This window comes from Pseudoalteromonas luteoviolacea, assembly GCF_018100925.1.
GTDB lineage: Bacteria > Pseudomonadota > Gammaproteobacteria > Enterobacterales > Alteromonadaceae > Pseudoalteromonas > Pseudoalteromonas obscura.
This window is the reverse complement of the sequence record NZ_JAGJEH010000002.1, coordinates 57,672-173,014: the sequence shown is the minus strand read 5'-3', so window position 1 is coordinate 173,014 and position 115,343 is coordinate 57,672. Positions and strand designations below refer to the sequence as shown.

Genomic DNA, 115,343 nt, shown 5'->3' with positions numbered 1-115,343 from the left:
TTTAAAATGTCAATAGTAACGAATGTTCAAATTGTAATAGATACAGCTTTAGTATTAAAAGATCATCCAACCCCAAGCCAAGAGCCTAATAACCCGACCCTATAGAACATCGGTACGAATATATGTTTGTATCAGGTAATAGCTCCATTTCTGGACAAGGAAGCTCACAATTAAATTTTTTAGCAGTTGTAGGTGATAAAGTCCGTTTTCATGGGACCTCGGAGTCTGATAATTTCGAAAAAATAGTACAAGTTTACGATATTAAACGCTTCGATGGGGAGCAGGTATTCAGTCCATTTTAAGTGTCTTCTTTCAATAAAACGACCGTGGTGCCCACTTCTACTTCTACGGGACTCCCTCCAAATTTTGAAGATGCAAACTTTTCATTTCTACAAGCTTCAGTGATCAATACGGGCACAGAAAACTACCAGGTGCAATTTGCTCTATATGTAAGGGTTAGGGGTGAAAGCACCCCAAGGCTAAAAGGTTACTACCAATGGGATCCAACCATTACAGTAAGAGGATAAATTTATATTAAATAGTTGATTCAGGATCTCATGCCCTTTTGCAGCACCAGTAGGTACCTTCTGGTTCTGATAACTTTTAAATGAAGTCCAGAGATAGGCCTTAGAAAACTACTTGCTCTGCTTAACCTACATTCTATGCGACCAATTATTAATCTTCTTTAGCATAGTGTCTTGTTCCTCGAACGGATCAAACCGTTCGGGGAAAGTTCAATGATTTAGGAAACAATGCCCAATAAAGCCATTAATAGGCAATGGCATAGTATTAATTAGAACCGAATATTACACATTTACACAGTTCACATATGATATATTTATATTCTAGTTCAGAATAGGAAAAGCTGTATTAATAATATATGCTCCTTCAATCTGATTCCTATAACCTCTAATGGTAAATGGGGCTCCATTAGCATAACAATAATTACCTCCACCTGGGCCTGACTTTTGATTGAATACATTACGATCATTTGGAAGGTCCCCTAAATCAACAGCAATGTTAAATGCATAACGTATGCTATTTATTACTTGTTCTTGTGTACATTGGTTTGGAAACATAGTGGAATTGCCATTTTTTGGTATATAATTTTCACCATTTAAAACCCTCACATTAATTGAGGTATATAATTGGTCTGCGCCTGGCAAAACAGGGTTTGTGTTAAATATATCTACATAATTAATATGTAAATCACCATCGTTAGTTATTGGTCGTTCGGCTAAAGGTTGTGAATGAAAACCTTTAGCAACTAAATTACCAGAAACTATTCTAACTTCGCCACAAAAAATATGCCGTTGATTGATCCACGGGTTATCAATCGTACCTGCTATTGCACCACCTTCCTCTATTAGCGATACATTATTAAGTTCCATATTACCTAAACTACAATTAATGGCTGCCCAAGCTGAGATTGGGCAGCCTACTACCAATAAAGTTAATAGGGATAAGCATTTTTTAATTTTTGAAAATATTTTCATCATAAATACCTTTTATATTTTTTTTGTTAATTGACATAGTTTAATTTACCAAATGTTTATTTCTGGTAAATCTTTATAGGGTTATGCGAGATTTTTTATAACTACTCCTCCCCGGTTAAGTGAATTCAGTTTTAGCCATACCAATGTTATTAGATAAAAAAAATCATGACCACGGCATACTTGCTAGATACCCGCTGAAATCAGTTTTCTTAAGTGTTAATCTCTCATAGCACTTATCATTAAACTTACCACATATAACATTCCGTTATTGAATGGCTAAATATATGTACAACACATTTGTCACTAATTATTATGGGTGAAAAAGAATGAACGGAAAAAATTCCTTTGCAAAAATGCCAATCATTAAAATATGTAATGTGGATATATTTGATTATTAAATATTATTAAGGAAATTCATGGGCATGGAACTAGCGGGCTTTAATAGAGAACCGAGTCTTTTTGAAAAACACACCTTTGAACTTTTGGATGTCATCTTAAATCCGGTTAAAAAAATGTAATATTTAGTAAACTAGTTTTTTGCAATGTGACACCCAATCAACTATTGAGTACGGGCATGAAGAAGTTTTTAATCCCCGTTGATAAGGGTAAACTGAAATTGCAAGGTATTGTTTTTGAGATAACTGAGCATCCATTTGACACTATTAGTAAACTTCAACTATTAGATCGTATTTATTGGTTAAAGTCTTTGCATGCGAAAATAGTAATTGACGATTTTGGTGTGTGCCATTCCGATTTCAAAAGATGTCTAATTATTCCTTTAGATTTTATTAAGTTAGATAAGTCATTCGTTGAATTTTCAAAAATAAATGAGCATAGATTAGTAGAAACAACCTCTATCTTTCATGGTATAAATAAGGATGTTATACTGGAGGGGTTGAAAGCATAAAACAGCTTGAACTGGCTAATAAGTGTGGTGTCGATTTCGTACAAGAGTTTTATTTCGGAAAACCAAAAAACATTATTATTCCATTAAGTGACAAGTTTTAGGTCAACCAAGGCCTTGTTGATCAAATAGGTATTTACCAACGGTCGCGTCATTTTTGCTGATATTCAGGCATACCTAGCCTGTTCATCTTGTTGATCACCTTGGCTTTGATCATTACTTCTGTGTGTTGGCTGTTGAAGATACGACTTTTTAAGTCGTCACCCATAAGCTGTTTAAAGCGATAAACGCCCGTTTCAGCCAGCGAGCGCTCATGATAACCAGACTTTTCCTTCCAGTGTTTTAAACCAAGTTGGTGTATTAATATTATGGCGCTATTTCTTGGATGACCTTTCTCCCAATATTGGGCATTTTCCCTTGGGGGGATCCGAGCTACGGCACCTTTGACTGCAATTTCATCGTAGCAATCACGCGTATCATAAGCACCATCACCGGCGACTCTGTTAACATTTCGGCGTAGCGGCTGTAGTAAATCACCTAACACCTCACCATCCGACACACTCACCATTGATAGCTCTGCGCTGACAATGTCATGACTGGCTGCATCTATGGCTAAATGAAACTTACGCCAAGTTCGGCGCTTGTTGGCTCGATGTTTTCGAGTATGCCATTCGCCATTGCCATAAACTTTTAGGCCGGTGCTATCGACAACAATATCAATAAACCCCTGTGTAATTGGCTTGCACAGACAACTATAACCAGGCGATTGTATAGGTGCATTCATTAAATTAAGGATTGAATTAACGAACCCTTCAAGTGCTCGAAGTAGCAAGTTAAAAACTGACCGAAGTGTCAGGCAAGTTTCAATTGCAAAATCAGAATATTTATTTGAACGGCCACGTCCACCGCGTTTTTCTGCGGTTTGCCATTGTTGAATAGCGTCGTCACTGAGCCAAATAGCAATATTGCCACGCTGTATTAATGCTCGATTATAGGCAGACCAGTTCTTAATTTTCTTTGTCATGGCGACATAGGTTGCGTTGTGCTTTTTGATCTGATCACGCAAAAGGTCATAAGTTTAATTATTTAGGAAACAAGGCCGTCAAACAACCATTGCATGCAACCTACCCTTTTAGATGTGAATTTTTAAATCCTATTAACTGAAAAGTATAAGGTTTATGCACAACCATTGTTTCCCATTAAACGGTGGAGAAAAAGAATATTGAAATCCTTGTTGTCAGAGCATTGTTAGAGATACAGGATATCTCTAATTCAATCGTAAGTTTGGATGCAATTCACTGCCAAAAGAAACACTAAAGCAGCTCATTTCAAGGACGGTAGACTACCTTGTTCAAGTAAAAATGAATCAATAAAAGCTATATACTACAGTACGAACATGCTTTGATGACGTATTTGAGTATGAAACTCAACACTCACCTTCTCATACAGAATAACGTCAAGGGGTGGGCGATAAGAAATTAGGGCTGTTTGCGGATTGTAAGCAGGGCGATTACCCAATAAATTAGCAGGACAATGACCTGGTTTGCGTAGTATTGTTGCAATTTAAAGACACCTAAATAAATGGTTTAAAACAAGTATAGATACACGTTCCACATTCCACATTCCACATTCCACATTCCACATTCCACATTCCACATTCCACATTCCACATTCCACATTCCACATTCCACATTACATTAAAGTAAAAGTAGAACGACGTAGACGCGTGTCAGATACATGAACCGATTTCGGCTTAGAATATATGTGCTCGAGATGTATAAAGTAACCGAAGGTTCAATTCACAGTAAATATGTCCGGGCTTATTGTGGCACGAATTCAGCTGAATTACTGATGGGTTAATAGCGATTAACAAAGTGTAATCCCGCCCTGGTCGTCAAATGATGGAACTCAGAGGTGAATCTTATATATAACTGTTCCAAACTTTTATCATTGCTGATCGAGAGTAATAAAATTTTTGCAGCATTTATGCTGTTATTTAATGTTTGATTATTGGTTACTGTCTTGTTTGTTGTGTACAGGATTACAAAAGAAATATATTATGAAGATAGGTTTAAAGGATTTTGGATATTTGTGTCGGCACTTAAGAGTTAAAGATCGTATTACTCAAGAAGCATTAGCGTTAGAAATTGGGGTTGCCGTATCAACGATTGAACGTATTGAGAATGGGAAAGTAATTCCAAGAATAGATTCTATGTTTCGTATACTAGATCATTTAAATTATGAACTTCATTTGGTTGGGAAAATAAAATAGATTGAAAATATTATTTTTTGGATAAGGCGTTATTAAATTTACAATAAAACACACCTAAATTTTCAGTGAAACAGGCCACTTTATTTGCGTTAGGCTGTGATGATGCTAACTTAAAAACACATAATTAACATGGCAGTTATTTGACTTTTTAATATTAACTTTGAGCTTTATTAATTATGTAAACTTTGTGAGCACCATGGAGTAGAACAAGTTTTTTGAGTGATAAAAATAGTTTTAAAATGATAAATAACTGGCGTTTAAATGATTTTAATTTGTAAATTTAAATATATTTCAATTTATATTTTTTTAAATATTTCAGTACGCTATAGTCTTGTTGATTGATAAGTTGTACGGACTATTATAACAATTAGTCTATATACTTTTTCTGCCATGCCCCCACTTAAAGTAATGGTGTAATTATCCAATATTAAAATTCACAGTGCCAATAGAGTAGATGATAGTGGGGCCTTGTTGATCAAATAGGTCTTTACTAACGGTCGCGTCATTTTTACTGATATTCAGGCATACCTAGCCTGTTCATCTTGTTGATCACCTTGGTTTTGATCATTACTTCTGTGTGTTGGCTGTTGAAGATGCGACTTTTTAAGTCGTCACCCATAAGCTGTTTAAAGCGATAAACCCCCGTTTCAGCCATCGAGCGCTCATGATAACCAGACTTTTCCTTCCAGTGTTTTAAACCAAGTTGGTGTATTAATATTATAGCGCTATTTCTTGGATGACCTTTCTCCCATTATTGGGCATTTTCCCTTGGGGGGATTCGAGCTACGGCACCTTTGACTGCAATTTCATCGTAGCAATCACGCGTATCATAAGCACCATCACCGGTGACTCTGTTAACATTTCGGCGTAGCGGCTGTAGTAAATCACCTAACACCTCACCATCCGACACACTCACCATTGATAGTTCTGCGCTGACAATGTCATGACTGGCTGCATCTATGGCTAAATGAAACTTACGCCAAGTTCGTCGCTTGTTGGCTCGGTGTTTTCGAGTATGCCATTCGCCATTGCCATAAACTTTTAGGCCGGCGCTATCGACAACAATATCAATAAACCCCTGTGTAATTGGCTTGGTTCGATATTGAACATTAAGCTGCTTTCCTCGCTTGCACTGACAGCTATAACCAGGCGATTGTATAGGTGCATTCATTAAATTAAGGAGTGTATTGACGAACCCTTCAAGTGCTCGAAGTAGCAAGTTAAAAACTGACCGAAGTGTCAGGCAAGTTTCAATTGCAAAATCAAAATATTTATTTGAACGGCCACGTCCACCGTGTTTTTCTGCGGTTTGCCATTGTTGAATAGCGTCGTCACTGAGCCAAATAGCAATATTGCCACGCTGTATTAATGCTCGATTATAGGCAGACCAGTTCTTAATTTTCTTTGTCTTGGCGACATAGGTTGCGTTGTGTTTTTTGATCTGATCACGCAAAAAGTCATAAGTTCAATTATTTAGGAAACAAGGCCTAATAGTGATGCTTTTTTGTCAAGTAAATGACAATTAATATTTAGGGTTTTCGTTTTTTAGAATGCCTTCAAATAATCTTAAATTTCTTAAGCATTTATGCTGTGTAACTGGTTCATTTCCCTTTGTATTATAATTAAGCCCGCTTAATTCCTTTATAATATTTATTTATATCGGAAAAGCGGAATTTAAAACCAAGTAAATTTAAAACATTAATTAACAATAATTTATAGAGGAAAAAAATATGTATTTACCTAATGTTGTATCCATCGAGCAAGGATTAACTTCTTTGAAAAATTTACACGACAAAGTAAATAATATATTCAAAGATGATGGCAATCCTAAAAGGCAAATTTTAGTACAAATTAAAAATAAGACTGATAGACAGTTACTGTTAGCTGGTTCTCATATTGGTGCAGGTGTTATTGCGAGCAAAGGAGAAGATGTCTGGGAAGCACCGTTTATTTTAGAACCAAAAACAGCTGCACTTATTCCTGTAGAGAGTGCTGGTTGGTCTGCTCAAAGCTGTTTCGCTTATGGTTTTAGTTTAAAGAAAGATTCTACAAATTCTGCACATGCAATGTTTCTACTTTATTCGTATAACCCAAGAATTGGTTATAACTATGGTGGCATTCATAATATTTCAGAAAAAGAGTTCCTTACAAACGAAGATTGGCAGCAAGCAAAAGTAAATGAAGGAAAATACGGGGGGAATTCTGCTTGTCAAGAGGCTGTAACTGGAACGGGCCCTGATTGGCAAGTAGATGTTTCACACTCTCCAACTGGTGAATTTCACGTTAATGAAGATTTAATCATTAGACGGACGGCTACAAGAGAAACAATTGAAGGTAAAACGGACGTTTCAAGGTTAAGGATCAACTTCACCTTTGAAAATAGTAAAGAAGCAAATGAAAAAATAGCAAATGAAATGATGATGTAGACAAGGTGTATCTGTTAGATACCTAAAATATATATTTTATTAATAGATTAAATAAGGAAATAATTCATGAATGACAACCAATTTGTATACAAAAGTATTGTTGCCGACGAAGCAACTGGTCTTTGGGGTCCAATCTTAAACGTACTAAGAGGAGTTAGTGATGAATTCCCTAAAGTTGCAACTTCAGATATAGAAGGAGAAAATTCTAATGCTGTAATAATTTATAACGAAGGGGAAGTGCCAGATTTCGAAGAGCTGTCGGATAATTGGAATAGTATAACATTTTCGGTAAATCATGACTTCACAGACTTGTATGACCAATGTGTGACATTCTTAAATGACACTACGCGTCTAAGTTATACTCAAGCATACTATTCGAATATCGTAATGACGAATGCTGCTGGACATCCTGCTTATTTAACCGTGTTTTATAGAGGACTTGGAGATAGTTAGGCCATTTTATAAACTATATATAAATATTACTGGCCTTGAAAAACAGGCCAGTTAACTAAAAAAATCTGCATAGTTATTAAAAAACCAAAGATGCTCGATGCAGGTAATTGAGTATTAAATAAGGACATCATAATCATGAAACATCATCAAAAACAACCAAAAACTAAAACAAATTTAAGTAAAAAAAACAATGCTTCAATGGCAAGAAATTATTCTAATGCCTTGAAAAGTCAAGTTAACATACGAACAGGAGAACTGGATATTGGATTATTGCCTCCATTGTTAGTAAGCTCTGTAAAAATGGACATTAATCTAGGGGTGATCTATCACCAAGGCAGTTCCCGCAAGCACAACTCATTATTTGGACTTCCCAATGGGTGGACATTTAATTTAAGTTATATTCATTCAAATGAAATTGTTATAAATGGAACTGAGTCGTACCAGCTTTCGCATTCTAGTCGTTCTGGAATGCTGTATTATGAAAAAGAAAACTTAGAGCTGAAATATTTCAACCAAGGTGAATTTCCTGTTTTACCCTATGATAAATCCCAAAACTATGCATATATCCTAAAGTTTTATGATGGGCACAATCAATACTTTGATGAGTATGGTAAACTGATTTGTTACGATGACAAATATATGAACCATCAATTGTTTTACTATGATATTAATACAAGCATTACCGATTCAAAATTGATAAAAGTCATAGGTACTGAGAAGCAGACCGCAGCACTTAGCTTTAATAAAGGTGAGATAAGAATATCGTACCTCTCTAACGCAAAAAATAGAATTCAATTCTCTTACAAAACAACTGAAGACAACTTGAGACTAACAGAATACATTGATCCTTTAGGTAACATTACAAGTATAGAGTATAATGGGGGGTTAACTCATAAAGGCCTAATTTCTAAAATAAGCTACCCAAACAAGTTGAACGAACAATATAGTTATAAAGTGATTAGTTATTTAGACATAAAAGGTGAAAAATCATTGTTAAACGTTGTAAATGAAGTTACTCGCTCATATGGTAGTGACATTCGGACAACCACCTATAACTATAACCCCCATGATAATAATCATAACTATACGGGCTTCCCTATATTTAAAGTCGTACCTGGCGAAGATACATTACTGCAAAGTATGGATAATAATTATAGATACTATACGACTGTCAACGATGGAATTACAGAAAAAACCCATGAATTTAACCGACTTCATCTTGAATTAAAATCAACGGAAAGAACATTGAGTGGGGTCGTTATCAGTGAGACAACAAAGAAATATCATGGTGAAGAACCTGATAGTATTTTTCCCTATTATAAGAGTTTACCTTCAAATTACCAGTTCTGTAAAGAAGAAGAGCGCACATTCTATAATGAAATGAATGATTGTAAAACTTATAAAACAACCTCTGAATACAATGGTCGTGGTCAAATTACCAATGTGGCTAATTACGAGTTAGAAGAGGGAGATTTTAAAATTACTAATGAAATAGCTACCACTTACGACCCCAAATATGGAGTACTTTCTTGTGAGGATAAAAAAGATTATATGCCTGACGGCATTATTATGGATAAACCCACTATAAAAAGAATAAATAACATTTTAACAACAAATAAAAAGAGTATTTTAAAAAATCAAATTGGCTCTGTTAACGGCGATGATTTTACACCAATAAAAAACACCTCTTACAAGTATGATGAAAAAGGCCGGTGCATCTTTAATAAGCTTTACTGGGAAAACTACACTCACAAAGAAGGGATTCGCGAAACTACCCAAACATACGCTTATACAGAAGACATTAAAAATAACACATTCACTAAAAGTAAAACCGACCATGAAGGAAATGAGTCAAGTGAGGTTTACGACCTTAACACCGGGTTACTGTTGACTAAAATTAGTGCTAACAATGAGAAAGAAGATTATACATATGATGACTTAGGGCAAATACTTTCTCAAACCAGCCCTACAGGAGTTATTATTAAGCGGTGCTATGATTATGTAAATAATAAAGTGACGACATCATACCAGAACGGGTATCAAAACTTCACCTACTACAACGGATTTGGTGATTGCATAAAAAAGTCTGATATTAGATATTTAAATGGAAAGGAAAGAATTTTAGAACAGTATATATTCAATAACAAAGGACAATTGAGTTCAAAGGAAGGTATTTTAGGAGACAATTCTAAGCATACCTATAGTTACAATGATTACGGATTGATTAGCTGCAAAAAAGATTCAGAAGGCAATACCACATCATACGCTTACGATCCTGTTTCTTTAACGAAACAAACCTATTTAAATGGCACTAAAACTAAGCAAGAGAAATACAACACTCAGAAAAAAGTAATTAGAAGCACACTGTATAGTTTAGACGAAAAGCATGACATTAGGATGATATCTAAGAGATATAATTCGCAAAATTTGATTGTAAATACTACCTCAGGAAATTCGTCAGAAAAAACAATGAAGCAAAAAACACAATATGACGTTTTTGACAATCCAATAAGGCAGGTTGATGCTGGTTTCGACGGTATGGAACGAACCAATGAGTTAACGAGGGATTTATTATCGAATGTACTTCATAGCACTCGTGCTTTGTCTGGTTCTTCCTCAGTAAAAAAAAGCACCACTCAAATTTATAATACTATTGGGCAACTAACAAGTGAGGTGTTTTCAAATAATAAATCAATGGACTACACTTATGATAAGGATGGAAATGTTATAGCCTCAACTGATTTAAAAAACAATAGAATAAATTATACGTATTTTGCTGATAAGAAGTTGAGATCTAAATCCTATCTTGATGAAAATGGTGAAATTATAACAATAAACTATGATTACGATCACAGCTCAAACCTTTTAACATCAATTAAAAGGGTCAGCACCAATAAAGCCACTGTAGATATCATGCACTATTCATATTCACTAGATGGACTATTAACAAAGTTAGTTTATCCTGATGGGAAATCTGTATCTTGGGAATATGATGAAAACAATTTACTAAGTAAATTGACAGATATTAATGGTCAGGATACAACCTATATCTATGACCGATACGGTCGAATTAAAAAAGTTCAGCGTGAAAATTTAGACGAGTTTGTTTCTATAAAGTATTATGGGAAAAACGATAAAGCATATAGTGGTCAGGTCAAGTCCGTTTCGTACTCCAATGGTGTAACAATTAGTTATTGTTATTCTGATTTCAACCTTATATCTAAAATTATCATTAAAGATTCAAATGAACAGACTCTTCTTTCAGTTGACTACAAATATGATAATGTTTCAGGTAATATTTCGCTTGCATGCTATAGGTCTAATAAGGAGGGTGATGTAGTTCTAAACTATGACATAGCTTATAAATACAATGGAATAAATCAACTTACCTCCGAGAAAAAAACAGACAAAAATGGAAATTTAATTACAAACACTGATTACACATATGATGCTTCCAATAATATACTTTCAAAAACAATCACTCGAGACAATGAAGAATCTACTGATTCAAATTACATTTATGATGAAGATAACAAGCTTACCTCAATAAAAACGGGTAAAAAAACGCAATTTCTTACCTATGACGAAAATGGGAATTTAACTAAAGATAGTGAAGGTAATTTATATTCATATAACACGCTAAACCAGTTGATATCATTCACTTCAAAGTCAGGCATTATAACCAAATACTCTTATTATCCAACAGGCCTAAGGTCTAGCAAAAAAGTTGGACAAGAAGAGGAGATTGTATATTATTATGATAATGAGAAAAACCCAAACATCATAAATGAACAGCAAGCCGAAACGGTCTCAAGCTACCTTATGTTTAAAAGTGAGCGATTTATACGTTTATATAATGATGGCTCCTCTGTAAATAGAGAGTATATGTTGCAAAGCGAAAAGAGCATCATGATGGTTGTGGATTTTAAAGGAAATATAGTTTCTTCTTATAACTATTCTGCATACGGTGAAGGGAGCATTAACGAAAATACATATTCTATAAAAAGTAACCCTTTTATGTACAATAAAGAATATTTTGACTATGAATCAGGCCTTTATTATCTACGCTCTCGCTATTATTCACCCAATTTAATGTGTTTTATTTCCAGAGATAGTATTGTAATTTTTAACCATTACGCATTTGCTACTGGCAACCCAATAAAATTTACAGATCCTTCAGGACATCTGTCTTTTTTAGAAACTTTAGGCATTACTGTAGCTGCTGTAGCCGTTGTAGGTCTTTCAATAGCAGCTGCGATTGTTAGTGGAGGAACAAGTGCCGTGGCTGAAGGTGCTGGATCAGTTGGAGCGTCAGTAGGGTCAAGTGTGGGAGAAGCACTAGGCGGAGCCGAAGGAGCAGATGTAGGAGCTGCTACCGGTAAGGCCGTCGCCGCCGGAGCCGCCTCTGGGGCAGTAAAAGGGGCCGCAACTGGCTCTGTATTAGGGGCTGCAATTGGCTCTTCAACAGGTGTAGGTGCAGGTACCGGAGCAGCAATTGGAACTACTTTAGGCAGTGCCGTAGGTGGAGCCTCAGGACTGCTTACCGCTGCATTCGCTGAGGGAACAGCTGCGGGAATTGGGGCCACTAGCGGGATAGCAATTGGTTCAACTATAGGTGGGTTTGTTGGAAGTGCCTTAGGTGAATCAATAGCGGGAGCAGCCGGAGCACAAATTGGATTATTTTTGGGAGCTTCTGCAGGAGGTTCTGTTGGAGGAGTAATTGGCAGTGTCGCCGGATCTGTTATTGAGCTTGGCGCATCAGCAGGGGGCATTGTTGGTACTGCATCCACTGTAGGTACTAGTATTACAGGGTTTGTTAGTGGAGTAAGTGACTTTTTCTATTCTTCATTAGCTACCATTGTAGAGGTTTAACACAAGTCCTAGGAGGTTTGCCTCGAACTGAACAGTGTAAAAGGATGTTTTGAATGTTCACATTGTTCAGTTATATCTCACGAAATGAGACTGTGACTTAGAAAAGAAACTGACAGGTTTATTTGAGGTGGTTAAACAAAAATCAGTTAGACAGCTCACAGGCGAAATAATTTTCACTTCAATAAATAATGTCCTCCTGTGATGCCATTTACGTTAAAAATAGCATCCTGATTAAACCCTATTGTTAAACTATTGCTAAGCGCATTTATAACGAAAATGCTTTTTGCGTACGTTGTGTTGAGTGAGAAGCCTGAAGAAGAAAAGTGAGCTTCGATGTGGCCTTTTACTAATGCCGATGAAATCGGTTGTATTGAATACATGCCTACCCCGTTAGTAGGAATATTGACACTAGACGCATTGAGCCGGCAACCCAACCTAAGTAGCTGAAATTAAAGTAGAATTCCCTCACTCACTAGATACAGGAGAATCTGCATGAAAAAATCAAAATATTCGGATAGCCAAATCATGGCTGTTTTAATACAAGCTGAAGCCGGAACCCCCGCTCCTGAACTGTGCCGCGAGCACGGTATGAGTTCTGCCACTTTTTATAAATGGCGAGCCAAATATGGCGGAATGGACGCCTCATTGATGGCTAGAATGAAAGAGCTTGAAGAGGAAAATCGTCGCCTCAAAAAAATGTATGCCGAAAAACGTCTTAAGGCTGAAATTATTCAGGAAGCTATGGCAAAAAAGTGGTGAAGCCTTTGATGCGTCGGACCTTGGCCAAGGAGGCTTTTGAAAACAAAGGGGTTAGTATCAGTACCGCTTGTCGCGCTTTTGGCATTAGTCAAACCTGCTATCGCTATCAACCTGTTTTGAATGAAGAAAACCAACTTATAGCTGACTTGCTGATAGCCTTGACGGAGAGTCAAAAGAACTGGGGGTTTGGTTTGTGTTTTTTGCACCTGAGAAATGTTAAAGGCTACGAGTGGAATCACAAACGCGTTTATCGAATCTATCGTGAGTTGGAGCTTAACCTTCGAATTAAACCTAAGAAGCGTGTTGTTCGCGAAAAGCCACAGCCACTTGCCGTTCCTGACGATATAAACGAGAGCTGGTCGATGGACTTTATGCATGATCAATTAAGTGATGGTCGAAGTTGTCGGTTATTTAATGTCATCGATGATTTTAACCGAGAAGGCTTAGCAATTGATGCCGATATTTCAATGCCCTCCAAGCGTGTGGTGCGTTCACTTGACCAAATCATAGAGTGGCGAGGTAAGCCCAAGCGTATTCACTGTGATAATGGCCCTGAATATGTCAGTCAATACTTGGCTGACTGGGCAGAAAGACACAATATTGAATTGCTCTTTATTCGACCGGGTAATCCGCAACAAAACGCATATATAGAGCGATTCAATAGGACCGTCAGGTATGACTGGTTAGGCTTGGAGTTGTATTCTGAAATTGAGGAGCTCCAAGAACAGGCCACACAGTGGCTGCGGACGTACAATAATGACCCCCCTAATATGGTGCTGGGTGGAATGACTTCCATACAAAAGTTAGATTTAATTAAACAACAACCCTCTACTTTTAAGCTCAATTAAAAATGAGGGGATTACCGTGACATCAGACAATGCGCTATTTTCGTGGATATCCAGGTTTTTCTCACTCGTCAAAGAAAAGCCACTGTAAATAAGCAAAAACCAACATAAATATATATTCAAGACGCATTTTCACTCCTTGTTAGGCAATAATTACTATTAAAGCCTAGTACAAGGTTAAATTTCATTTATTACAATTGGCTACATCAAAAGTCATGTAACTTAGATAAAACCAAACTGGATCTTTTAAATGGAGGGTGGCGCTTTTGAGGAAGGGAAATTTATAAAAAATCGTGACATAAAGCAAAACCTCACAACATTCAGTCGCAAGGTTTATCTTATCAGTTAAAATTAACGATAACGGCCGTATGTATGTGTTTGGCTGTCTAATATATATCTAAAACCACTTACATACACGGGTCCTCGACACTGAATATGCCCTTGATGTGTAAACGAAACCATAGTTCCAGGGAACGAACCAGATTCAGGGAACGACGAACCAACATTCTCATATTGGCATATCGTGATCTTGCCATAAGCACTCGAAGTTACTTGATCCTCTTTAACCTCTTGAGGAGAAGCTGATGCGAAAAGTGGAGCTAAAAGTAGTACTGCTGCGATATGTTTTTTCATTATATTTCCTTTATATTTGTTAAGTACCGCTAAAAAATATAAACAAACAAAAACCACAGATCAACATCAGAAAACAACAAAAATTCAAAATTTATTAAAAGCTTGATTACTCTATACTTACATAACACTTAGATTCAGAAAGTTAATTCAATCAAACATTCTTTCAATTCCAATAATCGCAATAAAAAACCCTGCTTTAATAACAAAAAAAAGTAACGCAACCATAAGCCACGAATATAAAAATAAATATTTATTGAAAAAATATAAAATTACAAAAACAAACGCGGTATCGAGTTAATTTATTGCCAATTCTAAAATATTATAGGCAACTCGCCAATTTTCCCGTTGCAAGTATAAAAGTAATTCAGCACTAAGTTTTCCACCTCACCTGAAACAACTTTACTTTAAATAGCTCAAAAGAAGTTTGTTCGTTATGAAATAGAATGGCTAAAAAAGATATTGGTTGATACAGAAGAAAGAACAACTACTCAGTTATATTTCAATCGATAAACGCTCTTAATACCAGTATAAAAATCATTGGACGCGCAAACTCTTGGGGGAAGATTGGCCTTTGAGTTTCAACCTTATAACATCTGAATAATCGCTTAGGCTAATCAATTTGATACACAAATACAGTGGATGGTTGCCGAGCCCATTTTAACAAAACTTGAACAGGTGAGTTATAAGAGTACTATCAAAAATAATAATGATCGAACCTAGCCAGTTCGACCATTTCAAACAATAACCCATCTCAAGTATGACAGCTAGACTATCTCTAAAAGACAATCCCAAAGCAGTATATAAACAATACCCGAGATCGAGAAAACTGTACTGAAGACGTTAATAGAATATATCGCGGCTATGTACTTTGCTCTGCACGAGTAAACCACGCCACTACCTGCTTTAAGTAAGCATCTCCATACTTAGCGGCAAACTCTTGTGTGTGAAGATCATTTGGATCACTCAACGCATGGATACGGGCTCGCGCGTATTCAGGTGTTAAATTGATATTGCAACGCACTGTAATCGCATGACGCCACTGTTCATAACTTTGAAAATAAAAACTACTGTGCTCATTCATAATGCCTGAGTCCCTCTGTTTAAGCGTGTATATTAGCGCGGTGTGTAGAGTACTAAGCTGTACCTTGGGAACAGTAGAGCACTCACTTATGTTACTATATAACGATTCGACAGAGGTAAAGTTTAGACTAGCATGTAAAAATACGCGCCATATTTGCGCCTCCAGTACAAAATAACCAAGTCTATTTTTTAAGAATTAGTAGCTAGCGGCAACTCGACAGAACAACTGTTATCCCGGCTAATGTGTCATGTGTGGCAAGAAGTTGAAGGGAAATATAATTGTGGCGAAAAATAAGTACTAGATATTGAATGTTTGGGCTCAAAAGGTCGAAACCAAGCCATAAAAAAAGCGCGTTTTACAACGCGCTTTTTAGTCAATAATCTTTACGATTAAACAACTTTAACTGGCACGGCTTGCTCAGAACCAAACTTAGTAGTTAGCTCTTCTTCAAGTGGCGTAAATGCTGTTAGGTCGATACCTTCTACTGCAGCTTTGTACTCATCCATCGTTGGGAAGCGACCAAGTACAGTTGAAAGTACAACTAGAGGCGTAGAGCCTAGTAGTGATTCACCTTTCTTCTCTGATGTATCAGCTACAACACGGCCTTGGAATAGACGTGTAGAAGTTGCGATTACCGTATCACCTGGCTCAGCTTTCTCTTGGTTACCCATACATAGGTTACATCCAGGGCGCTCTAGGTAAAGGATGTTTTCATACTTAGTACGTGCAGCTGTTTTTGGTTTCTCATCATCAAACTCGAAACCAGCATACTTAGCTAGAATCTCCCAATCACCTTCTTCTTTAAGCTCATCAACAATGTTATATGTTGGTGGCGCAACAACTAGAGGTGCTTTAAACTCAATCGAACCATTTTGCTTCTCAAGGTTACGTAGCATCTGTGCAATGATTTGCATGTCGCCTTTGTGAACCATACAAGAACCAACGAAACCAAGATCTACTGGCTTATCGTTGTAGAATGAAACTGGACGAATTACATCGTGCGTATAACGCTTAGATACGTCTTCGTTGTTTACATCAGGGTCAGCAATCATTGGCTCAACGATTTCGTCAAGATCAACCACAACTTCTGCGTAGTACTTCGCGTTGTCATCTGGTGCAAGCGCTGGTTGCTCACCAGACTTGATACCTGCAATACGCTCGTCAGCAAGATCGATAAGACCTTGTAGTGTCTTCGCTTCGTTTTCCATACCCTTGTTGATCATGATCTGGATACGGCTCTTAGCCAGTTCAATTGACTTGATAAGCGTTTCGTCGTTTGAAATACAGATTGACGCTTTCGCCTTCATTTCTGCAGTCCAGTCAGTGAAAGTGAACGCTTGGTCAGCCATTAATGTGCCAATGTGTACTTCGATGATACGACCTTGGAACACGTTCTCGCCGCCAAATTGCTTAAGCATTTGCGCTTGCGTTGCGTGTACAACGTCACGGAAGTCCATGTGCTCTGCCATTTTACCTTTGAAGGTTACTTTAACAGAATCAGGAATTGGCATTGCAGACTCACCCGTTGCAAGTGCAAGTGCAACAGTACCAGAGTCAGCACCGAAGGCTACACCCTTAGACATACGCGTATGCGAGTCACCACCGATGATAATAGCACGGTCGTCCACTGTGATGTCATTCAGTACTTTGTGGATAACGTCAGTCATTGAATGGTAGATGCCTTTCGGATCACGCGCTGTGATAAGACCGAACTTGTTCATGAATGCCATTAGCTTTGGAATGTTCGCTTGCGCTTTTTTATCCCATACAGACGCTGTATGGCAACCAGACTGGTATGCACCATCAACAAGTGGAGAAATCGTTGAAGCAGCCATGGCTTCAAGCTCCTGTGACGTCATTGGGCCCGTTGTATCCTGTGAACCTACGATGTTCACTTTAACACGAACGTTAGAACCAGCGTGTAGTGGTGCATCTGAAGCAACGCCTACCGCATTACGGTTAAAGATTTTCTCAACCGCTGTTAGACCTTGGCCTTCGTGCGAAATTTCTTTCGAAGGTGCATAAACAGTCGGCGCATCAACACCTAGCGTTTCTGCAGCTAGTGTTTGAAGCTTCTTACCAAATACAACTGCGTAAGAGCCTCCCGCTTTCATGAATTCAACTTTTTGTGGTGTGAACGCAGATGAGATATCTGCTAGTTCTTCTTCACCGTTGAAAAGCTTTTTAGCTTTAGTATCGATAGTAAGCACTGTACCAGTTGCAACTGAGTATGCTTCTTCTAATACTGGGTCGCCATTTTCGTCAGTCACTGTATTGCCATCAGCATCTACTTTCTTAACCCAGTTTTTAAGGTCAAGACCAATACCGCCGGTTACATCAACAGTAGTCAGGAAGATAGGTGCGATACCATTAGTACCCGCAACCACTGGCGCGATATTGATAAATGGAACGTATGGACTTGCTTGAGTACCAGCCCAAAGCGCTACGTTGTTAACACCAGACATACGTGAAGAACCAACACCCATTGTACCTTTCTCTGCGATAAGCATCACTTTCGCGTTAGGGTGCTTTTCTTTAAGCGCAACGATTTCTTGTTGTGCTTCAGGTGTGATCATACATTGGCCGTGAAGTTCACGGTCTGCACGTGAGTGCGCTTGGTGACCTGGAGAAAGTAAGTCAGTAGAAATATCACCTTCACCCGCGATGAAAGTAACAACTTCGATTTTTTCAGCAACTTCAGGAAGCTTAGTGAAGAACTCCGCTTTCGCGTAGCTTTCTAAAATATCTTTAGCAACGGCATTACCTGCTTTGAAAGCCTCTTGTAGGCGAGCAGTATCCGCATCGTATAGGAATACTTGTGTTTTAAGTACATCAGCTGCTTGCTTTGCAACTGCTTCATCATTGCCAAGTGCAAGGTCAAGAAGCACAGCGATTGAAGGGCCACCTTTCATGTGTGAAAGTAGTTCAAAAGCAAACTCTGCTGAGATTTCAGCGACAGTTTCTTCACCTAGAATAATTTCTTTTAGGAATTGTGCTTTTACACCAGCTGCGCTAGTTGTGCCAGGAAGTGTGTTGTAGATGAAGAATTTAAGAGAATCTTCGCGGTGCTCGTTCTCTGTGTCTTTAATTTGGGCGATAATTTCTGATAGCAAATCAGCACTATCAATTGGTTTTGGGTTAAGTCCAAGTTCCGTTTTACGGGTTTGGATTTCTTCCAAGTACTCAGTATACAAACTCATATGAACCTCGTCAGGCAGTAATACGCATATATAAATCAGGGTTATTTTACCCTAAATTTAAAGCGCTAGTAATCATTTAACTAAAAAGCACTTTTTAGTATTAGTTTGGGCCGCAAAATACACTAAATTCACTAGGTTACGCTAATTTATAAAGTTAATGGGCGGTATAAATACCATTTATGTGATAATGATTATTATTTCCGAGATAAATATTTGTCACTTTCCTACACAAAAATAGATGAATAACTCACCAATATCAAACTCATTACGCGAATAAATAAAACCCCAAAAGTAACGTAACCATTTGATATTGATTTGGAAAAATCAATGATATGGTCATTCATCAAACGAAGAACACCTATACCCTTGATGAGCATGAACGACATGTATTGAATGGGGCCTTGAGCAACACTCACAAAAGCACATTTAAATATTGGACTTGCCTAATTTGGGTACCATGTAGTGGGGGTCTAAAAGCACTCAATTGGCTTTTATGTAGTTGAAAAAGATATAAAAATCGGCCATTAAAAAGGCCCTGAGTAGGGCCTTTCGTATCTATGCATTTAACACGCTTAAAACTCGAGTTGAGTTTAACTCAATCCCTTCAATTTTCGCTTGGGCAAAATAGCTGACTAAGTAAAAGTCCAACTTATGGGAATCACCTTGCAGCTTTTCGTCAAGCAAAGCAACCTGTTCTGCCATTCTGGCTTGCTGCTCACCCTCAGGCGAATCAACATTGGTCAAGATTTCAAGTCTTAACAACAATCTTGCAGCACTCAAATCCAAGCTGTTTTTACCCTGCCAACAAGTTGGAATATCTTGATTATTTTCAACAGCGCTCACCAGTTCTGAAAACTTCTCGCGATTCAATGTTGAAAACAATTCATTCAACTTAACTTCAACTTGTTCAAGCAGTGATTTTTTAATCTTATTCAACCCGCCTAACACTTCTAAACTACTAATCTGAGCCTGCAACTGAGTTAATTCAGACTGCGTCTTGGCATCGATCACCAAGCTGTCCAGATTAGCAAGCTCCTGGCGCTGTTGCGTTTCAAGGGCCGCGTTCTCACGTTTTTGCTGTGCAACCATCTCTTCACGTTTAGCAAACACTGCATCGTTGTGCTTTCTAAACGATTGCCACAAAACATGCTCATTCTTACTGCCAGCAAACCCAATACCCTGCCACTGCTTTTGCAATGTTTTTAGTACATCACAAGCCTCTGCAACATTCTCATTGTCAACTTGTGCTAATGCGTCATCAACCAATGCTTGTTTTTGCTGTGCATTGTGTTGGTGATGCGCCTTCAAGCGCGCGTTTACTTTTGCATATGCATCGCGATACTGACCATTCAATGATTGGTAAGTTTGGGCATCCAAACTACCTGCGCCGCGCCAAAGTTTATTGATACGGTTAAACTGACTCTCAAGCTTACGCCAATTGCCTTCTTCTTCGACTGAGAAGCTTTCCAGTTCTTGCATTTCTGCAATGAGCTTTTCACGACCAACAACAACTTGTTTGCGCGCCTCTTCTTGTTCAGCAAAATATGCACGACACGGCGCGAACAACAATTCTATTTTTTCGTCGAACACTTTTGCTTGTTGTTTCTCTTCTTCACTTTCGATACGACCAAGTTCATTCCAGCGAATTCGCAGCATTTTCACATCTGCTGCTCGAACTTTAGGGTCAACCTCTGTTTCTGCTAGTTTTTCATCTAACTGAGTAAGAAGCTCTGTACGTTTTGGTGCAGATGCGTATTTTTGCCAATCTTTAAACTCAGCAAGTTGTGCTTGTAGAGTCTCGTACTGTTTGCTCACTTGCTCTTTGTGCGTATCCGTAAGTTGCTCATAACTTTCAGACAAACCATTGAATACACCAAACGCAATATTAAAGCGGCCTTGTTCGATCAACCTCTGTACATCACGCGCTTTTTTACGCGATTCTTTGAGTAATTTTTGTTGCTGCTCTACAAGTGGCTTCATCCCATCTAAAAAGGATTTAGATACGTGATTCAGCTCACTTTTTGCGTTCTGTTTTAACTCACCTGGCAAAGATTTTAACGCCACATTACATGCTTGATATGCGTGCTTTTGCTCACCAAGTAACGCATCAAGGCGCTCGATATCTTCGCTTGCCTCGATTCGCTTCAATGCATCCAATGCAGTTTGAAACTCTTTCGTTGCTGCAACCATTTCTGGCAAGGTCGTCAGTAAGTCGTTTAATTGCTTAAGTTTTTGAATTAAACCTTTAACTTCTGCCGTTTCATTATATGCAGAATCAGTCAATGTGCTGTTGAGTTGGTCAAACTGATTTTGTAATGACACTTGTGACTCAACATCCAGCTTACTTATTGCCTCATTCAGTACTACTTCAAAAGCACCGATCTGAGAGGTGTATTTTTCAATAGTTTGCTGCTTTTCTTCTTGCGCTTTCTGAGCTGCGGCTTCTGCTTCAAATTGTGCTTTTAGTTTTTCTATATGTACTGTCAGTTTGTCTGTTAACTTTTGATACTTTTCAGACTGTACACCAAGCGTTTCTTCATCTAGCCACTTTAACTCAAGGTTTTGCCACTGTTGACTCAATTCATTGAACTGGGCACTAACCGTTTCATAATCAGCCTTTTCTCGCAATGCATTAAACTTAGCCAAAATCAGCTTTACCTGCTCAGCCACTTGCTTAGGCATAACTTTCGCCAGACGAGCCTGCTCTATATGCGCATCAATCTGAGCTTTGGCTTCACCTTGAGCACTTTTAGATACTGTTTTTGCTAGTTCATATTGAAAAATCAAGTCTAACAAAGCAAGTTGAATTGACTCTTCACCTTCTTTAAAAGCCTTCTCAATCAAACGAGCATTCGCTATACGCTTAAGTAACTTTACACGCTGTGTTTGTGCAATATCTGAGAAAGCAAGCTTTTCTAAGGTCTTCTGCGGAGCATATCTGTCAATATATTCTTCACGGATATCGTTGCTTAACATTTGTGAGCCAGACAACACTGCTTGATTAATGTGCTGCTCTGCAATTTCTTTGAGCTCTTGGTCTTGTTTGTAGACTTTCCACCACAGACCTAAATCGTCAATTTTATTGAGGACTTTTTTTCTTATTTGAATTGAGTCGTCCTCAAGTGCCAGAGTCGTTAGTGCTTCGACGTCCTTGGTTGTATCTAATTTATCCACCGCCGCTAAGCGCACTTGCGCCTTAGGGTGCTTCCATTTAGGTGTAAATAAGTGTTTAAAGATCATTTTCAGTGAACCTAGCTATTTCGTTTTCTGCTTTAAATTCTTTTTGCAATTCGCGTTTAGATTTTTGAACCATCTCACCACTTTCATTAATCGTAAATTGCTCGTTCGATTTTGCGATTTTTGCCTGATATAACATGACGAGTTGAACAGTTTGTTCTTTTTGTGCTTCCGTTAATTCCGTGCCATCGGGCCAACGCCCTGTAGAAGCACCATACTGTAAGCGTTCAAATACTTCTGGGGTAATGCTACTTACCAAATTATCTACATTCATCGTCACTTTTTCTTTTTCAAAATTACCAAGATCACGCGATTAATTAGGTACCAAACCATACCTATCCCAATTGCGGATTTGGCTGCATACATTTCAATACTGCCTTCAACTGGGTGGTGCCAATACAAATATAAAAAACCACCCAAAAATAAAATCAGAGCTAGAAATGAGTAATTCATAATACTCTGTTGTTTCTTAATCCGGTTTCTAGCCGTAATTCGACGTAATTCGTCATCACTTATTTTCCCAATCTCTACGCCACAATGAGGACACTCAGTGTGTTTTGAAGAAATCGATTTACTACAACTCGGGCATTGGGCAATTGCCATACTTTCGCTACTCCGAATAAAAAATAAGGCGCCATATGGCGCCCTATTCTACTTGGTTTGAGTTAGTTTGTCTTATTGGAAATCGCGAGATTTTTCGATTTTATCGCTATCTGAAGCTTGATCTTTTCCATTTTCAAACTTTTCCCAATAATCATCCACGGTTTCTTTCATTTCTTTTCTCAAAACCATGATGCCGAATAAGTTCGGTAAGGTCATCACAACAATGCCTACCGCAGCCAACTTCCAGATTAACGTGGTATCTGCAAAGGATGCCCAAAAGAAGCCTGCAACATAAAAGACGCGATACGGCATCACGGAGCGTGGGCCGAGTAGGTATGTCATTGCTCGGTCACCGTAGTAAGACCATGCAATCGCTGTTGAAAATGCAAATAATAGCAGGCCAATTGAAACAATATACTTACCACTGTCGCCAAAGTACCCACGTGTAAACGCTTTTGTTGTTAATTCTGCTGAGTGAACAAGTGATTTACCTTGAATAGAAATACTCGGGTCAACAGGCATACCACTTTCTATTTCAACGACTCCGGTGTATTGATGCGAATCGGAAATGCCAAAGCGAATATCTTCACCAATCGAGCGAGAATGCAGCACGGTAAAATCTTTGTTTACTGCTATGCCTTGTACGACCTGAATTGTTCCACTGTATTCTTCAACTTTATGATCAGAATACCCATTCAGATATTTATACAGTTCAGATCTGTCTGCGTCATTACTCTCATCATAATTGCCTTTTATAAAAGTCATCGACGATCGTTCAAATTCTGTTTCGAATTTTTCTGTCCATACCCCAGAAGATAAAATAACCAACCCAGTTAATGTACAAATAATAATGGTATCAATGAAAGGCTCTAAGATAGATACCATACCTTCTGACACAGGTTCATCTGCTTTTGCTGATGCGTGCGCGATTGGTGCAGAACCTTGACCTGCTTCGTTAGAAAATAGACCTCGGTTTACACCTCTGTTAAATGCATAAGCGAATGAAGCGCCCAAGAAACCGCCCGCAGCTGCAGAGCCGGAAAATGCATTTGTAAATACAGCAGCAAATGATGGTGCAATATTTTCAATATTGTAAAAAATAACCGCAAACGCACCTAGGATATAAACTGCCGCCATGACAGGTACTACTTTTGAAGTAATCGCAGCAATACGTTTGATACCACCTAAGATAACCAATGCCAAAAGAATTGAAAGCACAGCACCAGTTGCCATTCTTTCAAATCCAAATGTCGCTTCCATACCTTGGGCAATGTTGTTGATTTGAGGCAAACTACCAGTGCCAAAAGAACTGATAACAGTTGCGATAGCAAAAAGCACCGCTAACCATTTCATGTTTAAGCGTCTGTCCATATAGTACATAGGACCACCCGCCATTGTGCCATCTTCTGTTTTAACACGGTATTTGTGCGAGAGCGTCACCTCTACAAACTTGGTTGTCATACCAAAAAAAGCGGTCATCCACATCCAAAATAGCGCTGCTGGTCCGCCGATTGATATCGCCAAGGCTACACCGCCTATGTTACCGGTACCAACGGTACCTGACAGTGCTGTAGATAATGCTTGGAAGTGTGTCGTGTCACCTTCAAGAGACTTTTTGTCATATTTACCTGTTACAACTCGGCAAGCATGTTTGAAATAGCGAATTTGCGGGAACTTCAAATAAACTGTAAAAAAGAACCCCACCCCAAGCAATACATAAGGAAACCACCACGAGCCTCCTAGCATGGCATCTAAGCTATCAAGAAAACTTCCTAATGCGTCCACGACTTATCCTCTTCTAATTGTTGTTATATAAAAAAAGGCAACCTCAAAGGCTGCCTTAATTACTTATTATCGTAAGTTATCTACAACTTTTACGATTGCTGATAACGTATCCTGTCCAAACTGGTAAGAGCGTTTGTCTGACCAGCCGTAATGTGGATCGGGCAGATCCGCATTGTCTTTAAATGGCATTTCAATGGTGTATGAAAGTGCTTTAAATTCTTCCCCTACTGCACACGAAGCAACGGTTAAATTTGCTTGCCCCGGCTCATCTTTAGGATAACCGTAGACATCTTGAAAATCAGGAGTGATGGTTAATAGCGCATCTTTAAACTGAGTTTCTAGGCTTTCAAGGCGTGCATCATAACTTGGAATGCCTTCACTTCCCGCCACAAAGTTGTATGGAAGTGCTTCATCGCCGTGAATATCCAAATACATGTCTAAACCAACCGCACGCATTTTCTCTAGCACGTAATAAACTTCAGGAGAATTTTCAATACTTGGAGTCTGCCATTCTCGGTTTAGGTTAACGCCATTGGCATTTGTTCTCAAATGACCACGAACACTGCCGTCCGGATTCATATTTGGCACAATGTAAAAAACCGCCTTAGATAACAACGCAGCCGCATGAGGGTCTTCATCATCGAGCAATTTATGCAGTAAACCTTCAACAAACCATTCCGCCATCGTTTCACCTGGATGTTGACGCGCCGTGATCCAAATTTTCTTTTTGGTTTCACTTGGCTCACCAATTACAAGTAAGCTGATGTCTCTACCGTCGATAGTTTCACCCAACGTTTCTATTTGGCATGCATCATGGCTTTGTGCCCAATAAAGTAAATCTAAATGGCGTTCATAACTGTATGGCGCGAAATAAGCAAAAAATGTATGACTATATTCAGGTTCAAAGTCGATAACCAACTGACCATCTTTGTACTCTGAAGGCACTCGGAACCAATTTTGTCTATCGTATGAAGCGACAGCATGGTAGTCATCCCATCCTTCAGGGTAAGCAGATGCCTTTAAATTATTGATGTGTAATTTATGTTCTACAAAAGGAGTTGACTCTAGACGGAAATGAAACCATTGAAAAAAGTCTGAGTTATTGTCTTTGTTGATTTCAAGCTGAATATCACGAGGCTGCTGCGCCGAAATGACCTTGATATTTCCGCTGTCAAAATTACTGGAGATTCTCATATATACCCTAAATTTATTGGCAATCATTCTTGCCGTAATATTGCGTTTTCTTTGCTAAAGAATGAATTGTTATCCATGTTAGCCAGATGTAGCTAAAAACATGGAAAAGCCTATCATACATAACGCCAATCAAAAACTAAAAAAGCCAGCAATTGCTGGCTTTTTTCATCGTCAAAGCGAAATTATGGCAGACTTGGGAAAGCTACTTCCGCCATGTCACGCATTACACGTACTACCTGACAGCTATAGCCAAACTCGTTATCGTACCATACGTATAGTACAACACGATCGCCATCTACAATTGTTGCTTGAGAATCAACAACACCCGCATAGCGGCTACCAACTAAGTCAGTTGATACGATTTCTGTAGACGCAGTGTAGTCGATTTGGTCACGAAGGTCTGAGTACAGAGATGTTTCGCGTAAGAATTCATTCAGTTCTTCCGCTGTAGTCTCTGCATTTAGATTCAGATTTAAAATCGCCATAGATACATTTGGCGTAGGAACACGGATTGCGTTACCTGTTAGTTTGCCTGCAAGCTCTGGTAGTGCTTTCGCAACCGCTTTCGCTGCACCAGTTGAAGTGATAACCATGTTCAGCGCTGCACTGCGACCACGGCGCTCAGCTTTGTGGTAGTTATCAATTAAGTTTTGGTCATTTGTGTATGAGTGTACAGTTTCAACGTGACCATTCTTAATACCAAACTTGTCATTCAGTGCCTTTAGAACAGGTGTGATCGCGTTAGTTGTACAACTTGCCGCAGAAACAATCTTATCTTCATTAAGAATATCAACATTATTAACACCATATACGATGTTTTTGATGTCGCCTTTTGCTGGTGCTGTAAGTAATACTTTTGAAGCACCTTTTGAAGCAAGGTGTTTACCCAAACCATCTTCATCTTTCCATACACCTGTGTTATCAACAACAAGTGCATTTTCGATGCCGTACTTAGTGTAATCTACTTCTTCTGGTGAATTTGCATAGATAACTTGGATGTAGTTACCATTTGCTTTAATCGCACCCTTTTCATGGTCAACAGTAATTGAACCATCGAATGGACCATGGATAGAATCACGACGTAGTAAACTTGCACGCTTTTCAAGGTCACCATCACGGCCACCACGAACAACGATTGCACGTAAACGTAAATCAGCGTGAGAGCCGCCGCGCTCGATAAGCAGGCGCGCTAATAAACGTCCAATACGACCAAAACCATATAGTACAACATCGCGAGGTTCAGGACCTGTACCTTTATTTAATAAGTCAGCAAGCTCGCTATTTAAGTACTCTTCGATAGAGCGGCCTTCACCTGCATTTTTATAGATATATGCATAAGCTAACTTACCTAAATCGATACGACCAGGTGCAAGCTCCATTTTGCTGATAGCTTCTAGGAAAGGGAAGCTTTCACGAAGACGCAATTTAGTCTCTTCAAAACGTGCTACTGTTTTATGTGCTTTGATAACGTCAATAGTACTTGTGTTTACAAGTGGACGACCATAAACAGCAATTTCAACACCCAAGTTACGGTACAATCGACCAATGATCGGTTGCATGTTTTCAGCGTAATCTTGGCGCTCTTGCCAGCTATTTTGATATTCTTGCTCGTGAGATAAGGTCATTTTTTCTGCCTAATAAACAATTTTTTTGAACGGATAGCCCTAATGGGCACCGCCATTCTAATTTAATCTGCAATTATTCTCCACTCTTACCCATATATTTCCGTTTGTTTTCGTAAAAGGAACACCCAATACACGGAAAAATGTCTTATTTTTTCTTTATATTGGAGAAAATATGCGTATTTATTATTTTTGACATGCGACTAAACTAAGTAATTAGTAGTAAGTACTGCGGCTATAGAACTTAACTTGCTGCACTTCAACTCGTTTAAGCTGTTTCGTAAGGTGCAAAAGTGTTATGTTGTGCCAGATTGAAGATTACGTAGGATAAACAATGGCTAATAGGTGGATGCTTGCTGTTGCTGGCGCTTCTTTTCTGACCTTTCTTAGTGGGTGTGAAGAACCGTTGACATTAGCAAAGGTATGTGAAGAAACTCCAGGTTTTTGCAATGACTTAAATAAAGACAGTCACTGTAAAGAAGAAAGAGCATCTTTAATCATAGGCCGCTACATAGAGTACAAAGACCCAACAGATGAAAACAAGTATCAACTTTTAAAACAGCTAGAGGCATATAATGCATGTGTATCGCTGGCAGCCCAAATCGAGCACATCAAACTAAAAGAGAAAACAACGTCTCGTGTTGAAGGTCACTTAACCAGTCTTAAAGAAATGAATCGCATCTATCAGGATACAAAGCAAACTTCTCACCCTGGGCTGCTTTACTATCATTGGTCAAGAAACAATAGCCAATTTGCTATGAATAAACTGTTGCGCCAAGAAGATGAGCCGTATGTGCGAGAAAGCCAAGAGATTCAAATGTTCTTAGCAACCTATTACGCAAAGTTTGATGACGACAAAACAATCGACTTTCTGTATCGAGTTTTGGAACTAAATCAAGCTGGCCAGACGCCAGACTTAGAAGTGTACAAAGCGCTGGTTAGTATTTTCTATAAACAAAAGAAATATAAGCACGCTTATACATTTGCAAGAATTGCTCAACTCTCCGGGTTTGAAGAGATTGACATTATTGATATAGAGCATGAACTGACTTCGAGGGGTAAGAGTATCGGCGTATTGGAGCAGCTGGCGCTTAAGACCCGAGAAGAAATAGAAACAGGCAGGTTTCTATCTCCTCGAGGCTAACTAAATAAAGGTTTTAAGCTTTCTTATTTAGTTCGGATGTGACCTGTGCAAGGCCAACTTGAGAAATGCGCGTAACGATCTCTTTTTGTTTCGCGCTCAGAAGAGATATCCCCTCTGCAACAAGGTCATACACCTTCCATTTACCATCTTTTCCTTTACGAAATTTAAAGTGCAAATCAATATCAGGCCCCGCACTTTCTTTGATCACCGCTTTCACCGTAGCATATTTACTATCTTTTGGTGCTGGAGCTTGCTCAAAGACGACCTCTTGCCCTTTATATTGCATAAGGGCACTAGCGTACGTAACTTCGAGGTAATGTGTTACCGCATTGATAAATTCAATGGCTTCTTGACGTTTAAGCCCTTTAATATGCTTTCCTAATAACTTTCTCGACACAAATCGTGTGTCGATATGTGGCATTAATCGTTCTTTAACAATACTACGCATTTCCTTTGATGTTGCCTTTCCTCCTGCATTGACTTTTTTTATGTCAGCAAAGAGCCCCTCACCTACTTGATTGATTAGCTGATAAGGTGTCTCATTGGCTACAGCCATCGTTGAGCAAACAAGTAGAAATAAAAAGCTGATGACTTTTTTCAATTTTAATTCCTCTAAAAAATTTACGCTTCACACGGCTCAAATGTGAGAGCTGGTTTATTAATTCAATTACCGCGCCTATTGGCCTGAATAACCTAGTGTGTATATTACGGTTTTATGATCTCAAAAGTTGTCAAAAATTGTATGGGATTTTACAGAATGATACATTCTTCCCAGCAGAATGGACCGCTCAACGCCTGTTTTACGTTCACGACCACTGCTTAATGCGCCAAAAGTTCTACAACAAAAATTTAGTACACTGATTTTATTGACTAAAAACTTGATATACCGGTTGCAAAAACAATTGTTACGCTCGCAATATTTTGAAATATTTCAACACGCAAAAAAGGGGCGAGAGGATACAGCGACTAACCTTAATACTTCCTTAACGCAGTCTGCACCAAACCATTACTGGAAATCCATCGCTGAATCTCACCGAGTGATAGCGGCTCACTGATATTGTAACCTTGAATATACTTACACCCTTGGTTGGCCAGATACTCAGATGTTTCATCATTTTCAACTCCTTCAGCAACCACTGAACAGCCCAGTCGCTTCGCTAAAAAAAGTGTTGTTTCAATGATGGCACGATCTTTATCCTGAGAAAGACATTGAGTGACAAAAGATTTATCTATTTTTATCTGTGAAATGGGCAGCTCTTTAAGAATTGAAAATGATGAAAAGCCAGTTCCAAAATCATCAATACTCACCGAAAACCCCATATCAATGAGATGCTCGATCAATGTTTTGGTTTGTTCAACGTCTGTCATCACCATACTTTCAGTTAACTCAAATATAATCCTTTGCGGATCTACATTTTTACTACTCAGCTGTGTGTTCAAGACATTAATAAGGTTTTTACCTAGTAGATCCTGACACGATAAATTTATATGTACCGTCAACTTATCATTTAACTTTAGAAGCAACTCGATATCACTAAATACAGTGTTTATCACATATGCACTGAGATACTTTATCATGTTGTTCTTTTCAGCTATTGGAATAAAACGCTCTGGCAAAATATACTCGCCATCCTCAGATGGCCATCGAACTAAAGCCTCTACACCATGCACTTTAGAGTTTTGCGCATCAACAATTGGTTGATAAAAAACTGTTAGGTCCCCTCGTGCTAGAGCCCCTTTAAAGTCGTTGAGCATATGAAATTCAGAAACTACTCCTTGATGCAGGGTTTTATCAAATAGGACTAAGCTTTGCTTGCTTCTTTTAGCTGCATACATTGCGATATCTGCTCGCTTTAAAAGCTCAGAAGAAGATATGTCCTCACTCACAATGTTCAAGATTGCACCTGAGCTATATGTTACATCTACCGCGGTATGCTCTACGACTAGCCCATTGTGTAACGCACTTAATATGGCGTTGTTTTGGGCAAAAAGCGCAGGCTCATTGCGCGCTTCACTGACAACGGCGAATTCATCGCCACCAATGCGAAACAGCTCACTGCCAGGTAACAGACTACTTGAGATAGCTTGTGAAAATGCCACTAGCAATTGGTCACCAAAGTAATGCCCCATCGCCTCGTTGATCTGTTTCAAGTTATACAAATCGAAGATCACAACAGCAAAACCATCACATTGTTTTTTTCTCAGCTCTATACATTTAAAGCATTGTGCGCGGTTTTGTAGTTTGGTGAGGTGGTCATGTTGGGCGTTATACTTTTCGAGATCAAGGGCTGCTTGTAGTCGCATTAAACTTACCTTGCCCAAATTGACGACCACAATGACAAACAGTCCACCCAGAGCAAGTATCAAAGACAAGGCTAAAACCACTCGCGAACTGTCTACGCTCAAGTAAACGTAGGCTGCAAAGCTTGTATAACCCAAAGTAAAAAAACAAATAAGTGCAAGCAGCAACCACCATCCTTTAGACTGTGCAATGCGACATATTTCTATTGCGGGCTTTACTGAAAGCAACAAAAAAGACAGCCCCATCAGTATTAAGCAAAGGCTAATAGTTTCCAAAAAGAGCGCCTATAAACAAAACCTGACTTTAGTATAGTTTAATATTCATACTCTGCCGGACACTTACACTGGCACAACGACTTAGCTCATGGCGCGTGCTTGAGACGAATGTAGAGTCGGTCTTTGATCGTTATACAGCGTGTTTTTAAATCTTTTATATGCAGCTCAAAATCGGCGACAGCATTTTGTTCCATCGCGGTAATTTGCTGCTCAAGTACACTGTAATCAGCCAGTAGTTTGGCAAATTCGTTGTCTGTTAGCGCCAATTCAGCAATTTTGTGCCTAAATTCAGGGAGTTCTTTGATTAAATTACAACTTTTCTTACACATATTGAGTTCCTGCTTTATTGAAATATTGAAGGTGCTGACTTGAAATCACACAGCACTATTTGAATCAATATGCCCTTACCTAATCAGTCACTAATTATTTATGGTGTTGCGTTCAGCTTGGTAAAGTCCAATCCCGACAATTCAAATACTAAGCAGATATCCATTTAGAGTCTTGATCTAACGCAAATTGCACGCTTCTCAACATACTGAAAATCATGATTAAACAGAGTGCTTTAAGCCGTATTGCAATCTGTGTTGCTCTGACCTCTTATTTCAACTAGCCGCTTGGGCGCAATTGTTGTAAAATGTGCGCGTTTCTAAGCAAATCTATACTGTTATTTTGAGGAAAACCTGTGAGCGAACAAAAACAGTCTCTGAGCTACAAAGACGCAGGCGTTGATATTGATGCGGGTAACGCATTGGTTGAGCGCATTAAAGGCGTAGTGAAAAAAACTCGTCGTCCAGAAGTTATGGGTGGCATTGGTGGTTTTGGTGCACTATGTGAACTTCCAACAGGTTACAAAGAGCCTGTGCTAGTTGCCGGTACTGACGGGGTTGGTACTAAGCTTCGTTTAGCCATTGATCTGAAAAAACACGACACGGTTGGTATCGATCTTGTCGCAATGTGTGTTAACGATCTTATTGTACAGGGCGCTGAACCGCTTTTCTTCCTAGATTACTACGCGACAGGCAAGCTGGATGTAGATACTGCTGCTGACGTAGTTAGCGGTATTGGTAAGGGCTGCGAGCTTTCTGGCTGTGCTCTAATCGGTGGTGAAACAGCTGAAATGCCTGGCATGTATGAAGGTGATGATTATGACATGGCTGGTTTCTGTACTGGTGTTGTTGAAAAATCTAAGATCATCGACGGGACTAAAGTTAAAGCGGGTGACCAACTAATCGCTCTTGCTTCAAGCGGTCCTCACTCAAACGGCTACTCATTAATCCGTAAAGTATTAGAAGTATCTGGTGCTGATACAAATGAAGAATATGCGGGTAAACCCCTAGGCGAACATTTACTTGAGCCTACTCGCATTTACGTTAAGCCAATTCTAGAGCTTTTAAAAGACGTTGACGTTCATGCCCTTTCACATATCACAGGTGGTGGTTTCTGGGAGAATATTCCTCGCGTACTACCTGAGTCTGCAAAAGCAGTGGTTAAAGGTGATAGCTGGGAGTGGCCTGCCATTTTCAACTGGCTACAAGAAAACGGTAACATCAGCACTCACGAAATGTACCGTACATTCAACTGCGGTGTTGGTATGATCTTAGTAGTACCTGCTGAAAAGTTAGCACAAAGCCTAGAGATCTTAACAGCACAAGGCGAAAATGCATGGCACATTGGTGAAATCCAAGATGCAGTTGAAGGCGAAGAGCAAGTTGAAATCCTTGGTGGTGCCGAGTAATGGCACCCACTCGGATCGTTGTATTGATCTCTGGTAGTGGCTCTAATTTACAAGCAATTATTGACCACTGCCAAGCTGGTAACATTAATGGTGAAATTGTTTCCGTCATTAGTAACAAAGGCGATGCTTATGGGCTTGTAAGAGCTGACAAAGCAAATATAAACACTCACGTTTTAAGCCATAAAGACTTCGATAGTCGCGAGGCTTATGATGAACAGCTGGCAAAATTAATTGACTCTTGTAATCCAGATTTAGTTGTATTGGCTGGATTTATGCGTATTCTAACCTCTGGCTTAGTGCAAAAATTTAAAGGGAAAATGTTGAACATTCACCCATCTTTGTTGCCTAAGTACCAAGGGCTGAACACCCACCAAAGAGCAATTGACGCAAACGATGCGTACCATGGCGCTAGTGTTCACTTCGTAACAGAAGAATTAGACGGAGGTCCTGTTGTTGTTCAAGCAAAAGTTGCCATTTTGCCTGACGACACAGCGGAGACACTAGCTAAGCGGGTACACGAACAAGAACATGTCATTTATCCTTTGGTGGTCAAGTGGTTCAGTGAACACAGACTAACAATGGAAGCAGACTATGCAGTTTTTGATAAACAACCCCTTCCAGCGCAAGGCGTCGATTACAGCTAAAATAAAAATCCACAGCGCTTTGCTATTTGGCTTAAGCGCTGTTTTATCTTCTTCCCTTCATGCCTCTACGCTCACCGAATACACAGCCGAGTATAATGTACTACGAAAAGGAAAAATTCATGGCAAAGCAACCAGAGAGTTTATACAGGTTGCCGACAATACTTATGCGCTGAGTTATGAGACCGATGTGAAGTGGATGATATTCACAGAAAAACGTACAGAACAAAGCTTGTTCAAATTTGAAAACGGCCAAACTAAACCACTCCATTATAGCCTTAATCGAGAAGGCACGCGTCCTGACAAGAGCTTCAAAATTAAATTTGATAGAGAGAACAAACAACTGTATTCAAAAGAGCAGGATTACCCACTCAAGGTCGAATGGGATGAATCACGACAAGACGTTCTCTCCTACCAAAATCAGCTCCGCAATGAGCTGAAATCTGGCAAAACCCAATTTAGCTACCCAATCATAGATAAGAATGGCAACGTTCGTATGTATAACTTTAAAGTAGTGGGAGAAGAAACCATCACACTACCGATTGGCAATGTTAAAACCATCAAGGTAAAACGTCTTTATGACAGCAACAAGCGCCATGCAATCGCTTGGTTTGCACCACAATATGACTACATGTTGGTGCAAATGCTAAAAGGAAAAGACGGCGTTGAGCAGTTTCAAATTCAAATGACAGCTCAAACTATTAAGCAATAATTAAAACAGGCATTAAAGCAGGTGCAAAAGCACCTGTTTTATACTTTCTCACCCAATTTGAACAACACTGACTGCCCAGGTTCCATTTTCGTCCACTCTTCATCATTGGTCAGTGGTCGAGTAGCAATCACAGTTACAACGTCATTGGGCGTGGTTTCTTTTTGAAAATCAACAACCATATCTGCATCGATTAACGTTGCTTTGCCAAAAGGCGCTTTACGCGTGATCCAATGTAAGTTGTTGCTGCAGTATGCCAACACAAACACACCGTCCGTCAACAACATATTAAACACGCCTTTTTCTCTTAGCTGATCAGCTAATTTGGCGGCATAGCGAAATACAGCTGCCATGTTGGAGGGCTTCTTAGGGTATTTTTCACGGATTTTGTCTAAAATCCAGCAAAACGCAAGCTCGCTATCGGTATTGCCAACCGGCTTATAGTACTGCGTTTTCAAATCTTTATAATTCGATAGTTGCCCATTGTGTGCATAAGAGATCTCTCTTCCCCATAGCTCTCGCGTAAAGGGATGTGTATTCTCCAAACATGTTCGGCCCCGGTTGCCTTGACGAATGTGACTTATCACAGAAACACTCTTAATTGGATAGGCTTTGACCAACTTAGCGATTTCAGACTGACAACTTGGTTCAGGATCTTTGAATGTGCGACACCCCTTACCTTCGTAAAAAGTTATCCCCCAACCATCTTTATGAGGCCCTGTATTCCCACCACGCTCTAATAACCCTGAAAAACTAAAACAAATATCTGTCGGCACGTTAGCAGACATGCCTAGTAGCTCACACATTCTCTGGCCTTTTTTAAAAATATTTATGAGCTAACATTCAACAACATGTTTGGCTATGACAGCACATAGCCACTAAATCAAATATGTGGTTGCTCTTAAATAAAAAATCAAACTAGGTCGATTATGGCTAATTTTTTACTGCGAAACAATCTGCTACTCGGCTTAATTGGCAAGGAATTCTTAATTAAGCAATATATTGATGGCTACAACAAGCATTGACTGCTGTGCAGCAAACTCTCATCAATTAAGATAAAAATGGCACTTTAGGCATTTACGCAGTTAAATACCTAAAAGCAACCTTTATAACTAACAAAACATCCCGCTACCCGCCGCACTTATTAAACTCTTCTGACGCTTTAGCATACACAGTACAAAAGTCTTCGCTGCCATTACTGGCCTTTAACTGCTGTCCATCGAATAACGCATTGATAACTTTTGATTTGGTAATTGTCAGGCGCTTGTTTCGACATGACTTAACCGCCATTTCCCCACATTCAGCTGCACTTGTCGCCTCTTTAAATTTAGAGCAGCGCTGCTTTCCTTTGCACTTTTTATAGCTAATTTTCTCCTTACCCGGACATGCCGTTCTAACATATTTGATTTCACATGTGCCAGCTTTGACTTCAGTGGGCATTGCACTAAGTACCAGTGATACGGCCCCAATTGCTAATAGTAGTTTCATCGTCATCTCCTAAGTTTTAAATTGGCTCATCATTAACCTGAGTGTCTCTGCCATTTCAGCCAACTGCTGACTAGCCTGTTTATTTTCCTGCGCATGATTTGAGTTAAGGTTTGTAATTTCATGCATATATTGGACATTATCGTATTGGCTCACCGCAGCAAGGCTCTGCTGCTCAGATGCCGCAGCAATTTGTTGGCTCATATCTTTGATGGTTTCAACACTGTTTACAATTGCACTTAAAGTGCCTTGAACAGCTTCTATACCACTCACACAATTGTGTGTTTCTCGCTGAGAATTAGACATGGTATTGACTGCACCTTTTGCACCATCTTGTAATCCGGTTATGGCTTTTTCTATTTCTTCAGTTGCATCTTGAGAGCGGCTAGCGAGCGTCCGGACTTCGTCTGCAACCACTGCAAATCCGCGCCCTTGTTCCCCCGCTCGAGCCGCTTCGATGGCTGCATTTAAAGCGAGCAGGTTGGTTTGCTCTGCAATACTCCGGATCACCGCCAGCACAGTGTTAATGTTTTCTAGCTCGTTGCTCAACTGATTAATCGCATTTGCTGAGGTTTCTATCGAAGATTCGAGCCCCTTAATATTTTGTACGTTGGTTACTAACAACTCTTCGCCAGATGCAGCTTCACTACTTGCTTGCTGGACCTGTTCTAATGTACTGTGAATACTGTCTGTTACCGAACGCACTGTTTCTTTCATTTCTGAAATTGAGCTACTCATTGCGCTCATTTGCTCACTCTGCTGCGACGCACTGCTACAACTTTGTTCCGCAATCATATTGGTCTGTTCAGCCGTTGAAGAGAGTAATTGCGTGTTACTTGTTACCTCTCTCAGTGTACCTGCTAAAGTGTCAATGAGTTTTTGGATATTACTGGCCAAACGACCAAACTCATCCTGTTTAAAGTTATCGAGCCGAACGGTTAAGTCTCCCTGCGCGGCGCGATTAATTGAATCGATAATCTGATGTAATGGCGTGCGCACACTGTTAATCACAAAATATGCTATCACGATGGACAATATGATAGTGACAACGGTCAATGCCGATGTCACCTGTAAACTCTCTTCAATCGCCTCTTCAGCAGCCTGCTGGGCATCCTCCGTCAGCCCACCTATTTTCTCATTCAGCTCCCTTAGCTGTAGCTGTAACTCTTCTGCTGAGCCAGAAGCCTCTGTAACGAGGTTACTGAGCTGCTTTTTTTCGTTTAGCGTGTTGATTCTTGACTGTAATGCGTTGTCTGAACCGACAACTGCCTGTTTGAATTGAGAGAAGTTCTCTTCCATTAAACCTAACGCATCAGAATTCGCGAGTTCCGGAGAGTTTTTCAGCGCAGTCAGTTGTTGCTCCATGTCAGAGATTGATTCTTTGGCAACACTCGTTACATTCATGATTTCGAACGTAATATTGGAAGTGAGGCCACCACTGACCTCATCTACTAAATTTTCAACATTTTCAATCAGTGCGTTAACCACATCAGATATTTTTTGGTCATTCGAAATGCCTTCAAGGTCATATGCCAAGCTGAGTGTTTCATCCCCCATATCGGTGAACTCACTGGCAACCTCAGCCGTACGCTCTTTTAGTTTGAACGCTAGTACCGCTTTGTTGAAGGCACTATCGGCGCGCTGAAAAAATACTGTGTTAAGTTTTTTGGAGTTGTCAAAAGGCCTGCTGAGCTCAGGTTCAGATTCAGTAAGCTCTGATAACTGCATTAATGCTTTATCGTTGCTTTGTTTTTGTAAATTGTATTGATTGCGGATGGCGCTAATCGCACTGAGTGTTGGCGCTTGCTCTAGCTGCGTCAAAGATAACCTCGACAGCAAGACTGACTGGAGCATATTATTGCCCGATATTAATGTTGGAACACTTTGATTAGAAACCTTTTGAACAGATCCACCGATAGTTATGTTCCCTGTTAGCGCTACGATGTAAATAATGCAAGCTAAAACTACAACTGCCGTAAACCCACTCATTACACGAGCCGAAACGGTTAATTGCATGTGATGTTAATCATTTTGTGTCTATGTAGTTAAACTTATAGTCAACAATCAGCAGAATGGCGAATTTGACTGTAATATTGTCTTAGTTCGAACAAGCACAAGGGTTGACGTAATTTGATATACTAAATTCTCATTTTTCTGCATATCAATACTTGCAGTTGAGCGCTGCAGCGGGTAACGTTGCGCCGATTCTAATTTATTAAGGTATTAAATTTTGATTTCTACAGCGAATATCACCCAACAGTTTGGCTCTAAGCCGCTTTTTGAAAATATCTCAGTCAAATTTGGCGAAGGTAATCGCTATGGCCTAATCGGGGCGAATGGCTGTGGTAAATCAACTTTTATGAAAATCCTCAGTGGTGAGTTAGAACCAACTGGTGGTAATGTCAGCTATGATCCACAAGAACGTGTTGCTAAACTTAATCAGGATCAATTCGCCTACGAAGAATATACGGTAATTGATACGGTTATCATGGGCTACAAAGAGCTGTGGGAAGTAAAACAAGAACGTGATCGTATTTACTCATTGCCAGAAATGAGCGAAGAAGAAGGTATGATTGTTGCGGATCTTGAAGTCAAGTTTGCCGAAATGGATGGCTATATGGCAGAGTCCAAAGCGGGCGAATTACTCCTTGCTGTAGGTATTCCCACTGAACAACACTTTGGCTTGATGAGCGAAGTTGCTCCGGGCTGGAAACTGCGTGTACTTCTCGCTCAAGTACTCTTTGCTGACCCACACATCATGCTTCTAGATGAGCCAACCAACAACTTGGACATCGACACCATTCGCTGGCTTGAGCATACCTTAAACGAGCGCAACTGCACTATGATCATCATTTCTCACGACAGACACTTTTTGAACAGTGTTTGTACTCATATGGCAGACTTAGACTATGGTGAACTACGTCTTTATCCGGGTAACTACGACGAATACATGACTGCTGCCTCGCAAGCAAGAGAGCGATTACTCGCTGATAATGCGAAAAAGAAAGCGCAAATTGCTGAGCTGCAAACTTTCGTTGCACGATTCTCTGCCAACGCTTCAAAAGCGAAACAAGCGACATCACGAGCAAAACAAATTGACAAAATTCAATTGGAACAAGTCAAAGCATCAAGCCGTCAAAACCCCTTCATTCGCTTTGAGCAGTCAAAAGAGTTGTTCAGAAATGCACTGGAAGTTGAAGGCTTATCACAAGGCTTTGAGGCAGATTTGTTTAGTGACTTCAGTGGTATTTTTGAAGTGGGCGAAAGAGTCGCGATAATCGGTGAAAATGGTGTAGGTAAAACCACTTTATTGAACACCCTTGCCAGTCAATTGGCTCCTAGAAACGGCGCATTCAAGTGGTCAGAAAACAGTAACATTGGCTATTACGCTCAAGATCACGCAGAAGACTTTGAAAAAGATATGGACCTGATGGAATGGATGGGCCAATGGCGACAAGAAGGTGATGATGAGCAAGTATTACGTAGCTTCTTAGGGCGCATGCTTTTCTCTCAAGATAGCATCAAGAAGTCGGTTAAAGTCCTCTCTGGTGGTGAGCAAGGTCGTATGTTGCTCGGCAAGTTAATGATGCACAAACCAAACATATTGTTGATGGATGAGCCGACCAACCACATGGATATGGAGTCGATTGAATCATTAAATACAGCCCTTGAACAGTACAAAGGCACGCTATTTTTCGTTTCTCACGATCGAGTTTTCGTTGACTCTCTAGCAACGCGTATTCTTGAAATTAAAGACAATAAGATCACTGACTTTAAAGGCACCTATAGTGAGTTTTTAAAGTTCAGAGGTATTGAAGACTAATACAGGCTGAGGCTGCGCGGCTTGCTCGCCGCGCATCTCATCACACCTTAAGCTTTACCAAAATACTTTCCATTACCGCACGCTCGATCGTTTGAAACGCATCCAAACATTTATCATTGAGTCCACAGTTGAGAAAATAAACCACACTGGTATTGAGCTCCGGAATGTATAAATTATTAGACACATAGCCATGATTCCCACCATTGTGGTGATAGACAGTATACCCTTGTATATCCTCTTTCCATAAGCCTAGAACATATTCAAGGCCCGGAGATACCGAAGCACGACTTTTAGCGCCAATGAGCTCTTCACGAGCTTGATTCGACAACCACTGCTCATTATTAAAGATATTTTCCATTAATAGCGATAACTCGGTAACAGTTGACGCTATTGGCGTTGCTGAAGAGGTTACATGACTTAAGATAGGCCACGTATTAATATATTCGCCGTTTTGCTTTTCATATCCTGGGGTAATCTCAGCAAATTGATTTTCAATGCCAACCGAAAAAGTATTAACCAACTCTAACCTATCGATAATTAGATCTCGCATCGCATGCGCATTTGGGTGTCCTAATACTCTATCTAAAATAATGCCTGCCAAAGCATAATTACTATTAGAGTATTCGGCCCCACTGCCTGGCTTAAAGTAGGCTGGTTGGCCTAATGCAAATTGAACGAGATCTTGATTTGTGATCCCTTTTTTATAGTTTGCCAAAACAAACTCGACATACGCGTCGTTGCTTCGCGGATCAGAGTAGTTGTAAATTCCACTGCTATGATTTAATAACTGTCGCAGAGTGATCTCCGTGCCATGCTCTATTTGTTCGATAATCCCCGGTGATAACCACGTATCTATTGTCGCATCCAGGTCTAAAAGCCCCGCTTGGTGCAATTGAACGGCCAATAGTGCAGTAAAAACTTTTCCTGTGCTTGCTAGGTGATAAACAGCATCGGGCTGCAATGGCGCTTGTGTCGTTAAATTAGCAGTACCACTACTTCCTGTAAAAGTACGATTTGGTGTAGAAACATGCAAGATAATACCGTGTACTTGATCAGAAACGAGGTCATCAATTAATTTTTGATAGTTAAACTCGACCTCAACTTTGTGCGCAGAGTTAAGTGCCGGTTGTTGAGCTGGTATTGATACATTTCTTTGTGTGTTTGAACTGTTATCTCCACCACAAGCGCTTAAGCTAAATATCGCAATCGCTATGGTGAAACTTTCTCTTAATCTACAAATCATTGAATTGGTACCCATATTGTTATTGTTTTTAAAGCATATGGAACCTGCACACAAAATTGCGTATTACTTTTTTTAAAAATGTACCAAGTTGTACATCAAGCTTCTCTTTTAAAACATAAAAAAGGGGCGAATTGCCCCTTGTTATCATTCATAAGCCATGACAAATTTACATTGCTTTGCGTTTTTCAACCCAGCGAGCAATGTCTTGTTCAACCAGCGCCAGTGGACGTGCGCCTTTTAGTAAAATTTCGTCATGAAACGATGTCATATCAAACTTGTTGCCCAAAGCTTTCTGCGCACCTTTTCTTAGCTCTTCAAACTTCAGCATACCCAACTTATAGCCTAGAGCTTGCCCCGGCCATGCAATATAGCGATCTATTGCAGGGACGACATCGCTCATAGCCGAGCCTGTCGCCTCAGCAAAATACTCAATTGCCTCTTGTCGAGTCCACTTTTTATAGTGTAGGCCTGTATCTACAACAAGGCGGGCTGCTCGGTATGCCTCCGCTTGCAATCGACCTAGATCACCGAATGGGTCGCCTTCGTACATGCCCATTTCGTAAGCAAGTAACTCGGAGTAAAGTGCCCACCCTTCGATATAGCCGTTAAACGACGCATTTTGGCGCATTAAGCCAATGTCGGTTTGTAACATATTGAGTGCAATTTGGAAGTGATGCCCTGGTACCGCTTCATGATATGTCAGTGTTTTCAAACCAAAACTTGGCACAGCCTTCATATCTTTGAGATTTATCGCAAACACCCCAGGGCGGCTGCCATCTAAAGAAGGGCCATAGTAATAACCACCAGGTGCGCCAGCTTCAACCTCAACTGGAATACGTTTTACTTCTACTTTTTGTGGTGGCAGAGTCGAAAAGTACTGGGGGGCTTTTTCATTGATGACTTCAATCTCGCCCTTTAAGAAGTCCAACAGTTCCTGTCGACCCTGATCGCTATCAGCAAACAAAAAGCGTGGCTCTTCGTTTAATTGCTTCATACGCTCGCTCACTGAGCCCTTGGTGTAGCCATTCGACTTTAAGATCTCATCCATGCGCTTTGTGATACGCTTCACTTCCGCTTGGCCCACTTCATGGATCTGTTGTGCCGTCATGTCTGAGTCTGCTAAATACGTGATAGCATGTTGATAAAACGCTTCTCCATTAGGCTGTGCCCAAATACCGACCTTATCTGAGGCCTGTTTTTCCAATTCTGTCATTTTGGCGGTGATACGACCAAATGCAGGATATATCTGCATTGCCATCACTGATGCAGCACTTTCAACTAAACTCGCTTTTGCTCTGTCACTAACGCCTTCAAGGTTTTCTAGCTTTGTAGCGAAAGACGTCACAAGTACATGTTCATTTGCTTTTGGTTCAGTGTACGCAGTTAGATAAGATAAAGTATTGGGAAATAGTGGCTTAGGCAGTATGATCCCACGCTTTGCATCACTGACGACTTTCTCATTGACTTGGTCCACCATAGTCGCAAACGCAGCTAAACGTTCCACATACGCTTTTGCATCAGATATATTGCTAATTTCATGCTGGTTTTGCAATATACTTGGCACGTCCATCAGAGGCCCTGATATCTGGTTTACGATATAAGGTAAATGTCCACCCCAAGTATCAATGTATCCGGCAGAAAATACACTGTCACCTGCATAATACCGTGCTATAACCTCATTAACTTGCACATGCAATCTGTCTTTGTCACTGAGCTGCGCAGATTGCAACTGCTTGAGCTGCTCGGCAGCATGTGTCATGTCTATCTGCAACGCTTGCATGCCAGCAACTGAGTAGTCGGGTAGTCTATTTTCATAGCGGCCATAATCTTCACTTTCAAGCTTCAAAGATGTTGCCAAAGCTGGCTGGTGAGAAATAAACGTTTTGGTATATTTATCGACTACGGTGTCAACCTCAGCTCTACTTATTGTTTTTTTCGCTTTAGCTAGGTTTTCACTATTAACTTGATTCGATGTGGACTCTGTCGCACATCCAGTAATGGCAAAAAGTACAGCCGCTGCCAGCACGTTAACCTTTTTCATTATTTATCCCCAAATGTTGTCATCGCAGTGTGTAGGAATACTTAGCCGTATTTGCTTGTATTCTGTGTAATTTCAAATTCAACAGTAATCTACATAAATCGCGTTTATAAGTCACTTATATAAACGCTTTTTCTATTTTTATTCGAAGAGCTAGGTAAGCTAACAATTCAATTATTATCATTACAACCAGACAATTTAAGACGATTCACTCGCTGTCGTTACATCACTTGAATCATACTCATCTGTATTTGTTTTTTGCCACACAACCATATTCAATAATAATGAATAATCACAACATGTACGAAAGCTTATCCAATGTACCTTACAAAAAAATAAACCACTGTATTTTTTACTTATTAATTTATAAACCATCAACCCCGCTCGCTATTTATGCTAAATCCCTCTTTATTTCGCCGCCTTTAATTAGCGCTTTTTTATGTACAATACCCCCATCCCAATATGAAAAACTTTAAGTAAGGATTGATCATGAAGTTTAAAATGTCAGCGCTGTCACTAGGTGTATTCATCGGTATATCTTCAGTTGCACAAGCAAGCGTATACGACTCTGGAATTAAATCAGTTGAGTTACCTGCTGATGCTCAATTAACGACAGCACAAACCAATAACTATGATTATTCAGATAATCAGCCTTGGAGCCAAATGCCTCCTGCTCAACTGAGACCAGTTCAGGTGCCATTGTTTATTTCGATTGGTTTCGATGACAATGGTTCTAAGGCAGGCATGGACTGGATAGTTAACTTTACTCGTCAATTACAAAACGACAATGGCTCACATAATACGGCGACATTTGATGGCTCACCAGTCAGGTTTACTTTCTTCAATACGCCCTCTTATATAGAAGCTGCCGCTAACGATGCTGTGGGTGTCAAACATGCTTGGAGAAATGCTTGGCTAGATGGCCACGAGATTGGCAATCACACGTGGAGCCACAAAGATGGCGGGCCAGATACGGGCAACTTCAGTGAAGCACAGTGGGCACAGGAGCTGGGTATTACTCAAACATGGTTAAGTAAACCGTTTGACGCTACAGAGATCATGCACGGTGCAAATGATGCTGCGGGCCCCGGGATCCCAGTTAGTGAGATTATTGGCTTTAGGACCCCTTATTTAAATCACAATAATGCGTTGTTTTCAGCTCTTATCAAAGGTAATTTTGTCTACGATACCAGTGTAGAAGAGGGTTGGGGCAGCCAATATAATGGCACCAACAACCCATGGCCTTATACCATGAACAATGGTACGCCTACAACGCGGGTTGGAAAACCAGACGTTGGTCACTTCCCTGGCCTATGGCAGCTCCCTTCAAACGTATTTGAAAAGCCACAAGGCGGTAAAATGGTCGCATTTGACACAAATATGTGGGTTGGTAGCGCAATGAGTAAAAATGACGTGCTAGCTATCTTAAAGCACAACTTGCATTTGAGACTCGAAGGCAACCGCTCTCCTTTATTATACGGTGCACATGCCAATATTTACGCGCCAGAGTATGATACAGGTGGGCGTGCGACTACTTACTTAGAGCGTCAACAAGCAATTGAAGAATTCATTCAATATGCGCTCAGTTTGAAAGTTAACGGTCAACCTGTAGTCCGTATCGTGCCATTTAAAGATATCGTTGAGTGGATGCGTAACCCTGCGCCTCTGACTGATGGTAAAGTTGTAACAGTTAAAAGCATTGGGGCAAGCCCGACGTATGCACAAGGCAACATCTACCAAAAGGGTGACCAAGTTTATCATGACGGCAAGTACTATGAAGCTAAGTGGTACGCAGATTCAATGCCTGGTGCGCTTGCTCCTGACTACGACCCTTGGAAACTTATCACCAGAGAACAAGCGAGCAAGGTTTCTCACTTAGGCAGTGTTACACCGACTGGCGATACATTTGGTGACATCTTGATAGCACCGAACAAAGATCAAACCTTCTTCTTCAATGCCGCTGCTGGCGCTCAAGTTAAAAGTGTCACGCTCAACGGCGTTAACCTAGGTCCTCTAGAGCAGTATACGTTCAGTAATTTGACAGCTAACCAAGTTTTGACTGTTGAATTTAGTAAAAAGTAATAGATCAAATGATTAAGGCTGTACCTAAGTACAGCCTTTTTATGGCTTGATATCTTAACGGCAAACTCACTGCTCATTTAAAATGTACTTTCGCACAGCTCTATTGTGTTCTTTCAGTGATTTAGAGAAATAATGTGCGCCATTTCCTTTTGAAACAAAATATAAAAAGTCTGTATTAGCTGGTTGCACAGCTGCAAACAATGCATCTTTGGAGGGCATTGCAATTGGTGTTGGTGGAAGTCTATCAATTCGGTAGGTGTTATATGGCGTATATTCACGCAAATGAGACTTTTTAATATCACCACGGAACCGTTCTCCGAGCCCATAAATAACAGTTGGATCTGTCTGTAATCTCATCCCCTTGTTCAATCTATTATGAAATACCGAAGAAATAATATCTCTCTCAGCAGCTTGCCCTGACTCCTTTTCAATTATAGAAGCAAGAATAAGCGCTTCATAATCACTTTTTAACGGTACATTGTCGCCTCGTTTTTCCCAAGCTTCGCTTAAAACGCTTTGCATCTTTGTATGCGCACGCTGCAACAGTGCTGACGCATCGGTCAAACCTTCATAATGATATGTATCGGGGTATAACCACCCTTCTGGGTGTCCATTGCCAAATTGTATAAAACCTTCTGAAGGCTCATCTGGAATATCGAATATTAAAAACGCACTCTTCTTTAGATTCTCAATGATCGTTTTATAAGTGTCACCTTCAATAATAGTGAAGGTAAAATCCGCCTTGTCACCGCGGTGAACTTTTTCAATGGCCGTCAATACAGTAAGGCCCCTCAACTCATAAACCCCGGCTTTTAGAGTGAATTTCTGCGGCTGCAACTTACTATAAAGTTTATAAGGAAAGCAGCTTTCCAATGCCTGCTGAGACTGCCATTTTGCACATAAGCTATGAAAAGTCTCCCCCTGCGACACTTGCGTATATTGCTCTGGTAAGTCTAGGGTTTCACTTCGCATCAAACCCTGTAAGTTATACCCATAATATAAGATGATAAGTACAGGAACTGAGACGGCCCATAATAAAAAACGGATCATAGAGTGGCTTCTATCTTTGACTTCAAATCAAGGGCAGTTTGCAGGTTAAACACCTGTTTGTCTAATGATTTTACGGGTACAAGTCCCATCAAACTATTACACATAAATACCGCGTCTGCCTCCAATACATCATGCAAACACAATGATTTAGACTTTATTTGAGTATGATCAGACAGCAGTGATAGATACACACCTTTAATACCACACAGCTTCAAGCTAGGTGTAAACAGCTGGTTATTTTTCACAATGATGAGGTTGCTAGCAGAGCACTCTATGACGTTGTCATCGATATCTAAAACCAATACATCATCAGCCACTTGTTGGCTGGCTTGCGCTTTTATCAATACTTGCTCTAGACGGTTAAGCGTTTTCAGACCAGCAAACAGAGGCTGGTGACCAAGCTTAATATCACTGACGCTCAAACAAACACCTTGTTCTTGCCACTTAAAATAGTGCGCAGGAAAATCACTTTGTGTAATTATAATCTTGGGCTCTGGGTGCTCTGGTAAGCCATAACCTCGTCCACCAACCCCCCTGGTGATTAAAACCTTGATCACGCCTAAACCACACCCTTTTGCGGCTTCCAAACACGCGTTTGTAATTGCTTGCTCGTCTAGCTCTGGAAAACACAAGACTTGCTGACACTGCCTGAGCCTTGCTAAATGATATTGCCAAAGCTGTGGTTGGCCACTTTCAATTTTAATAGTTGTGAAAAAGCCATCGCCATAGTTTAAGCCACGATCTTTATAACTGATTTCCATAAACCTTCCGAAAATAAAAAAGCCTGGCATTGCCAGGCTTTATCAAACTAAAGATAAACTTAAATCTTTTTGAACAGCAACGAGCCGTTAGTACCACCAAAACCAAACGAGTTACAAAGCGCATAATCTAACTTTGCATCACGGGCTGTGTGCGGAACATAGTCTAGGTCACACCCTTCATCAGGGTTATCCAAATTGATAGTAGGCGATACTTTCTGGTCGACCAAAGACAAGATGCTTATAATTGACTCAACAGAGCCCGCGGCACCTAATAAATGTCCCATCATTGATTTGGAAGAACTCACCATCACATCATTCGCCGCGCTGCCAAAAATTGACTTAACTGCTGATGTTTCAGCAATGTCGCCTGCTGGAGTTGATGTACCATGTGCGTTGATATAACCAATTTGCTCCGCATTCACACCTGCATCGTTTAGTGCATTTTCCATAGCAAGTGCAGCACCCGAACCGTCTTCTGGTGGTGATGTCATATGATATGCGTCGCCACTCATACCGAAACCAACTAGTTCAGCATAGATTTTAGCGCCACGTGCTTTTGCGTGCTCGTATTCTTCTAGTACGATAACACCGGCACCATCTGCAAGTACAAAACCGTCTCTATCTTTATCCCAAGGACGAGAGGCCGCTTGAGGATCATCATTTCGAGTCGACAAGGCACGCGCTGCGCTAAAACCACCCATACCAATAGGTGTAGAAGCCTTTTCAGCACCACCGGCAACCATCGCGTCTGCATCACCATATGCAATCATACGTGCAGCATGACCAATGTTGTGAAGACCGGTTGTACAAGCTGTAACAATCGAAATATTAGGACCTCTCAAACCATGCATGATAGACAAATGTCCTGAAATCATATTTATAATGGTTGAAGGTACATAGAAAGGTGATAACTTTCGCGGACCACTCGCGATAAGCTTGTGGTGGTTTTCTTCAATAAGAGTCAATCCACCAATCCCTGAACCAACTGCCACACCAACACGTGCAGCATTTTGTTCAGTGATTTCTAATCCTGAATCCTTTAATGCTTGGACACCAGCTGCAATACCATACTGAATAAACAAGTCCATTTTTTTTGTGTCTTTTTTGGACATGTATTCTGTCGCATCAAAGTCGTTAACTAAGCCAGCAAACTTAGTTCCAAAACTCGATGTATCAAAATGCGTGATATTTGAAATGCCACTACGACCTTCTAATAGGCCTTGCCAGGTTGACTGAACATCATTACCTAGCGGCGTCAACATACCTAAGCCAGTTACTACGACTCGACGTTTAGCCACGGTTTCCTCCAAAAAGGGATTTGAAATTTTGCGGGGGTAGAATGAATGAGGGCAGCGAGTGCTGCCCTTCAGATCCGTTAATTACTCAGCGTGAGCAGTAACGTAGTCGATCGCAGCCTGAACAGTAGTGATTTTCTCAGCTTCTTCATCAGGGATCTCAGTGTCAAACTCTTCTTCTAGAGCCATTACTAGCTCAACAGTGTCAAGAGAGTCCGCGCCTAGGTCATCAACGAAAGAAGCTTCTGATTTTACTTCTTCCTCTTTAACACCTAGTTGCTCAACGATGATTTTTTTTACGCGTTCTTGGATGTCGCTCATTCTTCTTTCCTTTATTAAAACGCTTTTTGCGTTAATTTCAGATTGCGGCGTAGTTTACGGCGCATCATGTATTGATTCAAGGATTGACTTAGACTTTTTTGTCTGGTCAAACCTGTTACTAAATATTTTTACTCTTTATCGCCTATTTTCAGGGCAATATCAAGCTAGTTTGCGGCAAGATCACAAAAATTTAAATTATTTTGTAATCTTTACACCATATACATCGCACCGTTCACGTGCAACGTTTCTCCGGAGATATACGCAGCTGCATCAGAAGCTAGGTACGCTACAGCTGCAGCAATTTCTTCAGGCTGACCTAAACGACCTGCAGGTACGTTTGCCAGTGTTGCCGCTTTTTGCTCGTCAGTTAATTCATCAGTCATATCAGTTTTGATAAAACCAGGTGCAATTACATTCACTGTAATACCACGAGAAGCGACTTCACGTGCAAGTGATTTAGAGAAACCGATAACACCAGCTTTCGCTGCTGCATAGTTTGCTTGACCGGCATTACCCATGGTGCCAACTACAGAACCAATGTTAATAATACGGCCTGACTTTTTCTTCATCATCGGGCGAAGTACAGCTTTGGATAAACGATAAATTGCACTTAAGTTAGTGTCAATAATATCTGTCCACTCGTCATCTTTCATACGCATAAGCAAATTATCGCGAGTAATACCTGCATTATTTACCAACACGTCAATATCACCAAAATCAGCTTTAATCTGCTTCAATACAGCATCAATAGACTCAACGTCAGTGACATTAAGTTTATAACCTTTACCGTTTTCACCTAAATACTCGCTGATTTTTTCCGCACCAGAGTCACTTGTTGCTGTACCAAGTACCGTTGCGCCCTGTGCGACCAATGTCTGCGCGACTGATTTACCTATACCGCGACTTGCACCTGTGACTAATACGATTTTATCTTTAAGATCAAATATATTGGACATTTTTCTTCTCTATTATTCTGCACTTTCAATTGATGCTACATCGTTAGCAGCAGCACATTTAACTGATTTATCAATTCGTTTTGCCAAGCCTGTAAGAACTTTTCCTGGGCCAAACTCATAAGCCTGAGTAATCTCTTGCGCGGCAAGCTGTTGAACTGTTTCAGTCCAGCGTACAGGACTAAATAGCTGCCTGATAAGCGCATCCTTTATTTCTGTAGCACTTTTAGCTACTGCAACATCGACGTTGTTGATAACCGGATATTTAGGCTCTGCAAATGTTAAGCCTTCGAGATCAGCTGCTAGGCGCTCTGCCGCTGGTTTCATTAACTCACAATGTGAAGGGACGCTTACTGATAAAGGAAGAGCGCGCTTTGCACCTGCTTCTTTACATGCTTCACTCGCTCTATCTACGGCTTCTTTATGCCCTGCAATTACAACTTGACCAGGCGAATTGTAATTTACCGGAGATACAACCTGCCCTTGCGCAGACTCAGCACATGCTTTGACAATTGCCTCATCTTCTAAGCCGATAATTGCAGCCATAGACCCTGTTCCAGCTGGCACGGCTTCTTGCATATACAAACCACGTTTTTCAACTAGCTTAACAGCTTCTGACAACGAGATAACACCTGCACATACAAGCGCTGAATACTCACCCAAGCTGTGACCAGCTAATACAAGTTCAGCATCAACATTTTTTGCTTGCCAGTGACGAAAAATAGCTACGCTAGACGTCAATAATGCTGGCTGAGTTTTATGAGTTTGATTTAGCTCTTCTTCAGGACCATTTAACACCAAGGCTTGCAGATCATATCCAAGCGCTTCTGATGCTTCGGCAAAGGTTTTTTTTACAATGTCAGATGATTCGATTAGCTCTGACAACATACCAACACTCTGAGAGCCTTGGCCTGGGAAAAGTAAAGCAATTTTTTGTGACATAAGATGCTCTTTTACTCGTCTTTAAATTCGTACACCCACAATTAGCGCGACCAACTTGTTCTATAGCGCTAACTGATGAAGTATGACTAAAAATATCTATATACAAGCAACTTTGCTTGAACGGACGCGAAGTATGCACGAAAAGTGGCGTTTGTGCTAACTAATAGAGGTTTCTTCCACGTCAGTCATTTTTTCAAAAGCTGATTGTATTTTTTCGGGAATGCGTCGATTAACCTCTCTAACAGCTTCATCGATCGCTGCTAAAAATGCCTTATTCGATGCATTTCCGTGACTTTTTACGACAATACCACGCAATCCTACCAGACTTGCTCCGTTATACTGGTCGGGGTTCACCTTTTTATAGAGTTTTTTTATCACCGGGCGTAGTAAAAATGCGAGAGCCTTGTAAAAAAAGTGTTTTTTTAGTGCTTTCGTGAATTTTAGCATGATCAACTTGGCAATTCCTTCACAAGTTTTCAAAGCTATATTACCCACAAAGCCTTCGCACACAATAACATCCGACTTTCCTGAAAAAATATCACTACCTTCACAGTAACCTTGGTAGTTTAGATGCTCACACTCACACATCAACTTGGCCGCTTGCTTTATTCCTTCATGCCCTTTGATGTCTTCTGCACCGATATTCAAAAGGCTAACTTTGGGACTTTCTTTATCTAGAGACTCTCCGGCAACGATTGATCCCATAATTGCAAATTGAAACAAGGTTTCCGGATCACATAGCACATTGGCACCTAAATCGAGCAAATAGACAGGCTGTTTTTTTTCTGTAGGCATCGAAGTAATGAGTGCTGGACGCTTAATACCTGGCAGCATTTTCAATACGTAGTGGGCCATCGATAGTAAAGCGCCAGTATTGCCTGAACTGACACATGCTTGAGCTTGACCTGTTTTAACTAGATCAAGAGCAATACGCATTGAAGATTTACGTTTATTTCTAAGCGCATGAGCTGGCTCACAATTATTCGTAACAACTTGTTCGCTATGCTTTATAACCAGTCTGGGGTGATCGAGTTGGTTTTCTTTACTGAGAGCTTGCCGCAAGACTGCTTCATTACCACAAAGTAATAAAGTTAAATTTGGATATTTTTCAACTGCTAGGATAGCAGCTGGAATAGATGAACGGGGGCCGTAATCGCCCCCCATCATATCTAACGCAATGGTTAGATTAGTCAGCATAAAGTAATCTCTTACTTAGAAATTACTTTAACGCCTTTGTAGTAACCATCTGCAGTTACGTGGTGACGACGATGAGTCTCACCTGAAACTTGGTCTACAGTTAAAGCTGGTCCGCTGATAGCATCGTGTGAACGACGCATGCCACGACGTGAACGAGTCACTTTGCTTTTTTGTACCGCCATTAGCCTTCTCCTAAGAATCTTTCTTAAGTTGTTTTAAAATTTCAAATGGATTTGGTTTACTTTCTTCTGCTTCGATTTCGCCAAAGCTCACTGGCTTATTTGAAAACGAACATGAAGCTTCATCATGCATAGGAACTATAGGAATCGCTAAAATCAATTCATCTTCGATAATTTGTCGAAGATTGATTTCACCTTCTTCATCTAACTCCACCACATCGTAGCTTTCAGGAAGATCATCCGACTCTGCACCTAATCCGACTGGCGAATACGCAAAGTCTTGAGCCAAATCCAACCCTAATTCATCATTACAACGCTGACACAACAATGTTACTTGTGCTCGAGCTGAGCCCCGAATCACAACTAAACCTTGCTGATCAATATCGCAATGAATAGTTACCGCTATTTCACCTACCTGATCCTGCACAACTTGCTGCAGTCGAGAAAGTTCTTCAAGCGACACAATGCCGTCATAAGTAGCTCGACGTTGCGCTGCCCTGCCTGGATCAAGAGTGATGGGAATTTTCACCTTTTGCATAGGGGCTGCATCATATAGATTGTTAGTGGTTTAGTCAAAGTAAAAATAAACTTTCCTATTGTTTTTCGCCTACTAACGCTTATCCTTGTGTCAAATCCTCAATTTAAACACCAATAGACTCATGAAAACACCTATTATATTAGCCTCAAGCTCGCCATTTAGGCAGCAAATTTTGAAAAAAATTGGCCTTTCTTTTACAACTTTTTCTCCAGAGATTAATGAGTCGCCAATATCCGGTGAAACACCGCAAGATCTCGTGCAGCGCTTAAGCGAAAACAAAGCCAAAGTAGCGATACAACACTATCAAAAAGGGCTAGTCATCGGCTCTGACCAAGTCGCGGTGTTCGATGGCCAAGTTCTTGGTAAACCCCATAACAAAGAAAATGCAATTAAACAGCTCACATTATTTAGCGGTCAATGTGTTACCTTTTATACAGGACTGAGTGTCTATTCTATTGAAGAAGATAAATGTATCACTAAAGTTGTACCGTTTAACGTTTATTTTAGAGCGCTAACTTCAACACAAATCTCAAATTATTTAGAGATAGAACAGCCATACAACTGCGCTGGCAGCTTTAAAAGTGAAGGGCTAGGTATATGCCTATTTGACAAGCTTGAAGGTGAAGACCCAAATACATTAGTGGGCCTTCCGCTTATAGAGCTGACAAAAACATTCGCGAGTTTTGGTTTAGATGTATTAGGTCAAGTACGTCAATAACTGTTCAAATTCATCTACTACATGAACCGGTGAGAATGGCTCAAGCTCTCCTCGCGAGGCAACGCCAAAAGTCACCCCGATGGCATCTATACCGGCTTTAGATGCCATTTCCATATCAATTGTTGTGTCTCCTATCATCACCGCATCTTTAGCCATAACGTCTAATTCATCCAGCAGTTGATGCAACATATCTGGATGCGGCTTGGAGTGTGCCTCATCAGCAGTTCTAGTTGCTTGAAAATATTTGTGCAACCCTGATTCACTCAATAGCCTATTCAGACCTTGGCGACTCTTCCCCGTTGCAATTGCTATTTTAGTTCCTCGTTCCGCCAGTTGTTTAAGAACGGCCTCTACACCACGAAATAATTCCGTGGGTGTCGTATCGACATCTCGGTATATAACTTTATAAGCATCAGCCAAGTCAGCACTGCGATAGGCCTGTGCAGGAAACAAAGTAGCTAAAGCCTTTTCAAGCGATAAACCAATAATGCTTTTAGTTTTTTGTTCTGACTCTCTAGGGATCCCGTATTGATCGGCAACCAAATTAATGGTGTTAACAATCTTGGGGACGGTATCCATAACCGTGCCGTCCCAATCAAATATGACCAGTTTATAGTCCATTATCTTCTCGTAATGTTTTTATACATGCCGTCAAAGCGTCGTCCAAAGGTGCTTCTACATGCAAAGTGGTTTCTGTTTTAGGGTGCAAAAAGCGAAGCTCTCTAGCATGCAAGAATAAACGCCCTAGGCCTTTTTTACGCATTTGCGCATCAAAAGCTTGATCGCCATATTTATCGTCACACGCAATAGGGTGCCCTTTACACTGAGTATGCACTCGAATTTGGTGTGTACGACCTGTAACAGGAGATGCTTGCACCAAAGTCGCGCCATTGAAACGCTCTAGCACACGAAAGCGCGTATGTGATGCTTTACCCTCTTCTGGATCGACTCGCACTACACGCTCGCCTGATTTTAGTGTGTTCTTTCTCAGCGGCTCAGTTACATTTTTGTGCTTCGAAGACCACTCACCAGCAACCAGTGCCCAGTAATTTTTCTCCATGGTTTTCTCTCTTAGTTGCTCGTGCAAGCCTTTTAAAACCGCTCGGCGTTTAGAAATAAGCAAGCAACCTGAAGTATCTCTATCTAGTCGATGAACCAACTCAAGTGATTTTTCTTGCGGTCTAAGGGCGCGGATCGCCTCTATCAAACCATAACTAAGACCGCTGCCACCATGCACTGCCATTCCAGAAGGCTTATTTATAACAATCAGATACTTATCTTCATATATTATGCAATCTTCTAAACTTGCTACCCGGTCCAAGTTTTTAGGGACAAATTCTGTTTTTTCTGCAGTTTTAACTGGCGGGATCCGCACTACATCGTCAATTTGTAGCTTATATACTGGCTTGACACGCTTTTTATTGACGCGAACTTCACCCTTTCTCAAAATTTTATAAACAGCACTTTTTGGTACACCTTTTAAATGTGTAACTAAAAAGTTATCAATACGCTGCCCTAACTGATCTTCGGTGATAGTTACAAAGGTAACTTGTAAACCATTCTTTTCTGACATTGCCTAATCACTGATTTGAGTAATAATTTAGTTGCTATCACACAGTTATTAGTGGGATAATCGACTCGCAAATTTTGCGAGCATTGCTTTTTATCGCAAATAAACTGTCGTGATGCACATCTTGGGTGGAGGATCATACAGATCAGAGCTAATATTTCCAAAGCTTTTATCTCCGACCCAAGACAATTATTACGTGTAATTGGCATAAGATGAAGCGCGTAACAGTTCATCTTTTTATCGCCAGACATGACATACGAGTAAATAAAAGCAAAATTATCGTGTCTTGTGTAAATTTGTGGGTGTGTTTAACCCGAGCGAGTTCTGTAGCAAAAAGTAAAAGCTATTTTTTAACCCGTCGACAATATGAATCAGGCATAAGTGTTAAAACAGACTAAGTTCCCTTCTCCCCAGTCGTGAGACTGCATCAGTAACAGGAACATTTAAACTGCCTGCAAGGGCGCACAAGAATAGTATAAGTAGAGTTTTACCACCCGATGCAAAGTAAATGCGGGAAGGTAAAAAAGTAAATAGAGTACATAAGAATATGAAACGCATGCTAATCAATGCGACGCAGCAAGAAGAAATGCGCGTTGCACTGGTTGATGGCCAGCGTCTATATGATTTAGATATAGAAAGCCCAGGTCACGAACAAAAGAAAGCCAATATATACAAAGGCAAAATAACCCGTATTGAACCCTCACTTGAAGCTGCATTTGTCGATTATGGCGCAGAGCGTCACGGCTTCCTCCCTCTCAAAGAAATTGCCAAAACATACTTCCCTGAAGGCTATACATTTAATGGCCGCCCTAACATCAAAGATGTTATCAAAGAAGGTCAGGAAGTAATTGTTCAGGTTGACAAAGAAGAGCGTGGACAAAAAGGCGCTGCACTGACAACTTTTATCAGTGTTGCTGGTAGCTATTTAGTTTTAATGCCAAATAACCCTCGTGCTGGCGGTATTTCACGTCGTATCGAAGGCGATGAGCGTATTGAGCTGAAAGAGGCCTTAAGCCGTCTTAAATTGCCAAAAGGCATGGGGCTTATCGTTCGTACGGCTGGTGTAGGTAAATCTTTCGAAGAACTTGAATATGACTTGAAAGCTCTTCTTGTGCACTGGCAAGCAATTCAAGAAGCTGCCGATAGCCGCAAAGCACCGTTTTTGATCCATCAAGAAAGTAACGTTATCTTCCGAGCGATCCGCGACTATCTTCGTCGTGATATCGGTGAGATATTGATTGATAAACAAAAAGTTTTTGATGAAGCAAGAGCTCATATTGAACGTTTCAGACCTGACTTTATCAATCGTGTGAAACTATACAAGAATGATGTGCCTCTGTTCACTCACTATCAGATTGAGAGCCAAATTGAATCTGCTTTCCAGCGCGAAGTAAGACTGCCATCTGGAGGCTCGATTGTCATCGATCCGACTGAAGCGCTTACCTCTATTGATATCAACTCGTCTAAAGCAACCAAAGGCGGCGATATTGAAGAGACAGCACTCAATACCAATTTAGAAGCAGCTGATGAAATCGCAAGGCAGCTAAGACTTCGCGACTTAGGTGGTCTAATCGTTATCGACTTTATCGATATGACTCCTCCACGCCATCAGCGTGAAGTTGAAAACCGCCTAAAAGAAGCTGTGAGAGCAGATAGAGCTCGCGTTCAAATTGGCAAAATTTCAAGGTTTGGCCTTTTAGAAATGTCTCGTCAACGTTTACGTCCTTCTCTGGGCGAAGCGAGCCAGCATTCTTGCCCACGTTGTAACGGACAAGGCACAATTCGCTCAAATGAATCAATTGCACTGTCTATTTTACGATTGATTGAAGAAGAAGCGATTAAAGAAAACACCGCTCAAGTGAATGCTCAAGTGCCTGTAAAGGTTGGCTCTTTCTTATTAAATGAAAAGCGCCGTGCGGTACAACGAATTGAAAAGAGACATAACTGTCACGTTGTCATTATTCCTAATCAGCACCTTGAAACGCCTCATTATGAAGTAGTTCGTTTGCGTAAAGACGATGTGCCAGAGTTAGCAAGTTATGAGCAAGTTGCAGAGCCTGAAGCTGATATCGTCGAAGTGCAGATGACTCAGGCTACGCCAAAAGAAGAGCCTGTCTTGAAAGGTGTGGTAATGCCTTCTTCGCCAGCACCTACGTCGCAACCTACCGCTCCACAAGCGCCAACAACAGCGACAGAGCAGACCCAGGCACAAAAACCTGGTCTATTAGCGCGCGTTGGCAATTGGCTTAAGAGCTTATTCTCTTCTGAGGAAGAACAACCGAAAGAAGAAGAGAAAAAGCAACAGCCGAAACGCCGAGGAAAACAAGACAACCGTCGCCGTAATCAACGACGTAAAGGCCGCGGTCGTGGTGATGCACAAAAAGATGCAGCAACTTCTAACGATACTGTAGCTAAAGGTGAAGACAAAGAACGCACTGATAATCAGGAACGTTCGGAAAACCGTAACAAGCGTCGTCGTCAAAACAATCGTAAACGTACTGATTCAGATAAAACAAAGAACACCAATACGGACAACGAAAATCAAAAACAGGAATCTCCGCAAGAGCAGCGAGAAAAGCCTGTAAAACAGCGCCGTCAACGAAGAAATCTGCGTAAGAAAGTACGTATTGAAAAGCAGACTGAAGCAACACAAGAGTCTTCACAGACTGATATGTCACCAGTTCCTGTCGAACCAGAAAAGCAGGAAAAAGTACATGCTCCAGTAGAAGAGCCAATCATTGCAGAGGAAAAAAATACCGTAGAGGACACGGTAGAAAGCGCTGAAGTAAGTGTTCAAAATGAAGCTATCGTTGAACTAGATACGACCGAGAACACTGAAACACCAGCAGTCAGTGATGAGCAAGATGACGAAGCAGATGGTGAAAAGCGCGAAGCAAAAACGCGCTCAAGACGTTCACCTCGTCATTTAAGAGCAGCAGGTCAAAGACGTAAACGTGGCGAGTCAACAAACCGTCAATCAGCTCCAGCTTTTGTTCCTGTTGCTGACCAAGCTGCCGCAGAGTTTGAAGCTCAGCTACGCTCAGGAGAAGCCGTTACTGCTGAGGAGGCGTCAGCTGCAGAACAAGCACCTGTTGTTGAACAAGCACCTGTCGCTGAACCTGCACCTGCTGTTGAACCAGCACCTGTGGCTGAACCAGCACCTGAGGCTGAACCAGCACCTGTTGCTGAGCCTGCAACTGTTGTTGAATCAGCACCTGTGGCTGAACAAGCACCTGCTGTTGAACCAGAACCTGTGGCTGAACAAGCACCTGTTGCTGAACAAGCACCTGTGGCTGAGCCTGCACCTGTTGTTGAATCAGCACCTGTTGTTGAATCAGCACCTGTTGTTGAATCAGCACCTGTTGTTGAATCAGCACCTGTTGTTGAATCAGCACCTGTTGTTGAATCAGCACCTGTTGTTGAACCTGCACCTGTGGTTGAATCAGCGCCTGTTGCTGAGCCTGCGCCTGTTGCTGAGCCTGCGCCTGTTGCTGAGCCTGCACCTGTTGTTGAACCTGCACCTGTTGTTGAACCTGCACCTGTTGTTGAATCAGCACCTGTTGTTGAATCAGCACCTGTGGCTGAGCCTGCACCTGTGGTTGAATCAGCGCCTGTTGCTAAGCCAACAAAGTCAGGTCGTGTACGCTATACCAATACATCAGCATCACCAATGACAAAAGCCAGCTCTTCAGAAGAAGTATCTGATGCTGTTGTTCCTAGTGCTATGCCAAATGAATTGAGAGCGACTATCCAATCTAGTGGATTGGGTGTAGGCTCAAAATCGCCTACAGCTAGGGCAAGTGCTCAAATGGCCTCTCCACAGCCAGTTGAATAACTAATCTAATTTGGTAATAACCACAAAAAAACCAGTCATGATTGACTGGTTTTTTATTGCCCGCTTGCCCGCTTGCCCGCTTGCCCGCTTGCCCGCTTGCCCGCTTGCCCGCTTGCCCGCTTGCCCGCTTGCCCGCTTGCCCGCTTGCCCGCAGTATGATGTTGTTGGTCATCTATTACGTATATACGCAAAAGCGATATAAATTTGGCCGCAATTCGTTTGTTATTCATATCGTTATCTACTAACTCAACATGCAGCTCGTTGTCACAATTGATGGCTACTCATTTACGCTAGATATCTATGTGATTAGCGTATTCGCCCTTATGATATGAGAGAATTTGTTTCTCGTTGAGATAGAGATGGAACTGAGGTAGAGATGGAGTTGAGTCGCAAAGTCTATGCGACTCTTAGATTTGCTATATATAAAGCTTTTCTGCCGTTAGTACTTTTTTTAGATAGTGCTTTGTCTCATCGTAAGGCAAGCCAGTCTGCAACGCTTCTAGTACGCGCTGTGGAGACATAGAGTTAATGATCTTCGCTGCATCTCGAATATTCCTAGAGTTATTTGAATTGAACACTCTAGCAACATTTCCTGCTCCCGTATTGTACGCGGCTATCATGCAGTACTTTCTGCTTAACGGATCTTTGATATTACTTAAATATCTATCGTTTAACAGATGAAGATAAGCTGTACCCGCTTCAATATTGTTATTCACGACATACAAATATGGTGCGCTCATCGGTTCATCAATTTTAAACAAAAAACGATTTACATCGACCCCTGCACTTGTCGGTACAACTTGCATCAAGCCATAGGCCGGGATATGTGATTTTGCCAGTGGATTGAAGTGACTTTCAGTATGCATCACCGCTAATACCAAACTAGCATCCACTTCAAAGCGCTCACTGTGCTTGGCAATATTGTCTGTGTATGATGAGGCTCTTTTTTTAGCTAAACTCCCCTGAGGAAGCTTGATGGTAACTTTAGTTACCTTTTCATCATTTTGACCAGCTATCTGTCTGACTGACTGCGCCAAGTTTTGAATGCGCTTAACTTCTAATTGCTCTAATTTTGCTTTATCTTCAGCAAGCTTATCTGAAACCTCTGAAGTGCTCGTTTGTGGCAAAGCGAGCTTTTCATCAGCCTTCTTTTCCAGCAATTGCTTTTGTTCAACCGTCTGCTGTTTTATCTTGGCTTTTGCGTCGATAATGGCACTGACTTTCAAGTTTCTATCAATTTCATAATCTTGATAAGTTGCCTCTTCTAGAGAAGATTGTTCTCCGCTAAAAAAGCTCTGTATGAGTGCATTTTCCGATTGCCTAAAGCGTTCAAATTCACGCTTTACATCTGCCTTTGATGGTGCGCCCTCTCCTTCATGACGAATACTCAACACAATTTCATTGCGTTCAAAATCAACTTCAAGTCGTGCACGATTGTCTTCAGAATAGGAAACATACTCACTTTGTGACGCAATTTTAGCCTCACCCCACTCTTTGATCAACGTATCTCTAAACGCATCATATTCAGCTAAGTGCTGTTCAACAAACTCTTCGTATTCACCTAAGAGCTGAGCTTTAAATTGTTCAAACTCAGACTGTTCTGAGGTTGTTTCAGGACCTGACTGCTTCTTGCTATCATAGTCCTGCATCTCTTTCGACAATTCACCAAAAAGTGTTGCTGTACTTGCAAAAGCAGTACTTACTACAAACTGAGAAGCGATTGTCAATGCTAGTACTTTCTTCACTTTAAAATCCTTACAAGCCAAAAACGCGCCGTGGGCGCGTTTTATTAGTTGGTCAATCTAGCAATTTCTTTTTCTAAATCTTTTTCTGCTTTATATGCTTTGAACTCTTGATACAAGAATTTTTCGTCTTGTGGATTGATCTCTTTTTTGCTCTCTTTAATTACGTCTTTAAATAGAGAGTGAGTAAGCTGCGGTGATAAAACCACGAGTGAGCAGTAATAGTCTTTACCGCCAATTTCCACAACGTCAGCTTTATTTACACGAGAACCATTGAGCGTTTGCTTAGTTAATTGTTTTGATACTGAACTAAATGTCGAACCTACTGTCGTATCATCATTCGCATCTGTGCGATTTGCAAATGTCTTATCTAAACCTTCAATTCGAGTTTCGATTTGCTGTGCTAACGCTAAGCGAGCATTCGCCACAGAATGTTTTTGGTCAATTGAAATATTACCAGAGAATTTAACACAATCAGCAGCAGCGATACCATTTTCAATCGTTGGGTTTAATACCCAATCAGGGATATTCACTTTTGACTGAGAAGCAGACTTATCTTGTGTTGAGCTACAACCTGCCAAGATCCCTGTAACAAGCACAGTTGTAAGTAGCGATTTAAGTTTCATGGTATTTTCCTTCGTAAGATTAATTGCCTAAAGCGATGATTTAAATTTAACAAAAGGCTGGGCTAATTACAGTAATAAATTGTAAGAACGATTTTTTACAACTTTATTCTTTAAAAAATCTAAAAAAATCTTAAACTTGCTGACAATATAACTGAATTAATTGGTATAGTCACTGTCATGTTTTTTACAAGTCATGGATGTCAACGTGCAAGTTAATACTTATTTCAAGTCGCACTTTTCTTTCTTAACAGTAGTTTATGTACTTCTGCTAAGTGGATGCCAAAGTACACCAGCAAACAAAAGCGCTATCCTACTCGCTCAGCAAGGGGAGTTTGAATCGGCGAAGCAAGCTATTCGAACAGATTATTCACCTGTAGGTAAAAGTAAATTGTTACATTACCTAGAGCTTGGCATGTTAAATCACTTACAAGGTAATTATCAACGCAGCAACGAGCTGCTAAATGAAGCCCAGCAAATCATAGAGGATCAGTACACAATCAGCGTATCTGAGAGAGCTTTAGCACTTGTGAGTGGTCCCACTTATACAACATATGCAGGTAAAATATATCATCGACCACTGATCAACTTTTACAAAGCGCTCAATTACAATGCACTTGCCAACCAGAGTGACATTGACCGGCAAGCCTATTTGGACTCTGCACTCGTTGAAATGCGCCAACTTGATACTTACTTAAGTGGGTTGAAAGATAGAACTGGTGGTTATGATGACCAAGATCAACCATCCGGTTTAGACAGCTTAACTGAGCAAATTAATAACATCACAAGACCACTGTTCGCGCCAAACGATTTACTCAAAGATATTGAATATAAAGATGACGCATTTGCCCACTATGTCAGTGGCATTTTATTTGAGCGCAGTGAAGAGCTAGACTCGGCAAGAATTCAATATCAAAGAGCGATACAGGCATTTGAAGGAGGATTCGCCAAACAGTATGCTATTAGCGATAGTATCGTCTCACAAATTAAGCGCGATCTACTGCGCGTTATGGAGCAAGCAGGTGGCTACGACAGTGAAGTTTTCGCATTGCGAAAAACGCTAAACATAACCAAAAGCACGCAACCTCAACCTGTGTTAAACATATTTCAAAATATTGGAATTGGCCCTCAAAGAAAGCAGTTTAACTTGCTTTTACGCGCAGATAAGGAAGCAAAAGCGTTAGTCATGACGCCCATACTGTGGGGCACGCAGCACGAACAACAAGCGCAAATGCGATGGTTTCAAATGCTCTATGCTGACACCAGCTTATTTGATTTAATGCAAAACTATGCAACTGGCGATATTGGTGATGTCGCAATGGGTGCCTTAACCAAACGAATTCCACTCGGACCAATCTGGGATGATGCGGTAGATATTGGTTTAATCAGCGCTTTGGAATACGGTAGCCGAATTTCTGTAACTTACCTAGAACCGCTGAAACAACAAATTAAGCGCTCAGAAGTGTGGGTTAATAATAAAAAAATTGCCGACTTGGATAAAATTTACTCCGTAAGCCTTCTGACGCTGCAAGATGCACTGAATAATGCGAACTCTGAAATTCAAATTGCGCTTGCAAGAGAACTGGTCAAAGCACTCACTGCACAAAAAGCGATTTCAGCAACAGGATTAAACTCTCAGTTTTCCGGCTTTGCTAAATTTGCCACATCCGTTGTCAATGCGGTCACTGCGTCCGCTGATCTAAGACAGTGGCAATCTTTGCCAGCACAAGTTAATTACGTGCAACTTCCAATTTCAAAGGGCAAGCACGTGATCACATTAAAAACACATTTAACATCTGGGCAGGTGATCGAACAGTCAGAAACGATCCAAGTCTTGGATGAAATAACGCTTTGGCATACCCGCACCTTTTTAGAGCAAACGCGTGTAGCCACACCAGAATCAACTTTTTTATAATGGAAAATTGTTATGAAATGTAATAAAACCTTACTAAAACTCACTCCGCTTTTCGTGGCTTGTACACTTGCTGTTTCTGGTTGTTCATCAACCAAAGTACAGAGAGTAGATGCAAATCAAGAGGTTGCATTATCTGACAAATGGAATGCAAAGGACTCTCAATTAGTTGCTGAAGCCATGATAAACGATATGCTGAGCTTCCCATGGGTTAACGATCACTTACAAAGAGAAGGATCTAAACCTGCTATTATCATCCAATCGGTACGCAATAAATCACACCAACACATCGCTGTTGATACTTTTTTAAATGATCTAAAACGGTCAATATTGCGTAGCGGTCAGGCTGACTTTGTCGCCAATAAAGACGTTCGACGTGAAATACGTGAAGAACGCAAAGATCAAGAGCTTAACTCTAGTTTAGAAACTCAAAATGAAATGGGACAAGAGTACGGTGCTGATTACGCTCTTTCAGGAACTATCAACTCATTTGTTGACGAGCAAGGCGGCGATCGCGTGACCTTCTATCAAGTTGACTTACGATTGATAGACATGACTACAAACCGTGAGGTATGGAATGGACAAAAGAAAATTCAAAAGTTGCAGGAGCGTTCGCGTTTTGGCTTCTAAACCCCTTGTAGCGACACTGTTTAGTGTCGCTCTGATTGCTGGCTGTCAGAGCAACTCGGCAAAGCAAGTAAAGGAAAATACAACGCCACAGTGGATAACTGTGACTCCGACTTCAAGTTATATGATATATGGCGTTGGTAACGCTCAGAACACAGGTGATATGCAACAAGCCAAGCTTGCTGCGCAGGAGTCTGCTCGGTTAGCGCTTGCCAAGCAATTAAACGTCACGATTTCTGCAAATACAACGATAAAGCAGCAAGCTGATAATAAGTCGATGACTTTTCATATCGATGAATACATTCAGTCAAAAGTGCCCAACATACAGTTGCAAGGCGTCAAGATTGAAGATGAATATATCAGTGTCGACAGTAAAACGGCCTACGCACTAGCTGCATTTAACCGTACCGAAGCCGTAATGCAAACTGAATTATCGATTAGTGCAATTGACGATGAGATTAGCCACTTCCAGTTTGCCCGCACTCAGAGCAAGAGCCTTGCACTAAAAAATGCCGTGGCTTTAAAGCAGCTCGGTGTTAAACGTGACAAGTACAATAATTACTTGCAGATGCTACAAGCTGCTCACGTAGCCATACCCAGCGCGGTGCGTGCAAAGCTAAATGCTGCGGATGCTTTGCTTAACAACGTCAGCTTCAGTATAAGTGCCGATAGTCAAAAGCATCAAAAAGTCAGAGACATGCTTGCTCAAGCCCTTTCTAGTCAAGGTATCAAGGTCACCGATAAGAATGCCGACTTTACTTTGAAATTTAGGGTCGATTGGCAAGACATGAAAAAGGCTGGTACATATTACAGTCTAGCTGAGAGCTATTTGGTAATAACTGAACAAGGCGAAGAAAAAGCCCACTTTAATGCCAAAGTAAAAGCTGCTTCAAGTTTTGAAGACACGGCAAAAAGCAACGCGATGGGAAAATTGGCAGACAAATTAGGCCAGCAACTGGCCAAGTTCGTTGTTACCGGTAAGTCTTAAGTTCATCAGTGATACTTGTCAAAAATTAAAAAAGGCCCATAGGCCTTTTTTAATTTTCTTGTGAATACTTTTCTAACTGATCTTTTAAGTTTGGCGGCACACCTTTAATTGTCAGTGTATCGTTTACTGGGTCATAAACCACGCGCTCACCTAGGTGCTTTCGTTCAAAACCGACGCTTACACCACCACCCATGCCTGAAAACTTCACCATGGCCGTCACGGTTTTTTTATCAAGCGGGAATGATTCTTCTAATTCATACCCTTGCTCTTTATAAAAGTCTTCAAATTGCACATCGGATGATTTCGACAGAGTGTCTGATAAACCTTCAATATCAGCATCTTCACCACTATTGATACAGTCATTACAATAATCAAACACTTCCTTTCTGATCACATCTTTTTCTGCCTTTTCAAACTGCTGTTCAGCCAAGTAATCTTCTACAGCATGCAGCATAGTTTGAGATTGCTGTTTGGGATCTACTCCTTCTGCACACCCTAAGAAATCTAAGAAAAAGTCAGCGACCTTGCGGCCTGCGCGTCCTTTAATAAAGGAGATATAACGATTTTCGTCTGCCTGAGTATCCCATGCTGTTAGATCGATTCGAGCTGCCAATTGCATACGAGCAATATCCAAGTGCCTCGAACTGGCCAAATCTAATTCAGACGTGATCGAATAATGTTCTTTTATACTAATTTGTGCAATTAGCATATAATCACAACCGACATATTGATAATGACAAAAAACTAAATAGCCCGTTTCATGAAACGCATATTTATTTAGCTCTTCTTTTAAAACTTCCGTTGCCTGTTGCGTCAGGTGCCAAAAACCAAGCTCATTATTACGATAGCTCTGCATGGCAGATGCTACCGTACTGTTTTTGTCTCCATCAAATGCACAGAAACCTTTGCCTGGCTTTCCATTATATGCGTGGTGCAACTGTTCAATAAAAACATTGACCCGATCATTAATGATCATTTCATCTTCGCGTAAATGGATTTGCGTTTCTTCGTCTTGCTTGTCTACATAATGTACAACAAGCTTTTTCACCTCAATGCTCATCTTTGTTTTTAACGCCTCTGGTGTTAGAATATGAAGAATTGTAACTCTATTAATTTGAACCAACCGATGCCAATTCAGTCTAAATATTCCAATGAACAAGTAGAACAAATTGTTGATAGTTTAATCAATGTACTCCAAGAGCACAAAGCACCTGTCGACTTAAGTTTAATGTGTTTAGGAAATTCTATCACGCACATTCTAAAAGAGCATGTGCCAGAGAGTAAAAGACAAGATGTCGCTGACAATTTTGCTAAGGCGCTTACTCAATCGGTAAAATAACGGAATGAATTTAACACCACATAGTCCTTTTTCTTCAAAAGCGAGTCAACTGCTAAGTTGGGGACACTGGTTTACCTTTGCCAATATTGGGCTAGTGCTTGTTATAGCACTGGCTTACTTGGCAGCAGACGCAGCACCAAGCAGTATGATTGGCTGGGTATACATGTTTGTCACTTGGATCAGCCATACCAGCTTTATAACATTTTGTGCTTTTGTCTTAACCGTTTTTCCTCTCAGTTTGATATTCCCTTACCCCCGTCATATACGAGGGATGGCGGCAATCATTGCAACATTCGGCATATCAGTGCTGTGTCTTGATGCGTTTGTGTACTATCAACATGGCTATCACCTTAGCGTTCAATCTTTACCAGAGATCATTTCTCTTCTGATTGGCATGATCAATGGACTCTCTGTGCTTACAACGGCGATAATCCTACTCGGCTTTATTGCAATATTAAGCTTTGAGCTAATTGTCGGCAATCATGCTTGGCGTCATTTGGATAAGCTAAAATCGTATCGATTTCCAAAATATGCAACCGCACTGCTAGTAACCTGCTTTGCCACTAGCCATTTAATGCATGTTTGGGCCGACGCGAATAACTATTTTGATATTACAAAGCAGGATAATGTTTTACCGCTGTCATACCCAACTACAGCTAAAACTCTACTTGCAAGACATGAGTTATTAGATTTAAACGAATATCAACAAGCGAGAACGGTACGTTTAGAAAACGCCACCACTCACTTCCAAATTCCCAGCAGCTTGCCACAATGCGAGTTCAATGCTGCGCCTGTCGATATTATTGTCCTCAATAGTTCATTGGCGTCTGATAAACAGCAAACCCTCAACGGCGATTTTCTAACTCATTCACAGGTACTGGTGCCCACAAATGCGAGCGACCACTACTTTAATTTAGTGTACGGACTACCAGCATATTATCGAAACACCATAACTGAAAATCACTTGTCACCTATTTGGAATACGCAAAATGTACTTGCCATCGCCCAAGGTAACCCTTTTGAGTACCTCGATGAGCATACTACCGACGCTAAAGTGAACTTTTACTTTACTTCCGAAGTACCAGTACTGGACGACAAAAACGCGTATATCATTGTCGAGCACCCTGTCGGTAGCGATATTGTGACACAAACAGCACTGCATACTAACTTGCCTTATTTCGCAAATCATAAAGGCCTGATGCAAGGGACCGATATTTTAGTGACTTTGCTTGATAAGCACTTTAATTGTAGAGAGCTGGCTGCACAGACTATGATCGGAAATGTTTCAGGCAATAATGAACTAAACCAAGGAGTAAACTACTCCCAAGGTGTTTTAATTACTTATAAAAAAGACCGAATAATATTGGTCAACCACGATGGTAGACACAAGCAAATTTCCGCTAAAGAAGGGTTTCATATCGAGCAAAAAATGGATATTCCTTTTCTTGTTCACAGTATTAAATCACTCAAAAAGTTTACAGCAAAAGCACCTAATCCTTAATTAGGTGCTTTAACTTCTCCTAAATATGATTCTTTCCTGCAATTATGATTTTCGTCTATAGTTAGGATATATGTGATAAAAGGGAGACGTCGCTATGAAATTAACTTTTTTATTGTGTTTATTCTTTTTTGCTAATATCGGTAATGCCAAAACCACGGTAACCTACTACAAGTGCATGACAGATAAAAGCACAATATTTAGCCAACACCCCTGTTCCAACAGCGCACAACAATACACTCTTACACACTCTGATCCGCAAGCTAATGTTCCATCAGAGCAGCATTTTAAAACATTGAATCAATTAGAGCGCAAACAGATTATTCGTAATTTGAAACACGCATTGCGTGCAAAAAAGCAACACGCAGCAATATTGGGTCGTAAACGCGATGAAGCAGCAAGAAAGCAACAACGCAGAGTCACGCGATTGATGGATGACGATCGCCGAAAAGCAACCGTAAAAGATGTTAAAAAGCAGCTAAAATCGATAAACAAAGACTATTTACAGAAAGTAAAAGTACTAAATAAAGAAATTGCTCAAATTGAAAAAAAGCTCAAACGACTTGAGTAATCGTTGACCAAATTCTCACCGCCCATCGCATAAAGTTTTCAAACAAGAGTGCGCAATACACACTTAGCTTTCGTGAAGTTGGTATGACACTCCCCTTTCATATTTGCCAAATCATAATGTTCCAAGCTAAAGTATGGACAATATCAAAGCAAATATGCTTGATAATTTAGCTTCACATCCCGCATAGGTACACCTAATAACGATTAATAATAGGATGTTTTATACCGTAAAAGGATAACTTATGGACCCTCAAGATATCGCTTTTTTAATTATTTCCGGGTTTAAAAAGCACTATACTCTGTTTCAGAATATGACGGCACAAGTTCCACAAGCCTTCATTTCACAACAGTGGGCCACCATAGAAAGAATAAGTAAGTCTAGAATTAGCCACTATGATCAGCGAGTGCAAGAAACAGTCAACATTTTAAAGCTGCAATTCCCTTCAAACCATATTTGCGACAATTTGTGGCACCAAGTAAAACAGGCCTACATTCAAATTTTGACTTTTCACCCACAAGCCGAACTCGCGGAAACCTTCTATAATTCAGTATTTTGCCATCTTTTTCATCATAGCTATTTCAACAATGACTTTATCTTTGTATCTAGCACAAAGCAGGGCGAGCCACTTTTGCCTGTTGAAGCTGAATACCGCAGTTACTTTCCTGTTTTGGAAGGGATGAGAAAAACCATAGAACAAATGTTTGCTGATGCAGAACTGCAGGCTGAATTTCAGGACCTGAGCCAAGATATTCGCCAATTACAAAAAGCCTTTTTAAAACAAGCACCGAATACTCACCACCAGCATTTCAGAATGCGATTTGATATCTTAAAATCGCCATTTTACCGTAACAAGAGTGCCTATATTGTTGGAAGAGTTGTCTCTTGCTCAGGCGTACAGCCATTTATCATCGCATTGCTGCACCACCCAAATGGCAAGCTAAAAATAGATGCGTTGATCACCAATGCATCGCAAATGAGCCTGATCTTTGGTTTTGCTCGCGCTTATTTCCTTGTAGAAACCCACGCACCTTCAGCAATGGTGAGCTTTTTAAACCAATTAATGCCAAGTAAAACCAGAGCGGAACTCTACAACTCAATAGGCTTTCACAAACACGGTAAAACCGAGTTCTATCGAGACTTTCTAAACCACCAAGAAAATAACAACGAGCAGTTTTCTATCGCACCTGGTACTCCTGGCATGGTAATGCTTGTATTCACCCTGCCCTCTTTTCCTTATGTATTCAAAGTAATAAAAGATGAATTTTCACCAAGCAAGCCCTTTGGTAAAGAGACTGTACTAGCAAGGTACCAGCTAGTAAAAAACCATGACAGAGTCGGTAGAATGGCTGATACACTCGAGTACTCCAATGTGGTTATTCCAAAAGCGCTGATAGAACCGATGCTGCTGCAACAAATAGAAAGCAAAATCGCCAGCAATATTACACAAGAAGATGACTTTATTATTATTAAGCACATGTATATCGAGCGACGAATAACCCCGCTCAACCTTTTTTTACAAAGTGCCTCTGACGAGCAAATTGAGCATGCTATTAGAGATTACGGTGATGCCATTAAAGAAATGCTGTCGGTAAACATTTTCCCTGGTGATATGCTGTTAAAAAACTTTGGTGTCAGCCGTCATAATAGAGTGATATTTTATGATTATGATGAAGTACAATACCTCACCGATATGACATTCAAGCCATTGCCCAAAACATCACTTGATGACTTGTATTCGGGGCAAAGCTTACCATCATGCGCACCAAATGATGTATTTCCAGAGCAAATGTGTACATTTGTGCTGACAAACCCTAAACTCAAAGCGGTATTTGAGCGCTTCCACTCTGAGCTTTTATTGCCATCATATTGGCAAAAAATGCAAAGGGACATACGACAACACATCACAAAACACGTTTATCCATATCCGCAATGCCAGCGGTTTGGAAATCACAATAACAAGAAAGGAACATTGTGAACATTAGTAAAATTGACCTTAACTTGCTTGTATACTTGGATACTCTTCTCCGAGAGTGCAATGTCACGCGTGCAGCCAATCAATTAAGTATCACACAACCAGCCATGAGTAATGGTCTAAAGCGGCTACGAAACTTATTCAATGACCCCATTTTAGTGCGTACCAGTGAGGGAATGGTGCCTACAGAGCGTGCTTTGGAGCTGCAACCTGTTATTCGCGGTATTTTAATGACTCTAGAAGAGACGCTAGCACCGAATAGAGAGTTTGAAGCCAGTCAAAGTAAACGTGTATTTCGAATTATGGCCAGTGATTATGCTGCGAGCACTTTGGCACCAAAGCTGCTGGCGAAACTACACAATGAGGCACCAGACACAACACTCGATATACTTACGCCCAGTGACGTAACATTCCATGATGTTGAAAATGGCAAAGTAGATATGGCCATCAACCGTTTCGAAAACCTACCACAATCTTTTCATCATAAACAAATCTGGAAAGATAGTTTTAGCTGCTTGGTCAAATCAGATAATCCAATTAAAGAAGACTTTACATTAGAAGCCTATTTGAATGCACGGCATATTTGGGTAAGTAAAACAGGGTTTGGCGTTGGCGTTGGTATGAACCCCGAAGATGTGCAAAAACTTGGCTGGGTTGATGAAGCTTTGGCCAACTTTGGCAAACATAGAAATATTGCCACTTTTACGCGTAATTATCATGTCGCTATTCACTTGGCAAAGGAGCAAAATTTAATTGCTACACTGCCCTCAAAAGCCGCCAATATTTATCGAGATGACGCTTCACTCGCCGTTTTAGAACCACCTTTTCCAATCCCGCCATTTGAGCTAGATATGATTTGGAGCCCGTTGTTACATCGGGACGCAAGCCATGTTTGGTTAAGGCAGAAAATTGCAGAAGTCGCCGAGGAAATTAAATAATGGCAACGCAAAGTTATAAAAAGCTTTTAGAGCATTACCAATCCATTGATAATTTTGAACATCTCAGAGCAATTTGCAGCTGGGATCAAGCCACTTTTATGCCCTCTGGGGGAGCAGATAGCCGTGCCGAGGCAATGGCGGAGCTCGCGGTTCACCTTCATAAATTACATACTGCGCCTCATTTGGCCGAGCTGTTTGAACTTGCCAAAGATGAAAATTTGGACACGACGCAACAGGCAAGTGTCAAAGAAATGCACAGAACGTGGCAGCTACAAACCGTATTACCAGCTGAACTAGTAAAAGCCAAAAGCCTAGCTGGCGCTAAGTGCGAGCATCAATGGCGCATACAACGACAAGAGAATGACTGGCAGGGCTTTCTAAAAAATTTTGAACCTGTGGTTGCTTTGAGCCAAGAAGAAGCTCAGATCAGAGCTTCATCATCCAGAATGACCCCCTATGATGCCATGCTAGACATCTATGAGCCGGGAATGTGCAGCACGCAACTGAACCAGCTATTTGGTGATGTCGCTACTTGGTTGCCTCAAATGATTCAAACCGCAGCACAAGATTACTCGCCTAACCACACAGCTCAATATCCTGTAGAGCAGCAAGAATTGCTCGCCCATGAGCTCATGGCACTACTTGGTTTTAACTTTAATCATGGCCGATTGGATACTAGCGTGCACCCTTTTTGTGGTGGTACCAGCCAAGATACGCGAATCACTACACGCTATGGTGAAAGTGAATTTGTCAATGCCATGATGGGCGTGATCCACGAAACCGGACATGCATGCTATGAACAAAACTTACCTCAGTCACTCGCAAAGTTACCAGTCGGTAAGGCTCGCTCAATGGCTATTCATGAATCTCAATCTCTCTTTTATGAAATGCAAATTGCAAGAAGCCCAGAGTTTATTGCCTTATTGAGCGATCGAGCAAGCCACTACTTCCCAAAGTATGCAGCAATTAATAAAACACAAAATTTAATAGCACAATTACAGCGTGTTGAACCAAGCTTGATCCGTGTAGATGCAGATGAAGTCACCTATCCTGCACATGTTATTTTACGTTATGAAATTGAACGAGATTTGATTAACGGCGACATCCAAAGTAAAGATATTCCGCAGCTGTGGGATCTAAAAATGTCACAGCTTTTGGGTATTTCTACCAAAGACAATTACAAAGATGGTTGTATGCAGGATATTCATTGGACTGACGGCAGCTTTGGCTACTTCCCGAGTTACACTCTAGGTGCCATGTATGCGGCACAGTTCAAACATACAATGGCCAAAACCATCAATATTCCTCAACAGATCAACAGTCGAGACCTCAAGCCGATTTATGATTGGTTAAACACCCAAATATGGCAAAAAGCCAGCCTGCTCTCGACTCAAGATTTAATGGTTCAAGCAACTGGTACAGGTTTGGACGTCAGCATATTTAAATCCCACCTTCAGCACCGTTACTGTAAAGCTTAACAATTGAACTAATGCCTAGCATTTAGGCATTAGCTTCATTGCTCTCTAATTTTGCCGCCTGTATTTTATTTACTAAAAACTGAGCAGTTTCCTTCAGTGGTGCATCCTCAATTTGTTGCATACGATACTCAATGAAGCTCTCTAATCTATCGCCTCTAAGCGCTAGTAAACATTTACTTATGGAATTATCTACGTACTCATTTAACGAAACACTTGCACTCCAATGCAATGAGTTAGCCCACTGCAATACATGACTCAACTCACTGGGAGTAATTTCTCCGCAAACGCACTGCGACATGAGTGCAATATCAAGTAGTGATTCTTTTTGTAATTGTTCGACACATACACCACTATCAAGGTGAGACAGTAATTGTTCGAATTTCATTCTCGACTCCTTCAATTTGACGGCCAGCTATTTAAGACTGTATTACTGAACATATAAAACTACATCCTTATTGTCACTTAAAAAATATACAAGTTGATGTCCATGCACTAGCCTTAAAATTGGGCAACTCAAATGGCAAACAATGTCCAGGCAATATTTAATCATTTCATTGATAATTTGGCTCATGTGCAACTCGGCATCTGCACGTGAAGAAATACCTGTACCTGTTGATAGAGATATCTACAAGTATGCAAAAAGTATTTTAAACAACCGAACAATTGAGGATATCACCCCCGATATATTCTCACACCCTCTATGCCAAAGAGATGTGGTAGACTTACTCCTCATTCAAAAAGCACTTCAAATTGGCAAAGCTCGGGTATCTCTGAAATTCTTTATGATTGACCATGAAGAACGCGAAGAAATCTTATTGCAATCTGGCTTATCAGTGATCAGTGTCGATACTCTTTGGTATTCGAGCACACAAGAACTAAGCGATGATGTCTATATCTCCTCTCCCATAATTAGAAAAGGAGAATACTTTGCCGGGGTTTATACTGCGTCTCACCGCGTTGAGGAACTAGGTAGTAAAATAGACTCTGATTTTTCAAAGGTCACAGTGATCAGCAATAAAGATTGGGCTGTCGACTGGTCAACGATTCAATTACTATCCCCTAAACAGCTATTTAATGAAACAGACTGGACAATCATGGCGCGTCTAGTCAGCAATGGCTGGGTTGATATTATGCTCATTCCATTCAACAATAAAACGCCATTTAAATACACGGGGAAAGGCTATAGTGTTGAAGCTATTCAAGGGATTAAAGTTGCCTTACAAGATAGCCGCCACTTCGTCGTAAGTAAAAAGCACCAACATAGTCAAGCGATTTTTAATGCGTTAGAAATGGGAATAAAACAACTCAGAGCTTCAAAATTTATAGAGAGTTCATATAGAAATTGCGGGTTTCTAAACGTTTTGGTTGATAAATGGCGCGAAATACCCTAGAAAAATCGTATTTTTAGTAGTTTTTACTCAGATTCATATTTTCTCCACTTTGTTCCAATATTGTTCCCACGTTGAAAACTCACCAATAGGGATCAAGAATGAAAGAGCTTAGACTTCAGGTCAATTTTATATTCTATATTATTGTTATGCTGGTATCTTTGGCGTTACTCAGTGCAGCCAAACTATTTTTAGAGATGCAATTATCTCAGTTAGCTGCCGTACAATTCACAATTGCAATTACGGCAATAGTAATGGCATTTATACACTTTATGCTGGCTTTGTCTGGTCAAAATAAAGTCACTATTTGCAACCAAGGATTCTCATACTTTAACCTCTTTGGTACTCGAAAGTTCGTCCCATCTGAAGAGATCCATAAATTATCAACTCGCAGTATATTGGGCCTTAAAGTTATCCAAATACATTTGATCGATACGAAAATCACACTGCTTGCATTTAAAATTACCAAAGCGCAGAAGAGATCACTCGCTCAACTTGGCTATCTGGCTTAAAAGGTTGCCATTGATATGTAAACTACTTAGGATGCTCCAAAAAGGTCATAGAGAATTAAGTAATGTCACAGCAATATCCAATTGGCACAGCAGGGACCCCGTGGGGAGAAGCAGAGAAGAGTCTCTGGCTCGAATCTCAATCTATCAAACGTTCATATAGCGAACTCGTTTTAGCTGAGATACAAGCGCTGAGCAAACTATGCGATATAGAAGAATATGGAACTCTAGATTATCAATCTAGCACTTATCCTTTGTTGGCAATTAAAAATAAAAATGCCAACACTGAACTGCCTACAATATTGGTCACTGGCGGTGTACATGGTTATGAAACCAGTGGTGTGATGGGAGCTCTGGCATTTGCACAACACCACATGACACTTTTTACAGATCATTTTAACTTTTTAATTTTACCTTGTATTAGTCCGTGGGGCTTTGAAACCATTAACAGATGGAATCCCAACGCAGTCGATCCAAATCGCTCCTTTTATAGTGATAGTCCAGCACAAGAGTCACTGTATGCTATGCACTATGTAAATCAATATGCTGGCAACATCATTGCTCATATTGATCTTCATGAAACGACAGATACGGACAATAGCGAGTTTCGCCCAGCTCTTGCGGCACGAGATGGTAAAATAAATAATAATTGGAATATACCTGACGGTTTCTATTTAGTTGGTCATACACAAAAACCAGAACCGGATTTTCAAAAGTGTGTAATAAACCAAGTGCAAAAGGTGACGCATATTGCTGATGCTGATGACAACGCCCAATTAATTGGCGTAGACATCGAGCAATTTGGTGTTATCAACTATGACGCCACCACATTAGGGCTGTGCATGGGTTTAACCAATGCACCTTATGTCACAACGACTGAAGTGTACCCAGATAGTGCCAACACTTGTGAACAAGAGTGTATTGATGGACAAGTTGCCGCAATACTTGGTGTCATTCAATACCTTAAAAACCTGTAAAATACTTTTTAAATGTAACGGCTTGCACTTAAGCCGTTACCTCTCCATGTTCATAAATAATTTCAAAGATCTCTTTAAATGAATGTGCCTTCTGCAAAATATTGACCGGGATATGCAACGCGCGAGCAATGTCAGAAGCCGAAATCATGCCTCGCAATACTTGGTTGCGATCCATAAGCAAAACATGTTGATGACCCAGCTCTTTCAACGTTTCCAGTATATCGCCTATTCTTGCATCTGTGACACACTCGTAAAACATCGCGTGTAACTCACTTTTTTTGGTCATTACATCTTCGACTGTCAGATCTGAACGCGACACATTGCGTTTTTGCGCTGTGGTTAATATCTTTCGTCCTGTTAAATCTTTTGAATTCACTACACCAACAAACGTGTCATCATGATCGATTACTAACTTACATCGAACATGCCCATTCACCATCATAAATAATGCATGATCAATATCGACATCTTTTAAAATCATCTGTGGATGACGACGAGAAAAGTCTGTTACAACCTGCTCTGCCGGACTAAAAATTGATAAAGGGTTTCCCTCGTAATGCTCACAAAACTGATATATCCCTTCCAGCTTAGTTGTGTTTAGCAATTTAAACTCACTCATAAACCACCTCTTGTGGACTTAATTATTGCCTTTAATTAAAAAGAATGGTCTATTGTTTAAGGGATCGCAAGGAAGATTAAAGGTACGCTCATACCATCTAAAAGTGCTGTAATCCCCTGTAATAGATAAATTAAGTTATTCTTTGTAAACTACATTTTATAAGTTAGAGCACTTAAACAAAGACATATACAGGCTATTATAAGACACTCAAAATTGCAGATTTCCCTTTAATGGTGCCCATTTAGGTGGGCCCACTTTTTATAATGCTATTTCGTTTCTAGAGGTGACATTATGAATACATATTGCCGAACTGAGCGGCATATGCAATGAAGAGTAACCATTGCAACTCTCACGGATAAAGAGACTTTTTGCTGGTGATTTACTCCATTTATCAGGTAAAATTTCTGCAACAACTACGTGATGCTAGCCTTTAGCAAATATACGGAAATTTAGGAAAATCTATGGCTTACTTAATCGATGAGCTAAAGCTCGAAAAAATTTATCTTAAAAGTTATCACACTTTTGGGCGCTTTAAATTCAATGTGGATACATTTTTAGATAAACCAGGAATTTCGAGACACCACGCTATCATCGAGTACACAAATGATAACTGGCTCATTCGCGATGTAAGTACCAACGGCATTTGGATAAATGACCGAAAAATTGACAAAAACCTCCCATACCAACTGTCTGAAAATGATAAAATTGACTTTGCGGCACCTGGCCAAAACTCCTTTGTCGTTGGCAGTTTAAATGCAAATTGCCAATATTTTGTCTCACAGAATAACCGCAATCATGTCATTGAAATTGAAAATCAAATGCTTCTGCCCAATGAAGAGGAAGCAACACATATCGTGTACTACGATAATTTGCTTAACTACTGGTTTTTAGAAGATCTAAATACTTCCGATAGGCAAGCACTCATCGATGGTGGGATAACCAACCTATTTGGAGAGCAGTGGTTATTTTATTGCGCTGGCATCTCAACCATGACCAAACACTTGGAACAACAACCAGCGGTCAAGTCATTGGCACTTAGCTTTGCAGTAAGCTTAGATGAAGAAAAAACCGAGCTCTCTTTACATATCGAAGGGGAAGAGTTCAGTTTAGGCAGTCGCAGCCACCATTACTTGCTCCTACTTTTGGCAAGACTTAGAATTGAAGATAAGCAATCTGGCGTTGATCCTGAGTATCAGGGCTGGATCTATAGAGAAGATCTTGCCAAAAAGCTAGGTATTCAAATGAACCATATGAACATCATGGTTCACCGTGCCCGCAAACAATTAAGTGAAGCTTCTCCTGAAAAGGCTCCAGAGGCTGGCTATATCATTGAAACTAACAATGGACAGTTACGTTTGAACTGTCAAGACGTAACAATTTTAAAAGGTGCTCAGCTAGAAACACGCATCAGCTTGTAAGCACCTTACAATACACAGCAGGTTCCTATCAGTTAATTTCTATAGGCTCCTGCCTGTGCCAGAATTTGCGTTTCTAAGTGCTTCATACATCCGAATTTAAAAAGTACTTCAACTAATACAAACATTGGGCCAATCAACAACCCCATTAAGTCATCGACAAACGCTGGTTTTTTTCCTTCAAAGTGATGACCAATGAACTGCACCATCCAACCAAACAAGAAAATACCGGCACCGATTGTATAGAACCCACTCATAGACACTCCAAACAACATTATTTGGCTACTGAGTAATGTCGTTAACATGTAGCCCGTCGCCAAAAGTGCTATCATGATTAGTCCCAGCCAAGCTGATAAATAAAGATAATAGGCACCAACAACACCGATTAAAATGGCCGACAGCGTCACTTCAAATTGGTTAAACTCAAATAGCGGTATGTAAGTCAGCATGATCACCGCAAACACAATTAACGGCACGCCAACAAGATGCGTTCTAATATTGCGCTTATCTCTGTGATAGAGTGCATATTGCACTAAATGCGCTTCTAAGCTTTTCATAGCGATTCTCAATAAGAGTAAATACTTTAACTTTATCTAGCGCTATAAAAGTCAAAAAGTCAATAAAAGACTGGGTTTAAAATAGACAGTTTCTATTTACACATGCGAGGCAAACAAGATTTAGGAAAACCATGATGTACATAATAAAAAAGGCCGCCTACGACTTTGGCGGCACATTCACTGGGCAATAAAAAGCAGCGCGTTTAATCTCTGTCTGCTTTAGACATAACCATAGCCCAATATCACAACGAAACAAATAAAAAACAAAAAATTAATCATTTAGCAACCTAGGACGTAACCCTGAGCTTCGCCCCACAGATTTATTCATTGCTAGTCGCAGTACTTGTGGCTGGCAAATCAATTCAAAATGATGTTTTGCACGCGTGATCCCCGTATAAACCAATTGCCGATTAATGCCCTGGCGAGCTCTTTGAATTGGCGGCAAAATCATTGCTGTATAACTAAATTCAGAACCTTGCGACTTATGAATTGTCATCACATAAACTAAGTCATGGCTAGGCAAACGTGCCGGATTGATTGATCTAAGATTACCTTGTTCATCAATAAATGTTGCAAATAGCTGACCACTGCTGTCTGGTAAAATAATACCAATATCACCATTAAAAAGCTTAAGTTGATAGTCATTCTGCGTAACCATCAACGGCATACCCGCGTAATAACGGCTATAAGGACGGATCAGGTTTTGCTGTGCTAGCTTGTGTTCAATACGCTTATTGAGCTCATTAACGCCATACGGACCCTCTCTGACCGCTGCAAGCAATTGATACTCTGAGAATAGCTGATGTATTTGCTCAGTCGCTGCACCATCTTTTATGGCTCTTAGGTACACGCTATAAGCGGTAGCTGCACCTTCAATCATCTTCAGGTATGACTCATTTGATAAACTGTACAAACTCAGTTCATCAAACCCCTGCTGGATAACCCAGTCGAGATGATTTTGGTCATTGTTATTCACCGCAGCGGCAAGCTGACCAATACCGCTGTCACTCTTAAAACGATGGCTCTGCTGTAAAAATGCCATCACGTCTTGCAGCACAAATTTGCTACTCGCACCTGATAGTTTTTTTTCACCATCAAAGCACGCTTGATTTAGCAGATCAGCGCGTTGTGAAGAGTATTTGGGATTTTGACCTAACTGTAAGTCAGCACATAAGTCGTTAAGAATACATCCTGTATCGACTGAAGCCAGCTGATCTTTGTCTCCCAAAAGATACATCCTAGCCCCTTCTGGCAATGCTGCGACCAATTTGCTCATCAATGAAAGATCAACCATCGAAGCTTCGTCAACGATCAACAGATCTAGGTGTAGTGGGTTTTTTTCGTGGTATCTATATTTATTGCTGTTGGGTATAACCCCCAGCAAACGATGAATTGTTTGTGCATGCTCGGGGATAAGTTCAGCCAACTCTGGGGCTAAGTCCAATCTTCCCTTTGCGCCAATTATCGATTCACTGAGCCTGGCCGCAGCCTTACCTGTTGGCGCGACCAATTTGATATTCAAAGGTGCTGTAGCATACAAAGATTGTAAAATAGCCAATAGTTTTGTTACGGTTGTCGTTTTGCCAGTCCCAGGCCCTCCGGTAATGACACAAAATGCACTTGATGCTGCGATTGCACATGCAACCTTTTGCCAATCAATCATCTGCCCTTGCTCATCTGGAAAGTACACATTTAGCAATCGCTTTAATTGAGAGAGATCTAAATCAATTTTTCGTTTCGCGAGTGACGTAAACCGGTTTGCTAAAAACGCCTCATAGTTTGCTAAACGCGCCAAATAGAGCTGCTCATTAAAAATGACTATCGGTTTATCATCACCCACTGCCGGGTGTGAATGCAGTGACTCCAGAGCGTTTAACTTGTCTTTAAAGGGAGTCAATTCGATAGTCTGTTCCATTTGCTCTAGGCTTAATTCAAATGGATTAAACCAGTCTATATCATTCAAAACTAAACAACTATGTTGATTTTGTTCAGCTTTTAATAGCAGCAAAATAAGGTAAAAAACATCGTCAAATTGTGAATCACACAACAGCTTCGCAAGGGCGATATCGACGCTTCTGACTTTGCGTTGCTCTAATAACACATCTAAAAAAAGTGTGTCGTCAAAGTTAACCACCGAGAAATCCAACGAAAACTGAGACATTATCTAGCCTCCTGCTCAAAAAGCGCATCCAGCGACAGTAACTCTTGCTCCGTCAGTTCCTTGAAGTATACCCCTCCCCCTTCAGGCAGTGCTCTTAAAAATAAATAATAGACTCCACCCATGTGGGTTTTGATAGAGTAATCAGCAATGCGGTATTTCAGCAAACGGTGTAAAGCAACACTGTATATCAGATACTGTAAATGGTATTGATGTGATGTCATGGCTGACAACAAGTTTTCATCATTGTAGTCATGTAATTCATCACCCAAATAGTTCGATTTATAGTCTAAGACAAAGTATTTCCCTTGCCATCTGAAGATCAAATCAATAAAGCCTTTTAGCATGCCTACCACCTCATCAAACTGCAAGTAACTTGGCTGACCGGTAATATCGCTAAGCACTTTGTTGAGTTGACTTGATTTTAACGCCGTGAGCGGTAAGTGAAATTCCATTTCAACCAGACAGTTATCCGCTGTCAATTGACTAAGCGATAAGTCACCTTGGGCATTGAGAGGGCAAGCCAAACTCTCTTGCACCCACAAAACCACACAGTCCAACCATTGTAAATCTATGTGATATTTATCCAGGCAATTTTCTACCACTTCATTCAGCGGCAATTTTCCTTCTGCAACTGGGTGATGAGGAGACGTAAAATCGATTTGCTCGTAGATCTCATGCAAACAACTACCTGCCTTTGCGCCTTTAACAAAGCTGTAAGGTGATTTGACTGGTGTTTGTACCATCCTTGGGAGGTCTAACTCATGATGCTCATCTAATGCGCCTGCTGGCCTATCATCATGATGTGCATGATAACTTAACTGACTAAAGCTGGTTGTACGCCAATTTGTTTCTATAGAGGCCGGCTGCTCTTTTACCGTGAGCGCAATAGAGGGTTGCTCCTGCTCTTCTCCAAATTGAGCTATTTGGGGGTCGTCAAATATTTCCATCGACATTGCAGGGTGTAATTGGCAAATCTGTTCCAGCGCTTGGTGCCACTGCTGCGCTTCTTTAAAATCACAGCTGCCAAATAGTGCAAAACCAAGCGCAGTCTGACCAATCCCAAGTTTTTTGCTACGCCCCAATGCAATGTTATACAGCCCCAACTCACAATAATGTACAGCACGAGTTAATGCGACATAGAGCAACCTTATATCTTCTGCAAGACGCTCTTTTGACGCAGCATGCACAGCACTATCATCGGCATCAAGATCGATAATTAGGGTATCGCCCTGATGGTAAACAACTTCACTGGGCTCACGATACCCTACAGCAAATGGCATATAAACAATCGGATATTCCAAGCCTTTAGACGCATGCATAGTTACAATTTTCACCAAATTGGCGTCACTTTCAAGCCTCAACTGTGCCCCATCTAGAGTCGCTTCGGCGCATTGGATACTTAACCACCTTAAGACACGCTGGGTCCCTTCTAACTCAATTTGCTTGTGCTGCAATAGTTCCGCTAAATGGCGATAATCAGTCAGCCAACGCTCAACTTCATAGCCATTTTCGCGCCAAATATTGGCGAGCTGATTGTGAACCATGAGCTTTTCTAACATCGCCATCGCACCGCTTTGGTACCACACACGCTTTAGCTCGGCAAAAAAATCCAAATAGCCCTGCCATTGTTGTTCGCTTTGAGCAAGGACATAAACCTCTTCATAGTTAAGTGAAAATAGCGGACTCACCAATACGCCGCGTAGCGCGGCTTCGTCATAGGCTCCGTGCAACACGTGTAGCAATTGATTTAATGCGTTCGCAACAGGCTGGCCGTATACGCTATCTCGTGCTAGATAAACCGCACTAACACCGCTGGCCTGTAACGCCTGTTTCATAATTGCGGCTTCATTTCTGTCTCTTACTAATACGCATATATCAGCGGCCTTTATTGGGTCCTCACCAATCATGGCTAAGTTATTCTTCGCCCGTGATAGCAAGGTGGCTATTTTAGCTGAAAATGTTTGTGCAAGTGCTTGTTGTGCTTGCGCTTTACTTGTTACTTCACCTGCGCGGTCATAGACACAAAAATTCAGTACACTGTCTTGGTCGTCAGACAGCGACTGGTGTGCTGATTTGCCTTGAGCATCTACCGAATAAAATGGAATGTCGTCATTGAAAATAAAACTACTGTCATGTTGAGTAAAAATCGTATTCACGCTATCAACTACTGATTTCGCAGAGCGGTAATTTTTTGCTAGGGTAAAGTGTCGGCTTGCATCGACGGCTTGCTTGGCCTTGATATAAGTGAAAATATCTGCGCCGCGGAACCCATAAATTGCTTGCTTGGGGTCGCCGATCATAGTGAGAGCAGTGGCGTCTTGTTGGCGATATATCGCGCTAAAAATACCATACTGAACCGGATCTGTGTCTTGAAATTCATCAATGAGTGCGACCGGAAATTGCTGAATTATTTTGTCAGAAAGCACTTTACCTGCGTTACCTTGCAAAGCTTGGTATAAATTGCTCAATAGGTCATCAGGAGAAATTGAACTCTGAATTTGCTTGTGCTGTATCAACAGAGATTTAACCTGTTCTAGTGCGTCTTGCAGCAAAGCAATAGGCAATAAATTTTTGACCTGATGGTGCAAAGTCGCCATTTCGTCAAACTGCGATATCATCTCATGAGAAATGAGCTCAGCATTCTTTTTGTAGTTTTTCGCATCCCCTAACTGAGCACTGCCCCACAAATTGAAAGAGTGTTTACTCGTACCAAATTCAAAATACCACGCATCTGATGCGATATAATCGCCTAGGGCATTAATATTTGCAACGCGCCCAGGCGCTTTGTTTTTTGCCAGCGCTGAGCCTGTTAAACAGGCAATAAATTCACTTTCACGCACTGCGCGTTTAAACGTTAATGCACGCTGCTGATACTGTTTTCTTGCCGCTAAAATATCTGCCAAATCAACCTTAGGTGTCAAGGTTGCACCCGATTTGTTCATCAACGGCATAAGCTTCTTCATGAGGCTTTGAGGGTGAGCGAAATGCTCTAAAACCAAAGCCGTCTGCTCTTTGTCTAGCGCATATAAAAACTTTCGCCAGTGATCCTCTACAGCAGTCTTGAGCAACTCACTCTCATCGAGGATAAACTCAAGATTAAAGCTTAACTTTGATTCAAAGGCATGTTGCTTTAACATTCTCTGGCAAAAGCCATGAATAGTAAAAATTGCTGCTTCATCCATTGATTTTGCTGCGGCATCAAGCAATTTGAAAGCAGCTTTTTTATCTTCAACCTGCGCCAAAAGTGTCGGGATCAGTGGGTCCTGGCACTCGGCTCCCAACAGTGCGTCACGGACATCGATGATCCTTGCCCTCACTCGGTCTTTAATTTCTTGAGTTGCAGCTTCAGTAAAAGTTACCACTAATATTTGTTCAACACTTAGGCATGCCGACTTTGAGCCTTCAGCCAAACCGAGCAAATACCTAAGGTAGAGCGCGGTGATCGTATAAGTTTTACCTGTACCCGCACTGGCTTCAATTAGGTTGTGGCCATACAACGGCATGGTGACCGGGTTAAGCATCTCCATGTTGTTGCTCCTTCTCTAACGCTATAATTGGACCAAGTAAGGATTTACTCAATGACGTAAACTCCTCCAAACAAGACTCTAAATCTTTGAAGTTAAGAGCGACATAAGGATCTTCAGATTCTCCTACCCCAATATATTGACCACCCGCAAACTTTGCATTCGCCTTCCCAATATCCTCCGTATTGGCATATGCATAACTTGAAGCTGGGAAAAAAGGCACTGGCTGGGTGATCAACTGCATGTAAAAAACCATCCATGTTTCCAGTAATTGCAATGCGCTCGGTTTATCTATCGCATCAAAAGTGACCTGCTCATCTAAGCCAATAATGGTCGTGTTCATTGCTGAAACTGTCGCATTAGCAAGTAAGTGATAGATAAATGCCCGGATCTTGTCTTTCGCCTTAATACTCGCAGGCCGATAAAAAATTTGTTCGCTGCCAAACAGCCTGTCCAGCCAACCGACTATCTTAATGCCATTTACCGAGATCGCTATCTCTTGCGGGGCACTTGCATCCACCAGTTTCGATTTTAGTATTGCTACCATGGGCAGTACGCGCTGCTCTAATAACTCTAATTGTATCTCTCCCACAAATGCCTGTGGTAAATGACCTCTTTGCAACATCTGCTCGGTGCTAAGTGCCTGTTCATGGATATGAGTATCGAGGATTTCTTGCAAGTATTGGTAACGTGTTAAAGGATCTAACGCAAAGGGCTCCGTATCATCCTGATACTCAGTTGCAGGCGCTATTTTAATACCTAAACATGATTGATAAAAATAACTTTGTGGCGCGGTAAATGCGCGTAGCAGTTGAGCGAGTTCCAACTCCTCTGGTGGCGCTACAATCAGTGGTGACGGCGAACTTTTCGCTTCTTCTGCGGGCAAAAATAACCAGTTGGGATTATAGCTTTGCAACTGCCCACATTGATAGTGAAGAGAGTTGAATGGCTGAAGTGGTGCTTGATGTTTCAACAACATGCTGAGCGGCTCTTTGCTATCCTCACAGTAAAAGCTTCTGTCTATATATTCAAACAATTCACTAACTAGCACCGAAGGCACTTGAATTTCGTTGTTAAAACAAGAGCGGCCTATATAGCTGACATAAAAATGCAGCCTCGCACTTAAGAGTGCTTCCAAAAACAAATACCGATCATCTAATTTTCGTGAACGGTCACCTTTTCGCCTTGAAGAGGCTGGCACCAGATCAAACCCTATGGGCTGAACTTGACGAGGATAATCGGCATCATTCATGCCAAGCAGACAAACCACTTTAAATGGCACAGCTCGCATTGGCATCAATGTACAAAAATTCACTGCGCCCGATAAAAACCGCTGCCCAACCCCTTTCTCTTGGATCCCTTGCTTTACCAAATATGCCAATACTCTGGGCTCAATAGAAGTGCGCATATCACCGTTTTCAAAATGTTTTTCAATACCTTCAATCACTTTGTGGAGCTGCATTAAATCCCAGCTTTGTTCAGCATCTTGGTGATAGAAGCGGCCAAGCAACTGCCTTAACATTTCCGATTTTTCCGCTAGGTCACCCGCTTTTGCAAGCTGCAGCTTTGCGATGTCCAGCGCTTCTACAAAAGCAACCAACTTACTTAATATATTAATGGCCATTCCTTCGACTAGATCGGCAGGGTAGACGCCGTTAAACTCAGCTTCCTCACAGCTGCTAGCTACGCCAAGTAATAAACGATTTAAACCATGCAGCCAAGTATTGAGTGGCATTTCAGGTAAACCATGGTCAGCTTTATTCTTTGCATCTAAGCCCCATTTGATGACGACTTGGTCAAGCCAATATTTAATTTGCTCAAACTCTGATGCCTCAAGCTCAAAGCGGCTTGAAATAGCTTCCACCGCCAACAAATCTAAAATGTCAGAAACGCCAAAACGGCTAAATGGCAAATTAACTAAGGTTACAAACGATGACAGAACAGGCTTTTCCTGCTCTATCGCCATGTCGGCCAAAGCGCAAGGGATGTAACGTTTGCCTAGTGCACTACCAAATACGGCTTCAATATAAGGACTGTAACTTCCCACATCCGGCATCATGATAATTACATCTTTAGGTGTAAGATCAGGGTATTGATTAAATAGATTGAGAAGGTGGTCGTGCAAACATTCAACTTCTCTCAGCGGGGTGTGGCAATCTTGCAAGTAAATGCTTTTATCATCCTCAGAAACAGGCAACTTACCAGCTTCATTTACAAACCAGTTTGGATCCGCTTGCAAAGACTCACCTTTAAATGCCAGCTGATAAATTTCATTTTGGATCTGCGACAACAGTGAATCATTAAAGTCTTCAACAAATCCATCAAGCCAACGTGCATCAAGCTGTATCAATTGTTCAAGGTAATCCCGGCCCAGCTTGCCCCAGGAGGATAGTAACGGATTGCCCACATTATAGTAGTCCTGCTCTTCATCTAGGCTAGCATCAATCTCTGGTCGTTTTGCATATTTTGCGTGGATCTTAGCTTGTGTTTTTTCATCCACTAAATCTCCCCAATAATGTTCACTGGGATTAAAGAAAAATAGTAGGACTTCTGTTTTGCAGGCAAGGGCTTGAAACACCTCTAACTGACTGGTCGGCATAGCTGATAAACCAAAGATGGCGATCCGCTCTGGAAGCGCTTCGCTGGAGGCATTCTCCAAAGCTGTGAGCAGTTGCGCATGCATATTGGCTCGATTATATGAACTTTGTCCAAGTTGATGCGTATATTCAACTAAAGAGCGCCACAGATCCGGTTGCCAAGAAGCGATCTCAACATCAACATCAGCTAACTGATCGGTACCAGACTCCCATATCGACAGCCAATCGGGGCGATACATCAGGTATTGATCGTACACATCGGCAATTTTTTCGCACAATGTAAATAGTTTTAGGCCATCCAGTTCTTTGCCTGCTAGTGCATCTTCCTGTATGTCGGCATACAAATAGTTTGATAACGGTAAATACAGTGGCTGCGCCAATTTATTTGGCAGTACATTGAAAAGTTTCCAAGCCATATTGTTTTTGTTATAAGGCGACTCAGATGGGACATCGGGCAAAAACTGTTGGTACAAACGCCAAATAAAGCTCAAAGGCAGCGGGAAATCGACCTGAGCCGCCACACCAATATGTTTACTCAATCCATTTTTCAACCACTGCGACATACCGGGGGATTGAACTAATACAATATCTCTCTGAAACGGATCAGATAAGGGCGCTGTCTGCATTACAGTATTAAACTGCGCCTGTAACGCCTCCATTCGGTTAGATTGAATTATATGCAACATACTTATTTAAGCTGAAAGTCGATTAGATTGAACAGTTTAAGAAAAATATGCTGGGTATAACAGAAAAAAGTTGAAAACAACGTTTTTGTGCAGCGAGTAACCTAAATTCGATTACATTCGCTGCATACACTAGAACAAATCTATATCACTGCTTTCAATATGTTGTTTAATTTGCTTGCGGGATATTAAATCCTCATAAAAGCCAACTTGGTCTCGCCCATGCTCCTTTGCATAGTACAAGGCTTTATCTGCATTTTCTAACACCGTAATTGGAAAGTCATAAGGGCTAATACGTGCCAGACCGACACTCACCGTCAACTTTTTAATAAATGGGAAAGAAGTCTTTCTCACTAAATTTAAAAACTGCTCCATTCTTTGTTTTATTGACTCATAATCGGTTGGTTCAAATACAATAACAAACTCTTCACCACCGAAGCGAAACAACAGATCTGTTGAACGAAAAAACTCCTGCATACGCTGTGATAGGATCAACAACACTTCATCGCCGCAAACATGCCCATAGGTATCATTAACACTTTTAAAGTGATCAATATCTACCATAGCTAACCACGATGTCGCCCCTCGGTGCAAAGAGCGCAAGTCAGAGCCATCTCGAATTGCTCGATTTTGCTCCAACATTTGCTTTTCAAGTAATTGCTTTAACTTCTTATCAAACGTTTGACGGTTAAGTAACCCAGTGAGTTTATCACGCTCGTTTTCACGCAATATAGTTAGATAATTCTCATAAATACGTACAAATGCATTCAGCATCACTTGTTGTGCACTATCAAGCCCTTCGCACTGTACTTCGATCGCACCCGCAGTTTTTTCATGGATTACAATGGGTAACCAACGTCGCTCAGTGCCTGCTGAATCCTGCATGGTGATACTACAGGCCGATTGCAAACAGGAACTCAACTCAGCATGAGGCTCGTCAATGATTACCCTGTCTAACCATTCATACTCCCCGACATCATGTACCCTCAGTGTCAGACTACGCTCGACCGTACACGGCCCTTGCCCCTGAATAATCTTAAATACAGAAATACGCTGACAATTAATAAACTCTTGAATTGTAGATAATAAACTGTATTCAAGTGAGTCTATATCCCGCGTTTTTGTTATCTTAATAACCGAATTTAATAGTTCTTCTTGCATCACTTGCCTGCTCTATGTTTTCAGTTACATAAAATAGATACCCACACTCGCATTGCAGTGCAGTACTTCAATAAACCTAAGTATCGGTCAGAAAACCGGCTTCATCAATGCCAATAGCCGTAATAACGGGGATTTACTAGAAAATAGCTCAAGCCTGATATAAAGAAGTGTTCACTTGATCCCTTCCCGCTTTTTTAGACGTGTAAAGGGTTTGGTCTAAACGTTTTAAAAACGCTTGAAGTGGCTCCCCTTTTGAGAACTGGGCAACACCAAAGCTGGCGGTGACGGGCATTTTGCAGGACAAGTTAATTGCTGCAATGACACACCGTAGTTTTTCAGCCACCATAGTTGCGTCAGAGACCGGCGTATTCTGACAGATAACTAAAAACTCTTCCCCGCCCCAACGACCGCATATATCTGCGCTGCGCAAATTATCTTTGATCTTTTGCGCTACGGTTTGCAGCACTTCGTCTCCCGTCTGGTGCCCGAATAAATCATTAAACTGCTTGAACAAATCTAAATCAAACAAAATCGCGGTGCAGTCACTGTCGTACCTTTGTACAAGGTCATGCTGAGCCACCAGCACTTCATTGGTTTTTCGCCGATTATTTAAGCCTGTTAACTCATCAGTAATAGAGAGTTGCTCCAGTCTTATTTCGTTAATTTTTTCCAAGGTGATATCTTGCATTAGACCAACTGAGTTTAATGGTTGGCCGATTGAATTGTAAAATGTTTCGCAGCAATGTTTTACATATAGTGTCTCGCCATCCGGTTTGACCATCTTGTGCTCAAAGGTTTTTTGTTGTCCTCCGATTATCACTTCTTGCATTATAGTCGTACCGATATTTTGCTCTGCTAAACCTCCAATCAGCTGTAAAAAACTGTCCCAAGAAAGACTCTGAGGTACCTGCTCTTCTCCAAACAGGATCATACTGAGTTCGCTTGATAAAGATAAATTGTAACTCAAGTGATTCAGGCTCCAAGTACCAACCTTCGCCAGCTTTTGAATTTCGCGAAGTTTATGATCTTCAAATTGCGCTTTGAGCATCTTTTGCGTTAACTCATGGTTCTCCATCTCGAGCGCTAGTAATTCCTGCTCTAATTGCTCGATTCTCTCGTGTAGATTCAATGTGTTCATAAGGCTATAGCCAAGTCTACTTACATTGCTTTTCAAATAGCTGCTGTTCAGCCATTTTTGTTCCTTCTAGGCGCGCGCGTATCTTTTGATAGGCAATCTCTCTTCCTGTAGATACATCGTCCGCAAATGGCGAAAAGCCACAGTCGTCAGTAGTACCAAGTTGTTCGATAGGGATAAACTCGGTGGCAGCAATAATCAATTCACATACCTCTTCGGGCTTTTCAATAATGGGGTCTATCGGGTTTGTTACGCCTATAAAGACACGTTGCTCGGGCGAGATAATCTGACCAATTAACCTGAGTACTTTTCGTGGTTCACGCTCGCCTTTAAGTGCCACGTAAAAATTACCAGCGTTTATCTTAAATAATGTCGGCAACAAGTATTTGTAGTCGATTTCCGCACTATGCGTCGCATCAATATCTGCGCCAGGACAAGTATGCACACCAATTTTCTGCCTTTCTTGCGCACTAAACGCGCTCAGACAACGATTAATCAGCTCAACAAAAGCGCTCAACATACCGCCAGATGGATCTAGCTTTAACGACAATCTAGCTTCCGTAAAATCAATTTGTACTTTATGCGCCCCCAAGGCCAAACACCGTCTAACTTCCGCGACATGCTCCGCGACAAGGTCCTCAATAAACTGTTGATGACTATACCCCTCTATCCCCTTTGCTGGATACACTAGGCTCAACATAGAAGGTGATATCACAGCTTGCTTAACCGGTAAGTGTGTATGCTTCAAAGCAAATGCTAAGTACTCGTCTGCTGTATTTTCATATTTAAAAGGTGCTTTTTTAAGATGGGGAGCGAATACTCGCCGATGACCATCGGAAAAATCGACAATCAAACCTTCCGAGCCAAATCTCGGCGAATTATGCAAACAATAGTGCGCAAAACCATCGAATTTTCGCTGCTCACCATCACTCACAACACTGCAACCAAGATCAGCTAAATCATTGAGCACTTGCTTGGTGTGCTCTTCCGCTATTTGATTCAACGCATCGTAATCAATTTTGTCGTCGCGATATTGCTGATATGCCTCAATCAACTCTGCTGTTCGAGGGATAGAGCCTATTTGTTCTGTTGGAATATGTGGTCTTTTCATTGTTGAAAAAAGCTAATCAATATATCAAAAGTATAGCAGCGCCTGACAAAAACCCTATACACGCAATCATTAACCGACAAAACCCGGTGTAATTGCATGTAATCCTGTCTTCTTCTATGCTGAATGAAGCAAAAAGGATGAGTTAACACCGAACTATATTTTGACATCAAAACAGTACCAAGGAGATCAAAATGAACGATATTCTGACCGATGAAAAGCTCGCGCAAATCAATGAAAGCTCCCATCAAGGTTCGACATTTGAATTTGAGGCGTCATACGACCAAACACCACAGCAACCTGATCAGGTCTTTGTTAGATATGACCCTGAGCCCAAGCAGAAACAAGAAATGGTCATTAACTACGCAACAACTCCCTTTTATGTGGAATTAAGCGACCTTCAATATGAAGAGGAACGCACAGTTAGCTTCTACTACACACTAGCTCCAACCACCGCCAATAAATATCAGATCAAAGGCGTTAACTTAAAAAGTTCTGGTCTAAAAATCTTAGATGTCAGTATATTAACTAGTAACCCCCAACTCCCTAAAAACCAAATTGTTATTAAGCTTGCAGCATCTAGGGACAGCGAAGAGTTACCGAAAGGACAAGACGAAATAGCTCAGCTAGACTTTGGTGTTACGTTAAGTGACAGAACACCACCCACTGCGACCAACCCAAGCCAAGATAAGGAACAAGCGCCCGAGTTAGTGATTGACCCGACGCTCATCATTCGCCGTCCAAGAACCCATTGATTGGCAAATTGAAAGCTTTTGCTTCTTAAACTCTGGGTACTCACATAAAGGTTTAAACCAAGGTAAGTCAAACCAGTAGAGTGCGTACCCCCCATCAATGGCAGCTTTATAATGGATAATGGCTGACTTTAACTCACCAGCCAGTGTATAGATCAATGCAGCTTCATATGCATAATTCAGTTTATCCGTCGTCAATTTAACAGCTTGGTATAAACGTTGTAACGACTCCTCATAACGGCCTAAGTGTGCGAGCGCCTGCCCTGTAACTAAAAGTTCACTATACGTGGCATCAGAAATATCATTGGTTGCAATCCGCAGGTACTCTTTTTCAGCTCTTTCAACTTCATTGTTTAAGTACAGCAAGTCTGCGTAGTTGAGCCGAATTCCCATATTTTCCGGGCTGATCGTATTAGCACGCTCCGCAGCAAGTAGAGCTTTTTGATATTGATTTGAAAATAGGTATGCTAAAGCCAAGTTACTATAGTCAGCAGAACTGCCTGTCTTTGCAATTGTGGCTTCATATCTTTCAATCGCCAACGCCCAACTGCCTTCTAACATATACAGGTCTGCACTGAGCTTTTGAGCGTCTGTATAATTTGGAAATACACGTTCCACTTCTTCGAGTTGAGCTTTGGCTTGGTCGAGTTGGCCATTATAAAAATAAGCTAGAGCCAAGCTATATTTAGACTGCACACTAGATTGCAATGTAATTGATTTTGTATACATCTCTATTGCCCCCTCCAAATCGTGCAAACTATATAGATAATACCCTCGAAGCCTGTAACTGAGTGCTGTTTCACCAAATTGATACAGCTGCTCCAACTGTGCTTGTACCAGCGCATCTTGCTTGCTCTCTATTGCAAATACAGTCATATCAACAATATAAGACTTGGTTAACTTATAACTGCTTGGGGCGGCTTGAAGCAACTTACCCAAGTCTTCAAGATATACCTCTTGCCTATCAACATGATACCGCTCAATATATAAGTTCATCATAAGGCTGTACAAAGGGAAATAATTTGGGTCTGCCTCAATTAATGCGCGTGTTCGCTGCAAATTTAGCAAAGAGAAATTGCCATTAAAATTTACATCATGGTAAACATGTAAATACTGATTGAAAAACGTTTGCTCCATTTTGATCAACTTTTCTCGCGCTTTAAAATTTGGTTGTCCAAGTAACTTTCCAGCAAATGCCGAGTAAGTTGAGCTGATCGCTAAATAATCATCTCTTTTAATACTTGTATTTAATTCCCCTTGTACTAGTTGGCTGTCCCCTTTCAATAAAGATAAACGTACATTGCACTGTGTTATTTCACATCGAACTACAGGTAGAAGAATCGCGGTCGCCCCAGACGCCTTAACCAAGCTTTCAACATCTGATATGTCACCGTAAGTCTTATGGTTTACTAATTCTGCGTTAACAGAATTTAGAACCACTTGCCGAACTGCACTATCAATCGTCGCCAACAGTAGACCTGTATTTTCTTTGCCACTTTTACCTTCGACAGTGATTTGTGGCTCAAGTACTAAGGTGTACTGAATCCGAGAGTCTGGCTTTAAAAACAACCAACTGAAATACCCACCAACAACAAAAAACAGGGCCAATATAAATCCAATAGCGAAGCGTTTTACCTGACCTGCCGAACCAAATTGTCTGCTAGTTTCACTTGTGTAAGGTAAAGAAGCCGTGTCGTCTGACTCGCCCGCTTCTAGCAAAGAAAGTGCTCTACCTAATACATTGATAATTTCTTTAGTCGATGGACGTTTGTCCGCCGACTTATCGAGCATCTGACGCAATAGAGTGGTTAGTTCCGTTGGTATTGAAGGAGTCAAACCCTCTGGCTCAATCAATGCACCCCGTTTGATCCGGCTAGCAAGTTCCTCTCCCTTGGCACTGCCAAATGGATGACGGCCAAACAGCAATTCAAAGCTCAGTACTCCAAAAGAGAATATATCTGTCGCATAGCTAAGTGTTCTGCCTTCCAGTTGTTCTGGCGACATTGCATAGATACTGCCAAAACTCGTCGACTGAGGCAGCCCTACTACTTTACTTTGAAGTGAGTTGGCGATGCCAAAATCAGAGAGTTTGACCTCTCCTGTCTCAGAGATAAGAATATTGCTGGCTTTTACATCGCAGTGGATCAGTGACAATTGATGAATGTATTGCAACCCATGGGCTACTTTTTCCAAAATTGCTAATTTCTCAGTTAAAGTAAGAAATTTTTGCTTCACATATTTTGCTAAAGTTTGCCCGGGCACGTATTCCAGCACAAGAAGAAGCTGAGAATCGACTTCAACAATGTCATACAACTGAACAATATTTGGGTGATTCGCTTTTGCCATTAGACGCGCTTCATACAACGCCTGTTCCCGTATCGTGTGAGCATCGTGGCTGTCAGTCAGCGTAACTCGCTTTACCGCGACTTGTCTGCTGAGACGTGTATCATTAGCGAGAAAAACATCACCCATTCCACCAGAGGCAATGTGCTTTATCGGCGCTAAATACGTATCTGAAAAACAGTCCTCATTTTGCATACACTCTACCTACCTTGGGCCTAGAACTAATGCGAACAGCTGACATTCTATCCTAACTATAATTTTAATAATAAATGATTGTCGCCAAATGGTAGATTTTTTAGCCTGAACGTAATGTAAAATTCTAAATGGAAATCTTAATGAAGAGCAAAGATATATAAATTGACTATAGGAACTATTGGAATTTAAGAAATATAAAGAAGGAATGGCGGAGAGAGAGGGAGTCGAACCCTCGATACGCTATAAACGTATACACGAGTTCCAGTCGTGCGCCTTAAGCCACTCAGCCATCTCTCCGCACTGAATGCGGGGCTAATACTATGAAAACCCCCGCCTTTTAGCAAGTACTTTTTTTGTAATCTCGCTTAATTGGCTAGATTACAGACAATCTCCATTAGCCTTTTAAACTTGCAGAGAAATCTAACATACGGTTAAGTGAACGCAGTGCGCCTTCACGTAAATCCATATCGACGAAGACTTCTTTCCCTTCTGGATTAATTAGCGCTTCTTCAATCGCTTGTAAGCCATTCATGGCCATCCATGGACAGTGTGCACAACTACGGCAAGTTGCGCCTTCACCTGCTGTTGGTGCCTCAAAAAATTCTTTTTCAGGGCAAAGCTGCTGCATCTTGTAAAAAATACCGCGATCTGTTGCCACGATGAATTTTTGATTGTCCATCTCTTGTGCTGCTTTGATCAATTGACTTGTCGAACCAACAGCATCAGCAAGATCAACGATTTCAGCTGGAGATTCTGGGTGTACCAGCACTGCCGCATCAGGGTGAAGCGCTTTCATATCTTTAAGCGCTTTTGTCTTGAACTCATCGTGAACGATACATGCACCATTCCACATGATCATGTCTGCACCTGTTTTCTTTTGAATATAAGAACCTAGGTGCTTGTCAGGACCCCAAATAATGGTTTCCCCTTCAGAGTCTAAGTGCTCGACTATCTCTAGAGCACAAGAAGACGTCACAATCCAATCTGCTCGCGCTTTAACCGCTGTCGACGTGTTTGCATAAACCACGACTTTTCTTTCTGGGTGTTCGTCACAGAATTTAGAAAACGCATCTATTGGGCAACCCACATCCAAGGAACAAGTTGCAGCCAACGTTGGCATCACGACGGTTTTTTCAGGTGTTAAAATTTTTGCCGTTTCGCCCATGAAACGAACACCTGCCACAATAATGATTTCCGCATCTTCTTGCTTGGCACCAAAACGCGCCATTTCCAGTGAATCTGCGACACAACCACCAGTTTCTTCCGCTAACGCTTGGATCTCTGGATCTGTGTAATAATGGGCAACCAAGACCGCATTTTTCTCTTTTAACAATGACTTGATCCGCGCTTTATACTGCTGCTTTTCTTCATCGTTCAGCGGTGCTGGCTTTGGAGGAAATATATAATCCTCAGGCATGATTTGTTCTGCTAGACTCATTCTCTCGACCACATAGTCCACATTGCATAATTGGCGCGAATTATACGAAAAATACGGAGATAATCCTAGTAAATGACAAGATTAGGAAAGAATATTTAAGAATAAAAGAGTCGTAAAGGAAATGGTGGGTCATGATGGACTCGAACCATCGACCAATGGATTAAAAGTCCACTGCTCTACCAACTGAGCTAATGACCCGCTCGAGGAAATTTTTAAACTTGAATGGTGGGTCATGATGGACTCGAACCATCGACCAATGGATTAAAAGTCCACTGCTCTACCAACTGAGCTAATGACCCGCTCGGGAAGTTTTAATCTTGAATGGTGGGTCATGATGGACTCGAACCATCGACCAATGGATTAAAAGTCCACTGCTCTACCAACTGAGCTAATGACCCGCTCAAGAATTTTTATAAGCTTAAATGGTGGGTCATGATGGACTCGAACCATCGACCAATGGATTAAAAGTCCACTGCTCTACCAACTGAGCTAATGACCCGCTCGGGAAATTTTTAAGCTTAATGGTGGGTCATGATGGACTCGAACCATCGACCAATGGATTAAAAGTCCACTGCTCTACCAACTGAGCTAATGACCCGCTCGGATATCCAGATTTAAGCTAATGGTGGGTCATGATGGACTCGAACCATCGACCAATGGATTAAAAGTCCACTGCTCTACCAACTGAGCTAATGACCCGCTCTGGATATTGATGTGCTTAATGGTGGGTCATGATGGACTCGAACCATCGACCAATGGATTAAAAGTCCACTGCTCTACCAACTGAGCTAATGACCCGCTCGAGGATATGAAGACAACTTAAAATGGTGGGTCATGATGGACTCGAACCATCGACCAATGGATTAAAAGTCCACTGCTCTACCAACTGAGCTAATGACCCGCTCGGGAATTTTAAGCTTAATGGTGGGTCATGATGGACTCGAACCATCGACCAATGGATTAAAAGTCCACTGCTCTACCAACTGAGCTAATGACCCGCTCATATCAAATTTAAGCAAAAGTGGTGGGTCATGATGGACTCGAACCATCGACCAATGGATTAAAAGTCCACTGCTCTACCAACTGAGCTAATGACCCACTCATTGCAGCAAGAAGTCGATACCGTATCGCCTGCTGCGGGCGCTTATAATACTTATTTAAAATTCTAGTGCAACTGAATTACGCTGTTTTTTTTAAATTTTATGTCTAAGCGCCTATTTTTACACCACTGTGTACATAAAGCAGCTGATTACAGCTTAGATAATCTCTCTGTTGCTAATTTTGCAGCAGTCGTACTTGGGTATTCTTTTATCAACGCATTGAATAATTGCGTCGCTTTGGCCTTATCACCTGCATTCGCAGCCAGAGTACCCAGCTTTAGCATCGCATCTGGACGTTTGTTTGAATCAGGAAACTGTTCAACCACAATAGTAAAGTGCTTAATTGCTTCCGCAGGCTTACTCTTAATTGATTGTAGCTGCCCGAGCCAATAATGTGCATTTGGAATATACACAGATTCAGGGAATTGTTGCAAAAAGCTCTGAAACTCTGGAATGGCCGCATCATAGCGCTTATCTTTCATAATTAGAGCAACAGCGCGGTCATAGGCTTCATTTTCAGACAGGTTGGAGCTTACTGCTTGCTCACCCACTGTTGGAATGGCAGTAGCTGCTATATCCGACTTAGTTTGCTCATAAACTTGGCTAACACGATTTTCAATTTCTTGATAAAGCTCGCGCTGACGCTGTAGTACCTTTTCAAGTTTATAACTTTGCTCGTCGGTAAAACCGCGAACTTGGCTTACTTCGTCTTGCAATTGCTGCAACTGTAATTGGAGATCTGCTTGCACTCGATTCCGATTGGTCATCATTTTTTCAAGTTCAGCAACGCGCTGTTCAAGCGACTTTTGATTATTTGCAGCATCATAAACAGTAGCGGGAGCTGCCCAGACTTGGGAGCTCCCGCTAAGAAAGATGATGGCTGCCAAAATAGTTTTCGGCTTCATAACATCTCTTGTCTAAATTAGTATACCAATACCGCGCGACGGTTCTTAGCAAAAGCTTCTTCAGTGCGCGACTTAACCATTGGCTTTTCTTCACCATAGCTCACTACTGAGATTTGGCTATCAGAAACACCTAGGCTCTCAAGGTATTTAGCAACAGACTTACCACGGCTCTCGCCAAGTGCAATGTTGTACTCAGGTGTACCGCGCTCATCCGCGTGGCCTTCAACAAGTACTTTTACGCTTGGGTTTTTAACTAGGAAGTCTGCATGTGCTTGTAGTAACTCAACATATTCGCTGCGTACTGTAGAGCGGTCAAAATCGAAGTATACGATCTGCTCTTGACGCAACTGAGTGTACTTCTCTTGTAATTTCTCTTCAGCAGTTTTTGGACGGTCAATTGTATTTACATCAACCTTGTCGTTGCTGTTAGAAGCAGCATTAGTTTGCTGGCTATCACCACCTTCAACATCACCAGATGATGAGCTACATGCAGCTAAAGTCATTACAGGCAACGCTACCAATAAAGCCTTTAAAGTTTTGTTAAGTTGCATCGAGTATATTCCTATATCTTTATAAGTCTAACCAGTAAAAATTACTGTAAAAATGGCGACCAGGCCGGTGCCTTCACTTGCCCGTCAAGCACAGGCAGTCTCGCTTTAAAGCGACCGTCCATCGACACCAGGGCCAAAACCTGCTTATTATTATGCAGGGTACTGTAAATAATCATAGAGCCGTTCGGCGCAATACTCGGTGATTCATCGAGTCTCGTACGAGTTAACACCTGAAACAGCCCTGAATCAAATTCTTTCTTTGCTATATGGTACTGACCTAGCGTGCGATTTACCATTACTAATTGCTTACCATCCGGCGTAATTGAACCCGCTAAGTTCATATCACCATCGAATGTAACGCGTCTAGATCTACCAGAGTCTAAATTTAACTTATAAATCTGGGCATTACCACCCCTTTCAGACGTATACACAATTTCTCGGCCATTTGGGTGCCAACTTGGCTCGGTATCTATACTTCTATGCTTCGTTAAGCGCTTTTCGACGCGTGTTTCTAAGTCAATTACATAGACTTCTGTCGCGCCGCCTTTGTCTTTTGATAACACGACCAGCATTTGTGAACCATCAGGTGAAAACTGTGGCGCTCCGTTAATACCAGGATAGCTGGTTAACTTTTCACGTTTACCAGTATAGATATCTTGAATATAAACTTGAGATTGGCGATTTTCAAAAGTCACATAGGCCAACTTATTGCCATCTGGAGACCAAGCTGGTGACATTAATGGTTCTTTCGAACGCAGTAAAACTTGCTCATTAAAACCATCGTAGTCGGCAACAACTAGCTGATATGGCTTATCTTGCTCTTCGCGAACAATCACATACGCTATTTTTGTTCTAAATGCACCACGTTCACCTGTCAGAGCTTCGTAAACCACATCACTGATCTGGTGTGAATAGTAACGGAATGAATCACTATCGATCACGCTTTGGCGGCTTTCCAAAATATGGTCTTGGCTTTTCATTAGTTTGCCATTACTCATCATACGCGTTTCACCACCGGTGATCTGAGCACGCAAGACATCGATTAGCTCATACTTAACCAAATAGCGATTAGCCGGTTGCTGAGTGATTGTACCAACGACGATTGCTTCGACACCTAGACTAACCCATGCATCGTAATCCACATCTTCATCGGTAGTAGGCAATTGTGGCATTTGTTCTTCTGAAACAGCCTTAAATTTTCCGCTGCGCATCAAATCAGCTGCGATGACTGTGCTTATCTCTGAAGGGACGGTACCGTTGCCGATATATTTAAAAGGCACAACCCCTATTGGTCTTGCGCTGTCTACACCTTCAGTAATGACGATCTCAAGTGCCGCATGAGCCAAAGTCGTCATACCAAAAGCAAAAACCAGAAATATGTTTTTAAAATGCTTTAACATGGTTTTCCTTTAAAGATTTGGTTTAATCGTTAAATTAATATTTTTAAGCTGTTCAAAAACATCTTTGTCTTTTGAAACAGGCAGTGTATCCGCCATGCGTACGGCCCTCAATGCCGCTTCGCACACTAACTTATCTCCCCCTAATGATTTCGCTTGAGTCACGAGGCCATTAAAGCCTAAGCGAATGTTCAAGCGACACTGTTTCCCTTTCATTTTCTCATCAATAAGTAAGTTAGATTGAATACGTTGCATTATAAGTGCTTTGTACTTGTCTACTTCACCGAGTACTTGTTGTTGTCTGATTTTTGCACGCGCTGCCTGCTCTTGAGCTAACTGCTCTTGTAACAATTGTTCTTGCAATGCTTTTTGTCGTGCTTGTTCAGCTTCTTGTGCTTTGCGCTTCGCCTCTTCTTCTTGACGCTTACGCTTAGCTTCAGCCTCTCTTAAACGGTCCTCTTCAGACTTGCGCTTTTCTGCCGCCGCTTTAGCTGCTTGTTCAGCCTGTAATTTTTCTTTTCTCGCCTTCTCTGCATCCGCGCGTTGCTTTTTCTCTACTTCTCGAGCCTTTTTGGCTTGAGCTTCCGCTTTACGCTTTTCAGCAAGTTTAGCCTGACGTTGTTGTTCAAGCTTTTTAATCCTGCGGGCCTCAGCTTCTCGATCTTTTCGCGCTTGCACAGCACGACGCTCCAAATCGCGAATGCGTTTTTCTTCTGCACGCTTTTGTGCATCTTCTTTGCGTTTCAGTTCAGCAACCTTACGCTCTACAGCCTGTTGATCTACAGAAATTGCAGAGACCACCTTCTCATCCGGCGTCTCTTCCATAACTGGATTTAATTGCACTTGCATGACCGTGGGCTTTGACATTTGTAGGTTAGCCGACGCGAACAACATACCGGCTAACGCAAAGTGAAGCAGAAACGACTTGATAATTCCGCTTGTTAACGCATCCATTAATTATCCTCGAATGATTTTGTCATTAGCCCCACAGATGGCACCCCTGCATTTTTCAAAAAATCCATTAGCAGTAAAACTTCTTGATACGACACACGACCCGAGCCTTTAATCATTACAGGCGTATCAGGGTTTTGTTGTAATTTAAGCTTAATAACCGCTGCGACTTCTACGGCATCCATTGGCGCTTCTGGGTTTGTGCCTACAGACACGTAATATTTCCCTTCAGCATCAATGGTGGCGATAATTGGCGGCGCATCTTGGGTTTCAACCAAGTCAGACTCTTGCATTTGGGGTAAATCCACTTTCACACCATGGGTGATAAGCGGCGCTGTTGCCATAAAGATGATCAGCAACACCAACATGACATCAATGTAGGGAACTACATTGATCTCTGCAACCGGTCTTCTTTTTTTAGGCTGATACATTGGTTTTGCTCTCCACTAAAGTGGCTGCTTGACGATGTAAAATATTGGCAAACTCTTCCATAAAATTGGCATAGTTTACTTCCAACTTTTCTACATGTTTTGCAAAACGGTTGTACGCCATCACCGCAGGGATTGCAGCAAACAGGCCCATTGCTGTTGCGATCAGTGCTTCTGCGATACCCGGCGCAACCATCTGCAGAGTTGCCTGTTTAACATTACCTAAAGCGATGAACGCGTTCATGATACCCCATACAGTACCAAATAAACCTATGTACGGGCTGATAGATCCAACTGTAGCAAGAAAAGACAAACTCGACTCTAGCTTTTCTACTTCTCGCGATAACGCCACGCGCATCGAACGATGTGTGCCATCTAGAATCATATTTGCTGAGCCTGTGTTATTCTTCTTATGTCTTGCAAACTCTTTGAACCCAGCAACAAATAAAGCTTCTAACCCTTTCGAGCTGCCTGAACGTGCAGTGATTTCATTATATAACTTACCTAAGTCCATACCAGACCAAAATTGTTGCTCAAACTTACGGGCATCACTTTGTGCTTCAGCAATCACAGAACGGCGCTGGAATATAATCGCCCATGAGGCGATGGACATGCCGACTAGCGTCAACATAACAAGTTGAACCAACACACTGGCTTCTAAAATTAGATCGATGAAATTTAAACCCGATTCCACGTTTTAACACTCCTAATAATATTGTGTACCCGGCATGGCGCCTTTCAACAGATAGACTTCAAGCACGACAAAAGGTTCAGGTAGTTTAACCACACAAATAATGCCTTACAACGTCAAAGCTATAAAATTAGCTTAAATGTCGATAAATAACACAATGGCTCATCCGACGACACTTAGGCTCTTAAATAAGGATATTTTTCACTTAAATCCATTTGGTTTGTTGCTTTTGCTGTTTTATTAACATTTTTATTCTTCGCCTTGACAAGGAGCGTAAATATTTACTCGCCCTGCATAAATACAAGGATTTATTCACTTTGCGCGAATAAATGCTCAAAAATACATTGGTAATACCAATTAACAACAGATTATCTAATATTTACATTTTGCGCATAAATAGTACAAAACCTTATATTTCATATATTTATAAATGGCAATATAGCAACCTTTCGACAATGTAAGAAATGATAAGATCATTTCACATTAGTTTTTTTTATTCGAAAGTTGCAATTTTTCTAGTTTGATAACGAACCAGAATATCTCTAATATACACCCTGTACTGAGCGCACTGCTTAACGCAATGCAAAGCCAGTTACCGAGTGATAGAGTTCTGATTTACTCTGTTGCTTTTGATGAGAAACTTTTGGATAAAACCTTAACAGACTCATCAGTTCCCTGGATTACTTCCTTCAACTTGTTGTTTTCGCCCGCACACATGTGCGGGCTTTTTTTTGCCTAAAATTTGGGGTTGCTAGGAAATAACGCGCGCAAAGAAAAAAGCCACAGTAAAAACTATGGCTTGATAAGAGTTAATCTCTGGAAAGGTCAAAGTGTAGATAAGCTCGGTCTGAAACAATACGTCCTCTTGGCGTACGTTGAATAAACCCTTGCTGGATAAGGTATGGCTCTATAACATCTTCAATGGTTTCTTTTTCTTCCCCTATTGCTGCGGCTAGATTATCAAGACCAACAGGGCCACCTGTAAACTTCTCAATAATTGCCAGTAAGTACTTCCTGTCCATATAGTCGAAACCACATTTGTCGACATCCACCATATCGAGTGCCTGGTTTGCAATGCGCTTGTCCACACTGCCATCACCTTTGACATCAGCAAAGTCACGTACTCGTCGCAATAAACGGTTGGCGATCCTCGGCGTACCGCGTGCCCTTTTAGCAACTTCACGCGCACCTTCTTCTGTTGTTTCTAGATTTAAAAAGTGTGCTGAGCGGCTAACAATTTGCGATAAATCATCGACCGAGTAAAACTCAAGCCTTTGCACGATACCAAAGCGGTCTCGCAGCGGTGACGTCAAAGAACCAGCACGAGTTGTTGCTCCCACCAAGGTAAAGGGCGGTAGGTCCAACTTAATTGAACGCGCAGCAGGCCCTTCTCCTATCATGATATCTAGCTGATAATCTTCCATTGCCGGATACAGAATTTCTTCAACTTGCGGGCTTAGGCGATGTATCTCATCGATAAACAAAACATCGCCTTCTTCAAGGTTTGTCAGCATCGCTGCCAGATCCCCTGCTTTTTCAAGCACGGGCCCTGAAGTTGTCTTTATGTTTACACCCAATTCATTGGCAACAATATTGGCAAGGGTCGTTTTGCCAAGCCCAGGAGGTCCAAATATCAACAAATGGTCTAACGCTTCGTCTCGCGATCGTGCCGCTTCAATAAAGATTTCCATTTGCTGCTTAACATGAGGCTGTCCAGTGTAGTCACTCAGTAGCTTGGGGCGAATAGCCCTATCAATTTGCTCTTCATTACCTTGAACTTCAGGTTCTATTAGTCTGTCTGCTTCTATCATAATTACATCATAGATCTAAGGGCTTCTTTAATAATGGTTTCTGTATCTAAACCTTCGCCTTTCACTGCTTTAACTGCTTTTTGTGCTTGCGCGGCTTTGTAGCCCAAAGCCACCAGCGCAGCAATTGCATCATCCGCAGGTAAGTTACCCACAGTCGGGTTGTCCTGAGGTGGAATAACGGCATTGTCACTGAATGGCGTGAACAAGTCATGGCCAAAGTCTTTCAACTTGTCTTTCATTTCTAAGACTAGGCGCTCTGCGGTTTTTTTCCCCACTCCCGGGATCTTAACCAGTGTAGACGCATCACCTTGATTAACACAATGCACAAATTGCTCAGCCGACATCCCTGACAAAATCGCCAAAGCTAATTTAGGCCCCACTCCATTGGCTTTTATCAGCTCTCTAAATAGCGCGCGTTCAGTTTTATGATTGAAGCCAAAAAGCAGCTGTGCGTCTTCTCGAACAACAAAATGAGTGAAAATTGCAGCTGGCTGGCCTGTACCTGGCAGCTCGTAGAAGCAAGTCATTGGCATTTGTACTTCATAGCCCACACCATTTACATCGATCAAAATTTCTGGCGGTTGCTTCTCTAATAAAGTACCACTTAATTTACCTATCATAATTATCTTAACCTTCCACGAACTGTTTTCTTAGCATTACCTGCCAAACGAATTAAGTTTTGTTCAGAGTGGGCATGACAAATTGCAATCGCTAAAGCATCTGCGGCATCTGCTTGTGGCGTACCGGGTAACTTTAAAATGCGTTTAACCATTTCTTGAACCTGAGTTTTGTTTGCACCACCTGTGCCAACCACTGCTTGCTTGATTTGTCTCGCAGAATATTCATGGACAACGACATCTTGCATCGTCGCAGCTACAATGGCTGCACCTCGCGCTTGACCAAGCTTTAATGCAGAGTCGGGGTTATGCGCCATAAATACTTGCTCTATCGCAAAGCTGTCCGGTGAAAATTGCTCTATCAATTGGCTTATACCTTGAAAGATCATTTTTAACCGTGTTGGAAAATCATGCTCTCCAACTTTTATACAGCCACTACCAAGGTACTTAAATTTTGCACCTTGATGCTCAATCACGCCGTAACCTGTAAACCTCGAACCAGGGTCTATGCCCAAAATAACTGCCAAGGCACTGCCCTCTTTGCTTTTTTCAACATCATGCCAAAATACTGTATGGATTTCCAGTGTTAAACAAAAAAGGCGGCTATTAAAGCCGCCTTTTCAAAGAAGGTCAGTGCTTACTGCTCTTCACTTTGTGCTTGTTGTGCTTGCACTGCAATCGCAAGCTCAGTTAATGCATCTGGGTTTGCAACACTTGGCGCATTGGTCATCAAACAAGATGCCTGAGTTGTTTTAGGGAATGCAATCACATCACGAATGTTATCTGTACCACATAGCAACATCACAAGACGGTCAAGGCCAAATGCCAAACCAGCGTGTGGCGGTGTACCATACTTCAATGCATCGAGTAAGAAACCAAACTTGTCTTGTTGTTCTTGCTCTTCAATACCTAAAATTCTAAATGCCGCTTGCTGCATTTCATTGTTGTGGATACGAACTGAACCGCCACCGACTTCATAGCCATTAAGTACCATATCGTACGCATCTGAAATCGCTGCAGCTGGATTTGCTTCTAGCTCTTGTGCACTGATATCTTTTGGCGCCGTAAATGGATGGTGTACAGCATGCAAGTTACCTTCGTCATCTTCTTCGAACATCGGGAAGTCAACAACCCAAAGCGGTGCCCACTTGTTAAGATCAGTGATCTCTCTGTCCAAACCTACTTTCAAACGCAATGCACCCATTGCTTCATTTACAACGTTACGCTTATCCGCGCCAAATAGGATGATATCGCCAGTTTGTGCATTGGTGCGTTCTAGCAAAGCGCTGATCACGTCTTCGTTTAAGAATTTAGCGATTGGTGATTGTACACCTTCCATACCTGCTTCACGGTCGTTTACCTTCATCCAAGCAAGGCCTTTCGCGCCGTAAATACCGACAAATTTTGTATACTCGTCGATTTGCTTACGAGATAGCTCTGCACCGCCCGGTACTGTTAATACAGCTACGCGACCTTTTTCGTCGTTCGCAGGACCAGCTAACACTTTAAACTCGACATCTTTAACGATATCAGCAACGTCGACAAGCTCTAATGGGTTACGTAAGTCAGGCTTGTCTGAACCAAAACGACGCATTGCTTCTGCATATGGCATCGTAGGGAATTCACCAAGGTCCACATTCAGTAGCTCTTGCCACATTTCACGGATCATGCGCTCAGTTACTTCACGTACTTGATCAGAGGTCATAAATGACGTTTCTAAATCTATCTGTGTGAATTCTGGCTGTCTATCCGCACGCAAGTCTTCATCACGGAAACATTTCACGATTTGGTAATAGCGGTCAAAACCAGACATCATCAACAACTGTTTAAACAGCTGTGGAGATTGAGGTAATGCGTAAAAGCTGCCCTTGTGTACACGGCTCGGTACCAAGTAATCACGCGCGCCTTCTGGTGTTGCTTTGGTTAAAACAGGCGTTTCAATGTCCAAGAAATCGTTGGTATCTAGGAAACGACGAACAAAGCTCGATGCTTTCGCTCGTAGTTTAATTCGATCGCTCATTTCTAAACGACGTAGATCTAAGTAACGGTACTTTAGACGTCGCTCTTCTGAATTTTGCTGATTGAAGTCTAGCGGTAAAGGTTCAGAACGGTTAATGATTTCAAGGCCTGTGCCCAGGATTTCAACTTCACCTGTCGCCATGTCTTTATTAACTTGGCTGTCAGGCCTTGCACGAACACTACCTGTCACTTTCACACAAAACTCTTGGCGCAGCGTATTCGCAACATCCATCAAGCCTTCAACTTCTGGGTCAAAAACAACCTGCACCAAACCTTCGCGATCTCTTAAGTCGACGAAAATTAATCCACCTAAGTCACGGCGCTTGTTGATCCAACCACATAATTCGACTTCTTGACCTACGTGGTCTTTATTTAAATTTCCGCAGTATATAGAGCGCATATAGTTCCTATTTGCTTAGGCCTGTATGAAAAGTGCTTTCCAGCCTATCGCTATCGTAATTAACAAAAATAATCGCCAATTATATAAAACTGGGGGGCTTTGTCATCCTTATAAAGCAAGGAATCTTCGCAAAGTTGATTTTTTTAGGTACTCTCAATTTGATAAACTCAAAAAAAAGCACAAACGAAGATAACTATGTTGTATTTAGGTTGCCCACAATGGAGCTCATCGCACTGGAAAGGACGTTTCTTTAGTCAACATTGCAGCAATGCAAATATGCTCAGCGAATACGCAACTATGTTCAATAGTGTCGAAGGCAATACCAGCTTTTACGCAAACCCAAAGCCAGAGACCGTAATGCAGTGGAAAAACACTGTACCTGATGACTTTAAATTTACTTTTAAACTACCTAAACTCATCTCTCACGAGTTGGCGCTGCAAAATTGTCAAAAAGAGCTAGATACATGGTTGAACTTATTCGCGCCGCTGTTTGATAAAATAGGTATGGTCATGCTGCAACTGCCAGCAAGCTGTGGGCCGGAACACCTGTCGAGAATACAAAGCTTCATTGCGCAACTACCGCGTGAATTATGCCTTGGCGTAGAAGTTCGCAATTTAGCGTTTTTTCGAAAAGATGATAATGAAAGGCGCTTAAATCAATTTTTGATGAGTAACGGCATTAACCGCATCATGATGGATACACGTCCTCTATTTAGTGAAGCGCCGAGTACACCAGCCATTGAAGACGCACAGCGTAAAAAGCCGCGAGTACCTGTCAACGTGATTGCTACGGGCAATCGCCCTATGTTGCGCTTTGTTGGCTGCTCTGTGCTTGAGCATAATCGACCTTTTTATCAGCCTTGGCTCAAAAAGATTGATACGTGGATAGCAGAAGGGAAAGAACCCATCGTTTTTTTCCATACTGCGGATAATTACGACGCACCGCTGCTTGCAAGGCAGTTTATCCAAGATTTAGGTATTGAACACAAAGTGCTGCGACCTTTTCCTGCAGAGCAACAACCCAAACAGCAATCATTGCTCTGAAATTTGACAGGGCACGTTTAGGCTGGCATGGTGAAATTGGATTTTATAAAAATAAAGAAGGACTAACCATGATACTCAAACTACAGAAAAAACAAGTGAAAACTCTATCTTTCGATAAAGTACGTCTACCAAAAGCCCAAACTAACGAAGTTGCTGGCGGTCAGACTGGGGGCAATTCACGTGCATCAGACTGCTGCCAAGTGGCCTTAGGCCCAAGTGGTGGTAATTCTCGTGCTTCAGACTGCTGCACGATGGAAACTGACTACTAATGTTGAGTGAGTGCATTGCACTCACCTTTTCAAAAACCAAATTACTTTGCTTTCATTCGAGCTGGTTCAAATTCGTCATAGTGCGGGATCTGGGCATTTATTTCGTCCCAATTGGCTTTTGACGACACAAAGTTATGTGATCCAGGTCGCTCTTCAATATCCGAATCTAATACCCCAAGCCTGAGGCGCAACTTTTCAGGTAAATCTGCGTTTGAACTAAACAATGGAGAAGCACAGCGACTGCAAAAATGTCTCAGCCTACCGGGCTTGAAGGCATAGGATTGGATCAACTCCTCACCCGTTACTATTTTCAATGAAGATGTCGCAATAAAACCATTGGTCGCATAGGCCGTGCCACTCGACTTTCTGCACAGGGAACAATGACAGTGAATAATACTTTCAATGGGTCCATTGATCTCTAGCTGAACCGCATTGCATAAACAACTCGCCTTATACATTTACTCTTTTCCTTGCGTTATAATCACGCGATAGAATACGTTTAAAATGGCCATGTTCCAAGCGCAAAATATGCAACAATTAAAGTATTTCCAACACTACCCCGACAGTTTGCAAGCTCAGGTGAAAACACTGATAACAGATGAGAAATTACAGCCTTATTTCAAAAGTAAATATCCATCGGGCCATCAATTGCAAAATCAACAGGCCCTGTATCAATATTGTACGGCCTTAAAACAGCGTTATTTGAAAAACACACCACGATTAAATAACGTCAGCTTTAACAAACATACAGATATGATGAAAGGCACGCTCGGTACTCATACTCATAAGCAGCACCGCCATGGTCAAAAGCTAAAAACGCGCTACGATATCGCATTAAACAACCAGCTAAAATATGCGCCAGAAGCAATATTACGCGCCTTAATCGTGCATGAGTTAGCCCACTTTAAACATGCTGATCACGACAAAGCATTTTACAACTTGTGCTGTAATATGGAGCCAGATTACCATCAGTTAGAATTAGATCTGAGGCTATTTGTGGTATTGGATGAGTTGGGAATGAACTTTTATACACAGATCTAATTTGTGGCAAAGGTAAAGCACTGCTTCGCCTTTGCCAATACCGATTACACCTTACACTGTGGCTTTAACCCTTTTTGCTGAGCCGCTCTAAACAAACTGTTGGCTTCAGCCATTTTACCATTTAACTTTTCTATTCTGTTGTCAGGAGATGGGTGAGTCGATAAAAATTCCATAGGCCTATCCCCACCCAGCTTTTCCATATTTTGCCAAAGCTCAACTGACCCCTGGGGTTTAAACCCTGCCTTTGCCATGAGTTCAAGGCCAATAATATCGGCTTCACTTTCGTGCGCACGGCCAAATGGCAGTGCCACGCCAACTTGCGCACCAACCCCAAGTCCTTGCATAATGGCGTTGCGGTACTGTACATCATTCATTTCTAATACCGCATTGCTCACCTGTAAACCTGCTTGCAAAAAGCTGCTTTGCGTCATGCGCTCATTGCCGTGTTGTGCAATTACATGTCCTACTTCATGGCCCATCACTGCCGCCAATTGATGCTGATTTTTAGCGACTTTTAACAACCCTGTATGTACGCCTATTTTCCCACCCGGTAAAGCAAATGCATTAGCGCTGTCATCTTTAAATACCACAACTTCCCAATTTTGCTGAGCATATTTATTTGGCAGTTGAGCGATTAGTGCATCTGCAATACATCTAACATATTGATTGGTTCTTGTATTAGCTTCGACAGGCTGCTCTGTTTTAATCTGATCAAAGCTCGCCGCACCCAATTCGTTCATTTTATGCTCGGGGAACATCATTATTTGCGTTCTCCCCGTTGGTGACGTTTTACACCCACTCAGCAGCGCAGCTGCCAAGATACAAGCGACTACTCGTTTCATAATACTTCCTACGTTTTATTGGCTCGCAATTTAAATTCAATAATAAACTACAACATATGAATTTGACTAGAAACAACAACTCGACTTACAACCCCTTGTTGTCTACCTGCTTACAACTGAGATTTAAACTTATTGATCAATGTACCTTCGGCAACCGAAAAATGATGATTTAGCTTGAGCAGTTTTTCATATTCTTTAGGGAAGAATTGCTTGAGTCTCGCAACTCTCGCAAAATGGCTGCGCTCTATTTTTTTTACAAACGGGATTATATCGGCCAAACTGTCATGTAGTTTGCCTTTGTTGTAACTTTCATCGAGCAATACGTCCAACACATCTAAACCTAACATATCAAAATTTGGTGACATACCTAGCTCAAGTAAAAGCTTGATCGCGTCAGAAGAATTCAATGCGGCGGGGACAAATAGCCCCTTTTCAAACTTATCTTTGATAGTAAAGTCAAACCGCTCACTACGTAGCCATTGCCAATGATTGATAGACAAGCGTTTAAACACCATTAAATTGGTTGGTGCGATCTGTTCAACTCGAGCCCGCCAAATAGAAAGTGCATCCACGTTACTGTGCACCAGTACATATAATAGTGCATTGGTTTCATATTCACTCAACGTTTTAGATGTGCTGTAATCAAACGCCTGCTGGAATGCTTGGTCACGCAGCATTGCTATAAAATCACTACTTTGGTCCATACTTGAATCAAATCGTTTGTCCCACCAAATGTCTACCAAAACTGGATCTATGTCATGTAATCTGGCAGCGATATTTTCTTGCTCTTTTTCGAGCCTATCAAATAAATCATATATTTCCCTTGAGTCTGAAAACCCCTCTGCTGTTAGCAATTCCTGTCGGATTTCAGCGCACTGCTTAGATTGGTCCTGCACAACTTTTTTGCTGATCTCCATCGCCTCAATGGCCTTTGATATAAGTGAGTCATCCTTTTCTCTATCGCCCTGTATATACTCATGTTCTTCAACTAAACTGACCCCACGTAGCGCCTGTTTAAGCTCCGGAGACAATACATCATGACTGCTCAATCTAGCACCATAAGTCGCTGAAAAGAAAAAGTAGTCCAACTCTTCAAACTGAATATGAGCACCATGTGCTTTAAAGCCTTTTTGCACCAAGTAGTTGATGGTATCAACGTATTTACTGTCAAAGCTTGCCAAATCGGCGTAGTCCTCTGGCTGGTTTGGCAAATTCGCTATTGCGATGTCCAGCCCACTAATTACACCGGGCTCGTTTGAAGGTTCAACATTATAACTTGCTAATAGCTTGAGCAGCTTCACATTGTGCACCGACGCTGCCACATCAGCCAAATTGCCATAAAAATTGCCATAAAAGTCATCATGGCTTTGCAATGCTAATGGCATAGTGCCTATAGATACTGTCTGTGACAGCATTGCTTCAATATGTTCATATGGCATATTGTTTGTCACAGCCACAGCAACGTCATTCACAGTAAAAGATTTTGATGCAATCACTTGCTTAAATTCGTCAATGTTTAAGTTACCAGCAGCGAGCGAAAACAAAATAGAGGGTGAAACGACAGTACTCCCCCCGACGCTTAGCGGTGACTCTAAATAGGTATTAAAATGACGTTCGTTTTCAACAAGGGCGTAAAGTACCGAGTTGTCTACTTCACTGGCTAGTTGGAATGGTAATTTCACGCCCTCTGCATGCTCTTCAAATAATTTCAAAGCTTCGACAATTAAGGGTGATTTGATAGTAGAAAAACCTTCAATGACAGATAGACCATCCCATTCGTACAAAATATCAATAGCGCTAGTGTATTGGTACTTATCCTTTTCAATATTAAACACAGCCTCGCGCAGTAAATCCTTATAACTGCTATAGAACCCGTTGTATTGGCCCGAGTAACGCAGCAGTTCTTGCATCGTTTTGCCGTTTCTGAGCTCATGCTCTAAAGCGCGAATGAGGATATCGTGAACACTTTGTACTTGACTGCCAAAGTCTTTTTGAGATTTTTTGCACTGCGCATTCGCGATGGTTAGCTCTTTGAGCTTTTGAGATGCAAAGTGCCGTTGGCTGAGCCTTAATGCTTCTTCTTGCTGCTGATTGTTTGATACAAGCCCAATGAATGGATCTTGTTTATCGGAAGGCGCTTCTTGTAAAAAAAAATAACCTACCATTGCTAAAAGAGTGCATGCTATAAAAGTTAACTTTTTCATTTTACGACACATCCTTGAGCGCGTATTTACTCGAGTAACTATAAAAAAGGGCCACCAACTAATTGGCAGCCCTTTTATATAATTGTTAACGACTAAAAACGTACTTTTAGATTAATTTAGTACGTTACTCAGCAGCTTTAGATACCATTACCATTGCTGGGCGTAATAAACGACCATTTAAGGTATAGCCTTTCTGCATAACCGCCAGCACTGTATTAGGCGCTACATCATTGCTTGGTTGCATTGACATCGCTTGGTGGAACTCTGGAGAGAAAGTTTCGCCTTGAGGGTTAACCGCTTCAACACCAAACTTACCCAAAGCTTCTGAAAAGCTCTTTAAGGTCATCTCAATCCCTTCTAGGATTGATTTTGTCGCTTCATTTTCTTTATCAGCAAATTCGATTGCGCGCTCAAGATTGTCAATCACTGGTAGTAATTCATTTGAGAATTTCTCAAGTGCAAACTTATGTGCTTTCTCAACATCTTGTGCCGCACGGCGACGCATATTTTCGACTTCTGCCGCAGCGCGTACTACGCCGTCTTTTTGGCCTTCAATCGTTTGCTTTGCAGCTTCAAGCTCAGCGTATAAACCAGCAATTTCTTCTTCAGGGCTCACTTCGCCTTGTTCAGACTGTGGCGCTTCTTCCTGTGCTTGCGCTTCAGCAGCTTGTTCTACTACTTCTTCTTGTGCAGTTTCTTGTTCCTGCTCTGGTGCTTTTGTCTGCTCAGACATGAAAGTTAATCTCCGATTCTTTACAACTGCCGTAATTATGGGGATTGATTTTTTAGTTTCAAGAGTCTTTTTGCTCGATACGGCTAAATTCGTCAATTATTGACTCAATTGGCGCCTCTGAAGGACACACGACACAAAAACGGCTTTGATATTCTTGGTCCATAAAATATGGGACACTTAAAATCACGTACCGCGATAAACTGTCGGCATCAATGTCGCTCCCAAGCAACACTGAAAGACCATCACGAAAAGCGAGTTTATCTTCAACTTGGTGCAAAAACGGCACGCCCAGACTGACATCATTGCCCTGCTCTAGGCGATTGTATATATGGCGCTCACCAACCACAATGCTGTTATCAGTCCCCAATTGAAGGCTAAGCTCACGTGTCCACTGAGATAACAATTCTCGACAATTGGGCATGGCACTATTGGCCATCGCGCGCATACGATGCAACCCTTCTTTGAGGGTTTGCTGACTAAATACGGTATTCATCCAAAGTGCAAATTGATATCGAATTTCATCAGAGTTATCTGCGGGCTTATTGATACAAATATTCTGCGATTGCCCAGCTTTATCGATAAGTAGTACAAGCCAATGTTTGCGATCAAAGTCTAATACTTCGACACGAAACACTTTTTGGCTGCTTACTTGAGGTAACCCTACGACACAACACACCTGATAATGCTGGCTCAGTGAATGCGCCAAAGTAACCAACTGCTCTTGTTCTGGCTGCCAGTAGGTCGCAATGGTATCTAATTCAAAATACTCTTGTAACCAGTATTTGATGCCTATATCTGAAGGCACTCGCCCAGCCGATGTGTGGGGAGAAAATAATAACCCCTGATTTTCTAATCGAGCCATGGCGTTGCGCACAGTCGCGGAACAAATGGCCATACCTTTCATCTTGGCAATTTTACTGGACGCGACCGGAAGTCCTTCACCATTACAGTAAAGTGTCATTACAGCCGAGAAAACTTGTTTATCACGAGCACTTAATTTCATAATTATTTATGTTGGGGTGAATTTCAAAGTTTCAAGCGCTTCAATTTTAAGATAATCTTGGGTGAGATTACACACCAAGGATTTGCGTTAAAAATGAGCACTCCATTTAACACCATCGGCCTTATAGGCAAACCGAATCATGACGGCGCGGCTCAGACCTTACATCGCCTTTACACTTTTTTGCAAGCGCTAGGTTATGAAGTTTTTGTAGAGCGCCGTGCAGGCAGGCAACTTGATGTGCTGCAAGACTGCCAGTTGCTTGATCTCGTAGAGTTAGGCGAGAAATGTGATCTAGCCGTCGTCGTTGGAGGAGATGGAAATATGCTTGGCGCAGCCCGTGTACTCGCACGGTTTGACGTCGCCGTTATCGGGGTTAACCGGGGTAACCTTGGATTTTTAACTGATTTAAATCCACATGACTTCGAACCTGCACTAGAACAAGTACTCAGCGGTCAATTTGTTGAAGAACATCGCTTCCTACTCGAAGTGGAAGTCTACCGCCATGCGCAACTCAAAAGTGCGAACTTAGCTGTTAATGAAGCGGTTTTACATGCCGACAAAGTGGCCCATATGATTGAATTTGAAGCTTTCATTGACGAGCAGTTTGTATTTTCACAGCGCTCTGATGGCTTGATTGTCACAACACCCACAGGCTCAACAGCCTATTCATTGTCAGGGGGTGGCCCCATTCTAACGCCAGAGTTAAATGCAGTGGCACTGGTTCCCATGTTTCCTCATACACTTTCCAGCCGCCCTCTAGTCGTAGATGCCAACAAACAAGTTAAACTCAAGCTCAGTCCTGAAAACACAGCTAGCTTACAGGTTAGCTGTGATAGTCACGTGGTGCTGGCCTTACTTCCAGGCGATGAAGTGGTGATTAAAAAAGCAGCCCAAAAGCTAAGACTTATTCATCCTACTAGCTATTCCTACTACCATGTTCTTAGAGAAAAACTAAATTGGGGCAGTAGGCTTTACTAAAGCCAATTAGTTAAGCAGAATAGAGCAGATTTATTTTCTAATTTAGGGAAAAGTAATACAACATGAGTTACATAGTGTTTGTATCGATAGTGTTGCTCATCACTATCCTTGGTGTTTACATGGTTATTGAGAACAATCGACAAAAAGCCCGTGACGCTGAGAAAAAAATTTTCAATGAGCGTGTGAAAGATATCTCGTCGTTATATAAAAGAAAAATAGCAGAGTACGTAGACTGTAAACTGATTAGGCCAAAGCACGCACCTAAGTTTAACGCCATCGTCAGCAACTTTTTTGTTGTGCAATCACACAACGAAGAAAACTTGGCGCGTCTAGAAAAAGTCAGTGAGCACCTTTTGAGCCAAATAGGCTCAGAGCTCAACAAGTGCCGTAGCAACGATAATGTCGAGTTATTGAGTGAACAGCTGTTTTTATTTGCCGCTGAGCTGCCATCAGCTGGTATAGCGTACAATAAAAACTTTTATGTAGAGATACTCCCCGCACTAATCTCTCGTATTCAAACTCCTGATACTCATGAGAAAATTGAGCATGAAGTTGAAGTAGATTCCGACGAGAAAATTGAGTCTAACAATGATGATGAACATGCTTCATCTCAGCCTAGACAAACGGCCGATATAATCAATTAAAAGTTGATTTTTGCATAAATGCTGTATAGATTAACAGTAAAATACTGTTTGGATATACAGCATGCTTACCAGTTTGCAAATTAAAAACTTTGCCATAGTCAGCGAACTCAACATTGATTGGCGTTCTGGCATGACAGCCATCACAGGTGAGACCGGTGCTGGTAAATCAATCGCCATTGATGCCCTATCCCTTTGTCTTGGTGAACGCGCAGATGCAAATGCCATCCGCCCAGAAAGCAGTAAAGCGGAAATTTCAGCCCAATTTGATATTCGCAATTTACCACAAGCACAAAAATTCCTTTCAGAACTTTTGCTCGATGATGAAGAACAAAATTGTATTTTACGGCGCGTAGTCACCCGTAACGGCCGCAGTAAAAGTTTTATTAATGGTTCATCCGTGACCGCAGCTCAGCTCAAAGAGCTAGGGCAAATGCTCATTGCCATTCACGGCCAACACGCTCACCAATTACTTCTCAAACCAGAGCATCAACTTGGTTTATTAGACGCTTACGCTGGACACCAAAATCTTCTCAGCGCGGTTAAAGCGCAATATAACCACTACCATAAATTGCAAAGAGAACACGCTAATTTACTCAAACAACAGCAAGCCCAAGCAGCTAAAAAACAATTGTTAGAGTATCAGGTTGAGGAGCTTGATGAATTTGCTTTGCAAGAAGGCGAATTTGAACAAATTGAAGCCGAGCACAACCGTTTGAGCCACGCACAAACTTTGGTAGAGAGCTCGCAAAGAGAGCTAATGAGTTTATACGAGCAAGACGACCAAACAGTACTTGGTCAATTGCAACATAGCGTGCAAACTTTCAGCGAGCTAAGTACGTTAGACAAATCACTTGAAGGTATTAGCCAGATGCTAAGTGAAGCCGCTGTTCAGCTGGAAGAAGCTTGCCGAGAGATCCGCAGCTATGGAGAAAGCGTTGAGCAAGATCCAATTAGACTGCAAGAGATCGAGGAGCGGATCACACAGGCAATGGCACTGTCTAGAAAGCATCAAATTCAACCAGATCAACTCGCGTCACATCATTTAGCCTTAAAACAAGAGCTAGACAACATTTGTTCAGATAATGCACGCATCGACGACTTAGAACACGAAATAGCGGAAGCCTTGCATGCATACCATATCTCAGCAAGCCAGTTGAGTGACAGCAGAGCCAATGCCGCTGGCACATTAAATACACTGATCACCCAAAGTATGCACGAGCTTTCAATGGAAAATGGCCGATTTGCCA

Annotated in this window: 96 protein-coding genes, 11 tRNA genes and 2 pseudogenes (1 of these 109 only partly in view); 36 read left to right on the top strand and 73 right to left on the bottom strand. The window is 41.2% G+C overall.

Translation table 11 applies throughout. From position 1 onward, the window contains the following. Positions 1–6: 6 nt before the first annotated feature. Both J8M00_RS28185 and J8M00_RS28675 read left to right on the top strand, forming a co-directional pair. Entirely contained in the window at positions 7–105 is a 99-nt protein-coding gene (locus tag J8M00_RS28185; RefSeq protein WP_247687219.1) for an inclusion body family protein, read from the top strand. A gap of 17 nt (positions 106–122) precedes the next feature. Continuing rightward, positions 123–527 (top strand): annotated as a pseudogene (locus J8M00_RS28675) (AidA/PixA family protein). A gap of 318 nt (positions 528–845) precedes the next feature. Here the strand turns inward: J8M00_RS28675 and J8M00_RS03715 are convergent. Further along, positions 846–1,499: an EndoU domain-containing protein gene (locus J8M00_RS03715; protein WP_211008998.1), complete on the bottom strand. Its 654-nt coding sequence runs from the start codon at positions 1,497–1,499 to the stop codon at positions 846–848. Between the two features lie 541 nt (positions 1,500–2,040). On the opposite strand from J8M00_RS03715, the gene J8M00_RS03710 reads away from it, so the two are divergent. Beyond that, complete coding sequence (locus J8M00_RS03710) at positions 2,041–2,403, top strand: EAL domain-containing protein (RefSeq protein WP_211008997.1); 363 nt, start codon at positions 2,041–2,043, stop codon at positions 2,401–2,403. A gap of 148 nt (positions 2,404–2,551) precedes the next feature. Here J8M00_RS03710 and J8M00_RS03705 read toward each other — a convergent pair whose 3' ends face one another. Then, positions 2,552–3,424, bottom strand: coding sequence for an IS5 family transposase (locus J8M00_RS03705; protein WP_211009455.1), 873 nt, complete (start codon positions 3,422–3,424; stop codon positions 2,552–2,554). Between the two features lie 1,035 nt (positions 3,425–4,459). Between J8M00_RS03705 and J8M00_RS03700 the strand changes: the two genes are divergently transcribed. After that, positions 4,460–4,672, top strand: a complete 213-nt coding sequence (locus J8M00_RS03700; RefSeq protein ID WP_211008996.1) for a helix-turn-helix domain-containing protein — start codon at positions 4,460–4,462, stop codon at positions 4,670–4,672. Between the two features lie 508 nt (positions 4,673–5,180). Here the strand turns inward: J8M00_RS03700 and J8M00_RS03695 are convergent. Beyond that, positions 5,181–6,113, bottom strand: a pseudogene (locus J8M00_RS03695) (IS5 family transposase). Between the two features lie 289 nt (positions 6,114–6,402). Between J8M00_RS03695 and J8M00_RS03690 the strand changes: the two are divergent. The 3 genes from J8M00_RS03690 to J8M00_RS03680 all read left to right on the top strand — a co-directional run bounded on the left by J8M00_RS03690 (position 6,403) and on the right by J8M00_RS03680 (position 12,423). Next, complete coding sequence (locus J8M00_RS03690) at positions 6,403–7,098, top strand: hypothetical protein (RefSeq protein WP_211008995.1); 696 nt, start codon at positions 6,403–6,405, stop codon at positions 7,096–7,098. Between the two features lie 66 nt (positions 7,099–7,164). Continuing rightward, positions 7,165–7,551, top strand: coding sequence for a hypothetical protein (locus J8M00_RS03685; RefSeq protein WP_211008994.1), 387 nt, complete (start codon positions 7,165–7,167; stop codon positions 7,549–7,551). 135 nt (positions 7,552–7,686) lie between these two features. Beyond that, positions 7,687–12,423: an RHS repeat-associated core domain-containing protein gene (locus tag J8M00_RS03680; RefSeq protein ID WP_211008993.1), complete on the top strand. Its 4,737-nt coding sequence runs from the start codon at positions 7,687–7,689 to the stop codon at positions 12,421–12,423. 173 nt (positions 12,424–12,596) lie between these two features. On the opposite strand, the gene J8M00_RS03675 is transcribed toward J8M00_RS03680, so the two are convergent. After that, the gene (locus J8M00_RS03675; RefSeq protein WP_211008992.1) at positions 12,597–12,803 is read right to left on the bottom strand and encodes a hypothetical protein; all 207 of its coding nucleotides are present in this window, start codon (positions 12,801–12,803) and stop codon (positions 12,597–12,599) included. A 112-nt stretch (positions 12,804–12,915) separates the two neighbouring features. On the opposite strand from J8M00_RS03675, the gene J8M00_RS03670 reads away from it, so the two are divergent. After that, positions 12,916–14,030, top strand: a protein-coding gene (locus J8M00_RS03670) for an IS3 family transposase (protein ID WP_432652259.1) whose coding sequence is annotated in 2 segments (ribosomal slippage) — positions 12,916–13,177 and positions 13,177–14,030 — 1,116 coding nt in all. Because the reading frame shifts where the segments join, the coding sequence is not laid out codon by codon here. A 348-nt stretch (positions 14,031–14,378) separates the two neighbouring features. On the opposite strand, the gene J8M00_RS03665 is transcribed toward J8M00_RS03670, so the two are convergent. From J8M00_RS03665 to J8M00_RS03625, 9 genes are all read right to left on the bottom strand, one after another. Then, a complete protein-coding gene (locus J8M00_RS03665) occupies positions 14,379–14,660 on the bottom strand; it encodes a hypothetical protein (RefSeq protein WP_211008990.1) in 282 nt (93 codons plus the stop codon). An 859-nt stretch (positions 14,661–15,519) separates the two neighbouring features. Further along, positions 15,520–15,741, bottom strand: coding sequence for a hypothetical protein (locus J8M00_RS03660; RefSeq protein ID WP_211008989.1), 222 nt, complete (start codon positions 15,739–15,741; stop codon positions 15,520–15,522). Positions 15,742–16,130: 389 nt separating this feature from the next. Further along, positions 16,131–18,941, bottom strand: coding sequence for a bifunctional aconitate hydratase 2/2-methylisocitrate dehydratase (locus J8M00_RS03655; protein WP_211008988.1), 2,811 nt, complete (start codon positions 18,939–18,941; stop codon positions 16,131–16,133). Between the two features lie 555 nt (positions 18,942–19,496). Beyond that, on the bottom strand, positions 19,497–22,181 hold the full coding sequence (locus tag J8M00_RS03650; protein WP_211008987.1) for a DUF349 domain-containing protein: 2,685 nt from the start codon (positions 22,179–22,181) through the stop codon (positions 19,497–19,499). Continuing rightward, positions 22,171–22,452 (bottom strand): YeaC family protein, encoded by a 282-nt coding sequence (locus tag J8M00_RS03645; RefSeq protein ID WP_023400314.1) that lies wholly within the window; start codon positions 22,450–22,452, stop codon positions 22,171–22,173. Before J8M00_RS03645 ends, J8M00_RS03650 begins: the two co-directional genes overlap by 11 nt. 2 nt (positions 22,453–22,454) lie before the next feature. Continuing rightward, a complete protein-coding gene (locus J8M00_RS03640; protein ID WP_211008986.1) occupies positions 22,455–22,781 on the bottom strand; it encodes a hypothetical protein in 327 nt (108 codons plus the stop codon). Positions 22,782–22,853: 72 nt separating this feature from the next. Then, on the bottom strand, positions 22,854–24,566 hold the full coding sequence (locus J8M00_RS03635) for an alanine/glycine:cation symporter family protein (RefSeq protein ID WP_211008985.1): 1,713 nt from the start codon (positions 24,564–24,566) through the stop codon (positions 22,854–22,856). Between the two features lie 66 nt (positions 24,567–24,632). Then, positions 24,633–25,760, bottom strand: coding sequence for a M14 family metallopeptidase (locus tag J8M00_RS03630; RefSeq protein ID WP_211008984.1), 1,128 nt, complete (start codon positions 25,758–25,760; stop codon positions 24,633–24,635). A gap of 182 nt (positions 25,761–25,942) precedes the next feature. Then, entirely contained in the window at positions 25,943–27,385 is a 1,443-nt protein-coding gene (locus J8M00_RS03625; protein WP_023400310.1) for a glyceraldehyde-3-phosphate dehydrogenase, read from the bottom strand. 331 nt (positions 27,386–27,716) lie between these two features. Here J8M00_RS03625 and J8M00_RS03620 point away from each other — a divergent pair, with 331 nt between their 5' ends. Further along, positions 27,717–28,526 carry a DUF2989 domain-containing protein gene (locus tag J8M00_RS03620; RefSeq protein ID WP_247687217.1) on the top strand — a complete coding sequence of 270 codons (810 nt, stop codon included), beginning with the start codon at positions 27,717–27,719 and terminating at the stop codon, positions 28,524–28,526. A gap of 13 nt (positions 28,527–28,539) precedes the next feature. Here J8M00_RS03620 and J8M00_RS03615 read toward each other — a convergent pair whose 3' ends face one another. From J8M00_RS03615 to J8M00_RS03605, 3 genes are all read right to left on the bottom strand, one after another. Further along, a complete protein-coding gene (locus J8M00_RS03615; protein ID WP_211009453.1) occupies positions 28,540–29,082 on the bottom strand; it encodes an MlaC/ttg2D family ABC transporter substrate-binding protein in 543 nt (180 codons plus the stop codon). A gap of 416 nt (positions 29,083–29,498) precedes the next feature. Further along, positions 29,499–31,103 carry a putative bifunctional diguanylate cyclase/phosphodiesterase gene (locus J8M00_RS03610; RefSeq protein WP_247687215.1) on the bottom strand — a complete coding sequence of 535 codons (1,605 nt, stop codon included), beginning with the start codon at positions 31,101–31,103 and terminating at the stop codon, positions 29,499–29,501. A gap of 86 nt (positions 31,104–31,189) precedes the next feature. Then, complete coding sequence (locus J8M00_RS03605) at positions 31,190–31,432, bottom strand: YdcH family protein (RefSeq protein ID WP_211008983.1); 243 nt, start codon at positions 31,430–31,432, stop codon at positions 31,190–31,192. Between the two features lie 353 nt (positions 31,433–31,785). Between J8M00_RS03605 and purM the strand changes: the two genes are divergently transcribed. The 3 genes from purM to J8M00_RS03590 are packed head-to-tail and all read left to right on the top strand — an operon-like array spanning position 31,786 to position 34,191. Further along, a complete protein-coding gene (gene purM, locus J8M00_RS03600) occupies positions 31,786–32,838 on the top strand; it encodes a phosphoribosylformylglycinamidine cyclo-ligase (protein ID WP_211008982.1) in 1,053 nt (350 codons plus the stop codon). Beyond that, positions 32,838–33,482, top strand: coding sequence for a phosphoribosylglycinamide formyltransferase (gene purN, locus J8M00_RS03595; protein ID WP_211008981.1), 645 nt, complete (start codon positions 32,838–32,840; stop codon positions 33,480–33,482). The genes purM and purN overlap by 1 nt, the downstream gene beginning before the upstream one ends. After that, on the top strand, positions 33,430–34,191 hold the full coding sequence (locus tag J8M00_RS03590) for a DUF3108 domain-containing protein (protein WP_211008980.1): 762 nt from the start codon (positions 33,430–33,432) through the stop codon (positions 34,189–34,191). Before purN ends, J8M00_RS03590 begins: the two co-directional genes overlap by 53 nt. A 38-nt stretch (positions 34,192–34,229) precedes the next feature. Here J8M00_RS03590 and J8M00_RS03585 read toward each other — a convergent pair whose 3' ends face one another. From J8M00_RS03585 to J8M00_RS03575, 3 genes are all read right to left on the bottom strand, one after another. Continuing rightward, complete coding sequence (locus J8M00_RS03585; protein WP_211008979.1) at positions 34,230–34,994, bottom strand: class II glutamine amidotransferase; 765 nt, start codon at positions 34,992–34,994, stop codon at positions 34,230–34,232. 322 nt (positions 34,995–35,316) lie between these two features. Beyond that, positions 35,317–35,676: a hypothetical protein gene (locus tag J8M00_RS03580; protein WP_211008978.1), complete on the bottom strand. Its 360-nt coding sequence runs from the start codon at positions 35,674–35,676 to the stop codon at positions 35,317–35,319. A 9-nt stretch (positions 35,677–35,685) separates the two neighbouring features. Beyond that, entirely contained in the window at positions 35,686–37,689 is a 2,004-nt protein-coding gene (locus tag J8M00_RS03575; RefSeq protein WP_211008977.1) for a methyl-accepting chemotaxis protein, read from the bottom strand. 214 nt (positions 37,690–37,903) lie between these two features. Between J8M00_RS03575 and J8M00_RS03570 the strand changes: the two genes are divergently transcribed. Next, positions 37,904–39,496 carry an ABC-F family ATPase gene (locus J8M00_RS03570; protein ID WP_211008976.1) on the top strand — a complete coding sequence of 531 codons (1,593 nt, stop codon included), beginning with the start codon at positions 37,904–37,906 and terminating at the stop codon, positions 39,494–39,496. 40 nt (positions 39,497–39,536) lie between these two features. On the opposite strand, the gene J8M00_RS03565 is transcribed toward J8M00_RS03570, so the two are convergent. Continuing rightward, positions 39,537–40,739, bottom strand: a complete 1,203-nt coding sequence (locus tag J8M00_RS03565; protein ID WP_211008975.1) for a serine hydrolase domain-containing protein — start codon at positions 40,737–40,739, stop codon at positions 39,537–39,539. Between the two features lie 166 nt (positions 40,740–40,905). Then, positions 40,906–42,780, bottom strand: coding sequence for a DUF885 domain-containing protein (locus J8M00_RS03560; RefSeq protein WP_211008974.1), 1,875 nt, complete (start codon positions 42,778–42,780; stop codon positions 40,906–40,908). A gap of 486 nt (positions 42,781–43,266) precedes the next feature. Between J8M00_RS03560 and J8M00_RS03555 the strand changes: the two genes are divergently transcribed. After that, on the top strand, positions 43,267–44,859 hold the full coding sequence (locus J8M00_RS03555; protein ID WP_211008973.1) for a polysaccharide deacetylase family protein: 1,593 nt from the start codon (positions 43,267–43,269) through the stop codon (positions 44,857–44,859). 66 nt (positions 44,860–44,925) lie between these two features. Here J8M00_RS03555 and mltG read toward each other — a convergent pair whose 3' ends face one another. From mltG to yceD, 9 genes are all read right to left on the bottom strand, one after another. Next, the gene (gene mltG / locus J8M00_RS03550) at positions 44,926–45,909 is read right to left on the bottom strand and encodes an endolytic transglycosylase MltG (protein WP_211008972.1); all 984 of its coding nucleotides are present in this window, start codon (positions 45,907–45,909) and stop codon (positions 44,926–44,928) included. Beyond that, entirely contained in the window at positions 45,906–46,670 is a 765-nt protein-coding gene (pabC, locus tag J8M00_RS03545) for an aminodeoxychorismate lyase (RefSeq protein WP_247687214.1), read from the bottom strand. Before pabC ends, mltG begins: the two co-directional genes overlap by 4 nt. 59 nt (positions 46,671–46,729) lie before the next feature. Beyond that, on the bottom strand, positions 46,730–47,968 hold the full coding sequence (gene fabF / locus J8M00_RS03540) for a beta-ketoacyl-ACP synthase II (RefSeq protein ID WP_211008970.1): 1,239 nt from the start codon (positions 47,966–47,968) through the stop codon (positions 46,730–46,732). An 81-nt stretch (positions 47,969–48,049) separates the two neighbouring features. Then, positions 48,050–48,286 carry an acyl carrier protein gene (acpP, locus tag J8M00_RS03535; RefSeq protein ID WP_010374019.1) on the bottom strand — a complete coding sequence of 79 codons (237 nt, stop codon included), beginning with the start codon at positions 48,284–48,286 and terminating at the stop codon, positions 48,050–48,052. 209 nt (positions 48,287–48,495) lie between these two features. After that, positions 48,496–49,242, bottom strand: coding sequence for a 3-oxoacyl-ACP reductase FabG (gene fabG, locus J8M00_RS03530; RefSeq protein WP_023400292.1), 747 nt, complete (start codon positions 49,240–49,242; stop codon positions 48,496–48,498). A 12-nt stretch (positions 49,243–49,254) separates the two neighbouring features. After that, positions 49,255–50,181: an ACP S-malonyltransferase gene (gene fabD, locus J8M00_RS03525; RefSeq protein WP_211008969.1), complete on the bottom strand. Its 927-nt coding sequence runs from the start codon at positions 50,179–50,181 to the stop codon at positions 49,255–49,257. Between the two features lie 156 nt (positions 50,182–50,337). Then, on the bottom strand, positions 50,338–51,378 hold the full coding sequence (plsX, locus tag J8M00_RS03520; RefSeq protein WP_211008968.1) for a phosphate acyltransferase PlsX: 1,041 nt from the start codon (positions 51,376–51,378) through the stop codon (positions 50,338–50,340). An 11-nt stretch (positions 51,379–51,389) separates the two neighbouring features. Further along, positions 51,390–51,560 (bottom strand): 50S ribosomal protein L32, encoded by a 171-nt coding sequence (gene rpmF / locus J8M00_RS03515; RefSeq protein ID WP_023400289.1) that lies wholly within the window; start codon positions 51,558–51,560, stop codon positions 51,390–51,392. Between the two features lie 10 nt (positions 51,561–51,570). Beyond that, positions 51,571–52,095 (bottom strand): 23S rRNA accumulation protein YceD, encoded by a 525-nt coding sequence (gene yceD / locus J8M00_RS03510; protein WP_211008967.1) that lies wholly within the window; start codon positions 52,093–52,095, stop codon positions 51,571–51,573. A gap of 121 nt (positions 52,096–52,216) precedes the next feature. Here yceD and J8M00_RS03505 point away from each other — a divergent pair, with 121 nt between their 5' ends. Continuing rightward, the gene (locus tag J8M00_RS03505; protein WP_211008966.1) at positions 52,217–52,813 is read left to right on the top strand and encodes a Maf family protein; all 597 of its coding nucleotides are present in this window, start codon (positions 52,217–52,219) and stop codon (positions 52,811–52,813) included. Here J8M00_RS03505 and J8M00_RS03500 read toward each other — a convergent pair. Both J8M00_RS03500 and rluC read right to left on the bottom strand, forming a co-directional pair. After that, positions 52,793–53,434 (bottom strand): HAD-IA family hydrolase, encoded by a 642-nt coding sequence (locus tag J8M00_RS03500; protein WP_211008965.1) that lies wholly within the window; start codon positions 53,432–53,434, stop codon positions 52,793–52,795. The genes J8M00_RS03505 and J8M00_RS03500 overlap by 21 nt on opposite strands. Beyond that, a complete protein-coding gene (gene rluC / locus J8M00_RS03495) occupies positions 53,424–54,386 on the bottom strand; it encodes a 23S rRNA pseudouridine(955/2504/2580) synthase RluC (protein WP_023400285.1) in 963 nt (320 codons plus the stop codon). The genes J8M00_RS03500 and rluC overlap by 11 nt, the downstream gene beginning before the upstream one ends. 544 nt (positions 54,387–54,930) lie before the next feature. Between rluC and rne the strand changes: the two genes are divergently transcribed. Beyond that, positions 54,931–58,218: a ribonuclease E gene (gene rne / locus J8M00_RS03490; protein ID WP_211008964.1), complete on the top strand. Its 3,288-nt coding sequence runs from the start codon at positions 54,931–54,933 to the stop codon at positions 58,216–58,218. Between the two features lie 53 nt (positions 58,219–58,271). Here rne and J8M00_RS03485 read toward each other — a convergent pair whose 3' ends face one another. The 3 genes from J8M00_RS03485 to J8M00_RS03475 all read right to left on the bottom strand — a co-directional run bounded on the left by J8M00_RS03485 (position 58,272) and on the right by J8M00_RS03475 (position 60,586). Next, on the bottom strand, positions 58,272–58,448 hold the full coding sequence (locus J8M00_RS03485; RefSeq protein WP_211008963.1) for a hypothetical protein: 177 nt from the start codon (positions 58,446–58,448) through the stop codon (positions 58,272–58,274). Between the two features lie 186 nt (positions 58,449–58,634). After that, positions 58,635–59,963 (bottom strand): murein transglycosylase domain-containing protein, encoded by a 1,329-nt coding sequence (locus tag J8M00_RS03480; RefSeq protein WP_211008962.1) that lies wholly within the window; start codon positions 59,961–59,963, stop codon positions 58,635–58,637. Between the two features lie 44 nt (positions 59,964–60,007). Next, a complete protein-coding gene (locus tag J8M00_RS03475) occupies positions 60,008–60,586 on the bottom strand; it encodes an LPP20 family lipoprotein (protein ID WP_023402172.1) in 579 nt (192 codons plus the stop codon). 205 nt (positions 60,587–60,791) lie between these two features. Here J8M00_RS03475 and J8M00_RS03470 point away from each other — a divergent pair, with 205 nt between their 5' ends. The 3 genes from J8M00_RS03470 to J8M00_RS03460 are packed head-to-tail and all read left to right on the top strand — an operon-like array spanning position 60,792 to position 64,110. Continuing rightward, complete coding sequence (locus J8M00_RS03470) at positions 60,792–62,498, top strand: hypothetical protein (RefSeq protein ID WP_348772540.1); 1,707 nt, start codon at positions 60,792–60,794, stop codon at positions 62,496–62,498. Positions 62,499–62,510: 12 nt separating this feature from the next. Then, positions 62,511–63,125, top strand: coding sequence for a penicillin-binding protein activator LpoB (locus tag J8M00_RS03465; protein ID WP_211008960.1), 615 nt, complete (start codon positions 62,511–62,513; stop codon positions 63,123–63,125). Beyond that, positions 63,115–64,110 (top strand): LPP20 family lipoprotein, encoded by a 996-nt coding sequence (locus J8M00_RS03460; protein WP_211008959.1) that lies wholly within the window; start codon positions 63,115–63,117, stop codon positions 64,108–64,110. The genes J8M00_RS03465 and J8M00_RS03460 overlap by 11 nt, the downstream gene beginning before the upstream one ends. 49 nt (positions 64,111–64,159) lie before the next feature. On the opposite strand, the gene yejK is transcribed toward J8M00_RS03460, so the two are convergent. After that, positions 64,160–65,170 (bottom strand): nucleoid-associated protein YejK, encoded by a 1,011-nt coding sequence (gene yejK, locus J8M00_RS03455; RefSeq protein ID WP_211008958.1) that lies wholly within the window; start codon positions 65,168–65,170, stop codon positions 64,160–64,162. A gap of 66 nt (positions 65,171–65,236) precedes the next feature. Between yejK and J8M00_RS03450 the strand changes: the two genes are divergently transcribed. From J8M00_RS03450 to J8M00_RS03425, 6 genes are all read left to right on the top strand, one after another. Then, positions 65,237–65,449, top strand: a complete 213-nt coding sequence (locus tag J8M00_RS03450; RefSeq protein WP_023402177.1) for a DUF1414 domain-containing protein — start codon at positions 65,237–65,239, stop codon at positions 65,447–65,449. 4 nt (positions 65,450–65,453) lie between these two features. Further along, complete coding sequence (locus J8M00_RS03445; RefSeq protein ID WP_211008957.1) at positions 65,454–66,950, top strand: DUF3413 domain-containing protein; 1,497 nt, start codon at positions 65,454–65,456, stop codon at positions 66,948–66,950. Between the two features lie 94 nt (positions 66,951–67,044). Next, positions 67,045–67,518, top strand: coding sequence for a DUF4124 domain-containing protein (locus tag J8M00_RS03440; protein ID WP_211008956.1), 474 nt, complete (start codon positions 67,045–67,047; stop codon positions 67,516–67,518). Between the two features lie 241 nt (positions 67,519–67,759). Further along, a complete protein-coding gene (gene aceK / locus J8M00_RS03435; protein ID WP_211008955.1) occupies positions 67,760–69,493 on the top strand; it encodes a bifunctional isocitrate dehydrogenase kinase/phosphatase in 1,734 nt (577 codons plus the stop codon). Then, positions 69,490–70,428 carry a LysR family transcriptional regulator gene (locus J8M00_RS03430; protein ID WP_211008954.1) on the top strand — a complete coding sequence of 313 codons (939 nt, stop codon included), beginning with the start codon at positions 69,490–69,492 and terminating at the stop codon, positions 70,426–70,428. Before aceK ends, J8M00_RS03430 begins: the two co-directional genes overlap by 4 nt. Beyond that, a complete protein-coding gene (locus J8M00_RS03425; RefSeq protein ID WP_211008953.1) occupies positions 70,428–71,906 on the top strand; it encodes a carboxypeptidase M32 in 1,479 nt (492 codons plus the stop codon). Before J8M00_RS03430 ends, J8M00_RS03425 begins: the two co-directional genes overlap by 1 nt. Positions 71,907–71,928: 22 nt before the next feature. Here J8M00_RS03425 and J8M00_RS03420 read toward each other — a convergent pair whose 3' ends face one another. Beyond that, entirely contained in the window at positions 71,929–72,291 is a 363-nt protein-coding gene (locus tag J8M00_RS03420) for a hypothetical protein (protein WP_211008952.1), read from the bottom strand. 142 nt (positions 72,292–72,433) lie between these two features. Between J8M00_RS03420 and J8M00_RS03415 the strand changes: the two genes are divergently transcribed. The 3 genes from J8M00_RS03415 (at position 72,434) to J8M00_RS03405 (ending at position 74,780) form a co-directional block, all read left to right on the top strand. After that, on the top strand, positions 72,434–73,297 hold the full coding sequence (locus J8M00_RS03415) for a hypothetical protein (protein ID WP_211008951.1): 864 nt from the start codon (positions 72,434–72,436) through the stop codon (positions 73,295–73,297). A 98-nt stretch (positions 73,298–73,395) separates the two neighbouring features. Next, positions 73,396–73,806, top strand: a complete 411-nt coding sequence (locus J8M00_RS03410) for a hypothetical protein (RefSeq protein ID WP_211008950.1) — start codon at positions 73,396–73,398, stop codon at positions 73,804–73,806. A gap of 62 nt (positions 73,807–73,868) precedes the next feature. Then, positions 73,869–74,780: a M14 family metallopeptidase gene (locus tag J8M00_RS03405; RefSeq protein WP_211008949.1), complete on the top strand. Its 912-nt coding sequence runs from the start codon at positions 73,869–73,871 to the stop codon at positions 74,778–74,780. A gap of 28 nt (positions 74,781–74,808) precedes the next feature. Here J8M00_RS03405 and J8M00_RS03400 read toward each other — a convergent pair whose 3' ends face one another. Next, positions 74,809–75,399 carry a CBS domain-containing protein gene (locus J8M00_RS03400; RefSeq protein WP_211008948.1) on the bottom strand — a complete coding sequence of 197 codons (591 nt, stop codon included), beginning with the start codon at positions 75,397–75,399 and terminating at the stop codon, positions 74,809–74,811. Between the two features lie 461 nt (positions 75,400–75,860). On the opposite strand from J8M00_RS03400, the gene J8M00_RS03395 reads away from it, so the two are divergent. Continuing rightward, positions 75,861–76,817, top strand: coding sequence for an FHA domain-containing protein (locus J8M00_RS03395; protein ID WP_211008947.1), 957 nt, complete (start codon positions 75,861–75,863; stop codon positions 76,815–76,817). A gap of 32 nt (positions 76,818–76,849) precedes the next feature. Here the strand turns inward: J8M00_RS03395 and J8M00_RS03390 are convergent, their stop codons facing one another. From J8M00_RS03390 to J8M00_RS03360, 7 genes are all read right to left on the bottom strand, one after another. Next, positions 76,850–77,371: a DUF962 domain-containing protein gene (locus tag J8M00_RS03390; protein WP_211008946.1), complete on the bottom strand. Its 522-nt coding sequence runs from the start codon at positions 77,369–77,371 to the stop codon at positions 76,850–76,852. Between the two features lie 271 nt (positions 77,372–77,642). Continuing rightward, positions 77,643–79,532, bottom strand: coding sequence for an exodeoxyribonuclease V subunit alpha (recD, locus tag J8M00_RS03385; protein ID WP_211008945.1), 1,890 nt, complete (start codon positions 79,530–79,532; stop codon positions 77,643–77,645). After that, positions 79,532–83,059 (bottom strand): exodeoxyribonuclease V subunit beta, encoded by a 3,528-nt coding sequence (gene recB / locus J8M00_RS03380; protein WP_211008944.1) that lies wholly within the window; start codon positions 83,057–83,059, stop codon positions 79,532–79,534. The genes recD and recB overlap by 1 nt, the downstream gene beginning before the upstream one ends. Then, positions 83,046–86,339, bottom strand: coding sequence for an exodeoxyribonuclease V subunit gamma (recC, locus tag J8M00_RS03375; RefSeq protein ID WP_211008943.1), 3,294 nt, complete (start codon positions 86,337–86,339; stop codon positions 83,046–83,048). Before recC ends, recB begins: the two co-directional genes overlap by 14 nt. 129 nt (positions 86,340–86,468) lie before the next feature. Continuing rightward, positions 86,469–87,497 carry a GGDEF domain-containing protein gene (locus J8M00_RS03370; protein ID WP_211008942.1) on the bottom strand — a complete coding sequence of 343 codons (1,029 nt, stop codon included), beginning with the start codon at positions 87,495–87,497 and terminating at the stop codon, positions 86,469–86,471. Positions 87,498–87,645: 148 nt separating this feature from the next. Continuing rightward, positions 87,646–88,635: a GGDEF domain-containing protein gene (locus J8M00_RS03365; RefSeq protein WP_211008941.1), complete on the bottom strand. Its 990-nt coding sequence runs from the start codon at positions 88,633–88,635 to the stop codon at positions 87,646–87,648. A gap of 16 nt (positions 88,636–88,651) precedes the next feature. Further along, the gene (locus J8M00_RS03360) at positions 88,652–89,743 is read right to left on the bottom strand and encodes a 5-methyltetrahydropteroyltriglutamate--homocysteine methyltransferase (protein ID WP_211008940.1); all 1,092 of its coding nucleotides are present in this window, start codon (positions 89,741–89,743) and stop codon (positions 88,652–88,654) included. A gap of 191 nt (positions 89,744–89,934) precedes the next feature. Between J8M00_RS03360 and J8M00_RS03355 the strand changes: the two genes are divergently transcribed. Beyond that, entirely contained in the window at positions 89,935–90,495 is a 561-nt protein-coding gene (locus J8M00_RS03355) for a hypothetical protein (protein ID WP_211008939.1), read from the top strand. Here the strand turns inward: J8M00_RS03355 and J8M00_RS03350 are convergent. The 23 genes from J8M00_RS03350 to aspS all read right to left on the bottom strand — a co-directional run bounded on the left by J8M00_RS03350 (position 90,448) and on the right by aspS (position 105,338). Next, complete coding sequence (locus tag J8M00_RS03350; RefSeq protein ID WP_211008938.1) at positions 90,448–93,030, bottom strand: serine/threonine-protein kinase; 2,583 nt, start codon at positions 93,028–93,030, stop codon at positions 90,448–90,450. The genes J8M00_RS03355 and J8M00_RS03350 overlap by 48 nt on opposite strands. 206 nt (positions 93,031–93,236) lie before the next feature. Next, positions 93,237–93,327, bottom strand: a tRNA-Ser gene (locus J8M00_RS03345). A gap of 97 nt (positions 93,328–93,424) precedes the next feature. Next, positions 93,425–94,468: a quinolinate synthase NadA gene (nadA, locus tag J8M00_RS03340; protein WP_211008937.1), complete on the bottom strand. Its 1,044-nt coding sequence runs from the start codon at positions 94,466–94,468 to the stop codon at positions 93,425–93,427. A 122-nt stretch (positions 94,469–94,590) separates the two neighbouring features. Then, positions 94,591–94,666 (bottom strand) — tRNA-Lys (locus J8M00_RS03335). 25 nt (positions 94,667–94,691) lie between these two features. Beyond that, positions 94,692–94,767: transfer RNA gene (locus J8M00_RS03330), tRNA-Lys, on the bottom strand. 23 nt (positions 94,768–94,790) lie between these two features. Then, positions 94,791–94,866 (bottom strand) — tRNA-Lys (locus J8M00_RS03325). 25 nt (positions 94,867–94,891) lie between these two features. After that, positions 94,892–94,967 (bottom strand) — tRNA-Lys (locus tag J8M00_RS03320). Positions 94,968–94,990: 23 nt separating this feature from the next. After that, positions 94,991–95,066, bottom strand: a tRNA-Lys gene (locus tag J8M00_RS03315). 25 nt (positions 95,067–95,091) lie between these two features. Then, a tRNA-Lys gene (locus tag J8M00_RS03310) sits at positions 95,092–95,167 on the bottom strand. A gap of 23 nt (positions 95,168–95,190) precedes the next feature. Then, a tRNA-Lys gene (locus tag J8M00_RS03305) sits at positions 95,191–95,266 on the bottom strand. 27 nt (positions 95,267–95,293) lie between these two features. Continuing rightward, positions 95,294–95,369: transfer RNA gene (locus J8M00_RS03300), tRNA-Lys, on the bottom strand. A 21-nt stretch (positions 95,370–95,390) separates the two neighbouring features. Then, a tRNA-Lys gene (locus J8M00_RS03295) sits at positions 95,391–95,466 on the bottom strand. Positions 95,467–95,490: 24 nt separating this feature from the next. After that, a tRNA-Lys gene (locus J8M00_RS03290) sits at positions 95,491–95,566 on the bottom strand. 151 nt (positions 95,567–95,717) lie between these two features. Then, positions 95,718–96,473: a tol-pal system protein YbgF gene (ybgF, locus tag J8M00_RS03285; protein WP_023402199.1), complete on the bottom strand. Its 756-nt coding sequence runs from the start codon at positions 96,471–96,473 to the stop codon at positions 95,718–95,720. A 17-nt stretch (positions 96,474–96,490) separates the two neighbouring features. Continuing rightward, positions 96,491–97,024: a peptidoglycan-associated lipoprotein Pal gene (gene pal / locus J8M00_RS03280; RefSeq protein WP_023402200.1), complete on the bottom strand. Its 534-nt coding sequence runs from the start codon at positions 97,022–97,024 to the stop codon at positions 96,491–96,493. 41 nt (positions 97,025–97,065) lie between these two features. After that, positions 97,066–98,379, bottom strand: a complete 1,314-nt coding sequence (tolB, locus tag J8M00_RS03275; protein WP_247687241.1) for a Tol-Pal system beta propeller repeat protein TolB — start codon at positions 98,377–98,379, stop codon at positions 97,066–97,068. 54 nt (positions 98,380–98,433) lie between these two features. Continuing rightward, positions 98,434–99,375 carry a cell envelope integrity protein TolA gene (gene tolA, locus J8M00_RS03270; protein WP_023402202.1) on the bottom strand — a complete coding sequence of 314 codons (942 nt, stop codon included), beginning with the start codon at positions 99,373–99,375 and terminating at the stop codon, positions 98,434–98,436. After that, positions 99,375–99,803 (bottom strand): protein TolR, encoded by a 429-nt coding sequence (gene tolR / locus J8M00_RS03265; protein WP_023402203.1) that lies wholly within the window; start codon positions 99,801–99,803, stop codon positions 99,375–99,377. Before tolR ends, tolA begins: the two co-directional genes overlap by 1 nt. After that, positions 99,790–100,494, bottom strand: coding sequence for a protein TolQ (tolQ, locus tag J8M00_RS03260; RefSeq protein ID WP_023402204.1), 705 nt, complete (start codon positions 100,492–100,494; stop codon positions 99,790–99,792). Before tolQ ends, tolR begins: the two co-directional genes overlap by 14 nt. Before the next feature lie 806 nt (positions 100,495–101,300). Beyond that, a complete protein-coding gene (gene ruvB / locus J8M00_RS03255; protein ID WP_211008935.1) occupies positions 101,301–102,302 on the bottom strand; it encodes a Holliday junction branch migration DNA helicase RuvB in 1,002 nt (333 codons plus the stop codon). A 2-nt stretch (positions 102,303–102,304) separates the two neighbouring features. Next, on the bottom strand, positions 102,305–102,922 hold the full coding sequence (ruvA, locus tag J8M00_RS03250; RefSeq protein WP_211008934.1) for a Holliday junction branch migration protein RuvA: 618 nt from the start codon (positions 102,920–102,922) through the stop codon (positions 102,305–102,307). Positions 102,923–102,924: 2 nt separating this feature from the next. Next, positions 102,925–103,446, bottom strand: coding sequence for a crossover junction endodeoxyribonuclease RuvC (ruvC, locus tag J8M00_RS03245; RefSeq protein WP_211008933.1), 522 nt, complete (start codon positions 103,444–103,446; stop codon positions 102,925–102,927). 110 nt (positions 103,447–103,556) lie between these two features. Continuing rightward, positions 103,557–105,338: an aspartate--tRNA ligase gene (aspS, locus tag J8M00_RS03240; protein ID WP_211008932.1), complete on the bottom strand. Its 1,782-nt coding sequence runs from the start codon at positions 105,336–105,338 to the stop codon at positions 103,557–103,559. Between the two features lie 195 nt (positions 105,339–105,533). On the opposite strand from aspS, the gene J8M00_RS03235 reads away from it, so the two are divergent. Further along, on the top strand, positions 105,534–106,382 hold the full coding sequence (locus tag J8M00_RS03235; protein WP_211008931.1) for a DUF72 domain-containing protein: 849 nt from the start codon (positions 105,534–105,536) through the stop codon (positions 106,380–106,382). A gap of 68 nt (positions 106,383–106,450) precedes the next feature. Beyond that, complete coding sequence (locus tag J8M00_RS03230; protein ID WP_211008930.1) at positions 106,451–106,651, top strand: hypothetical protein; 201 nt, start codon at positions 106,451–106,453, stop codon at positions 106,649–106,651. A 41-nt stretch (positions 106,652–106,692) separates the two neighbouring features. On the opposite strand, the gene J8M00_RS03225 is transcribed toward J8M00_RS03230, so the two are convergent. Next, positions 106,693–107,109 carry a GFA family protein gene (locus tag J8M00_RS03225; RefSeq protein WP_211008929.1) on the bottom strand — a complete coding sequence of 139 codons (417 nt, stop codon included), beginning with the start codon at positions 107,107–107,109 and terminating at the stop codon, positions 106,693–106,695. Between the two features lie 70 nt (positions 107,110–107,179). Here J8M00_RS03225 and J8M00_RS03220 point away from each other — a divergent pair, with 70 nt between their 5' ends. Further along, entirely contained in the window at positions 107,180–107,692 is a 513-nt protein-coding gene (locus tag J8M00_RS03220; protein WP_211008928.1) for a M48 metallopeptidase family protein, read from the top strand. A gap of 44 nt (positions 107,693–107,736) precedes the next feature. Here the strand turns inward: J8M00_RS03220 and J8M00_RS03215 are convergent, their stop codons facing one another. From J8M00_RS03215 to J8M00_RS03200, 4 genes are all read right to left on the bottom strand, one after another. Next, on the bottom strand, positions 107,737–108,534 hold the full coding sequence (locus tag J8M00_RS03215; protein WP_211008927.1) for a M48 family metallopeptidase: 798 nt from the start codon (positions 108,532–108,534) through the stop codon (positions 107,737–107,739). Positions 108,535–108,644: 110 nt separating this feature from the next. Then, positions 108,645–110,738 carry a hypothetical protein gene (locus J8M00_RS03210; RefSeq protein WP_211008926.1) on the bottom strand — a complete coding sequence of 698 codons (2,094 nt, stop codon included), beginning with the start codon at positions 110,736–110,738 and terminating at the stop codon, positions 108,645–108,647. Between the two features lie 124 nt (positions 110,739–110,862). Next, on the bottom strand, positions 110,863–111,471 hold the full coding sequence (gene grpE, locus J8M00_RS03205; RefSeq protein ID WP_023402214.1) for a nucleotide exchange factor GrpE: 609 nt from the start codon (positions 111,469–111,471) through the stop codon (positions 110,863–110,865). 58 nt (positions 111,472–111,529) lie between these two features. Then, positions 111,530–112,474, bottom strand: coding sequence for a transcriptional regulator (locus J8M00_RS03200; RefSeq protein WP_023402215.1), 945 nt, complete (start codon positions 112,472–112,474; stop codon positions 111,530–111,532). 93 nt (positions 112,475–112,567) lie between these two features. Between J8M00_RS03200 and nadK the strand changes: the two genes are divergently transcribed. From nadK to recN, 3 genes are all read left to right on the top strand, one after another. Further along, a complete protein-coding gene (gene nadK, locus J8M00_RS03195; RefSeq protein ID WP_211008925.1) occupies positions 112,568–113,452 on the top strand; it encodes an NAD(+) kinase in 885 nt (294 codons plus the stop codon). Between the two features lie 62 nt (positions 113,453–113,514). After that, positions 113,515–114,096: a hypothetical protein gene (locus tag J8M00_RS03190; RefSeq protein WP_211008924.1), complete on the top strand. Its 582-nt coding sequence runs from the start codon at positions 113,515–113,517 to the stop codon at positions 114,094–114,096. 61 nt (positions 114,097–114,157) lie between these two features. Beyond that, positions 114,158–115,343, top strand: partial view of a DNA repair protein RecN gene (gene recN / locus J8M00_RS03185; protein ID WP_211008923.1) — the 5' portion only. Its footprint extends 491 nt past the window's final position; only the first 1,186 of its 1,677 coding nucleotides appear in the window; the start codon lies at positions 114,158–114,160; the stop codon falls past the right edge of the window.

Bases quoted from the DNA above. Each gene is read 5' to 3' on its own strand.
- J8M00_RS28185 (WP_247687219.1), top strand. From the start codon at position 7: ATGTCAATAGTAACGAATGTTCAAATTGTAATAGATACAGCTTTAGTA.
- J8M00_RS03715 (WP_211008998.1), bottom strand. From the start codon at position 1,499: ATGATGAAAATATTTTCAAAAATTAAAAAATGCTTATCCCTATTAACT.
- J8M00_RS03705 (WP_211009455.1), bottom strand. From the start codon at position 3,424: ATGACAAAGAAAATTAAGAACTGGTCTGCCTATAATCGAGCATTAATA.
- J8M00_RS03700 (WP_211008996.1), top strand. From the start codon at position 4,460: ATGAAGATAGGTTTAAAGGATTTTGGATATTTGTGTCGGCACTTAAGA.
- J8M00_RS03690 (WP_211008995.1), top strand. From the start codon at position 6,403: ATGTATTTACCTAATGTTGTATCCATCGAGCAAGGATTAACTTCTTTG.
- J8M00_RS03685 (WP_211008994.1), top strand. From the start codon at position 7,165: ATGAATGACAACCAATTTGTATACAAAAGTATTGTTGCCGACGAAGCA.
- J8M00_RS03680 (WP_211008993.1), top strand. From the start codon at position 7,687: ATGAAACATCATCAAAAACAACCAAAAACTAAAACAAATTTAAGTAAA.
- J8M00_RS03675 (WP_211008992.1), bottom strand. From the start codon at position 12,803: ATGTATTCAATACAACCGATTTCATCGGCATTAGTAAAAGGCCACATC.
- J8M00_RS03665 (WP_211008990.1), bottom strand. From the start codon at position 14,660: ATGAAAAAACATATCGCAGCAGTACTACTTTTAGCTCCACTTTTCGCA.
- J8M00_RS03660 (WP_211008989.1), bottom strand. From the start codon at position 15,741: ATGAATGAGCACAGTAGTTTTTATTTTCAAAGTTATGAACAGTGGCGT.
- J8M00_RS03655 (WP_211008988.1), bottom strand. From the start codon at position 18,941: ATGAGTTTGTATACTGAGTACTTGGAAGAAATCCAAACCCGTAAAACG.
- J8M00_RS03650 (WP_211008987.1), bottom strand. From the start codon at position 22,181: ATGATCTTTAAACACTTATTTACACCTAAATGGAAGCACCCTAAGGCG.
- J8M00_RS03645 (WP_023400314.1), bottom strand. From the start codon at position 22,452: ATGAATGTAGATAATTTGGTAAGTAGCATTACCCCAGAAGTATTTGAA.
- J8M00_RS03640 (WP_211008986.1), bottom strand. From the start codon at position 22,781: ATGGCAATTGCCCAATGCCCGAGTTGTAGTAAATCGATTTCTTCAAAA.
- J8M00_RS03630 (WP_211008984.1), bottom strand. From the start codon at position 25,760: ATGAGAATCTCCAGTAATTTTGACAGCGGAAATATCAAGGTCATTTCG.
- J8M00_RS03625 (WP_023400310.1), bottom strand. From the start codon at position 27,385: ATGACCTTATCTCACGAGCAAGAATATCAAAATAGCTGGCAAGAGCGC.
- J8M00_RS03620 (WP_247687217.1), top strand. From the start codon at position 27,717: ATGGCTAATAGGTGGATGCTTGCTGTTGCTGGCGCTTCTTTTCTGACC.
- J8M00_RS03615 (WP_211009453.1), bottom strand. From the start codon at position 29,082: ATGGCTGTAGCCAATGAGACACCTTATCAGCTAATCAATCAAGTAGGT.
- J8M00_RS03605 (WP_211008983.1), bottom strand. From the start codon at position 31,432: ATGTGTAAGAAAAGTTGTAATTTAATCAAAGAACTCCCTGAATTTAGG.
- purN (WP_211008981.1), top strand. From the start codon at position 32,838: ATGGCACCCACTCGGATCGTTGTATTGATCTCTGGTAGTGGCTCTAAT.
- J8M00_RS03590 (WP_211008980.1), top strand. From the start codon at position 33,430: ATGCAGTTTTTGATAAACAACCCCTTCCAGCGCAAGGCGTCGATTACA.
- J8M00_RS03585 (WP_211008979.1), bottom strand. From the start codon at position 34,994: ATGTGTGAGCTACTAGGCATGTCTGCTAACGTGCCGACAGATATTTGT.
- J8M00_RS03580 (WP_211008978.1), bottom strand. From the start codon at position 35,676: ATGAAACTACTATTAGCAATTGGGGCCGTATCACTGGTACTTAGTGCA.
- J8M00_RS03575 (WP_211008977.1), bottom strand. From the start codon at position 37,689: ATGCAATTAACCGTTTCGGCTCGTGTAATGAGTGGGTTTACGGCAGTT.
- J8M00_RS03565 (WP_211008975.1), bottom strand. From the start codon at position 40,739: ATGATTTGTAGATTAAGAGAAAGTTTCACCATAGCGATTGCGATATTT.
- J8M00_RS03560 (WP_211008974.1), bottom strand. From the start codon at position 42,780: ATGAAAAAGGTTAACGTGCTGGCAGCGGCTGTACTTTTTGCCATTACT.
- J8M00_RS03555 (WP_211008973.1), top strand. From the start codon at position 43,267: ATGAAGTTTAAAATGTCAGCGCTGTCACTAGGTGTATTCATCGGTATA.
- mltG (WP_211008972.1), bottom strand. From the start codon at position 45,909: ATGATCCGTTTTTTATTATGGGCCGTCTCAGTTCCTGTACTTATCATC.
- pabC (WP_247687214.1), bottom strand. From the start codon at position 46,670: ATGGAAATCAGTTATAAAGATCGTGGCTTAAACTATGGCGATGGCTTT.
- acpP (WP_010374019.1), bottom strand. From the start codon at position 48,286: ATGAGCGACATCCAAGAACGCGTAAAAAAAATCATCGTTGAGCAACTA.
- fabG (WP_023400292.1), bottom strand. From the start codon at position 49,242: ATGTCCAATATATTTGATCTTAAAGATAAAATCGTATTAGTCACAGGT.
- fabD (WP_211008969.1), bottom strand. From the start codon at position 50,181: ATGTCACAAAAAATTGCTTTACTTTTCCCAGGCCAAGGCTCTCAGAGT.
- plsX (WP_211008968.1), bottom strand. From the start codon at position 51,378: ATGCTGACTAATCTAACCATTGCGTTAGATATGATGGGGGGCGATTAC.
- rpmF (WP_023400289.1), bottom strand. From the start codon at position 51,560: ATGGCGGTACAAAAAAGCAAAGTGACTCGTTCACGTCGTGGCATGCGT.
- yceD (WP_211008967.1), bottom strand. From the start codon at position 52,095: ATGCAAAAGGTGAAAATTCCCATCACTCTTGATCCAGGCAGGGCAGCG.
- J8M00_RS03505 (WP_211008966.1), top strand. From the start codon at position 52,217: ATGAAAACACCTATTATATTAGCCTCAAGCTCGCCATTTAGGCAGCAA.
- J8M00_RS03500 (WP_211008965.1), bottom strand. From the start codon at position 53,434: ATGGACTATAAACTGGTCATATTTGATTGGGACGGCACGGTTATGGAT.
- rluC (WP_023400285.1), bottom strand. From the start codon at position 54,386: ATGTCAGAAAAGAATGGTTTACAAGTTACCTTTGTAACTATCACCGAA.
- rne (WP_211008964.1), top strand. From the start codon at position 54,931: ATGAAACGCATGCTAATCAATGCGACGCAGCAAGAAGAAATGCGCGTT.
- J8M00_RS03485 (WP_211008963.1), bottom strand. From the start codon at position 58,448: ATGAATAACAAACGAATTGCGGCCAAATTTATATCGCTTTTGCGTATA.
- J8M00_RS03475 (WP_023402172.1), bottom strand. From the start codon at position 60,586: ATGAAACTTAAATCGCTACTTACAACTGTGCTTGTTACAGGGATCTTG.
- J8M00_RS03465 (WP_211008960.1), top strand. From the start codon at position 62,511: ATGAAATGTAATAAAACCTTACTAAAACTCACTCCGCTTTTCGTGGCT.
- yejK (WP_211008958.1), bottom strand. From the start codon at position 65,170: ATGAGCATTGAGGTGAAAAAGCTTGTTGTACATTATGTAGACAAGCAA.
- J8M00_RS03450 (WP_023402177.1), top strand. From the start codon at position 65,237: ATGCCAATTCAGTCTAAATATTCCAATGAACAAGTAGAACAAATTGTT.
- J8M00_RS03445 (WP_211008957.1), top strand. From the start codon at position 65,454: ATGAATTTAACACCACATAGTCCTTTTTCTTCAAAAGCGAGTCAACTG.
- J8M00_RS03440 (WP_211008956.1), top strand. From the start codon at position 67,045: ATGAAATTAACTTTTTTATTGTGTTTATTCTTTTTTGCTAATATCGGT.
- aceK (WP_211008955.1), top strand. From the start codon at position 67,760: ATGGACCCTCAAGATATCGCTTTTTTAATTATTTCCGGGTTTAAAAAG.
- J8M00_RS03425 (WP_211008953.1), top strand. From the start codon at position 70,428: ATGGCAACGCAAAGTTATAAAAAGCTTTTAGAGCATTACCAATCCATT.
- J8M00_RS03420 (WP_211008952.1), bottom strand. From the start codon at position 72,291: ATGAAATTCGAACAATTACTGTCTCACCTTGATAGTGGTGTATGTGTC.
- J8M00_RS03415 (WP_211008951.1), top strand. From the start codon at position 72,434: ATGTCCAGGCAATATTTAATCATTTCATTGATAATTTGGCTCATGTGC.
- J8M00_RS03410 (WP_211008950.1), top strand. From the start codon at position 73,396: ATGAAAGAGCTTAGACTTCAGGTCAATTTTATATTCTATATTATTGTT.
- J8M00_RS03405 (WP_211008949.1), top strand. From the start codon at position 73,869: ATGTCACAGCAATATCCAATTGGCACAGCAGGGACCCCGTGGGGAGAA.
- J8M00_RS03400 (WP_211008948.1), bottom strand. From the start codon at position 75,399: ATGAGTGAGTTTAAATTGCTAAACACAACTAAGCTGGAAGGGATATAT.
- J8M00_RS03395 (WP_211008947.1), top strand. From the start codon at position 75,861: ATGGCTTACTTAATCGATGAGCTAAAGCTCGAAAAAATTTATCTTAAA.
- J8M00_RS03390 (WP_211008946.1), bottom strand. From the start codon at position 77,371: ATGAAAAGCTTAGAAGCGCATTTAGTGCAATATGCACTCTATCACAGA.
- recD (WP_211008945.1), bottom strand. From the start codon at position 79,532: ATGTCTCAGTTTTCGTTGGATTTCTCGGTGGTTAACTTTGACGACACA.
- recB (WP_211008944.1), bottom strand. From the start codon at position 83,059: ATGGAGATGCTTAACCCGGTCACCATGCCGTTGTATGGCCACAACCTA.
- recC (WP_211008943.1), bottom strand. From the start codon at position 86,339: ATGTTGCATATAATTCAATCTAACCGAATGGAGGCGTTACAGGCGCAG.
- J8M00_RS03370 (WP_211008942.1), bottom strand. From the start codon at position 87,497: ATGCAAGAAGAACTATTAAATTCGGTTATTAAGATAACAAAAACGCGG.
- J8M00_RS03365 (WP_211008941.1), bottom strand. From the start codon at position 88,635: ATGAACACATTGAATCTACACGAGAGAATCGAGCAATTAGAGCAGGAA.
- J8M00_RS03360 (WP_211008940.1), bottom strand. From the start codon at position 89,743: ATGAAAAGACCACATATTCCAACAGAACAAATAGGCTCTATCCCTCGA.
- J8M00_RS03355 (WP_211008939.1), top strand. From the start codon at position 89,935: ATGAACGATATTCTGACCGATGAAAAGCTCGCGCAAATCAATGAAAGC.
- J8M00_RS03350 (WP_211008938.1), bottom strand. From the start codon at position 93,030: ATGCAAAATGAGGACTGTTTTTCAGATACGTATTTAGCGCCGATAAAG.
- nadA (WP_211008937.1), bottom strand. From the start codon at position 94,468: ATGAGTCTAGCAGAACAAATCATGCCTGAGGATTATATATTTCCTCCA.
- ybgF (WP_023402199.1), bottom strand. From the start codon at position 96,473: ATGAAGCCGAAAACTATTTTGGCAGCCATCATCTTTCTTAGCGGGAGC.
- pal (WP_023402200.1), bottom strand. From the start codon at position 97,024: ATGCAACTTAACAAAACTTTAAAGGCTTTATTGGTAGCGTTGCCTGTA.
- tolB (WP_247687241.1), bottom strand. From the start codon at position 98,379: ATGACGACTTTGGCTCATGCGGCACTTGAGATCGTCATTACTGAAGGT.
- tolA (WP_023402202.1), bottom strand. From the start codon at position 99,375: ATGGATGCGTTAACAAGCGGAATTATCAAGTCGTTTCTGCTTCACTTT.
- tolR (WP_023402203.1), bottom strand. From the start codon at position 99,803: ATGTATCAGCCTAAAAAAAGAAGACCGGTTGCAGAGATCAATGTAGTT.
- ruvB (WP_211008935.1), bottom strand. From the start codon at position 102,302: ATGATAGAAGCAGACAGACTAATAGAACCTGAAGTTCAAGGTAATGAA.
- ruvA (WP_211008934.1), bottom strand. From the start codon at position 102,922: ATGATAGGTAAATTAAGTGGTACTTTATTAGAGAAGCAACCGCCAGAA.
- aspS (WP_211008932.1), bottom strand. From the start codon at position 105,338: ATGCGCTCTATATACTGCGGAAATTTAAATAAAGACCACGTAGGTCAA.
- J8M00_RS03235 (WP_211008931.1), top strand. From the start codon at position 105,534: ATGTTGTATTTAGGTTGCCCACAATGGAGCTCATCGCACTGGAAAGGA.
- J8M00_RS03230 (WP_211008930.1), top strand. From the start codon at position 106,451: ATGATACTCAAACTACAGAAAAAACAAGTGAAAACTCTATCTTTCGAT.
- J8M00_RS03225 (WP_211008929.1), bottom strand. From the start codon at position 107,109: ATGTATAAGGCGAGTTGTTTATGCAATGCGGTTCAGCTAGAGATCAAT.
- J8M00_RS03220 (WP_211008928.1), top strand. From the start codon at position 107,180: ATGCAACAATTAAAGTATTTCCAACACTACCCCGACAGTTTGCAAGCT.
- J8M00_RS03215 (WP_211008927.1), bottom strand. From the start codon at position 108,534: ATGAAACGAGTAGTCGCTTGTATCTTGGCAGCTGCGCTGCTGAGTGGG.
- J8M00_RS03210 (WP_211008926.1), bottom strand. From the start codon at position 110,738: ATGAAAAAGTTAACTTTTATAGCATGCACTCTTTTAGCAATGGTAGGT.
- grpE (WP_023402214.1), bottom strand. From the start codon at position 111,471: ATGTCTGAGCAGACAAAAGCACCAGAGCAGGAACAAGAAACTGCACAA.
- J8M00_RS03200 (WP_023402215.1), bottom strand. From the start codon at position 112,474: ATGAAATTAAGTGCTCGTGATAAACAAGTTTTCTCGGCTGTAATGACA.
- nadK (WP_211008925.1), top strand. From the start codon at position 112,568: ATGAGCACTCCATTTAACACCATCGGCCTTATAGGCAAACCGAATCAT.
- J8M00_RS03190 (WP_211008924.1), top strand. From the start codon at position 113,515: ATGAGTTACATAGTGTTTGTATCGATAGTGTTGCTCATCACTATCCTT.